Genomic DNA, 93095 nt, shown 5'->3' on the forward strand with positions numbered 1-93095 from the left:
TGTGCGCGCAGAGGTTGAGGGGGAAGTTGAAGGGCGCGATGCCCAGCACCGGGCCGCGGGGGAAGCGGCGGGTGAGGGCGAGCCGGCCGGCGCCGCCGGCGTCGGAGTCCAGGCGCTGCGCGGTGCCGCCGTTGAACCGGCGGGCCTCCTCGGCGGCCCAGCGGAAGACCGAGATGCAGCGCCCCACCTCGCCGCGGGCCCACTTCATCGGCTTGCCGTTCTCCGCCGTGATCAGCTCGGCGATCTCGTCGGCCCGCTCGGTGATGCGCCGGTGGACGTGGTCCAGGGCGGCGGCCCGTACGTAGGCGGGCGTGGCGGCGAACTCGTCGGCGACCGCGGTGGCGGCGGCCACGGCCTCCTCGACCTGGGCGTCGGTCGGGACGCTCACGGTGCCGACGTGCCGGCCGTCCCAGGGGCAGGTGACGTCGAAGGTGTCCTCGCCGGTGGCCTGACGGCCGGCGAGCCAGAACGCGTGGGTGGCAGCTTCCTTAGCAGGCACTGTGGATCCCGGCCTTCCGAAATGGTGGGGATGGTGCAATTGCTCTACGCACACCGTAGGGCGCCGCGGCTCCTCCGTTGATTGTCCGACGCGGCCAGATGCAGAGGCGCCGTGCTCCGCTTTGGCAGTACGGCGGCGGGGGGCGCGACGGTCGCGGTCCCGGGCGTCGCAAGGGGTTTCCCCGATTGACCGGCACCTGCCACCACCCGACCATGGCCGCGGCGCGGCCGCGCTAGCCCATGGTCTTCAGGGCCAGCCACAGCTCCATGCGGACGTCCGGGTCGTCCAGCGAGCGGCCCAGGATCTCCTCGACCCGGCGCATCCGGTAACGCAGGGTGTGCCGGTGGACGCCCAGGTCCGCCGCCGCGGCGTCCCACTGGCCGTGCCGGGACAGCCACGCCCGCAACGAGGCGACCAGGTCGCCCCGCCCGTGCGCGTCGTGCTCGTACAGCTTCCGCAGCAGCCCGTCCGCGAAGGCCCGTACGGCGTCGTCCGCGAGCAGCGGCAGCACCGAGCCCGCGGCCACGTCCTCGTGTTCCACCAGCGCCGTGCCGCGCCGCCGGGCCACCGAGAGGGCCTGGTCGGCCTGTTTGAAGGCGACCGCCGTCGCGGGCAGTCCGGCGGGCGCCGAGACCCCGACGACCGGCGGCTCGGACTCCGGGCCCGGGTGCTCGGCCGGTTCCGCCGCCTGCGCGGCGAAGCGGGCGCAGGCGGCGACGGCCGCGCCGCCGTCGGAGGCCAGCACGATCAGCCGTTCCCCGTCGGGCACCACGAGCACCGCCTCGCCGTTCCGGGCGGCGGCCGTCTCGATCGCGTCGGCCAGGTCGTCCAGCACCGAGTGCGCCGGTCCGGGCCGGGTGTCCGGCAGTTCGCGGGCGTCCGGGGCGCCCTCCCGTACGGCCGTCGCGGGTGCGGCCGGCACGGACTGCCCGCGGACGACCGGGGTGCCGGCCTCGGTGATCGCGGCCACCGGCCGCGGCGGGCCGCCCGCCGGGCGTCGGGACCGGCGGGTGCGGCCCGCCGGTCCGCCGGCCGGCTCGGCGACGATGACCCGGATCGGGGCGTCCAGCAGACCGCCGTAGAGCGTGCCCGCGACCGCCCGGGCGTTGTTCGCCTCCCCGGAGAGCAGCATCCGCAGCACCGCGGCGCCGAGCCGCTGCTCCGCCTCCTGCAACGCCCGGGACCGTTCCGTGGTCAGGGTCAGCAGCGCGACGGCGGAGTGCACCGCGTACCGCTCGGCGGTCCCCAGCGGGGCGGCCGTGCCCACGGCGAGCACCGCCTTGGCGCGGCGCCCGGAGCCGACGGTCTGCAACTCGACCCGGTCGTCGCCGGACTCCGACTCGCTCACCACGGCGCTGGCGGGGGCGGGCCGGTCGCGCAGCCGCTCGGCGTCCGCGGCGTACCGGCCGGCGCGCCGGGCGGCCCAGGAGGGCGCGGTGGCGACCACCGCGCCGGAGGCGTCGTAGAGCGCGGCCCAGCCGTCGACGTGCGCCGCCAGCCGGCTGAGCAGGGCGGCGGGGCCCTCCAGGGAGAGCGCGGCGCCGGTGAGCTCCCGCTGGGCGTCGAACCCCGCGGTGACCGCCTGGTACTGCTCGGCCGCGATCGCCGCCGAGACCACCTTGCTGATCGCGATGAAGGGGGTGCGCCGTGGCACCTCCAGCAGCGGCAGCCCGGCCTCGCGAGCGGCCTCCACCAGGGCGTCCGGCGCCTTCTCGTAGTTCACGCCGGCGGCGAAGCCGAGGCCCACCACGCCCCGGTCCACCAGCCGCCGGACGTAGGCGCGCATCGTCTCCGCGTCCTCCGCGTCCAGCTTCAGCGCGGTGACGAGCAGCAGTTCCCCGCCGTCCAGGTAGGGCGTCGGGTCGGCCAGCTCGCTGGCGTGTGCCCAGCGCACGGGTGTGTCCAGCCGGTCCTGGCCCGCGAGCACGGAGAGCCGGAGCGCGGAGTGCTGGACCAGCGTGGCAAGAGTCGGTGGCATAACGTCCTCACCGTACAGGCGTCCACCCCATCGGGGTCATTCCCGCGGACGCCGCCCGGTTCACTCTCCGAGCCGCGTCAGCACCGGCGGTGTCCGTTCGCCGCGCACCGTGGTCAGCGACAGCACGGCGTGACCGGCCGGCAACTCGTTGGCCAGGTCCGACGCGGACCAGCGCTCCCGCCGGACGGTGCGCACGGTCACCGACTCGGCGGTCACATGGCGGCCCGTCGCCAGCCGCCGCACGGCGTGCATGACCCGGGTGAACGGCTCGTCCGAGACGAGCTGCCGGTTGGTGACGTCGCGGATCTCGACCCACTCGGTGCCCCACACCTCCGCGAAGTGCTCCGCGTCCCAGGGCGTCACCCCGGCGCAGACCATGCGGCAGCCCACCGCGCCCAGCAGCGCCCCGCGGAGCCCCTCGGGCACCTCGTCCAGCGCCCGGAGCGTCAGCAGCACGCCGGCGTGCCCGGACCGCAGCCGCTGGAGGCCGCGCAGCGCCTGGGGGGTGATCGTCTGCGCCGCGTCGTCCAGCACCAGGGCGGCGAAGAGCGACTGGTCCTCGCGGGCCAGGGCGCAGTCGGTGAACTGCGCCAGCACCAGCCGGGCCAGGATGCGCGACGCCTCCGCGTGCCCGCGCTCCGGGAGGTCGATGCGGACCCGCAGCGGGTGTTCCAGGGCGCGCAGCGAGAACGGGCGGTGCGCGGGGCCGCGGGCCGGGTCCGCGGACCGGGCGCCCTCCGGGACGAAGAAGTCGGCGAAGGCGGGCCGGTCCAGCAGCGCGATGCGGTCCGCCAGCAGTGAGCCGACCTCTCCCGGGCGGCCGAGCTGCCGTGCGTACGCGTCCAGTTCGCGGAGCTGGCCGCGCTCTCCCGCCTCCTCCAGCGCGTCGCGCAGCGCAGCGACCGCCGGCTCGGCACCGTCCAGCAGCTCGCGCAGCTCCGGCACCTCCGGGAAGCGCCCGTGCACGGCCTGGAACGGCCCGGTGATCTGGGCGAGCGCCGTCGCGGCCCGCCGGCTGTCGCCGCCGGGCAGGGCCGCGGCCAGGTCGCCCACCAGGGCCTCCGCCAGCACGGCCGCGGCCTCGTCCGGGTCCCGGGTGCCGCCGTAGAGGTCCAGGTCGTACCGGGAGTCGGGGTGTCCGGGGCGGACCACCACGTCGAAGGCGTCGTCCGGGGCCAGGCGGGCCCCCGACGCGGTGACCGCCACCACCGCCGCCTGCCCGGCCAGCGCCTGGAGGCAGAGCGACTCCACCACCGGGCGCACCAGGCGGCTGGTCTTGCCCGCGCCGGGCGGGCCCACGGCCAGCGCGGAGGTGGCGAGCAGGCCCGGGTCCAGGGCGATGCCGGCGCCGCGGTAGGGGTGCGGGTTCCGCTCGGTGTCGGCGCCCGTGCCGATGCGCACCTGGCGCAGCGTGAGATCGTGCCGGGCGGCGCGCAGCGGCAGGTCGCGGGCGCCCGAGGGGTGCACACACGCCCCCGCACCGTGCCGGCGCACCTCTTCGCCGAACGCGGGGAGCCGTCCCGGGTGACTCCGCACCGACTGCCACGCCCGGTCGATGCGCGCCTGGTCCACGTCGTTCATCCGCCCGGCACGGACCTCGGCGGCCAGCCGCTCGGCGGCCTCCGGGGCGGCGCCGCGGAGCTGCGGCCAGTCCGCGGGGTCCTCGCCCGGGGACGGCGGCCGGGGGGCCGCGGCGGCCGTCGCGGCGCGCCGGGTGCGGCGCAGCCGGGCGACCCCGCGGCGCCAGACCTCGTCCCAGTGGCCCAGGCGCCCGAAGATCCCCGCCAGGATCGCGATGACGAGGCCGTAGTAGAGCGTCATGGCCACCAGGAACGGGGTCTTGTCGCCGTCGCCGGTGCGCCAGGAGTCGGGGGTGAGGGCGAGCAGCGGCCACAGCCAGTACGAGCCGAGGTAGCCGTTCCACAGCAGGGACCACAGGAGCCAGCCGATGAGGAACGACACCACGGCGCCGCTGAGGAGCTGGCGCGCCGGGATGCGGTCCGGGTCCCGTTCCGGCAGGGGTTCGTAACCGGCCCGCCAGATGCCCGGTTCCGTCTCGGGGCGGGGAGTGCGTAGCCAGGCGGCGAGGGGCGGGGCGGACCGCGGGTCGTGGGCGGGCCTCGGGGGCGTGCCCGTTCCGTGCGGGCCGGGCGTCGCCGCGCCGTGCCCGTGGCCGGACGTCTCCGTGGCGTGCGGCGCCGGTCCATGCGTGCCCCGGCCCGGGGACGCTCCGGTCTCCGTGCCCCCGGCGCCGGGCACGGCGCGTGCGGGCGGCACCGGCGGTCGCCCCGGTGGCGGCCCGGGCGGGAGCGGCGGCGGGGTGCCGCCGTCACCGCCCGGCCCGCCGGCCTGCCGGGGCAGGCCGTGCGTGCCCCGCTCGGGACTCCCGGAGGTGCCGCCGTCCGTGTCCTGCCGGGAGGACCCCATCTCCATCGCGTGCCTCTACCCCTGATCAGCCCGCACCGTCACTGTCTGCGCCCCCAATCTAGTCCCCCGCGGCAGACGTTGGGGGGCGCCTGGGCCGGAGTGCCCGTCCCGGAGGCGGGGACGGGGCGCCCGCCGGGGCATGGCGCCGGGACGCCGGCCGTCGTGGGCACGCACGCCGCCGCGGCGGGAGTGTGCCGGGCGGCGCAAGGGGGCGTGGGTGCGCGCGGTGGCGCACATGTCCGGGGTGGCCAACACGACACCCGCACTTCTCCGCCGCGGTGCATGTCTCCGCCGTGGGCGTGCCCCTAGCCTGCGAGGGACGAGGCACACCACTTCCTCCTGAGGAGACCCCTATGACCACGATGACCGATACGCCCGGCGGCCCCTCCCTCCCGCAGGAGCGCCGCCTGGTGACCGAGGTCCCCGGGCCGAAGTCGCAGGAGCTGATGGGCCGCAAGCGGTCGACGGTGGCCGACGGCGTCGGCACCGTGATGCCGGTGTTCGCCCGGCGTGCGGGCGGCGGGGTCCTGGAGGACGTGGACGGCAACTCCTTCATCGACTTCGGCTCCGGCATCGCGGTCACCTCGGTGGGCAACAGCGCGGAGGCGGTCGTACGGCGGGCGACGGCGCAGCTCGAGAGCTTCACCCACACCTGCGCCATGGTCACTCCGTACGAGCCGTACGTGGAGGTGTGCGAGGAACTCGCCCGGCTCACCCCGGGCGACCACGCCAAGAAGTCGGCGCTCTTCAACTCCGGCGCGGAGGCCGTGGAGAACGCGGTGAAGATCGCCCGCGTGCACACCAAGCGGCAGGCGGTCGTGGTCTTCGACCACGGCTACCACGGGCGCACCAACCTGACGATGGCGCTGACCTCGAAGGACATGCCGTACAAGCACGGCTTCGGCCCCTTCGCGCCGGAGATCTACCGGGTTCCGGTCGCCTACCCCTTCCGCTGGCTGACCGGCCCGGAGAACTGTGCGGAGGAGGCGGCGGCGCAGGCGATCGACCAGATCACCAAGCAGGTCGGGGTGGACAACGTGGCGGCCGTCGTGATCGAACCGGTGCTGGGCGAGGGCGGCTTCATCGAGCCCGCGAAGGGCTTCCTGCCGCGGATCGCGGAGTTCGCGCGGGAGAACGGCATCGTCTTCGTCGCGGACGAGATCCAGTCCGGCTTCTGCCGCACCGGCCAGTGGTTCGCCTGTGAGGACGAGGGCATCGTGCCCGACCTGATCACCACCGCCAAGGGCATCGCCGGCGGGCTGCCGCTGGCCGCGGTCACCGGGCGCGCGGAGATCATGGACGCGGTGCACGCGGGCGGCCTGGGCGGCACCTACGGCGGCAACCCGGTGGCCTGCGCCGCGGCGCTGGGCTCCATCGAGACCATGCGGGAGCAGGACCTGGCGGGGCGCGCCCGGCGGATCGAGGAGGTCATGAAGCCCCGGCTGCAGAAGATGGCCGAGCAGTACCCGGTGATCGGGGAGGTGCGCGGCCGCGGCGCGATGCTCGCCATCGAGCTGGTGAAGCCCGGCACCAAGGACCCGCACCCGGAGGCGACCGCCGCCCTGGCCAAGGCCTGCCACCAGGAGGGCCTGCTGGTCCTCACCACCGGCACCTACGGCAACGTGATGCGCTTCCTGCCGCCGCTGGTGATCGGCGAGAACCTGCTGGAAGAGGGCCTGGACGTGCTCGAGGGAGCCCTTTCGCGGCTCTGACCGGGCGCCCGTGAAGAATGTGTGCGGGCACCATGCCAAGTCGGTGATCGGGCTGTCCGGCCCCGGAAGGCCTGGCGTACGGTTTCACCAGATGAAAGCCGAGTCGCTCGATTCCCGGAGCCGGCCCGGCCGTGCCCTCGCGCACACTCCTCACGGATCGGACAGTCGCTTGCCCCAGACCCCCCGGGGCGAGCGGCCACCCGGTCCGCTCGGCCACTCCGGAGCTCTTCCCCCTGTTCCGGGGTGGCCGGCCCGCCTCTCCGTACTGTGGTACGCGGGCCTGCTGCCGGTCGTGGTGCTGGCCCTGCTGGCCTGGCAGGTCGGCGCCGAAGGCCCGCTGCTCCGGGTGGACGCGACACTGCGGGACGCGTCCGCCCCGCTCTCCTCGCCCGGCGGGTCCGGCGGAGTGTCGGCCCGGCTGGCGGAGTCCGCCGCCGACCTCGGGCACGCGGCGGTCGCGTACCCGGTGCTGGCGCTCGGCGCCGCCGCGCTCTCCTGGCGCCGCCGCTCCCCCGTTCCGCTGGTCGCCGCGCTGCTCGCGGCCGGGACGGTCCCGGCCGTGGTGCTCCCGCTCAAGACGGCGTTCGCCCGGAGCGGTCCGGACGGGCTGCCGCTCGGCGACTATCCCGGCTTCTTCCCCTCCGGGCACGCGGTGACGGCGGTCGTCGCCTACGGGACGCTCGCGGTGCTGTGCGCCCGCCCCGCGGCGTACGCCGCGGCGAGCCTGCTCGGCGGGGCCGCCGGCGCCGGTCTGGTGCTCCGCGGCCACCACTGGGCGACCGACGTGGCGGCCGGCTGGGCCCTCGCCGTGCTGCTGCTGTGGGTACCGGCGGCCGTGTGCCGCCGGTCCGGCCGGTGTCTCAGCCGCAGCGGGCCCGGTCCGGAGGCCGGCCGCCGGGCGGGCGGCCCACCGGGCCGCGGCACACGGCCGCCTCGTGCAGGGCCAGCTCCAGGGTCTCCGGAGCGGTGAGCGTCCCGCTGCCGTCGGGCGGGACGGCCCAGCGCACCCCGCCGGTGACCCGCCCCGGATAGGGCACGACGATCCAGGAACCGCGCCCGGCCGCGCGTACGCCCGTGCCGAGCCAGTGCTCCGCGGTGCCGGGCGGCACGAAGAAGCCCGTACGGGAGCCGCCGAAGTCGGCGAGGACCGGGCCCGTACGGGCCAGGTGCCGGGTGAGCAGGTCCAGCGCGGGCGGCCCGAGGGAGCCGGTGACGATCAGCACGTCCCAGAGCCGGCCGGCGGGGAGCAGGGTCACCCCCAGCGGGTTCCGCTCCCACTCCTGGCGGCAGGCCTCCGGATCGGAGGCCGCCCCCGTCAGCCACTCGACGGCGCGGTGACGCCTGGCGGTGCCGTTCATGGTGTCGCCTCCTCGACCGGTGTGTGTCCGTCACCGGTCAGAGAGGATTCGGCGCCGATCCTTACACGGTTCGGTGCGCTCGCTCGTGACGTGCCCCACGGTCGGCCTCTCCCGTGACCGCCGCGCCGGACAGGCCCGAGCTGTCGAAGCCCAGCCCCGTGCGGTCCAGGGCCCGCACGCCGAGCAGCCACGGGTCGCGCCGGCCCTTCGGGCGTCGGCACGCGCCGGCGACCACCGGGTCAGGCCGATCCCGGCCCGGCGCAGGGGCTCCGGCGGGAACGGCAGCGGTCTGCTGCGGACCATCCGCAGCACGATGCGCCCGGTCCGCTCGCCGGCCAGCAGGTCCAGCATCACCTCGGCGCCGAAGCGGGTCGTCCCCACCCCGAGCCCGGTGAAGCCCGGTGCGTAGCTCACCCGGCCGCCGTGCGCGGTGCCGGAGAACGGCGAGAAGCGAGAGCAGGCGGCTCCGCGCGCCCGGAGCGGTGCGTGCGGAACCGGGCTCAGCGGTGGGCGGCGGCGTCCACCGTGTAGGGCCCGGTGGAGGGCCCGTCGTCCTGCGAGTCGTCCGATCCCAGTGTGAAGGCGAGGACGATCACCACGGAGATCAACACGGAGAGCACCGTGCCGACGATCCCCATGACGAAGCCGGCCGTCGCGAACCCGCGGCCTCCCAGCTCGCCGCGGTCCGCCTTGCGGCGCGCGGAGGCGCCCAGCCCGAGGGCGACCGGGGCGACCAGCACGGCGAGGAAGCTCCCCCAGATGGTGCTGACCAGGAACATGCCGGCGATTCCCAGCGCCAGCGCGGCGACCGACTGCCCCTGCGGGGGAGGCGGCGGCATCCAGCCGTACGGCCCCGGCACCGGCGGCCCGCCGTACCCGTACGGTCCCGGCCCCGGAACGCCCCCGGGCACGCCGGGACCTGCGGGCACGCCGTATCCGTGTCCGGGAGGCGGCACCGCGCCCCCGGGCCCCGGCCCGTACCCCTCGGCGGGCGCGCCCGGCGCCCACGGTATGCCGGGTGTCTGCGATCCGCCCGGTGCCTGCTCCTTCGCCATGTCCCCCTCCTCGTCCCCTCCGGAAACGATCGTCCCGACATGCTAGGCCGTCCCGCCGGCGGGCCGGGAGCTCCGCCCTCGGGATTCGTCGTGCGCCCGCTCCCGCCTACCATGTCCGGACCCCGAGAACCCGGAGGCTTGCGTTGTCCGATCTGACCGCCTTCATCGGCGGCCTGCCCAAGGCCGAGCTCCATGTGCACCACGTGGGCTCGGCCTCGCCCCGTATCGTGGCCGAACTGGCCGCCCGGCACCCCGACTCCCCCGTCCCGAAGGACCCGGAGGCGCTCGCGGAGTACTTCACCTTCCGCGACTTCGCCCATTTCATCGAGCTCTACCTGTCCGTGGTGGACCTGATCCGGGACGCCGAGGACGTCCGGCTGCTGACCTACGAGGTCGCCCGGGAGATGGCCCGGCAGAACGTGCGGTACGCCGAGCTGACCGTCACCCCGTTCAGCTCCACCCGTCGCGGCATCCCGGACGCCGCCTTCGTCGAGGCCATCGAGGACGCCCGGCGCGGTGCCGAGAAGGAGTTCGGGGTGATGCTGCGCTGGATCTTCGACATCCCCGGCGAGGCCGGGCTGGAGGCCGCCGAGGAGACCGCGCGCATCGCCACGGACACCTCGCTCGGCGCCGACGGGCTGATCGGATTCGGGCTGGGCGGTCCGGAGATCGGCGTGCCGCGCCCGCAGTTCCAGCCGTACTTCGACCGGGCGATCGCCGCCGGGCTGCGCAGCGTCCCGCACGCCGGTGAGACCACCGGTCCCGGTACCGTCTGGGACGCGCTGCACACGCTACGGGCCGAGCGCATCGGGCACGGCACCAGCTCGGTGCAGGACCCGGAGCTGCTGGCGTACCTGGCCGAGCACCGGATCCCGCTGGAGGTCTGCCCGACCTCCAACATCGCGACCCGGGCGGTCGAGGTGCTGGACGACCACCCGGTGCGGCAGATGGTCGACGCCGGGGTGCTGGTCACCGTCAACAGCGACGATCCGCCGATGTTCGGCACCGACCTCAACACCGAGTACGCGATCGTGGCCCGCCTGCTAGACCTCGACGAGGCGGGGGTGGCCGCGCTGGCCAGGAACGCCGTGCAGGCCTCGTTCCTCGACACCGCGGCCAAGGCCCGGCTCACCGGGGAGATCGACGCCTACCTGGCGGCATGGCCGCACGGCGCGTAACGGCCGTCGCGCACCGGGGAATGCCCTACCGCGCGCGGGAGAACACCCTGCCCGCGCTGCGCGCGGCGGTCGCCGCGGGCGCGGACGCCGTCGAGGTGGACGTGCGGCTGACCCGGGACGGCGCGCCGGTGGTGCTGCACGACCGCACGCTGGAGCGGCTGTGGGGCGTGGACGTCGCGCTGGCCGGTGTGACGGCGGCGGAGCTGGTGACGCGGACGGGCGGCGGGGTCCCCTCGCTGCCCGCCGCGCTGGCCGAGCTGCGGCCGGTCCGTACGCTGATCGACCTGCCCGACCCGGCGGCCGTGCCGGCCACGGTGCGGACGGTCCGGGAGTGCGCGGCGGCCGACCGCGTCTACTACTGCGGCGGGCCCGCCGCGATGCGGCTGGTGCGCCGTGCCGACCCGGCCGCCGAGATCGCGCTCACCTGGCACCGCGCGGCACCCGTACGGCCGTCCCTGCTGGCGGACGTCCGCCCGCGGTGGCTGAACCTGCGGTTCGGGCTGGTCCGCGCGGAGCTGGTCGCGCGGTGCCGGGCGGACGGCCTGCTGGTGTCCGCGTGGACCGCGGACACCCGGCGCACCATGCGCCGGCTGCTGCACGCCGGTGTCGACGCGGTCACCACCAACCGTTTGGAGGTTCTCACGGCGCTGCGCGACGGCCCGGAGGGGGCCCGGCCCGCCGCTGCGCGCCTCGGCTGAGGGCCGTGGGCGCTGCCGGACCCGGGCGGGCCGGGGCCGTACGGGCAGGGGTCAGGACTGGTACGGGTTCTGCGGCCCCTGGGGGCCGCCCTGCTGCCCGCCGGCGAAGGGGTTGCCCTGCTGCGGCTGCGCCGGGTGCTGCGGTGCGGGCTGCTGTCCCTGCGGTGCCCCGCCCCGGGCCAGCAGTCCCTCGGCGTTCTCCTTGGAGAGGTCGCTCTGCGCCCCGCAGAAGGTGCACTGCATGGAGTGCTTGGCCGGGGCTATCGGGAAGAGCGGCACGAAGAAGAGCGAGAACCTGGTGACCCGCTTGCGGAGCGCGTGCGCGGCCGGGTTGCCGCAGAAGCCGCAGAGCAGGTTGACGATGGCGAGCTGGTAGGTCTTGCTCGACGTACCGAAGATGATCACGGCGGGCGCCTTCCGGGAGTGCGGCGGTCGGTGACGGTCGTGCGGACGGGTGACCGGCCGCGCCCACAGCCAACCACCCCCGGTGCGCGGCCCGTCAAGGGCCCCCGGCCCGCCCCCGTCCGGGCGGCCGGGGGCCCTGGGCCGAGTTCCGCATGTCCGTGAGCGTCGCGCTCGGCGGGCGGCTCCGTTCCCCGGGCCCCGGCAGCCGTCCGCCCGGGCCCCGTACGGACGGGACCCGGGCGGACGGCGCGCGGCCCGCGACGCGGGGCGGGCGGCTCAGAGCGCGGTCATCACGTGCTTGACCCGCGTGTAGTCGTCGAAGCCGTACGCGGACAGGTCCTTGCCGTACCCGGACTTCTTGAAGCCGCCGTGCGGCATCTCGGCGACCAGCGGGATGTGCGTGTTGATCCAGACGCAGCCGAAGTCCAGCGCCTTGGACATCCGCATGGCCCGCGCGTGGTCCTTGGTCCACACCGAGGACGCCAGCGCGTACTCGACGTCGTTGGACCAGCGGACCGCCTCCTCCTCGCTGGAGAAGGACTGCACGGTGATCACCGGGCCGAAGACCTCGTTCTGCACGATCTCGTCGTCCTGCTTGAGGCCGGAGACCACGGTCGGCGCGTAGAAGTAGCCCTGCTCGCCGACGCGCTCGCCGCCCGACTCGACCTTGGCGTGCGCCGGGAGGCGATCGATGAAGCCGCTGACCTTCTCCAGGTGGGAGGCGCTGTTCAGCGGGCCGTAGAAGCAGTCCGGGTGGGCGGGGTCGCCGGTGCGGACCTCGGCCGCGGCCTTGGCCAGCGCGGTGACGAACTCGTCGTGGACGGACTCGTGCACCAGCACCCGGGTGGCGGCCGTGCAGTCCTGGCCGGCGTTGAAGAAGCCGCCGTCCCGGATGCCCTCGACGGCCGTGGGGATGTCGGCGTCCTCGAAGACCACCACCGGCGCCTTGCCGCCCAGCTCCAGATGGACGCGCTTGAGGTCCTTCGCGGCGCTGCCCGCGACCTCCGTCCCGGCGCGGACGGACCCGGTGATCGAGGCCATCGCGGGGACGGGGTGCTCGACCATCAGCCGGCCGGTGTCCCGGTCGCCGCAGACGACGTTGAAGATCCCGCGCGGCAGGCCCAGCTCGGACAGAACGCCGCCGATGACCTCCGCCAGGAAGACGGTGGAGGCGGGCGTGGTGTCCGAGGGCTTGAGCACCACGGTGTTGCCCGCGGCCAGAGCGGGGGCGAACTTCCACACGGCCATCATCATCGGGTAGTTCCACGGCGCGACCTGGGCGCAGACCCCGATCGGCTCACGGCGTACGAAGGAGGTCAGGCCCTCCATGTACTCGCCGGCGGACTTGCCCTCCAGCATCCGGGCGGCACCGGCGAAGAAGCGGATCTGGTCGAGCATCATCGGCAGCTCCTCCTGCCGGGTCAGCTCGAGCGGCTTGCCGGTGTTCTCGCACTCGGCGGCCAGCAGCTCGTCCTGCCGGGCCTCCAGCACGTCGGCGATCTTCAGGATCGCCTTCTGGCGGGTCGCGGGAGTCGCGTCCCGCCAGGCCGGGAAGGCGTCCTCGGCCGCGGCCATGGCGGCATCGACGTCGGCGGCCGCGGAGAGCGGCGCGGTCGCGTACGCCTTGCCGGTGGCCGGGTCGATCACCTCGGTGGTCCGCCCGTCGGCGGCGTCCCGGAACTCGCCGTCGATGTAATTGCGCAGTCGACGCAGCTCGGCGGTCACTTCGCACCCCTCCAGTCAGTTCGTGTCCAATGGGTGAGACCGACTCCCAGCCTAACCAGGCGGCTGACGGTTTCGATACACCCGCCACTCCGGACCTTCGAAATCAGTGTTGAAAGAACATCAAGACAACGAAATACATCGCCTCGGGGTTGCCAGACGGTCGAGACCTCGTGCAGAGTGAGCCTGTGGCTCGTGACTCGAAGAACGCAAACGGCACACCGGCGATCGACGCCGTCTCCCTGGCCATCATCGAACAGCTCCAGGAGGACGGCCGCCGCCCCTACGGCGCGATCGGCAAGGCGGTCGGCCTCTCCGAGGCCGCGGTGCGGCAGCGCGTACAGAAGCTGCTGGACCAGGGCGTGATGCAGATCGTCGCCGTCACCGATCCGCTCACCGTCGGCTTCCTGCGCCAGGCGATGGTCGGCATCCGGGTGGACGGCGACGTGGAGCCGGTGGCCGACGCGCTCTCCGAGATCGAGGAGGTCGGCCACGTGGTGGTGACCGCGGGTTCCTTCGACCTCCTGGTGGAGATCGTCTGCGAGGACGACGAGCACCTCCTCGAGATGATCACCAAGCGCGTCCGCTCGCTGCCGGGCGTGCGCTCCACCGAGAGCTTCGTCTACCTCAAGCTGCGCAAGCAGTACGCACGGGGAACCCGGCAGCCGTGAGCACCACCCTTTCGCAGACCGCCCACGACCACCTGTGGATGCACTTCACCCGCATGACCGGCCTACCCGGGAGGCCCCTTTCGAGCCGCTGGTCCCCGGCGCGCACAGGGTGCCGGACACCAGCATCTACCGGGCACCGCTGCACGGCGACGACCCGGAGGCCTGCGGGCGCTGGGTCGCCGACCAGATCGAGCAGCAGATCCTCTTCGAGGGCCCGGAGACCGTGCTGACGGAGGCGTGGACCAGGCTGTGACGCCCCCGCCGGTGGCGGCTCCCGGGCGGGAGCCGCCACCCGCCGCCTCCCGCTCCCACACTCCGCGCCACGCTCAGCGCCAGCCCAGCGCGAACCACAGCTCCATCCGCACGTCCGGATCGGACAGGTCCTCCCCCAGCAGCCCCGCCGCGCGGGCGACGCGCTGCCGGACGGTGTTGCGGTGCACCTCCAGCGCCACGGCCGTACGGTCCCAGCTCCCGTGCAGCGAGAGCCACATGCGCAGGGTCTCCACCAGCTCCGGCCGGTCCGCCAGCGGGGCCAGCCGGACCCTGGCCAGGGCTCGCGCCTGCTCGGGGTCGACCAGCGAGGCCACACCCTCGGCAGGGCGCCCGCGGACCACCGCCCGGCGCTCCGCCCGTGCCCGGCGCAGGGCCCGTGCGGCCTCCGCGTCCCCCCGGGCCAGCTCCTCCGGCGGCACCGCGGTCCCCGCGCCGAGCGTCCAGCCCGGGCAGGGCTCCGGCCGGGCCCGGCCCGGAAGCAGCGCCCGGAAGCCGTCCCCGTCCAGATCGATCAGCGCGGTGCCGAGCGCGGCCCCCAGCGCTGACCGCTCCCAGCGCCCGTCCTGCCGTGGCGCGCCGGCGCGACGCCGCCCGTGCACCACGGTCCAGTACGTCTCCGGCGCGCCCTCCGCCGCGTCGTGCGCCGTTCCCTCACCGGCGGACCGCGCGCCGGCGGCGCCCTCGCCGGTACGGCCCCCGGCGTCCTCGCCCGCGCCCACCGGCCCCGCCAGCAGGTCCGCCACCTCGCCGGGCCCGGCACCGAGCAGCAGCCGCACCAGAGCGGCCGAGCGGTCCGCCTCCGCGCCGGCCGGTCCCTCCGCGGCGAGCAGCGAGAGCAGCGCCACCGCGACCGAGCAGAGCGGCCCGGCCGCGAAGTCGTCCGGGGCGCCCCGGCCGCCGGGCACGCACACGCCCAGGGCGAGCCGGCGGGCCCCGCCGGGCGCCGGTGCGCTGAGCGCGTAGGCCGTCAGCCGCCACTCCCCCGCCGCCCCGGACGCCGAGGACGGCGCGGGGCGCAGCGCGGCCGCCAGCCGTGCCAGCTCCGCGCGGGCACCGTCGCCGGGCTCCTCACCGGCCGAGGCCAGCTCGGCGCCGTCCGGCCCGGAGAGCACCGCCAGACCGCCGAGGTGCCGGGCGAGCCGGGCCAGCACGGCGGGCACCGGATGCGGCCTGGCCGCCGCCGCGGCCAGGCTCTGCTGGGCCGCGGCGAGCTCGCGCAGCGCGCGGTGGCGGCGCTCGGCGGCCGCCTGCCACTGGGCGCGCGCCACCGCGGTGAACGGCGTGCGGCGCGGCACCTCCAGCAGCGGCAGTCCGTGCCGGTCACAGGCCCGCACCAGGGCCGGCGGCACGGTCCGGTGCACCGGCGCGATCCCGAAGCCGAGCGCCGCCGCGCCCGCCTGCACCGTACGGGCCACATAGGCGTCCCAGGCAGCCGTCTCCCCGGCGTCGTCCCCGGTATCGCCCGCGGCGTCTTCCCCGGCTCCCGGCCCGGCGCCGGTGCCCTCCGCGGCCTCCGGACGGTGCACCCCCGCGCTGAGGAGCAGTTCGCCCCCGAGCAGGTAGGGCACCGGATCCGCCATCTCGCTGGTGTGCACGGCGTGCACCGGGACGTCCGGGTCACGGGGCCCGGCGAGCTGGCGCAGACCCAGTCCCGCGTCCTCCAGCAGGACGCGCAGCGGCACCGGGACGCTCGGGGGCAGAACCCCCGGTCCGGCGGGGACCTGCACGGCGACCCGCCTCCCTCCTGTGGATGTTCTGCACACTCCCACTCCCGGGAGTGCCGGAAACATACACTTCCCGGCCCGCCGGACGACTCCTAGGGTCGCTGCTCGACACGCCGCATCCCGGCCGTCCCCGCCCGCCCCCTCGACCTTTCCCCGTCCCTCCCTCCGCTCGGAACGAGGAGCGCCCATGGCTGTCGACTACGCCGTCATCGTCCTCTATCTCGCCGGCCTGCTCGTGATGGGCTGGTGGGGCATGCGCCGCGCCCGGTCCAAGAGCGATTTCCTGGTCGCCGGACGCCGGCTGGGCCCGGCCATGTACTCCGGCACCATGGCCGCGATCGTGCTCGGCGGCGCCTCCACCATCGGCGGTGTCGGCCTCGGCTACCAGTACGGCCTCTCCGGCGCCTGGCTGGTCTTCACCATCGGCTTCGGACTGCTGGCGCTGAGCGTCTTCTTCTCCGCGCGCATCTCCCGGCTGCGCGTCTACACCGTCGCCCAGATGCTCGACCTGCGCTACGGCGGCTCCGCCGCCACCGTCTCCGCCGTGGTGATGTGGGCGTACACGCTGATGCTCGCGGTCACCTCCACCATCGCGTACGCCACCATCTTCGACGTCATCTTCGGCATCGACCGGGTGGCGGCGATCGCGCTCGGCGGGGCCGTGGTGATCTGCTACTCGGCCCTCGGCGGCATGTGGTCGATCACCCTGACGGACATGGCCCAGTTCGCCGTGCAGACCGTCGGCGTGCTGCTCCTGCTGCTGCCCATCGCCGTGGTGAAGGCCGGCGGCTTTGCGCAGATGGCCGCGGAACTGCCCGACGACTACTTCTCACCGATGAGCATCGGCGCCCAGACCGTCTTCACCTACGTCCTCATCTACTCCTTCGGCATGCTCATCGGGCAGGACATCTGGCAGCGGGTCTTCACGGCACGGAGCGACCGGGTGGCGCGGCTGGGCGGCACCGCCGCCGGCACCTACTGCCTGGCGTACGCCGTGGCCGGGGCGGTCATCGGCACCGCGGCCAGGGTGCTGCACCCGGACCTGGCCGATCCGGACGAGGCCTTCGCCGTCATCGTCGACCAGGCGCTGCCGGTCGGCCTCAAGGGCCTGGTGCTGGCCGCCGCCCTCTCCGCGGTGATGTCCACCTCCTCCGGTGCGCTGATCGCCTGCGCCACGGTGGCCAACAACGACCTCTGGGCACGGCTGCGCGGACGTGCGGCCGAGGCCCGCGGCGAGGGCGCCGGGCGGGAGGAGGTGCGCGGCAACCGCGTCTTCATCCTCCTCATGGGCCTGGCGGTGGTCGCGGTCTCCGTCGCCCTGAACGACGTGGTGGAGGCGCTGACGGTCGCGTACAACCTGCTGGTCGGCGGACTGCTGGTGCCCATCCTGGGCGGGCTCCTGTGGAAGCGCGGCACCGCCACGGGCGCACTCGCCGGGATCGCGGCCGGCGGCGTCACGGTGGTCGCCTCGATGGCCTGGAACGGCATCCTCGCCGACGAGCCCATCTACTACGGGCTGCTCGCCTCCCTCGCGGCCCACGTGCTGGTCAGCCTCGCGACCCGGCCGACCGACCCCGCGGTGCTGGCAGCCTGGCAGCAGCGCGTGACCGGCGCCGGGGCCGCGGGCGCCGACCCGGCCGGCGCGCCCGGTGCCGCGCCGGCGGCGGCCGCCCCCGCGGCCGCCGCCGGGACCCCGCACGCCACCACGTCCGCGTCCGCCGCGGACCCCACCGCTCCTGCTTCTGCTCCTGTTCCTCCTCCGCGAAAGGACACCCGATGACCCGCGCCGAGCGCACCGGCGGCAGCGTCGCCGTGGAATCCCTGACCGCGCTCGGCGCGCGGACCGTCTTCGGGCTGCCCGGTCAGCACGCCCTGGCGCTCTTCGACGCGCTGCGCCACTCCGCGCTGGAGTACGTGGGACTCCGGGTGGAGAACAACGCGGCCTTCGCCGCCGACGCCCACGCCCGGGTGACCGGCGGTGTGACGCCCCTGCTGGTCTCCACCGGACCGGGCGCGCTGCTCACCCTGCCCGCGCTCCAGGAGGCCGCGGCCGCCTCCGCTCCCGTCCTGGCCGTCGGCAGCCAGATCCCCTCGCCCGGGCTGGGCGGCGCCCGCAAGGGCTATCTGCACGAACTCACCGACCAGCAGGCCGTGTTCCACACGGTGGTGAAGTCGGTGCACACCGCGCGCTCCGTCTCGCAGATCCCCCCGGCCCTCGCCGAGGCCTGGGCCGCCGCACTGCGGCCGCCGTACGGGCCGGTGTGGGTGGAGATCCCGCAGGACGTGCTGCTCGCCCCCGCGACGGTGCCGCCGGTGACGGACCTGTCCGCGGTCCCGGACCGCCCGGCACCACGCGGCGAACTGGTCGCGGAGGCGGCACGGCTGCTGGCGGAGGCCCGCTCCCCGGCGATCCTGGCCGGCGGCGGGGTGGTGCGCTCGGGGGCCCGGGACGCGCTCCTCGCCCTGGCCGAGACGCTGGACGCGCCGGTGGCCACCACCTTCGGCGGCAAGGGCGCCTTCCCCTGGGAGCATCCGCTCTCGCTGCAGTCCTGGCTGGAGGACCGGCATCTGACCGACTTCCTGGAGGACGCCGACGTGCTGCTGGTCGCCGGCTCCGGGCTCGGCGAACTCTCCTCGAACTACCACACCTTCCGCCCGCGCGGACGGCTGGTGCAGATCGAGGCGGACCCGGGCAAGCTGGAGGCGAACCACCCGGCGCTCGGCATCCACGCCGACGCCCGGCTGGCCCTCACCGCGCTGCACGAGGCGCTCGACGGTACGGCGCCCGGGGCGCGCACCACAGCGCCCGGAGCGCCGTCCGCGCCCGGCGCCCCGGCAGCCGGGCGGCGGGCCGCCGGCGAGGGCGCCAGGGCGGCGGCGGCCGTGCTGCACCGGGTCCGCGACCGCCTCGCCGCGCAGGACCTCGACCGGGAACAGCGCGTGCTCGGCGCGGTGCGGGAAGCACTGCCGGACGACGCATCCAGCTTCTGGGACATGACCATCCTCGGCTACTGGGCGTGGTCCGCCTTCGACCCCCGGAACGGCGCCCTGCACTCCGCGCAGGGCGCGGGCGGGCTGGGGTACGCCTTCCCGGCCGCGCTGGGGGCTGCGGCGGCGGACCGCGTACGGCCGGTCCTGGCCGTCTCGGGCGACGGTGGCGCGATGTATTCGCTCGCCGAACTCGCCACCGCACGTCAGTACGACCTGCCGGTCACCTGGCTGATCGTCGACGACGGCGGCTACGGCATCCTGCGCAGCTACATGACCGACGCCTTCGGCACCGCCACCGGCACCGAGCCGGCCCCGCCGGACTTCGCCGCCCTGGCCGGCTCCTTCGGGGTCCCGGCCGTGCACACCCGCCCGGAGTCGCTGCGCGAGGACCTGGCGGCCGCGCTGGCCGCCCCCGGGCCCTCGGTCGTCGTCCTCTCCGCCGAGCTGCGGATGTTCGCCCCGACACACCGGTGACCTGGGGTCCCCGGACACCCTGGACCCGGCCGCCGAAGGGGCCAGTCCGGCCCCTCGTTCGAAGGAACCTGGCCACGTCCGGCCGTCGTGGCTCCGCGCCCGCCCTCCCGGGTCCGTACGGTGCGAGTGACCGATGCCCCCGGCGGTCGTTCACTCCGTCAGGGGAAAGGGACCAGCGGAGCAGAGGTGAGTGGAGGTGCCTTCGATGGCGGCCCCGCCGGACGACGACGTGCTCTGGGCACGCGGACTGCACTACGCGTACAACGGCTCCCCCGCCCTCCAGGGCGTCACCCTCGGCGTGCGCGAGGGTGAGATCGTCGCCGTCTCCGGGCCCCGCGGGAGCGGCAAGACCACCCTGCTCCACTGCCTCTCCGGCAGACTCCTCCCCACCAGCGGCGAAGTCTGGTTCAACAGCGTGCCCGTGCACACCCTCGGCCTCCCCTCCCGGGAGCGCCTGCGCCGCGACCGGTTCGGCTGGATCGGCTGCGAGCCGGAACTGGTTCCCGAACTCACCGCCTGGGAGAACGCGGCGCTGCCGCTGCTGCTCAGCGGGGTCCGGCACCGGGCCGCCCGGAACACCGCACACGAGTGGCTGGAACGGCTCGACGTCGGGGACTGCGCCCGCAGGCGCCCGGGGGCGCTGCTCCAGTCGGAGCGGCAGCGGGTCGCCATCGCCCGCGCCCTGGTCCACTCCCCCAGCGTGCTCTTCGCCGACGAACCCACCGCGCCCCTGCACCGCGCGGACCGGCTGCAGGCGCTGCGCACCCTCACCACCGCGGCCCGCTCGCACCGCATCACCGTGGTGCTCACCTCGCACGAGCCCGCCGGCGCCGCCACGCCGGCCGGCGCCGCCGCGGGCGCCGCGCTCGTCGACCGCGGCATCGCCCTGGTCGACGGACGCCGGGCCGGTTCCTCCCCCCTGCCGGAGTCGGAGGGCAGCGCGGCGTGCTCGCTCTCCGCCTAGTCCGGGGCGCCCACCCCCTCGTCACGCTGCGGCGCCTGCTCGTCACCGCGTCCGCCGGAGGCGTGAGCTTCCTCCTGCTGAGCGCGCTCGGACACGCCGCCGCCCACCCCGACCAGCCGGCCCGGGCCGCGGTCCGGCTGCTGTGGTGCCTGGTGCCCCTCGCCGCCACGGTGCAGCTCGCGGTCGCCGTCGCCCGTACGGAGACCAGCAGCCGGGCCCTCACCGGGCTGGACGCCGCCGGACTGGGCCCCTCCCGGATGCCGCTGCTGGCCGCCGTCTCCACCCTGCTCTCCTGCCTGACCGGCAGCACGCTCGCGCTGGCGGCGTTCCTGCTGCTGCGCGGCCAGACCGGCGGACCGGGCACGCTGCCGCTCGCCGGCTCCGCCTCCGGGCTGCTCTCCGGGGACCGGCCGCTGCCGCCGGGCGCCGTACTGACCCTGCTCTGCGTGACGCCGTTCACCGCAGCCGTGGCCGCCGCGTTCACCATGCGGCCGCGCGCGGCCCGCACCGGCCGTGCCGCCGGGGGATCGTCCCCTCCTCCCGGCAGGACGGCCGGACCGGCGGCCGCCGCCGAGCCGGAGGAGGCACCGGTGCTGCCGGTACCGGCCGGGCTGCCCTGGGGCGTGGCCCTGGTGACCACCGGGCTCGCCCTGGAGGCCTTCGCCGGCCGGGACCCGGCCGGGGACGGCGGCCTGGTCCCCATGCCCGGCAGGCTCGGGGCCGTCCCCCCGGGTGTGATCGCGGGGTGGCTGGTCACCGCCCTCGGGCTGATCCTCGCCGGGCCCGGCCTCACCCACCTGTGCGGACGGCTGCTCACCACCGGCCGGCCGGGCGCACTGCGGCTGCTCGCCGGGCGGATGCTCCAGGACGACGCCCCCCGGCTCGGCCGTTCCCTGGGGGTGCTCTGCGCGGTCTCCGCCGGAGCGCTGGCGGCCGCCGAGCTGTACGGCACCGCGCCGGCCGGCGGCGCCCGGGCGTTCGGCCCGCTGACCGCGCTGGGCGCCGCCCTGGTGATGGGGTGCGCCACGGCCAGCGCGCTCACCGCGGCCGTCGAGGCCCGGGCGCTGCGCGCCCCCACCACCACGGCCCTGATCGGCCTCGGCGCACCGCGGTCCCTCCCCACCCGGGCCGCCGCGGTGCGGGTGGCGGCCGTGGTGGCCGTCCTCGCCCCGGTGGCCTGGCTCACGGGGGAGATGGCGGCCCTGCCGCTGCGCTACCTCATGGGCTGACCCGTGCCCGGTCCGGCGGCACCCCGGTCCTTCCGGCCCGCCGGCTCCGTACGGCCGGGGACGGACCGTACGGTCACCGCACCCGCGGCGGCGTTCCGCCACCCGCGGACCACCGAGGCGACCCGATCCCCGCACCCGCGGCCCGTGACGGCACCGCACCCGCGGCGTCTCCGGCCGCCGTGGACGGCGTCAGGGGCCGCCGGCCAGCACCACCACGTCCTCCGCGCGGAACGCGACCGCGACCCGGGCCTCCGGCTCGGGGGCGTACGGCAGTTCGCAGGCGGCCTCCAGCGCGGGCCCGCGTTCCGGCTGGAGCAGCAGCGAGACCGCCGCGGAGACCCCGCCGCGGAAGGTGCGCCCGGTGACGGTGCACCGCAGCCCCTCCTCGGGCGTGGTCAGCCGCACCCCGCCGGGGCGTACCAGCAGGGTGCGTACACCCTGCGGCCCACCGTCCGGAACCGGCAGGGTGCCCCACGGGGTGTCGGCCTCCCGCCCCCGCACGGTGGCCTCGACGACGTTCTCGAAGCCCAGGAAGCGGGCGACGAACTCCGACGCCGGCCGCCGCCACACCTCGGCGGGCGTGCCCTGCTGCGCGACCTGCCCGTTCCGCAGCACCACCACCCGGTCGGCCAAGGTGAAGGCCTCGCCCTGATCGTGCGTCACGGCCAGCACGGTGGTCCCCAGCCGCCGGAACAACCTCCCGAGTTCGACGGCGAGCCGCTCCCGCAGTCCGCGATCGAGCTGGCCCAGCGGCTCGTCCAGCATCAGCAGCCGCGGCTGCGGGGCCAGAGCCCGGGCCAGGGCGACCCGCTGCTGCTCGCCGCCGGAGAGCGTCCCCACCGGGCGGCGCTCGGCGCCGGGCAGGCCGACCAGCTCCAGCAGCTCGGCGACGCGCGCGGCGGCGGCCGCCCGTCCGGTACGCCGCATCCGCAGCCCGAAGGCGACGTTGCCGCCGACGTCCCGCTGCGGGAAGAGCTGCTGATCCTGGAACATCAGCCCCAGTCCCCGCTTGTGCGGCGGCACACCGCGCTGGTCCCGCCCGGAGAGCAGCACCCGCCCGGCGTCCGGCGGCCGCAACCCGGCCACGACGCGCAGCAGGGTGGACTTGCCGCTGCCGCTGGGCCCCAGCACGCACACCGTCTCCCGGTCGGCGACCTCCAGACCCACCGCATCCAGCGCGGTGTGCTCCCCGTGGCGGACGGTGACCCCGTCCAGTCGCAGCATCAGAACTCTCCCGAGCGGTCGGTGCCGAGGCGCAGGCGCACCCGCTCGAGGGTGAGCAGCACGGCCGCGCACACCAGCATGAGGAGGGTGCTCAGCGCCATGGCCTGGCCGTAGTTGAGCTCACCCGCGCGGCCGAGGAAGCGGGCGACGGCCACCGGCAGCGTCGGCGTGTCCGGGCGGGCGATGAAGACCGTGGCGCCGAACTCGCCCAGCGACACGGCGAAGGCGAAGCCCGCCGCCACCACCAGCGCGCGGCGCACCAGCGGCAGGTCCACCTCCCGCCAGGCGCGCAGCGGCGAGGCGCCGAGCACGGCCGCGGCCTCCCGGAGCCGCGGGTCGACCGCGCGGAGCACCGGCAGCAGCGTCCGTACCACGAAGGGCACGCCCACCAGGGCCTGGGCGAGCGGCACCAGGATCCAGGAGGCGCGCAGGTCCAGCGGCGGCTCGTCGAGCGCGATCAGGAAACCGAAGCCGACCGTCACCGCCGAGGTGCCCAGCGGCAGCATCAGCAGCGCGTCGAAGCCGCGCACCAGCCGCCCGGCCCGCCGGCTCAGCGCCGCCGCGGCGAGCCCGCCGACGACCAGCGCGACGAGGGTGGCCACGGCGGCGTACGCCAGGGAGTTGCCGACGGCCTCCACCGGCGGCACCAGAAAGGTGCTGTCGGCGCCGTGCCGCGTCAGGGCGCGGTAGAAGCCGAGACCGTGGCCGTCGGCGGTGCGCAGGGAACGCTCCACCAGCACTGCCAGCGGCGTGACCAGCAGCACCACGATCACCAGCAGCACCGACCCGAGCAGCGCCCACTGCCCCGGGCCGCGGGGACGCCGGGCGGTCCGCCGGGCGTCCACCAGCGCCAGGGCGCCCTCACGGCGGCGTACGGTCCACGCGTGCACCGCGAGCAGCCCGGCGACCGCGGCGAACTGGAGCAGGGTGAGCACCGCGGCGGTGGGCAGGTCGAGCAGCCCGGCCGTCTGCCGGTAGATCTCCACCTCCAGCGTGGCGTAGCGCGGCCCGCCGAGGACCTGGATCACGCCGAAGGAGGTGAAGGTGAAGAGGAAGACCATCAGCGCGGCGGCGGCAAGCGCCGGGGCCAGCGCGGGCAGGGTGACGCGGCGCCAGGCGGCGAACCGGCCCGCGCCCAGCATCCGGGCGGCCTCCTCCTGCGCCGGGTCGAGCTGGGACCAGAGGCCGCCGACGGTGCGGACCACCACCGCGTAGTTGAAGAACACATGGGCGAGCAGGATCGCCCAGACGCCGGCGTCCAGCCGGACGCCCCACAGCTCGTCCAGAGCCCCGCCGCGGCCCAGCAGCGCCAGGAAGGCGCTGCCGACCACGACGGTGGGCAGCACGAAGGGCACCGTGACCACGGCCCGCAGCAGGTGCCGTCCGGGGAAGTCGTAACGGGCCAGCACGTACGCGCCCGGCAGGGCCACCAGCAGCGTGAGCCCGGTGGAGGCGGCGGCCTGCCACACCGTGAACCACACCACGTGCAGCACGCCGGGGTCCGTGGCCACCTGGGCGAGGCGGCCCGGCTGCCAGCGGCCGTCCACCCGCAGACCGCGGCTCACGATCGCGGCGACGGGATAGGCGAAGAAGACGGCGAAGAACGCCACAGGAACGGCGAGCAGGGCCAGCCGCAGGGCGGCCTGCCGGGCACGGTGACGCGGCGGGGGCGCGGACTGCCCGCGCACGGGCGGGCCGTGCGCGGGGCCGGCCTGCGCCGGGTCCGCGGGGTCAGGAGCGGCGGGCGCCCCCGTCACGGGCGGCGCCGCCCCGGGCCCGGTACGCCCGGGGCGGTCCCCGGTTACCGGAGCACCTGTGCGGTCCACGTCTTCACCCACTGCTCCCGGTGCGCGTCGATCCGCTCCGGCGCCATCGTCGCCGGGTCCTCCACCTCCACGCCGTACTCGGTGAAGACCTCCGGGAGCTGCGCGTCCTCGCGAACCGGGTGGACGAACATCTGGAGCGGCAGGTCCTCCTGGAAGGTCTTGCTCACCAGGAAGTCCAGCAGCGCCTTGCCGCCCCTCTCGTTCGCGGCGCCGTCCAGCAGGCCGGCGAACTCGATCTGGCGGAAGCAGGTGCCCTCCGAGACGCCGGTCGGCGCCTGCTCCGGCGCCGGCTTCTTGCCCAGCACCTCGGCGGGCGGGCTGGAGGCGTAGGAGACCACCAGCGGCCGGTCGCCCCGGCCGCGGCCGCCGCCGGAGCCGCTGAACCGGTCGTTGTACGCCTGTTCCCAGCCGTCGACGACCTCGACGCCGTTCGCCTTCAGCTTCTTCCAGTAGTCCTGCCAGCCGTCCTCGCCGAACTCGGCGACGGTCGCCAGCAGAAAGCCCAGACCCGGGGAGGAGGTGGCGGGGTTCTCGGTGACGAGCAGGTCCTCGTACTCCGGCTCCGCCAGGTCCGCCAGGGTGCGGGGCGGGTCGAGCTTCCGCTCCGCGAACCAGGCGCGGTCGTAGTTGACGCAGATCTCGCCGGTGTCGACGGGGGTGACCCGGTGCCGCTTCCCGTCCAGCTCGTAGCGGTCGGGCACCTTGTCCAGGCCCTTCGCCTCGTACGGCGTGAACAGGTCGTTGTCCAGGGCGCGGGAGAGCAGCGTGTTGTCCACGCCGAAGAAGACGTCGCCCTGCGGATTGTCCTTGTTGAGCACCGCCTGGTTCACGGCCGAGCCGGCGTCGCCGCCACGCAGCACCTCGACCCGGTAACCGGTCCGCTGCCGGAACTCCCGCAGCACCTCCTTCGAAGCGGCGAACGAGTTGTGCGTGACCAGTGTGACCGTCGTCGGCTCCGCGCCCTCCTCCGAGGAGGAGCCCTCCGAGCCGCCGCAGGCGGCCAGCAGCGGAAGGCTCACGGCGAAGGCGAGGGCGGTGGTGACGGTGTGCTTCATACGGCTGCTTTCGTGCGCGGGCGCACGCGGGCAGCACGAGAGAGGCGACCGAACTTCCTACCCAGCATGACCTGGGCGAGGTTCGAGGGTCTGCGGCCTGGTGGCTCCGGCTTCCGCCGGGGCCGCCGCACTCTCAGCGCTGCGCGCGCTCCCCTGTCGGATGGTGTGAAGGCTTGTTCGAACAGTACCAGCACGGGCCCGTGCGGGGCCCTGCGGCCGCTCCCGGCCTGGCTCAGCGCTCGGTCGCGGCGAGCTGCCCGCAGGCCCCGTCGATCTCCTGCCCCCGGGTGTCCCGCACCGTCACCGGCACACCGTGGGATTCCAGCACCCGCACGAACTCCCGCTCGTCCTCCGGGCGGGAGGCGGTCCACTTCGACCCCGGGGTCGGGTTGAGCGGGATGAGGTTCACATGGACCCGCTTGTTCTTCAGCAGCCGCCCGAGCAGGTCCGCCCGCCACGCCTGGTCGTTGACGTCCCGGATGAGGGCGTACTCCACGGAGACCCGGCGGCCGGACTTCGCCGCGTACTCCCAGGCGGCGTCCAGCACCTCGCTCACCTTCCACCGGGTGTTCACCGGCACCAGGGTGTCGCGCAGCTCGTCGTCCGGCGCGTGCAGCGAGACGGCCAGCCGGCACTTGAAGCCCTCGTCGGCGAACCGGAGCATCGCCGGGACCAGACCCACCGTGGAGACCGTGATGCCCCGCTGGGAGAGACCCAGGCCGTCCGGTTCCGGGTCGGTGAGCCGCCGGATGGCGCCGACCACCCGCTTGTAGTTGGCCAGCGGCTCGCCCATGCCCATGAAGACGATGTTGGACAGCCGCGCCGGGCCGCCGGGCACCTCGCCGTCCCGCAGCGCCCGCATGCCCTCCACGATCTGGTGCACGATCTCGGCCGTGGAGAGGTTCCGGTCCAGCCCGGCCTGGCCGGTGGCGCAGAACGGGCAGTTCATCCCGCAGCCCGCCTGCGAACTGATGCACATGGTCACGCGGTCCGGGTACCGCATCAGCACCGACTCGACGAGCGTGCCGTCGTGCAGCCGCCACAGCGTCTTGCGGGTCGCGTCGTCGTCACAGCTGATGTGCCGCACCACGGACATCAGCTCCGGCAGCAGCTCGGCCGCCAGCCGCTCGCGTGCCGCCTGCGGAATGTCCGTCCACTGCGCGGGGTCGTGCGCGTACCGCGCGAAGTAGTGCTGCGCGAGCTGCTTGGCGCGGAACGGCTTCTCGCCGAGGGCGGCGACCGCCTCCCGGCGCTCGCCGGGCGACAGATCGGCCAGATGCCGCGGCGGCTTGGCGGCCCCCCGCGGCGCTACGAACGTGAGTTCTCCAGGTGCAGGCATAACCCCACCAGTGTCGCAGATCATCTCCGGAGCCCAGGCCGGCCGGTACCGCGTGGGCCGCCCCCGGGGCTTGGCCTCTCGCCCGCCGCCCGGCACCAGGAGCAGACGGGGATTCCGGGGGCTGCGCGCCACACCTGCCTCCAGCGCCGCCGCCCGCAGGCAACCGGCGCGCGCCACTGCCTCGCCGGACGCGCGGCGGGGCCCGGACCGCGCGGGCGGCGGGCTCCGGGGGCGTACGGGCGGTGGCCCGGAGGGGCGGCGTCAGCCGGTGCCGACGAAGACGACGAGGAGGAGCCAGACCACGGGGGCGGTGGGCAGCAGGGAGTCCAGACGGTCCATGATGCCGCCGTGGCCGGGCAGCAGGGTGCCCATGTCCTTGATGCCGAGGTCCCGCTTGATCATGGACTCGCCGAGGTCGCCCAGGGTGGCGCTGATCGCGACCGCGAGGCCGAGCAGCAGCCCCTGCCACCAGGACCCGCCGTCGATGGCGAACTCCATGCACAGTGCGCCGGCCGCCATGGCGAAGGTGACCGCGCCGACGAGGCCCTCGCGGGTCTTGCCGGGGCTGATGCGGGGGGCGAGCTTGCGACGGCCGAAGCGCCAGCCCACGGCGTACGCCCCGGTGTCGCTGACCACGGTGAGCAGCAGGAAGGTCAGCACCCGCCACGGCCCGTCGTCGGCGGCCAGCAGCAGGGCGACGAAGGTGGCCAGGAACGGGACGTAGAAGGCGGCGAACACGGCCGCGGTCACGTCCCGCAGATACTCCTCGGGCGACTCGGTCATCCGCCAGGCCAGCACGGCGAGCGCCGTGAAGGCCATGGCGACCCAGGCGCCTTCCGCGCCCTCCACATAGCCCGCGATCACCATGGCGGCGCCCCCCGCGGCGAGCGGGACGAGCGGTGCCCGGATGCCTTTCCGCTCGGCGAGCCGGGAGGTCAGCTCCCAGAGCCCGACGACGACGGCGAGGGCGATCACCCCGACGAAGAGGTGCTTGTAGACGAAGAGGGAGGCGATGATGACGGCACCCAGTCCGAGGCCGACGCCGATGGCCGCCCGCAGGTCGCGCCCGGCGCGCTTGCCCTCCCTGCGCTTCTTTCGTCCTCCGCCGCCCGCCCGGCTCTCGCCCGTCGCCGGGTCCGCGCCGCCGGTGCGGGTCTCCCGGGGCTCGCGGGATTCCCGCGGTGCGCCGGAATCCCCGTACGCGTCGGCGCCCGCGTCCGGCCCGGGGGGTGCCGGGCGGCGCAGCGGGTCGCCGTGCGGAGGCGTGGTGTCGTGCTGGTCCGGCCGACCGCGCTCGGGGCCGTCCGGGGACCGGCCGCCGGGATCACCGTCCGGGCGGCCCTCCTGACCGCCTCCGGGGGCGGCGTCGTCGGGCACGATGGGCATGGGGCGAGTCTGCGCCGCCTCGGGGACCTCCCGGTCACGGCGCGCAGAACCGTCCTCCGTCCCGTGCCGGGGCGTGCCGGAGGGCGGTACGGCGCCCCCGCCCGCGGCGGGCACGGGCCCTTGGTCGGCGGGGCTCCAGTAGCCGGTGCCCGGTGGCGGGGCCCCCCTCGTCGAGTCGTTCACGAATCGCAGCCTCAGACCTCGAGCAGCTCTGCTTCCTTGTGCTTGAGCAGCTCGTCGACCTGGGCGACGAACTTGGAGGTGGTGTCGTCGAGCTCCTTCTCGCCGCGGCGCCCCTCGTCCTCACCCACCTCGCCTTCCTTGATCGCCTTGTCGATGGCCTCCTTCGCCTTGCGCCGGATGCTGCGGATCGAGATCTTGGCGTCCTCGCCCTTGGCCTTGGCGACCTTGATGAACTCCCGGCGGCGTTCCTCGGTGAGCTCGGGGAAGACCACCCGGATGAGGTGACCGTCGTTCGACGGGTTCACGCCCAGGTCGGAGTCCCTGATCGCCTGTTCGATGTTGCGCAGGGCGCTCTTGTCGAACGGGGTGACCACGGCCATCCGGGGCTCGGGCACCGAGAACGACGCGAGCTGGTTGATCGGCGTCGGCGTGCCGTAGTACTCCGCCACGATCTTGTTGAACATCGCCGGGTGCGCACGACCGGTGCGGATCGCGGCGAAGTCCTCCTTGGCGACGACGACCGCCTTCTCCATCTTCTCCTCGGCCTCGAGGAGGGTCTCTTCGATCACCACGTGCTCCTGGTTTCGATGAATGAGCCTGCGACTGCTTGCGTCCGGGGATGTCCGGGACACCGGGGTGTCCTGGTTCCCGCACGGTGTCCGACCGTGCGGGCCCTTGTCCATCCCCGTGCCGTGCCCTTCCAACGGCACGGTGTTGCCGGTGAATTCGGCCCGGCCCGGGAGGTCAGTCCCGGGTGCCCTGGCAGCTCACCAGGGTGCCGATCTTCTCACCCTTCACCGCCCGACCGATATTGCCTTCGCCCAGCAGCTCGAAGACGAGGATCGGGAGCTTGTTGTCCCGGCAGAGGGTGACGGCCGTGGCGTCGGCGACCTTGAGGTCACGGGTGATGACCTCGCCGTACTCCAGCGCGTCGAACTTCACGGCGTCGGGGTTGGTCGCGGGGTCGGCGTCGTACACCCCGTCCACGCCGTTCTTGCCCATCAGCAGCGCCTCGGCGTCGATCTCCAGGGCCCGCTGCGCGGCGGTGGTGTCGGTCGAGAAGTAGGGCATGCCCATGCCCGCACCGAAGATCACGACGCGGCCCTTCTCCAGGTGGCGGATGGCCCGCAGCGGGATGTACGGCTCCGCGACCTGCCCCATGGTGATGGCGGTCTGGACGCGGGAGTCGATGCCCTCCTTCTCCAGGAAGTCCTGGAGCGCCAGGCAGTTCATGACCGTGCCGAGCATGCCCATGTAGTCCGAGCGGGCCCGGTCCATGCCGCGCTGCTGGAGCTCGGAACCGCGGAAGAAGTTCCCTCCGCCGATCACCACGGCGATCTCCGTACCCTCCCGCACGACCGAGGCGATCTCCCGGGCCATCTTGTGCACGATGTCGGGGTCGACCCCGAGTCCCCCGCCGCCGGCGAACGCCTCGCCGGAGAGCTTCAGCAGAAAGCGACGCCGGCCGGGGTCTTTGTCGGTGTCGGTGTCATTGCTCATGGAGATCTCCTCGTGCATACGAAGGAGGCCATTGCCGGTGGATCCTCTCGGCTCCTGCAGGCAATGGCCTCCTCGTCAGAACTGCCGTGGTCCCGACCCTAGCGGGTCCGGGCCCGATCCGCGGACCAGGCGGGCCGGACCGGTCAGGCGCCCACGCGGAAGCGGGCGAAGCGCTTCAGCGTGACCCCGGCCTCATCCAGGACCTTCTGGACGGTCTTCTTGTTGTCCTTCGCGAACGGCTGGTCCAGGAGGCAGTTCTCCTTGAAGAAGCCGTTCACCCGGCCCTCGATGATCTTGGGCAGGGCCTGCTCGGGCTTGCCCTCCTCGCGGGCGGTCTCCTCGGCGATGCGGCGCTCGTTCTCCACCGTCTCGGCCGGGACGTCCTCACGGGAGAGGAACGACGGCGAGAAGGCGGCGATGTGCTGCGCCACGTCCTTGGCCGTGTCGGCGTCGGCCTTGTCCAGCTCGACCAGTACGCCGACCTGCGGCGGCAGGTCCGGGCTGGTGCGGTGCAGGTAGGAGGCGACGTAGGCGCCGGAGAACTGCGCGAAGCGGTCCAGGACGATCTTCTCGCCGAGGTTGGCGTTGGCCTCGTCCACGAACGCCTGGACGGTCTTGCCGGACTCGATCTCGGAGGCCAGCAGCGCGGCGGTGTCGGCCGGAGAGGTGGCGGCGACGTGCTGGGCGACGGCGTCGGCGGCCGCCAGGAACTTGTCGCCCTTGGCCACGAAGTCCGTCTCGCACTTCAGCTCGACCAGCACGCCGGAGTCGCCGCCCTCGGCGATACGGGCCACGACGGCGCCGTTCTCGGCGGTGCGGGACTCGCGCTTGGCGACGCCCTTCTGCCCCTTGACGCGGAGGATCTCCACGGCCTTGTCGACGTTGCCCTCGGCCTCGTCGAGCGCCTTCTTGCAGTCCATCATGCCGGCGCCGGTCAGCTCCCGGAGCTTCTTGACGTCGGCGGCGGTGTAGTTCGCCATGGTCCTTGAGTCTCTTCCCGAAATGTCGATGAGGGTGGATCGGTGCACGGAAGCACGGCGGGGGCGTGCGGCCCCCGCCGTGCTTCCCGTGTCACGGGAACCCGCCTGTGGCGGGCGGTCAGCCCTGCTCGGCGGGGGCCTCGGCCGCCTTCACCTCGGCGGCGTCGGCCGGCTTCTCCTCGGCCTTGGGCTCCTCGGCGGGCTGCTCCGCGGCCTTCGCCTCGCCCTCGGTCTTCTCGCCCTCGGCCTTCTCGCCCTCGGCCTTCTCGCCCTCCAGGAGCTCCCGCTCCCACTCGGCCAGCGGCTCGCTCGCGGCCTTCTCGCCCTTGCCCTCGGCGGTGCCGGAGGAGCGGGCGATGAGGCCCTCGGCGACGGCGTCGGCGATCACCCGGGTCAGCAGGGTGACGGAGCGGATCGCGTCGTCGTTGCCCGGGATCTTGTAGTCGACCTCGTCCGGGTCGCAGTTGGTGTCCAGGATCGCGACGACCGGGATGTTGAGCTTGCGCGCCTCGCCGACGGCGATGTGCTCCTTCTTGGTGTCCACGATCCAGACGGCGCTGGGCACCTTCTGCATCTCGCGGATACCGCCGAGGGTCTTCTCCAGCTTGGCCTTCTCGCGGGAGAGGACCAGGAGCTCCTTCTTGGTGAGGCCGGAGGCGGCCACATCCTCGAAGTCGATCTGCTCGAGCTCCTTGAGGCGCTGCAGACGCTTGTAGACGGTCGAGAAGTTGGTCAGCATGCCGCCGAGCCAGCGCTGGTTCACGAAGGGCATGCCCACGCGGGTGGCCTGCTCGGCGATGGCCTCCTGGGCCTGCTTCTTGGTGCCGACGAACATGATGGAGCCGCCGTGCGCGACGGTCTCCTTGACGAACTCGTAGGCGCGGTCGATGTACGACAGCGACTGGAGCAGGTCGATGATGTAGATGCCGTTGCGCTCGGTGAAGATGAAGCGCTTCATCTTCGGGTTCCAGCGGCGGGTCTGGTGCCCGAAGTGGACGCCGCTCTCCAGCAGCTCCCGCATCGTGACGACGGCCATGGCCGTTCTCCTTGAGATACTCGGTTGTGACGCGGCGACCGTGCGGGCGCCGCTTTCCTGACGCCCCGGGCGCGTTGTGCCTGGGAGTTCCGGTGCGGAGTCGATTCCGTCGGTATCCGAGGACCGAGAAACGCGGCCACCGGGTGAGGGTGGCGGGGCGTGCGAAGTCGATCCGGTGACCCGGATCGCCACCAGAAGTGTACGGGACCCCGGTGGCGCGGTGCGACCACGGCCGCCCTGGGCACGGACGGTCACCGGGTCGGGCCCCCGGGCTCACCCGGCGGCTTGGCGGGGCCGCCTCACACCGGAGGGTGACCGAGTTCTCCACACTCGGGCAGGCGTCCACAGATCCGGCCCTCGCGCCCCGCGTGGCCACCCACCCGGTCACGCTCGGTGTATGCGCTCCATCTCGGCGACCACGGCGACCACGACCGCACCCCACCGGTCCGTCCGGCCCCGCCGGCCGGGCCGGCGTCCGCCGCTGGTCCCGGCACTGCTGCTGCTGGCCCTGACGGCGATGGTGCTCGGTGCCGTACCGGCCGCGGCCGACCGGGCGTCTCCCGGCGTCGGCCCGGGCGGCGGCCCCGGGCGTAGCTGGCCGGTGAGCGGCGCGGGCGGCGCCCCGCGTCCCCTGGTACTGCGGCTCTGGGATCCACCCGCGACCCCGTGGGCGGCGGGACACCGCGGCGTGGACCTCGCCACGCTGCCGGGTCGGCCGGTGCGGGCCGTGGCGGCCGGCCGGGTCTCGTTCGCGGGCCGGGTCGCGGGGCGGGGCGTGGTGACCGTCGCGCTCGCCGGCTCCGGCACACCGTCGCTGCGGACGACGTACGAGCCGGTGCGTCCCGCGGTGCGGGAGGGCGCCCGGGTGCGGGCGGGCGAGGTCGTGGGCACCGTGCAGGCCGGTCCGTACCACTGCGAGCGGGCCTGCCTGCACTGGGGCCTGCTCCGGGGCGAGGCCTACCGGAACCCGCTCGGGCTGCTGCCGCCGGACATGCTGCGCGGCGGGGGCGCCCGGCTGCTGCCGTACGCGGAGGAGCCGGTCCCGCCCGCATCGGCCCCCGTGGGGGCCGGGGAACTGCAGGAAAGACACCCTGGCGGTGTGGCGGCCGCGGCACTGGCCGCCGCCTCGCTCTGGGCGCACCGCAGGCTGCGGCGCCACCCGGCGCGGAGCCGCCCTGCCGGTCCGGGAGGACGGGGGGTGCGGACGGCGTCCGGACGGCGCCTGCGGCTCAGCCGGACACCCCGCGCAGGGCCATGGCGACGGCAGCCCGGGTGATGCGCTCCGGCTCCTCGGCCGCGCCCAGCTCGATCCGGCGGACCGCCGCGTCGACGACGCCCTGCAGCAGCATCGCGGTGAGCCGGGGCTCCTGGTGCCCGAGCTCGGCGAGGGCGTCCACCACCATGGAGATCAGCCCGCCGTGTGCGGCGCGGATCTTCTCCCGGGCGCCGGCGTCCAGCTCCCCCGCGGAGATCGCCACCACGGCCCGGTGCCGGCGGTCCCCGACCAGGGCGAGCTGGCTGCGGACATAGGCCTCGATCCGCTGCTCGGCACCGTCCGCCTCCGCCATGGCCGCCTCGACCTCCGCAGCCCACACGGGGAAGTCGACCGCGCAGAGCTCCTCCACGACCGCCGCCCGGGAGCGGAAGTACTCGTAGACAGAGGAACGGGCGAGGCCCGTCCGGCGAGCGAGCGCGGGGAAGGTCAGCGCCTCCGTGCCGCCCTCGGAGAGCAAGGAGCGCGCGGCGTCCAGCAGGGCGTCGCGCTGCATGGTCCGGTGCTCGGCCACGGAGGCCGCTCTGATTCTGGGCACCTGCCCACCCTACGGACGGCAGGACCGATTCAGCGACCCATCTCCGCGAGCTTGGCCCGGAGCTGGAGCACGGACTTGGTGTGGATCTGGCTGACCCGGCTCTCCGTCACGCCCAGCACCTCGCCGATCTCGGCCAGGGTCAGGCCCTCGTAGTAGTAGAGGGTCACGACGGTCTTCTCGCGATCGGGGAGGGTGTTGATGGCGCGGGCCAGGAGCCGGCGCAGTTCCCGGTCCTCAGCGACCTCGACGGGGTTGTCGGCGGCCGTGTCCTCCAGGGTGTCCATCAGGCTGAGCCGGTCGCCGCTCTCCCCGCCGACGTGCAGCAGTTCCTCCAGGGCCACGACGTTCGCCAGCGAGAGCTGACTGAAGACGCCGTGCAGCTCCTCCAGGGAGATGCCCATCTCCGTCGCCACCTCGGCCTCGGAGGGGCTACGCCGGAGGGAGGCCTCCAGGGTGGCGTACGCCCGCTCCACCGCGCGCGCCTTCTGCCGCACCGAGCGCGGGATCCAGTCCATCGCCCGCAGCTCGTCGATCATCGCACCCCGGATGCGGGTGATGGCGTAGGTCTCGAACTTGATGGCGCGCTCCGGGTCGAACTTCTCGATCGCGTCGATCAGTCCGAAGACACCGGAGGAGACGAAGTCGGCCTGCTCCACGTTGGGCGGCAGGCCGACGCTGACCCGGCCCGCGACATACTTCACCAGTGGTGAGTAGTGCAGGATGAGCTGCTCCCGCAGCCGTTCGTCGCCCGTCCCCTTGTACCGGCGCCACAGCTCGTCCAGGGAGCCGGGAGCGGGCCGGGGCGCCGCATCCTCTACTGCGACCGGGGCCGCGTGGCCGGCCGTGCGGTCGGGCCCGGGGTTGTGCTGGGGCATTCGTCGCCTTGAGCCGTTCTGGTGGAGAATCTTTCAGATGTCGTGAGCGTAGCGTGACAGCGGTGTCGCGTTATGCGGTGAGCACCCCTCCGTTCATGCGCAGATACGTTCCGCTCACCGCACCCCGGGGGTACGCGACCGGAGAAGCGCACACCCGGGGCGCGGACCCCGGTCCGGAGCGTGCCGCGCACACCGCTCACCCTTTCACCCAGGAGTCGCAGGTCAAGGACCGAAGCGTCACCCGATGGGGTGCCCGCTGAGCGCCGGTGCCGGCCGCGTCAGCCGCCAGCGCTGCCCCTCCTCGCCGCTCACGAATCCGAGCGACCTCAGCTCGTGCAGGCGTACGAGGGTGCGGTCGGCAGGCGTCCCGGAGGCCCGCGCCAGCTCCGCCAGGGTGACCGCCTCCCGGGCCGGCAGGGCCTCCAGCACCCGGGCGGCCTCGGGCGGCAGCAGGTCCCGCGGCAGCACCGGCCCGGCCGGCTCGGGCGCCAGCTCCCCCACGCCGCCGACCAGCTCGATCACGTCCTCGGCAGCCGTGACGAGGTGTCCCTCCGCCCGCAGCAGCCGGTGGACCCCGGCGGAGAGCCCCGAGGTGACGGCCCCGGGCACCCCCATCACGACCCGGCCCAGGTCGCGGGCACGCCGCGCGGTGACCAGGGAGCCGCTGCGGACCGCGGCCTCCACCACGACGGTGCCCCGGGTGAGAGCCGCGATCACGCGGTTGCGCAGGACGAAGCGACTCCGCGAGGGGTGGTCTCCCGGCGGAAGCTCGGCGACCAGCAGGCCCTGCTCGCCGATCCGCCGGATCAGCTCCCGGTGCCCGGGCGGGTACCCGGTATCCACCCCGCAGGCCAGCACCCCTGCGGTGGCTCCGCCCACCGCGAGGGCGCCCCGGTGGGCCGCGCCGTCCACCCCGTACGCGGCGCCCGAGACCACCGTCCAGCCGCGCCGGGCGAGCCCGGCCGCCAGCGAGGAGGCGACATGGACGCCGTAGTCCGTGCAGGCCCGCGCACCGACGAGGGCCACCGAACGCAGCGCCCAGAACCGCAGCGAGGGCGCCCCGCGCACCCAGAGACCGACCGGGCGGGCGGCGCCGAGGTCGTCGAGCTGCCCGGGCCACTCCGGATCGCCGGGGCACAGGAACCGCCCACCAGCGTCCGTGACCGCGGCGAGATCGGCCTCCGGGCGCGCCTGCCCCGCTCGCAGCCGCAACCCCTCCCAGCGCGTGGCACCGATCCACGGCGGGCGCGGCCCGCCCCGCACCAGGGCCCCCAGCACGGCAGGCGGCGCCTCCTCCGCGAGCCAGCGGCCCACCGCCTCGTCCCCGGGCTCGACGACTCGGGTGAGCGCCGCCCGGGCCAGCCGCTCCGCGTCCCCGGCCGTCACCGGACGCCGCCCGGCACCGGCGCCCCCCGCCGCACCCCGGTGCGGAGTTCCAGCGCCCGGCCGACGTCCGCGGCCGTCGGCCGGGCGTGTCCGGCGAGGTCCGCCACCGTCCAGGCGACCCGCAGCACCCGGTCCAGGCCGCGGGCGGTCAGCAGCCCGTGCTCCAGGTCCTCCTCCGCACGGCCGAGGGCCCCGGCCGCCGGCGGCCAGCGGGTGCGCAGCACATGACCGGGAACCTCGCTGTTGGTGGTCCACGGGGTGTCGGCGAAGCGGGCCGCGGCCCGCTCCCGGGCCGCCCGGACCCGCTCCGCCACCGTGGCGCTGGACTCCCCGGCATCGCCGAGAGCGGTCAGCTCGGAGCGGGTCAGCGGCTCCACGGTCACCCGGAGATCGACCCGGTCGAGCAGCGGCCCGGAGAGCCGCGCCCGATACCGGCGGATGGAGGCCGGCCGGCACTCGCACCACCCGCCCCGTATGCCGTGCCGCCCGCAGGGGCACGGGTTGGCCGCCAGGACCAGCAGGAACCGGGCGGGCATGCGGACCATGCCGCCGGCCCGCGCGACCACCACATGACCCGACTCCAGTGGCTGCCGCATCGCGTCCAGCACCCGTGCGCCGGCTTCGGCCGCCTCGTCCAGAAAGAGCACCCCGTGGTGGGCCAGGGAGACGGCGCCCGGCCGTGGGAGCCCGCTGCCGCCGCCCACCAGGGAGGCCATGGTGGCCGAGTGGTGCGGTGCACAGTACGGCGGGCGCTCCACGAGCGGCTGCCCGGGCGGCAGCGCACCGGCCACCGAGTGCACGGCGGTGACCTCCACGGCCTCCTGCGGGCTCAGCGGCGGCAGCAGCCCCGGGAGGCGTTCCGCCAGCATCGTCTTGCCCGCGCCCGGCGGCCCCTTGAAGAAGAGATGGTGCCGGCCGGCTGCGGCGACCTCCAGGGCGCCGCGGGCCGCATGCTGCCCGGCCACGTCGGCCAGGTCCGGCGGCCGCTCCTCCCGGGCCGGGCCGGTGCCGTGGCCGGCGCCCGGCAGGGCGAGCCCGGCGAGCAGCGGGTCGGGCCGGCCGTCCTCCGGCGGCTCGTCCACCTCCGGCAACGGCTCGTCGGTGAGCACGGCGATGAGCTGGCCCAGGCTGCGCACGCCGAGCACCGAGACCTCCGGGACCAGCGAGGCCTCCGGCACCGTCTGCTCGGGCACCACGACCTGCCGGTACCCGGCGTCGGCCGCGGCGAGCACCGCCGGGAGCACGCCGCGCACCGGGCGGACCCGGCCGTCCAGACCGAGCTCACCGATCATCATGAGGTCGGCCATGGCCCGGGGGTCGATGCGCTCGGCCGCACCGAGCACGGCACAGGCCACGCTGAGGTCGAAGCCGCTGCCGCCCTTGGGCACGGAGGCCGGGCTGAGGCCCACGGTGAGCTTCTTCTGCGGCCATTCGGCTCCGGAGTTCACCACGGCGGCCCGGACCCGGTCCCGGCTCTCCACCAGGCTCTTGTCGGGCAGCCCCACGAGGGTGAAGGTCGCCACCCCGGGCTCCAGATCGGCCTGCACCTCGACGACCACGCCCTCCACGCCGACCAGCGCGACCGAGCAGGTCCGCGCGAACCCCATCAGGCCACCCCCCGCACGTGCTGCACCAGGGGCGCGCCACGCGGCGGCAGCAGCACCCCGACGACGTCGAGCCGGACCCCGCCGGTGGGCGGGCGGCCGTACCGGGCGATCCAGCGCTCGGTCAGCCAGCGTGCCGCGAGCCGCCGCAGCCGGGCCGCCTTCGCCGGTGTCACCGCGGCGACGGGGTGACCGAACGGACCGGCCCGGCGCGTCTTCACCTCGCAGACGACCAGCGCGTCCCGCTCGCGGGCGATGATGTCGATCTCGCCTTCGGCACAGCGCCAGTTGCGCTCGAGAACGGTCATGCCGGCACCGCGCAGCCTGCGCGTCGCCAGGTCCTCTCCGTAGCGGCCGAGTGCTCCTCGGGCGTTCATGGGCAACCACCTCCGTCACCGACTGTGACGGAGAAAGGGCGTCCTCAGGGGACCGGAACGGATTTCGTGGACAACTCGCGGGTTGTGGACAACTCCGTCACCCGCCCGAGGGATGTGCGGGTGGGCTCAGCCCTTGAAACCGGAGTCCTCCGGCAGGTCCAGATCGCTCTTGTTGAGCTCCTCGATGTTCACGTCCTTGAAGGTGAGCACGCGGACCTGCTTGACGAAGCGGGCCGGCCGGTACATGTCCCAGACCCAGGCGTCGGCCATGGAGACCTCGAAGAACACCTCACCCTGCACCGAGTGCACCTGCATCTCGTAGTCGTTGGTGAGGTAGAAGCGCCGGTCCGTCTCGATCACGTACTTGAACAGACCGACGACGTCGCGGTACTCGCGATAGAGCTTCAGCTCCATCTCGGTCTCGTACTTCTCGAGGTCCTCGGCGCTCATGGCATGTTCCCCTTCAGCCGTGCGTCCCCCCATTGTGCGTCAGGTACGGCGTTCACCGTGCGAGGCGGCGGTCCCCCGGGCCCGCCGGCGGGCGAGCGGCCCGTGCGCCGCGCCGCCCAGGATCAGCACCGCTCCGGCCACGGTCGCGGTCAGCAGCGGCCGTAGCGGGCCGGGCTCCGAGACGCCGCCGGGGAGCCCGGCGAAGCCGTCCGGGCGGTCCAGCGTCCCGAGCCGCGCCGTGGGCCACACGGTGGCGTCCACCCGCGCGTCGACGGCGGAGCGCGGCACCGCCCAGTGGTCGCCCTGCAGGTGCACCCGGGAGTCCTGGGAGGTCTGCCGGTTGTCGCCGAGGAGGAAGAGCTTCCCCTCCGGCACGGTCTCCCGGAACTCGGTCAGCGAGGCCGGTCCGCCGCCCGCGCGATACGGCTCGGCCACCGGTGCGCCGTTGACCGAGAGCCGGCCCTGGGGGTCGCAGCAGGAGACCTCGTCCCCACCGACGCCGACCACCCGCTTGATCATGGGCACGTCACCCCAGACCGTGTCCCGGAAGACGACCACGTCGCCGCGGCGCACCTCGTCGCCGGATATCCGTTCGCCGAGCACCCGGTCCCCCGACCGGACCGCGGGGCTCATGGAGTCCGTCGGCACGGTGTAGGGCTGGTAGACGATCACGCCCCAGAGGAACCCGCCCAGGAAGAGCACGCAGCCGAGAGCCACGGCGAGGCCGGAGAGCGTGTCACCGCGGCTCCGGCCGGTACGACTGCCCTCGCCTGCCGTGTCACCCATGCGCTGCTCCCGCCGGTCGCTCGCCTCGGGCTCCTCCCGGAGGTCTGGGCGCAGACTACCGGGCGGGCATCGGGGAGTCAGCCGGTGATCGACTCCCGGGCGGCCAGCCGCCGGCGCCGCCACAGCACCAGCGGCACCGCTCCGGCCAGTCCCAGCGCGGCCGGGCCGGCACCGCTGGCTGCGGCGGCCAGGCCCTCCTGCCCGAAGGTGTCCGGCACGGGCAGGGTGCCCCAGCGGCCGGGGGGCCAGGCGATGACCACAGCGCGGCCCACGGCCTGCTCGACCGGCACCATCCCGCCGTCGGTCTTCTCGTGGTACCGCGAGTCGAGGGAGTGCTGGCGGTTGTCGCCCATGACCCACATGTGATCCTCCGGCACCGTCAGCGGTCCGAAGGGGTTGTCGTCACAGGGGGTGCTGCCCGGCTTGAGGTACGGCTCGTCCAGCGCCTCGCCGTTCACCTTGACCGGGCCCCCGCGGCGGCACTCCACGGTGTCGCCACCGACTCCGATGACCCGCTTGATCAGGTCCTTCTCGTCCGCGGACGGCATCAGCCCGATGGCGCTCAGGCCCTGCTGCACGATGTTCCGGTCGACCTGGGTGTCGGGCAGCCAGCCGCCCGGGTCGTGGAAGACCACGACCTCACCGCGCTCCGGCTCGCCGCCGAACCACGGGGTGAGCTTGTCCACCAGCACCCGGTCGCCCACCTGAAGCGTGTCCTGCATGGAGTTCGACGGAATGGAGAAGGCCTGGAGCAGGAAGGTCTTGATCAGCAGGGCCAGGACCAGCGCGATGCCGATCAGCAGCGGCAGTTCCTTCCAGAAGGAGCGTGAGCCGCCCGAGCCGCGCCGGCGCTCGCCACCCTCGTCACCCTCGTCACTCTCCGCACTCACGTCGCCGCTTTCGCCTCTTTCCGCGGTCGGCTCCCCCTCACTCGTCCCGGTTCCCACGGCGGCGTCCTGCCGCCCGACATCTTCCGGACCGTTCCCGGAACCGGACCCCGTGCCGACCGCCACGTCCCCCACATCCACTCCTCACACTGCCGCGTCGTCCGCCCCGCAGCCGGGACAGACCCACCACTCCCATAACGAGCGGAGGTTCCGCAGGGCTCGGGAGATGACTCGATCGATTCTCCGCGACGGGCGCCGCGGTGGTCGTGGCACCCCCCGCGTCCGGCACCGAGGCGTAGGTCGCGGGCTCCTCCAGACGGCGCCAGTGGTCGAACGGCCAGGCGATGACGACGGCCCGGCCGACGATCAGGTCCTCGGGCACCGTACCGTTCCCGGCGTCCCGGAGGTGGTAGCGGGAGTCGGCGGAGTTCGACCGGTGATCACCCATCACGAACACCCGTCCGTCGGGTACCGCCACCTCGAACTCCACGGCGGACGGCGCGTCCCCCGGATGGAGGTAGGGCTCCTCCAGCGGGGTGCCGTTGACCGTCACCCGGCCTCCCTCGTCGCAGCACTTCACCGTGTCGCCGCCCACCGCGACGACCCGCTTGATCAGATCCTGCTCGTCCTCCGAGGGCAGCAATCCGATGAAGGTGAGAAAGTCCTTGGCCTGCCGGATCCCGACCGGGTCCTCGCTCTGCTGCTGCTGCTCGTCCTCCAGCCAGCCACCGGGGTCCTCGAAGACCACCACGTCACCACGCTCCGGCTCACTGCCGAACCACGGGGTGAGCTTGTCCACCAGCACCCGGTCCCCGATGCGGATGGTCTGCTCCATGGAGCCGGAGGGGATCACGAAGGCCTGTACCAGGAAGGTCTTCAGGAAGAGCGCGATGAGAACCGCCACGCCTATCAGGATCGGTATCTCCTTGGTCACCGACAGTCGTCGGCGACGCCTGATCCGCTTGGCGGCGCGGCGCCGGTCGGCGCGGCCCTCGCCGGGCCCGCGGAGCGTGGTGCCCGTCCCTGGACCGGTGGTCCCGGTGGTCCCGGTCGTCCCGGCGGAACCGGGAGATCCGGGGAGTCCCGAAGATCCGGGGAGTCCCGAAGATCCGGCGGACGCCGTCGGCGCCGAGCGTCCCCGGTCCGCGCGCCGGTGGCTCCCCGCCCGCCGGTGACCGCGGTTACCCACGGCCGCCCGTCCCGGCGCCGGCGAGTGCCGTCCAGCGGTCGGCGGGCCAGCCGATCCAGTCCACCCGGCCGACCACGCGGTCCACCGGAACGGTGCCGCCGCCGGGTGAGCCCAGGTGGTCACGGGAGTCGCTGGAGTCGGAGCGGTGGTCCCCCATCACCCAGAGACGCCCCTCCGGCACCCGGATGTCGAACGGCACCGCGGACGGTGCGTCCCCCTCGTACAGGTACTCCTCCGTCACGGGCACGCCGTTCACCTCGAGTCTCCCCCGCTCGTCACAGCACCGGACGCGGTCGCCGCCCACCCCGATGACGCGCTTCACATAGTCCGTACCCGGCGGGTCGACGAGCCCGGTCGCCGCCCCGGCCGCACGCAACAGGCTCGTCAGCGGATCCCCGCCGGTCTCCTCCTCCCGTACGAACGAGCCCGTGCCGTCAAAGACCACAACGTCTCCGCGCTCCGGATGGTTGCCGAACCGGTAGGCCAATTTGTTGACCAGTACACGATCGCCGATGCGCAGCGTCGGCGCCATGGAGGAGCTCGGAATGAGAAACGGCTGCACCACGAAGGTGCTCACCAGCAGGACCAGGGTGGTCACCACGGCGGCGCCGGCGAGCACACGAACGGAGCGCGACCGGCGGCGCCGTCCCTCTACCGGGGCGGCGGAGCGGTCACGCTCCGTGTCGTGGGTGCTGTCGTGGCTCGGTGCGTCGGCGTCCATCGTGACGCGAGCCTATCCGGCCTGGCCGAGACCCCGGCAGGAGATCAGCTCTCGCGCTTCTCCTTGATCTTCGCCGCCTTGCCGCGCAGGTTGCGCAGGTAGTACAGCTTGGCGCGACGGACGTCACCGCGGGTCACGACCTCGATCTTCTCCACGATCGGCGTGTGCACCGGGAAGGTGCGCTCGACGCCCACGCTGAAGCTGACCTTGCGGACCGTGAAGGTCTCCCGGACACCGGCGCCCTGACGGCGGATGACCACGCCCTTGAACTGCTGCACACGCGAGCGGTTGCCCTCGATGACGCGCACGTGGACGTTGACCGTGTCGCCCGGGCGGAACGCGGGGACGTCGCTGCGCAGTGAGGCGGCGTCGACGCTGTCGAGAAGATGGGACATGACCGTCTGCTTTCCTCGCCGATGCCACAGGTCATCGGCGGAATCGTCTGTTGCTGATACGGGGGCCGCCGCGCCGGTCGTGCGTTCGTCCCCCTGTGGCAGGGTCACACGCCGGGCGTGAGGCAGCGGCCTATTCTTCCACGGCGTGTCCCGGCGGCCCAAATCGGCCCCCGCCCGCCGGCTCGGGCTCCCCGCCTCCCGGCTCGCCCGCGCCGTCGGCACGCCGCCCGGTCTCCGGCGCGCTCTCCGCCGGCTCCGTCCAGCCGCCGCCGGACGCCGGGTGCCAGCCCAGCCCGGCCAGCACGGCCAGATCGTGGCTGTCCAGCACCGCGGGGTCGCAGCGCCGCATCAGGTCCGGGCGGAGCGCACAGGTACGGGCCAGCGCCTGGTCACGGCGCCAGCGGGCGATCCGCGCGTGGTGCCCGCTGAGCAGCACCTCCGGGATGCCGCGGCCGCGCCACTCGGGCGGCTTGGTGTAGACGGGTCCCTCCAGGAGGTCCGCCATGGCGCCGGGGGCGAAGGAGTCGTCCCGGTGCGACTCGGCGTTCCCCAGCACCCCGGGCAGCAGCCGGGCGATCGCCTCGACCATCACGAGCACCGGTGCCTCGCCGCCCGCGAGCACATAGTCGCCGATCGAGACCTCGCGGACGTCCAGCCGGGAGCCGTACTCCTCGATCACCCGGCGGTCGATCCCCTCGTAACGGGCGGGGGTGAAGACCAGCCAGGGCCGCTCGGCCAGCTCGACGGCGAGCTCCTGGGTGAAGGGGCGGCCGCTGGGCGTGGGCACGACGAGGACCGGCTCCTCCTCCCCGGAGCCGAGGACCGCGTCGAGCGCCTCGCCCCAGGGCTCGGGCTTCATCACCATGCCGGGGCCGCCGCCGTAGGGCGTGTCGTCCACGGTGTGGTGCCGGTCGTGGGTCCAGCCACGCAGATCGTGCACCCGCACGTCGAGCCGCCCGCGGGCCCGCGCCTTGCCGACCAGGGAGACGTCCAGCGGCTCCAGGTACTCCGGGAAGATCGTGACGACGTCGATCCTCACGGCCCGTCCCGCCCCTCGCCGGAGTCGCCCTCCCGGTGCTCCGCGGCCTCCCGGCCTCCCGCGCCGCCGGCCTCTCCGGGCTCCTCGATCAGGCCCGGCGGCGGGTCCACCACCGCCCGCTGACCCTCGAGATCGATCTCCGGCACGATCTCGGCGACGAACGGGACGAGCGTCTCCCCGCCCTCCGGCCGGCGGACGATCAGCAGGTCCTGCCCCGGCGTGTGGGCCACCTCCGCCACACGTCCGAGCGCCCGGCCGCCCCGGGTGACCACCTCGAGATCGACGAGCTGGTGGTCGTAGAACTCCTCCGGATCCTCCGGCCGTTCCTCCGGGTCCACCTCGGCGATCAGCAGGGTGTTGCGCAGCGCCTCGGCCGCCGTACGGTCGGCGACGCCGGCGAAGCGCAGCAGCAGCCGTCCGCTGTGCACCCGGCCGGACTCGATGGTGAGCGGGCCCGCGGCCGCGGGGTCGGTGGCGAGCACGGCGCCGGGCGCGAGCCGGGACTCGGGCTCGTCTGTGCGTACTTCGACCGTGACCTCGCCCTTGATGCCGTGAGCGCGGCCGATCCGGGCGACTACGAGCTGCACTGTGTTCCGTTCCCCTTCGGTCTGCTTCCCGCGCCGTCCGGGCGCCGCCGGGCCCCAGGCCGGCGCACCGCCGCACCGGGGGGGTGCGGGCCCCGCGACGGGCAGCGGCCGGGGCGGCCGAAGCCGTCCCCGGCCGCTGCCGGTGCTGCATGCTGCCGCTCAGCGCACCTGGTCCACATCGACGAGGTCGACCCGGACGCCGCGACCGCCGAGCGCTCCCACGACGGTGCGCAGGGCGCGCGCGGTGCGGCCGTTGCGGCCGATCACCTTGCCGAGGTCGTCCGGGTGCACCCGGACCTCGAGCACGCGCCCGCGCCGCAGGTTGCGCGAGGCGACCTGCACTTCGTCGGGGTGGTCGACGATGCCCTTCACGAGGTGCTCGAGGGCCTCCTCGAGCATCCTCAGGCCTCGGTCGACTCGGAGGCGGACTCGGCGGTGCCGGCCTTCGCGGCCTCGTCCGCCTTCTTCTCACCCTTCTTCGCCTTCGGGGTGATGGCCTCACCCTTCGGCTCGTCCGCCGACTCCTTGGCCGCCGCCTCGAAGAGCGCCTTCTTGTCGGCCTTCGGCTCCGCGACCTTCATCGGCTCGGGAGCGGGCAGGCCCTTGAACTTCTGCCAGTCGCCGGTGACCTTGAGGATGGCCTCGACGGGCTCGGTCGGCTGGGCGCCGACACCGAGCCAGTACTGGACACGCTCGGAGTCGACCTCGATGCGCGACGGGTTCTGCACCGGGTGGTAGAGGCCGATCTCCTCGATGGCCCGGCCGTCCCGGCGGGTACGCGAGTCGGCGACGATGATGCGGTAGTGCGGCGAACGGATCTTGCCCAGTCGCTTCAGCTTGATCTTGACTGCCACGGGTGTGGTGTCTCCTGGTCTTGACGTGGTGGGGCACGCGGGACCGCCACGTGGGGTGGTGGCGGTCCGGGAGCCCGATGGACGCGTCAGCCGGAGGAGAGAGGGATCCTGGACGGCTGTCGAGTACAGCCGTCCATGATGCCACACCCCTGCCGGGCCGCCGAACCGGGTCCCCGCTCAGCCCGCCACGGCGATCCGCTGCGCCCCCGGGGCCTCGGCGGCGCCCGGGTCGCCGGCCTCCGTGGCGTCCCCGGCGTCCGGGATGCGGAACGGTTTGCCGCACGCCCCGCACATGATCGGCGCCTGGGCGAGGACGGACGGCACCACGCGGACGTTCCGCCCGCACTCGCAGACCGCCTTGACCCGTACGCCACCGCCGGAGGAGCCGTGCCGGGCGGCGGGCCCGCGGAAGCTGCGGCCGGTGTCGGTGGTGGTGGCCGCGTCGTGCGCCTTCACCGCCCGGTGCAGCCGCTCGATGGTGGGACGATAGCGCCGCCGCGTCTCGGGGGTCAGGGTCACCAGCGAGAAGCCGCTGCTCGGATGCGGCTCCTCGGAGTGGTCCAGCCCCAGCTCCTCGGCGATCGCGAGGAAGCGGCGGTTGTGGTAGCGGCCGGCTCGCGAGGTGTCCCGGACCCCGCGCGCGGCGGCGATCCCGTGGACGGCCTCATGGAGCAGGCGTTCGAAGGAGAGCTCGGCGCCACAGGCGGACGACGACTCCCCGATCAGCGATTCGGGCGCGGCGAGGTCGGGCAGCTCCGGGTGGTGCCGTTGAATGTCGGCCCAGGCGGCTGCCAGCTCGGCGGCAAGGACTGGTGTCGTGCTCACGTCGTGAACAACGAGCGAGGGTGCCCTGGTGTTCCGATTCCGGGCCATCTCAAATAATTTGCACGTACCAGTCAGTCCACTGCGCGGGGCCTGGAGCCGGACGGGCGCCCTGATCTGCGGAGATCCACGGAGGATCCCGGACCGGTGCGGAGCTTTGCGGAGGAGTCGTCCGGGCGCCGCCTCCCGGGAGGTGCCGTCGCACACCCGCCGGACCGGCGTCGTCCCCCGGCCGGGCCTCGGAGACACCCCGGCGAGCGTGCCCGGCGGGATCGTACGCCCGGCGGGCCGCCGTACGGCAACGCCCCGGCGCGAACCGGCCGTCCCCCGCGCCGCGTGCTCCCGGATGCCGTACCCATATGGCCGGATTACGATGGTTCCGCGCGCCGGACCGTCATCACCCGGTTTCACCCCGTCGACCGGGTCCCGGCCCTCCCCGGCCGGCGAGGGCCGGATACCGGCGGAGACCCTGCCCGGGAAGTGAGCACGTGAGCCTCCGCCGCGATCCGGCGCCCCGGCTCACCGCCGCTCCCGCCAGGGCGCCCGGGTACGCGCGGGGGCCGGGCAGGCGGTGTACGGCACGCCCCGGACGCACCGGCGGCCGGAGAAGGCGGCGGAAGACGGCAACGGAAGCCGGCAGCGGTCACAGCAGCGGATAGGGGCGCCCATGACACCCACGCTCGTCCACCACCACCCGCAGCGCGCCCGCGACTGGGCGGAGATCCAGGAACGGATGCTGGTCCCGCTCTACGAGGCCGTGTTCGACCGGCTGGAGGTGGGTCCCGCCACCCGCCTGCTGGACCTGGGCTGCGGCTCCGGACTGGCGCTGCTGCTCGCGGCGGCCCGTGGCGCGTCCGTGACCGGGGTGGAGGCCGACGAGACCCGGCTGGCGCTCGCCCGGGAGCGGCTGCTGCCGGAACCGGGCACCGGGCCGCGCCGGTTCGACGCACGCCTGGTCGGCGGCCGGCCGGAGGACACCGTCCCGCTCTCCGGGCCGGCACCCGACGTGGTGACGGCCTTCGACGCACTGCCCGCGCCCGAGGTGCTCGCCCGGACGGCCGGCGCGCTGGAGCGCGGCACCCCGGTGGTGCTGGCGGGCTGGGGCCCGCCGGAGCGGTGCGGTGCGGCCTCCGTGCTGGGCGTCGCCACCCGCCTGGCGGAACCGGCGGGCGGGCCGCGCCCGGCCCGCGGTCCCGCCGCGGGCACGAGCCCCCGCGACGCCCCCGGTCACCTGCCGGGGAGCTGGCGCCCGGGCGGCCGGGACGACCTGGAGGAGCTGGCGCGCCGCGCCGGTCTCCGGCTGGACGGGTCCGGCCGGGTCTCCTGCCCCTTCGGTTACGCCGGGCTGGAGAGCGCCGTCCGCGGGCTGCTCTCCACCGGGCTGTACGACGACGCCGTACGGGCGACGGACGAGGGCCAGGTCGTCAAGGAGCTCACCGAGGCGCTGCACCCCCATGTCCGCCGGGACGGCACGGTGTGGATGCCGAACCTCTTCCGGTACGTCGTCGCGCGCGCCTGACCGGCCGCGCACCGTCCGCGCCGTGCGCCCTCCCCGGCGGCCCGCGTCACCCGTACGGCCGGTCCCGCGCGCCCGGCCTCCGCGGGCGCTCAGCCGGGGTCCACGCCCGGCCACTCCTCGGCCGTCAGGGCGAACCGCTCGTGGTCGCGCCAGGCACCGTCCAGGAAGAGCATCCGCGGGGAGAAACCCTCGTGGCGGAAGCCGAGCCGCTTGGCCATCGCCAGCGAGCGCTCGTTCTCGGGCTGCACGTTGATCTCCAGACGGTGCAGGCCCAGTCCGTCCGGGCCGTCGGCGAAGCACCGGTCGACGATCAGCCGCAGCCCCTCGGTCATCCGGCCGGTGCCCGCGTACGGCACGTAGCTGTCGTAGCCGAGGGCGGCGTTGCGGAACCGGGCGCGGACGATGTTGGCGACGTTCACCCGTCCGACCAGCCCGTCGTCCTCCCGGTTGAAGATCATGAAGGAGCGGAGCTGCGGCCCCTGGCGCCGCAGCAGGTCGGGGAGACCGTCCGGCTCCACCGGGTTCCATGGCCGCAGATGGTCGGCCGACCGCAGCACGGCCTCGCTGTAGACCCGCTCGTCCTCGGACCGCGGGGGACGGATGTATACGCGCATGCGCACATCATCCCCCGGGCCCGGAGTCACCTGGGTGGCAGCATGTCCTTGAACTCCTGCGGCAGCTCGAAGTCCTCGGCGTCCTGCCCGGCGCCCGGGAGCCCGAAGGCACCGCCGCCCTGCGCCGCGCGGCGCTCGGCCGCGGCCTGCTCCTCCTGCTTGCGCTTCATCGGGTTGCCCGAGCGGCGCTTGCCCTTGGCCTTCTTCTGCTGCTTGGCCTTCTTCTTGCCGCCGCCGGGGCCGCCACCCATGCCCGGCATCCCGGGCATCCCCGGCATGCCGCCGCCCTGGGCCATCTTGGACATCATCTTGCGGGCCTCGAAGAAGCGCTCCACGAGGTTCTTGACCGCGCTGACGTCCACGCCGGAGCCCCGCGCGATGCGGGCCCGACGGGAGCCGTTGATGAGGGTGGGTTCGGCACGCTCGGCCGGGGTCATGGACTTGATGATCGCGGCCGTGCGGTCGACGTCGCGCTCGTCCAGGTTGTTGATCTGGTCCTTCATCTGGCCCATGCCGGGCATCATGCCGAGCAGCTTGGAGAGGGAGCCCATCTTGCGGACCTGCTCCATCTGCGCCAGGAAGTCGTCGAGCGTGAACTCCTTGGGCCCCTTCGCCAGCTTGGCCGCCATCTTCTCGGCCTCTTGCTGGCTGAAGGTCTGCTCCGCCTTCTCGATCAGCGTGAGCATGTCGCCCATGCCGAGGATGCGGGACGCCATCCGGTCCGGGTGGAACGCGTCGAAGTCGTCCAGCTTCTCGCCGTTGGAGGCGAACATGATCTGCTTGCCGGTGACCTGCGCCACCGACAGCGCCGCACCGCCGCGGGCGTCGCCGTCCAGCTTGGAGAGCACCACGCCGTCGAAGCCGACGCCGTCCCGGAAGGCCTCGGCCGTGGTGACGGCGTCCTGGCCGATCATCGCGTCGACGACGAAGAGCACCTCGTCCGGGCGGACCGCGTCGCGGATGTCCGCGGCCTGCCGCATCAGCTCCTCGTCGATGCCGAGGCGGCCCGCGGTGTCCACGATCACCACGTCGTGGTGCTTGTCCCGCGCGTGGGACAGCGAGTCCTCGGCGACCCGGACCGGGTCGCCCACGCCGTTGCCCGGTTCGGGGGCGAAGACCGCGACCCCCGCCCGCTCGGCGACCACGGCGAGCTGGTTCACGGCGTTGGGGCGCTGGAGGTCACAGGCGACCAGCATCGGGGTGTGACCCTGCTGCTTCAGCCAGCGGCCGAGCTTGCCCGCGAGGGTCGTCTTGCCCGAGCCCTGGAGACCGGCGAGCATGATCACGGTGGGCGGGTTCTTGGCGAACCGCAGCCGGCGGGTCTCGCCGCCGAGGATGCCGACCAGCTCCTCGTTGACGATCTTGATGACCTGCTGGGCGGGGTTCAGCGCCTGGGAGACCTCCGCGCCCAGCGCCCGCTCCTTGACCTGCTTGATGAAGGCACGGACGACGGGCAGCGCGACGTCCGCCTCCAGCAGCGCGATACGGATCTCGCGCGCCGTGGCGTCGATGTCCGCCTCGCTGAGGCGCCCTTTGCCCCGGAGGTTCTTGAAGGTCGCTGCGAGGCGATCGGAGAGAGTGTCGAACACGGCGGTCGCGGATCCTTCGCGTCGGATGTGGTGCGGACGGTCGACCCCCAAGGGTATCGGCCCGCGGCGCGGACGGTCAGCCGCGGTCAGCGGCCGAGTGCGGATTCCAGTCCACGGGCCAGCTCCGCGGCGGCCGCCTCCGGCAGCGGTTCCCCCTCCGGGGTGGTGACGTAGAAGGCGTCCACCGCGTTGGCGCCGAGCGTACTGATGTGGGCGCTGCGCACCCGGACACCCGCCCCCTCCAGGGCCCGGCCCACCCGGTGCAGCAGGCCGGGGGCGTCCTGCGCCCGTACCTCCAGGACGGTGGCGAGCCGGGAGCCCGCGGGGGCGACGGTCACCCGGGGCGGCGGGGCGGGGCCGCGGCGGCGCGGCCCGCGCTGGGCCGCCTCCCGCTCGGCGAGCCGGCTCTCGATGTCCAGCGTGCCCTCCAGGGCCCGCAGCAGGTCCGCCCGGAGCCGCGCGGGCTGCGGCAGCGCGCCGTACTCCGCGGCGATCCGCCAGCTCAGCAGCAGCACCGGTCCGGCCGACGGACCGGCCGCCTCCGCGGGCAGCGGGAGCAGCCGCAGCTCGGCGGCGCGGACGGTGACGCGGTGCAGCGCCAGCACACCGGCCACCGAGGGCAGCGCGAACGGCCGGTCGGGCAGCGCGACCAGCAGCTCGGCCCCGTGCGGCTCACCGTGGGCCGGTTCGGCCGCGGGCTCGCCCGCCGCCGGCCCGCCCTCCGGCGGGCCGGCGGGTCCGGGCTCGGTGCGCAGCGCCAGGACCGGGCCGCCGGTGCGCCAGGACTCCAGCGCCAGCCGTTCCTCCTCGGCGCTCGGCTCGCCGGGCTCTTCGGGTCCCGTCGCGGGTTCCCCGGCCAGCACGGCCCCGACCCGCGCCACCAGGTCGGCGACGAGCGAGGCACGCCACGCGGACCACGCGGCGGGGCCGGTGGCGAGCGCGTCCGCCTCGGTCAGGGCGTGCAGCAGCTCCAGCGTGCCGCGGTGGCCGACCGCCCGCGCCACGGCCCGTACGGTCGCCGGGTCCTCCAGGTCGCGCCGGGTGGCGGTGTCGACGAGCAGCAGGTGGTGGCGTACGAGCGTGCCGAGCACCTCGGCGTCCGCGGCGTCGAAGCCGATGCGGGCGGCGACGTCGCGGGCGATGGTCTCGCCGACCACCGAGTGGTCGCCGGGCCAGCCCTTGCCGATGTCGTGCAGCAGGGCGGCGACGAGCAGCAGGTCCGGCCGGTGCACGCGGCGGGTGAAGGCGGCGGCCCGCACCGCAGTCTCCACGAGATGGCGGTCGACGGTCCACCGGTGCACCGCGTTCCGCTGCGGCCGGCAGCGGACTCGTTCCCAGTCCGGCAGCAGGCCGGTGACCAGCCCGGCGGCGTCCAGCGCCTCCCAGACCGGCACCACGGCTGCGCCCGCGCCCAGCAGCGTCACGAACTCCTCGCGGGCCTCGGCGGGCCAGGGCACCGGGAGCGGCGCGCGGCCCCGGGCGAGGCGGCGCACCGTCGCCAGGCCGAGGGGCAGGCCGGCCTGGGCGGCGGCCGCGGCGGCGCGCAGCGGCAGCACCGGGTCGCGGTCCGGCCGCGCGGCGCGGGCGAGGGCGACCTCACCGTCGTGGGCGACCACGCCCTCGGCGAGCGGGGTGCGCTCCCGTGCGCCCGCGGCGGGTGCCGGGCCGCGGCCGCCGAGCAGGGTGCGCAGCCGGGGCCGCGGGCTGCGGCCGCGGAGCACCCGCTCGACCTCGCGCCAGGTGACGTCGGCGGCGTAGCCGATGGTGCGGGCGGCTTCGTAGACCCGGCGCAGCAGGGCGTCCGCGTCCAGCAGGCCCAGCTGCCCGGCGAGCTGGTCCTGCTCCTGCAGGGCGAGCCGGTCGGTGCCGCGTCCGGTGGCGAGGTGCAGCGCGTCGCGTACGTCGAGCAGGGCACCGCGGGCCTCGGCCAGGCCCTCGCGGGGGGCGTCGGCCAGCCAGGAGGCGGCGACGGCGCGCAGCGCGGTGGCGTCGCGGAGCCCGCCGCGGGCCTCCTTGAGGTCGGGTTCCAGCAGGAAGCGGAGGTCGCCGTGGCGCCGGGCGCGTTCCACGGTGAGTTCCCGCAGTGCGGGGAGGCGGCGGGCGGCGGCCGAACGCCAGCCGGCGAGCGCGGCGGTGCGCAGGCCGTCGGTGAGCCGCGGGTCGCCCGCGACATGACGGGCGTCGAGCAGGCCGAGCTGCACCTTGAGGTCCTGCTCCGCGGCCTTGCAGGCCTCGGCCGGGGTGCGGACGGAGTGGTCCAGGGCCAGGCCCTCGTCCCAGACGGGGTACCAGATCCGGTCGGCCAGCACGGCGACCTCCCGGGGCGCGAGGGTGCCGTCGTGCAGCAGCAGGAGGTCCAGGTCGCTCCGCGGGGAGAGCTCGCCGCGCCCGTAGCCGCCGACGGCGACGAGTGCGGTACCGGGCGGCTGCGTGCCGAAGAGCCCGGCCAGCCAGCGGTCGGTGAGGCCGGCCAGCGCGGCACGGCGCGGCGGACCGGGCTCCACCTCCCCGGTGAGGAGACGGAGCCGGTCCGCCGCGTGGCCGTCGCCGGTGGCGGGGGCCTCAGAGCGCGTCGGGGCCACGCTCACCGGTCCGTACGCGGACGGCCGAGTCGACGGGCAGGCTCCAGACCTTGCCGTCTCCGATCTTGCCGGTGCGGGCGGCCTTGACCACCACCTCGATGAGCTGCTCGGCGTCGTCGTCCTCGACGAGCACCTCGACGCGGATCTTCGGCACCAGGTCCACGGTGTACTCCGCTCCGCGGTAGACCTCGGTGTGGCCGCGCTGACGTCCGTAGCCGCTGGCCTCGGTGACCGTCAGACCGTGCACGCCGAAGGCCTGCAGGGCCTCCTTGACCTCGTCCAGCCGGTGCGGCTTGATGACCGCCGTAATGAGCTTCACGCGTCCACCTTCTTGTTCTGCGACTTGTGCTGGCCGGCCCCGCTGCCGGTGGCCGCCAGGTCGTCCTGGGCGCCCGCGGAGGACGCCGCACCCCGGGAGGAGGCCCCGCCGACGGCGCTGAAGTCGTAAGCCGTCTCCGCGTGGAACGCCTGGTCGACACCGGCGGTCTCGTCGTCCTCGGTGGCCCGGAAGCCGACCGTGGCCTGGACGAGGCGGGCGAGGATCCAGGAGACCACGAAGGAGAAGGCCATCACCGAGAAGGCGCCGACGGCCTGCTTGCCGAGCTGGCTCGCGCCGCCCACGCCGTCGATGGCGAGCACGCCGACCAGCAGGGTGCCGACCACGCCGCCGACCAGGTGGACGCCGACGACGTCCAGCGAGTCGTCGTAGCCGAGCTTGTACTTGAGGCTGACCGCCCAGGAGCAGACGGCGCCGGCGACCAGGCCGATCAGGACGGCGCCCAGCGCGTTCACATGGGCGCCGGCCGGGGTGATGGCGACCAGGCCGGCGACGGCGCCGGAGGCGGCGCCGAGCGTGGTGAAGGCGCCGTGCCGGACACGCTCGTAGATCAGCCAGCCGAGCATCGCGGCGCCGGTGGCGACCTGGGTGTTCAGCGCCATGGTGGCGGCGGTGCCGTTGGCGCCCAGGGCGGAGCCGGCGTTGAAGCCGAACCAGCCGAACCACAGCAGGGCGGCGCCGAGCATCACCAGCGGGAGGCTGTGCGGGCGCATCGGGTCCTTCTTGAAGCCGATGCGCCGGCCGACGACGAGGACCGCCGCCAGCGCGCCGATGCCCGCGTTGATGTGCACCGCGGTGCCGCCGGCGAAGTCGATGACCTCCAGCTCGTAGAGCCAGCCGCCCTCGGCCCACACCCAGTGCGCCACCGGGAAGTACACGACGGTGACCCAGAGGGAGATGAAGAGGGCCCATGCGCTGAACTTCACACGGTCGGCCAGTGCGCCGCTGATGAGCGCGGGCGTGAGCACCGCGAACATGAGCTGGAAGAGAGCGAAGGCGAAGACGGGGATGCCCTCGTCACCGCCGGTCAGGGTCTCGACGGAGATGCCCCGGAGACCGATGTGGTCGAGATTGCCGATGAGCCCGCCGGTGTCGGGGCCGAAGGCCAGCGAGTATCCGTAGAGCACCCACAGCACGCTGACGATGCCCAGGGAGACGAAGGACATCATGAGCATGTTGAGGGCACTCTTGACCCGGACCATGCCGCCGTAGAAAAAGGCGAGGCCGGGCGTCATCACCATGACCAGCGCTGCGCTGATCAACACGAATGCGGTGTCCGCGCCGTTCAATGTGGACGTCTCCTCGGGGTAGCGGCCCGTACGGGCGGTGTCGGTGGCCGGGAATGGACCCCACGTTCCCCGGGGGCGGTTTCCGCCGATGCCGCCGGATGTTTCGCCACCGTGACGAAGCCTCGGGAGGTGTTACGTCTGCATGAACCGCCGGTGGCCACCGGCCCGCCCGGCTGTGCTCCCCGGCACGGTCGCGGCCGCGGACCGTGGCCGGGCCGCCCGGCGCGCACCGCGCCACCGGGCGCACGGGAGCCGGCCGCGACGTCACCCGGTGTGACCTGGCGGGGGAGCCGAGTCGGGCAGTCCGGGGCGACGGTCGCGGCCGGCGATCGGGGGCGGAGGCTCAGCAGGCCTCCGCGGTCTCTCCCTCCCGCAGCTCGTGCGCGAGCCGCTCGGTGAGCCGGGCGACCTCGGGCACCTGCCCGAACTCCCGGGCGGCCCAGGCGGCCGTCTTGCGAAGCCGGGTGTTCACCCGCTCCGAGCGGAGCCTGCGGGCCACCTCGATGGCCTGACCGGCCCGGGAGGCGCAGCGCTCCGGCTCCCGCTGGAGCAGATGGACCCCGGCCAGTCCGATGAGATTGAGTGCATACGACCGCTGGTGGCCGCCGCCCTCGGCGCGGGTCGTCTCCGCGGCGAAGAGCTCGACGGCGCGCTCCATGGCAGGCTCGGCAAGCGTGGCGTAGGTGGGGCTGCGGCCCGCGGAGTAGGCGAGGTCGCGGTAGGAGTGGGCGGTCTCGGCGCAGAGCTCGGCTTCGGAGAAGAAGCGGATCCAGTCCGACTCGGGCTCCTGCGGGGCGATGTCGCCGAAGGTCGCCTCGGCCATGCGCACCGCCCGGCGGCACCGGCCCGGCTCACCCATGTTGGCGTAGGCCCGTGCCTCCATCGCGTACAGCATGGCCTGCGTGCGGGTGCAGGCCCCCTCGCGGCTGCCGTACTGCGCCAGGTGGATCAGCTCCAGGGCGTCCTCGGGGCGGCCGAGATGGATCATCTGCCGGCTCATCTTGGAGAGGATGTACGCGCCGAGCGGGCGGTCACCGGCCTCCTTGGCGGCGTGCAGGGCGAGCACGAAGTACTTCTGCGCCGTGGGCTGCATGCCCATGTCGTAACTCATCCAGCCGGCCAGCTCGGAGAGCTCCGCGGTCACCCGGAACAGCCGCAGGGCGCACTCCTCCGGCTGCTGCTCCTGGAGCAGCTCGGTGACCTCGTGGAGCTGCCCGACCACCGCTTTGCGGCGCAGCCCGCCCCCGCACTGGGCGTCCCAGCGACGGAACATCACGGTGGTCTGCTCCAGCAGCTCCAGCTCGGGCGGGGAGAGCCGGCCGGGCCTCCGGCGCCCGCCCGCCGCCCCACGGTCCGGGTCCGCACCGGCCTCCCGGCCGGCGGCGCCGCGCCCGTCACAGCGCTGCGCGGGCACGGCCGGGCCACCGCCGCGCGCCCCGGGCCGGAAGGGCGCCCCGGCGAACCCGGCGGAGCCGTGCACGGTGGGCGCGCCGGGGCCGGGGACCAGCCAGCGCTGCATCGGCTCGATCAGGGCGGGACCCGCCGACATCGCCAGCGAGGCACCGAGGAAGCCGCTGCGGCCCAGCATCAGGTCACTGCGGGAGAACTCGCTGATCAGCGCCACGGTCTGCGGCCCGGCCCAGGGCAGGTCGGTCCCGGAGGCCGTGGGGAACTGCCGGGCCGGGCGCAGGCCGAGGTCCTCGACCGCGACGACGCAGCCGAAGCGCTCCGAGAACAGCTCGGAGAGGATCCGCGGGATCGGCTCACGGGGCTGCTCGCCGTCCAGCCAGCGGCGCACCCGCGAGGTGTCGGTGCTGATGTGGTGCGCGCCGAGCTGGCGCGCGCGGCGGTTGACCTGGCGGGCCAGCTCGCCCTTCGACCAGCCGCTGCGCACGAACCACGAGCCGAGCTGCTCGTTCGGACGCTTCTGCGCGCCACCGCCACCGACGCCGCCGCCGCTGCCGCTCACGTCACGCCCCCATCCGGGCCCGTCGCGCACCATGCCTCCGGCATAGGCACGCGCCGGGCGCTCTCAACCACTGTGTGTACCGAAAGTAATCCTACGATCACTGCCTTGCGAGGCCGATGACAGAATCGCCACCTTTCGCCACCCCTTCGGATGAACCTTTCCGCACCCACACGCGATTCACTTGACCCGGGAGACGAGGCAGCGCGGCCGGCCCCGGCACGGATCACCGGTTGCCCGCACCCTCGACCGTCACCGTACGCAGTGCGATCGTAACCACCAGCACACGGGACCCGTTGGAGGGGGCATGGGCTTCACGATCGGCGCCATCGGCAGCGGCATCCGGGACCGGCGGGAGATCCGCGAGTTACGCCCCGGGGGGCGACGGCGCGCCCGCGCCTCCGACTGCACGGCCGTGGCGGAGTACACGGGGTTGTGGGGCTGGCCGGTGGTGCCGGGCGCCCGGGCGGTGCGCCACGCCGGCCGCACCCGGTGCTCGTGCGGCGCGGAGCGCTGCGCCGCTCCGGGCGCGCACCCGCTGGACGGGGCGCGGGAGATCCCGCCGGGCGCCACCGTGGACGACGCGGTCGCGGCCTGGACCGCCACGCCGGGCGCCGCGCTGCTGCTGCCGGCCGGCCGGGCCTTCGACGTGCTGGAGGTGTCCGAGTCCGCGGGGCGCCGGGCGCTGGTGCGGCTGGAGCGGATGGGACTGCCGCTCGGCCCGGTCGCGCTCACTCCGCACGGCCGGGTCTGGTTCCTGGTGGCTCCGGGCGCGGCCCGGGAGCTGCCGCAGTTGCTCTACCGCATGGGGTGGGACGACACCGGGCTCGATCTGCACTGCCTCGGTGAGGGCGACCACATCACCGCACCCCCCTCCGACCTCGGCGGCCTGGGTCCGGTGCGCTGGCTGCGCGGCCCCGCGCTGGACGGGGCGCCACGGCCCCCCGAGGCGCGGCTGCTGCTGGGCACGCTGGCCTATGTGAGCCACCGCTCGGCCGCCTGAGGGCGCGCGCCCCGCCACGCCGCCGGCCGGGGTGTGCCGGACGGTGCCGGCCGCCCGGCGGGGTACGTCCGGCGCACCCCGGCCGGCGCCCCGGACACGGCGGTGGCCCCGGTCGTGCCGGGACCACCGCCGGGGCGCGTCACTCCGCGCCGATCAGCGCGTCGACGAACGCCTCCGGCTCGAACGGCGCCAGGTCGTCGGCTCCCTCACCGAGGCCGATCAGCTTCACCGGTACGCCCAGCTCGCGCTGGACCGCCACCACGATCCCGCCCTTGGCGGTACCGTCCAGCTTGGTGAGCACGATGCCGGAGATGTCGACCACCTCCGCGAACACCCGCGCCTGCACCAGGCCGTTCTGGCCGGTGGTGGCGTCCAGCACCAGCAGCACCTCGTCCACCGGGCCCTGCTTCTCCACCACGCGCTTGACCTTGCCGAGCTCGTCCATGAGGCCGGTCTTGGTGTGCAGCCGCCCCGCGGTGTCGACGAGCACCACGTCGGCGCCCTCGTCGCCGCCCTCCTTGACGGCGTCGAAGGCGACGGAGGCCGGGTCCCCTCCCTCGGGGCCGCGGACGGTGCGGGCACCGACCCGCTCCCCCCAGGTCTGCAACTGGTCGGCGGCGGCGGCGCGGAAGGTGTCGGCCGCGCCGAGCACCACCGACTTGCCGTCGGCGACCAGCACCCGGCCGAGCTTGCCGGTGGTGGTGGTCTTGCCGGTGCCGTTGACGCCCACCACCAGCACCACGCCGGGCCGGTCCACCCCGCCGCGCGGCTCGGTGTGCACCGTACGGTCCAGGTCCGGGCCGACCAGGGTGAGCAGCTCCTCGCGCAGCAGGCCCCGCAACTCCTCCGGGGTGCGGGTACCGAGCACCTTGACCCGTTCCCGGAGCCGTTCCACCAGCTCCTGGGTCGGGGTCACCCCGACGTCGGCGCTGAGCAGCGTGTCCTCGACCTCCTCCCAGGTCTCCTCGTCGAGGTGCTCCCGGGAGAGCAGCGTGAGCAGGCCCTTGCCCAGGGTGTTCTGGGAACGGGCGAGGCGGGCCCGGAGCCGCACCAACCGGCCGGCCGAGGGTTCCGGCACCTCGACGGCCGGGGCCGGCGGGGCGGCCGGGGCCTCGGTGACGGCCTCCGCCTCGGCCTCCGGCAGTCCGACCTCCTCGATCGTCCTGCGCGGCTCCTCGAGAGCGGCCTCGGCTTCCTCTCCGACGTGCGGTTCGGCGGGCGGTGCGGTGGTGGTGGGGGCGGCGGACTCGGGCGGCTCCGCGGCCTTCTTCCTGCGGCCGCTGATCACGAGCCCGCTGAGCGCGCCCAGCGCGAGCACGCCGATCACCACGGCAAGGATGATGATGTCCATCGGTGCCTTTCAGACGAGAACCACCGGCTGGCGCCGGTGGGCGCGTTGTGCGGACCGTCCGTCCGCGGGCGCGGACGGGCTACGGCCCTCGCGGGGCCGCCGGAGCGGCCGGCCGGTGCGCCTCCGCCGTACGGGGAGCGGCAGCGGCACGGGCCAGTATCCCAGAAGCCCGCCGGCCGGCTCGTGAGGTGCGGTGCCCCGGGCACAGCGCTGCCCCGGCTCTCCGTGTGAGCCGGGGCAGCCTGCATGCGAGGAGCGGGCAGCGGGGATTCAGCCCATCTCCTCCAACGCCTTGCCCTTGGTCTCCGGCACCCACTTGAGGATGAACGGGATCGAGAGCAGGGCGAAGGCCGTGTAGAACACGTAGGCCCCGGAGAGGTTCCAGTCGGAGAGGCTCGGGAAGGTCACGGTGATCAGCCAGTTCGCCACCCACTGAGCCGCGGCGGCGACGCCGAGAGCGGCGGCGCGGATGCGGTTCGGGAACATCTCGCCGAGCAGCACCCAGACCACCACGCCCCAGGAGAGGGCGAAGAAGAGGACGAAGGCGTGCGCGGCGACGAGGGCGACGTTGCCCTGGAGGGCGGGGAGGGTGATGTCCGCGCCGGTGCCGGACGTGTAGGAGAACGCCCAGGCGGCGAGGCCGAGCGAGACCGCCATGCCGATCGAGCCGGTCAGCGCCAGCGGCTTCCGGCCCACCCGGTCGACCAGCAGCACGGCGATGACCGTACCGACGATGTTGATGATCGAGGTGGTGAAGCTGTAGAAGAACGAGCTGCTCGGGTCGATGCCGACGGACTGCCACAGCGAGGAGCTGTAGTAGAAGATCACGTTGATGCCGACGAGCTGCTGGAAGACCGAGAGCCCGACACCGACCCAGACGACGGGCAGCAGCCCGAAGCGCCCGCCGAGCAGGTCGCGCAGGGACGAGGTGTGCTCGCTGCGCATGGCCTGGTCGATCTCCGCGACCCGGGCGTCCAGGTCGACGTCCTCGCCCTCCACCTCGCGGAGCACCTCGCGCGCCTCGGCGGTGCGGCCGGCCGAGATCAGGTGGCGCGGGGACTCCGGGATGGCGAAGGTCAGGAGCCCGTAGAGGACCGCGGGGATCACCTCCACGCCGAGCATCCACTGCCAGGCCTCCAGCCCGGCGAGGGAGCCGCGCTGCTCACCGTCGGCGAGGTTCAGGATGCCCCAGTTGGTGAGCTGCGAGACGGCGATGCCGATGACGATGGCCGCCTGCTGGAAGGAGGCGAGCCGGCCGCGGTAGGCGGGCGGCGCCACCTCGGCGATGTAGGCGGGGGCGATCACGGAGGCCATGCCGATCGCGACCCCGCCGAGGACGCGCCAGAAGGCGAGGTCCCAGAGGGTGAAGGGCAGCGCCGAACCGATTGCGCTGGCGGTGAAGAGGACGGCGGCGATCTGCATCACGCGGATGCGCCCGAGGCGGTCCGCGAGACGGCCGGCGGTGGCGGCGCCGAGGGCGCAGCCGATCAGGGCGGCGGCGATGACCTGGGCCAGCAGTTCGGAACCGACGGCGTAGCGGCCCCGGATCGCCTCGACGGCGCCGTTGATCACGGAGCTGTCGTAGCCGAAGAGGAAGCCGCCCATCGCGGCGGCGGCGGCGATGAAGACGACATGGCTGAGGTGCTGCGGCCGGGCGGCCCGGGCCTCCGGCTGCACCCGCGGCGCGGTGCTGGTCACGGTGCTCTCCTGCGGTGCCCGGCGGCGATGCCGGGCTCGGGACCTCACCTCCGTCCGGTGCACGGAAGAGCCCGCCACCAGTTGAAGGTAAAAACGACGTTGCAGAGACTATGCCTTCAAGTGTCGAAGTCAATAGGGGGAGAGCGCCGGATTCTCGCGCGCGCGAGCCACGCCACGGCCTAGTCGTGTTCAGGATGTGAAGAAGTTAACGCCGACGTGGCGAACGGGTGGAGCTCAACTCAGCCGCTGGCTGATCACCTTCGAGACGCCGTCACCCTGCATCGAGACCCCGTAGAGCGCGTCGGCGACCTCCATCGTGCGCTTCTGGTGCGTGATCACGATGAGCTGGGAGCTGTCCTTCAGCTCCTCCATGATCCGGATCAGCCGCTGCAGGTTGGTGTCGTCGAGCGCCGCCTCGACCTCGTCCATCACGTAGAACGGGCTGGGGCGTGCCTTGAAGATCGAGACCAGCAGCGCCACCGCCGTCAGCGAGCGCTCCCCGCCGGAGAGCAGGGACAACCGCTTCACCTTCTTGCCGGGCGGGCGGGCCTCCACGTCGACGCCGGTGGTCAGCATGTCGTCGGGGTCCGTCAGCACCAGCCGGCCCTCGCCGCCGGGGAAGAGCCGGGAGAACACGCCCTCGAACTCGCGCGCCGTGTCGTGGTACGCCTCGGTGAAGACCTGCTCGACCCTCTCGTCGACCTCCTTCACCACCTGGAGCAGGTCGGCCCGCGTCTTCTTCAGGTCGTCGAGCTGCTCGCTGAGGAACTGGTGCCGCTCCTCGAGCGCCGCGAACTCCTCCAGCGCCAGCGGATTGATCTTGCCCAGCTTCTGGTACGCCCGCTCGGCCGCCCGGAGGCGCTTCTCCTGCTCCGCACGCACGAAGGGCACCGGTGTGTTCCGCGGGTGCTCCGGATCCTCCGGCAGTTCCTCGCCCTCGGCCGGCGGCGACGGCGGCACGGGCTGGTCCGGCCCGTACTCCGCGACCAGCACGCCCGGCTCCACGCCGAGCTCCTCCAGCGCCTTCGTCTCGAGCTGCTCGACCCGCAGCCGCTTCTCCGCCCCCAGCACCTCACCGCGGTGCATCGAGTCGGTCAGCTTGTCCATCTCGTCCTTGAGCTCGCGACCGGCGTCCCGCTCGGCGGCCAGCGCCTGCTCCCGCTCCGTCTTGGCGCTCTCGGCGCCCTCACGTTCCTCCTGCGCCCGTACCAGCGACGCCTCCACGTACGCCAGCAACCGGCGCGCACCGGCGGCCACGGCCGCCGCGACCTCCGCCTCCCGGCGCAGCCGGGCCCGCCGGGCCTCCGCCCGGGCCCGCGCCTCCCGCTCGGCCCGTGCGCCCCGGTCCAGGGAGTCCGCCCGCCCGGCAAGGCCCTTCACCCGCTCCTCGTGCGTACGGACCTGGAGGCGGGCCTCCATCTCGGTCTGCCGGGCGTTGGCGCCGTCGGCGGCCAGCCGGTCCCGCAGCGAGGTGTCCGGCTCGCTCTCCTCCTCCTGCGCCTCCTCGGCGACCGCCAGCCGCTCCGCCAGCTCCTCGGCCTCCTGCCGGGCGCGCTCCAGGGTCTCCTCGGCCCGCGTGACCGCGGCGGCCGACCGCTCGGCCTCCTCCGCGGCCGCCCGTGCCTGACCGCCGAGCCGGCCCAGTCGCCCGGCGACCTGCGACTTCTCCCGGTCCGCCGCGGACCGGCGGGCGCCCAGCTCCTCGACCTCCGCCGTGCAGCCACGGCGCCGCTCCTCGGCCCGCCGCTGCGCCTCGGCGGTCTCGGCACAACGGGTGCCCAGCTCCTCCAGCCGGGCGGCGGCCTCGTCCACGGCGGCCTGCGCCTCCAGCAGGCTGGGCGCGCCGGCCGAACCGCCCTGGGCGAAGTGCGCGCCCAGCAGGTCGCCCTCGGCGGTGACGGCGACGGCAGCCGGGTCCGCGGCGACCAGTTCCTCGGCGTCCTCCAGCGTGGGGACCACGAGGACGCGGTCCAGCAGCGCACGGACCGCCGTCCGCAGGCCCGGGGGCGCCGTCACCAGGCCCGCCGCGGCGGGCCACCGCGGGCCGCCCGCGCTCCCGGGGGTGCCGGCGGGACCGGAGGGTCCGGTGACGTCACCGGGGGCGCCCTCGGTGACCCCGGAGGCCCCGGGGCCCGGCGCGGTCTCCCCTCCCCCGGGCCCCGCAGCATGGCCGGCCGGAGAGCCCGCCGCCCCGGAGCCCGCTGCGTGGTCCGGAGCGGGCCGGCTCACGGTCGCGAGCCCCCGGTCGTCCTGCGGTCCCGTGCCGCCGGGCCCGGCGGCACGGGCCTCCTGCGCCGCGTCCGGACCGGGCTCGGCGAGCAGCAGGGCCGCACGACCCGCGTCGTGCTTGCGCAGCAGACGGAAGGCGTCGGCAGCGGTGGCCGGGTCCGCCACCGCCAGCGCGTCCGCGGCCGCCCCCAGTGCGGCGGCCACCGGCACCTCGTACCCCGGCGCCACACCGAGGAACTCGGCGGCCGGCCCGAGCAGGCCGGTGAGCCGGTCCCGGGCGCCCAGCAGCGCGTCCGTGCCGTCCTTGCGGCGCAGTTGCAGCGCGAGCGCCTCGTGCCGCGCGGCCGTCGCGGCCCGTTCGCGCTCCGCCGACGTGGCCGCGTCCCGGGCGGCGGTCAGCTCCGCCTCGGCCTCCGCCAGCGCCTGCTTCGCCGCCTCGTGCGCCGCGGCCAGCTCCGCGTCCCCGGCGTCCAGCCCGTCGACCTCGGACCGCAGCGTCTCGTACTCCTGCTGCGCCTCCTCCGCCCGGTGCAGGGCGTCGTCGCGGGCGGCGGTCAGCCGGTCGATCTCCGCCTGTGCCGAGGCGGCGCGGCTCCGGGCGGCGTTGACCTGGCCGTTCAGCCGGGCCAGCCCCTCGCGGCGGTCGGCCAGGGCCTTGGCCGCGTCCCGCAGCCTGCGCTCCTCCTCGTGCAGCCGGCGTTCCAGCTCCGCCCGGTGCGCGACGGTGTCCTCGAGCGCGCGGGAGGCCGCCTCGAGCGCGGCCTCCAGCTCCGCCTCCTGCTCGCGGATGCGCCGGGCCTCCCGCTCCATCTCCTCCGGGTCGCGGCCCCGCCGTTCCTCCTCCTGCGGAGCGCCGGCACTCTTCACCCGGGCGTCCGCCAGGCTGACCGTGCCGCGCACCCGCTCGGCGAGCTGCGAGAGCTCGTACCAGGTCTCCTGGGCACGGCGGAGGCGCGGGGTCAGGGTCCGCACCTGCTGCTCCAGGTCCGCCTCCCGCCGGAGGGCCTCCTTCAGCCGGGCCTCCACGGCCTGCTTGCGTTCCTTGAGCGCCGCCTCGTCCGCGACCTCGGCGCGCAGCGCCTCGCGCAGGGTCACCAGGTCGTCGGCGAGCAGCCGGAGCCGGGCGTCCCGGAGGTCGGCCTGGATCACCTGGGCCTTCCGGGCGACCGCGGCCTGCCGACCGAGCGGCTTGAGCTGCCGCCGGAGCTCGTCCGTCAGGTCCTGTACGCGCGCGAGGTTGGCCTGCATCGCGTCGAGCTTCCGCAGCGCCTTCTCCTTGCGCTTGCGGTGCTTGAGGACACCGGCGGCCTCCTCGATGAAGGCCCGGCGGCCGGTGGGGTCGGCGTGCAGGACGCCGTCGAGCTGCCCCTGCCCCACGATGACGTGCATCTCCCGTCCGATACCGGAGTCGGAGAGCAGTTCCTGGATGTCGAGCAGTCGGCAGGTGTCGCCGTTGATCTGGTACTCGCTGCCGCCGTTGCGGAACATGATCCGCGTGAGGGTGACCTCGGAGTAGTCGATGGGCAGCGCGCCGTCGGCGTTGTCGATGGTCAGCGAGACCTCGGCGCGGCCGAGCGGCGGACGCCCGGTCGTGCCGGCGAAGATGACGTCCTCCATCTTGCCGCCGCGCAGCGACTTGGCACCCTGCTCGCCCATCACCCACGACAGGGCGTCGACCACGTTGGACTTGCCCGAGCCGTTGGGGCCTACCACGCAGGTGATGCCGGGCTCGAAGCGCAGCGTGGTGGCGGAGGCGAAGGACTTGAACCCGCGCAGGGTCAGGCTCTTGAGGTGCACGCCGTCGGACTCTACCTCCCGGCCCTCGCCCGTCGCCCTCGTTCACGCCGCGGGCCGGAGCGCCGTGGTGTTCGCCGTGGTGTTCGCCGCGGTCCCGGGGCGGGTTCCGGGGCGGGTTTCGGGACGGGGGGCGCAGGGCACATCAGACGGTAAGCAGTCGGGAAACACTCCGTAGCAGGGGACCCGAGCCACGCCGGAGGAAGCAGGGGGCGCCGAGGGAAGCGGAAGGATGGACCACCCCTGCAACGACGAAGGGACGCCGAAGCGTCCCTTGAATTTCCTGAGCGGTTGACTGTCGCGACAGCCCGACCGGCCGGGTGGGCCGATCAGGTCAGCGCAGGCTCCGCCTTGGAAACGTCGATGCCTTCGAGCAGCGAGTCGCCGCCGTGACGACGTGCGGCAGCCGACAGCGCGTCGTTCTCGGCCTGGATCCGAACGAGCTCGGATTCGAGGTCCTGGACGCGCTGCTGAAGCCGTCGCATCTCGGCGAGGACTCGGGGGTCGGAGCCGCCGACGTAACCGAGAAGCGCCTTTGCCATGATGGATGGTCCTCCACACTGAATGACCGACCGGAGCGGTGTGGGTCGTGAGGGAATCGCACCCGCGGTGTCTGCTCTGTACTTGTCTTCAGGGTCAAACAGTTAAGGTGCGCGGGGCTTCCAGAATCTCACCAAATGGTTTGGCGGTCAACACGATCACGCTCCGGTCCCCCGGGTGGCCCTGCCTCGACGGCCGCGGCGGCCGGAAGCGGCGTCCCGTGGGAGCCCGCGGAGATCACTTGTGCGGGAAGCCTTGCACGCCCGGCCGCAAATGGCAACCAGTTGTTGCACACGTGCGCTCACCGGATCTCGAAGCCGTCGTAGCCGCCCCGGGGCGGCATCCAGATCTCCGTGACGCCGTCGACCGTCCCGGGCGTGTCGCCGTTCCGCAGCCACTCCAGCAGTCGCTCGCAGCGGGCCCGCTCCCCCTCGGCCACCACCTGGACGCGGCCGTCGCGCAGATTGACCGCGAACCCCTCCAGGCCGCCGATGCCCAGCGCGGCCGCCCGGGTGAACCAGCGGAAGCCCACCCGCTGCACCCGCCCCCGCACCCACGCCGTCATCCGGGCCGCCCCGGCGCCCGTGGCCTCTCCGGGGCCCGCGGGGGGCGCGGCGCCCCGGGCGGGAGCGGGCCGCGCGGCCGCCGGGGGGCGTTCCCCGTCCTCGTCCGTCCTCGTACGCATCCCCGCACGCTATCCGGACAAATGACCGGGAGACTCACGGGCCCTCCCGTCCATGCCGTAGTCTCCCCGGTCAATGGAGTCACCCGGACGGGTGAGTGCCCCCCGAGCATGTGAGGACAGCAGAGATGGGCCGCCATCGACGCGCCACTTCCGTCGCTCCCGAACCCGTGGTGTCCGGCCGGCACGGCGCCGGACGGCACGCCACCGCACGGCACGGTGCCGGACGGCACCGCGGAACCCACCGCAAGCGGAACGCCGCCCCGGTGCGCACCGGCCTGCTGGGCGTCTCCGCCGCGGTCGCCATGGGTGCCGTCGCGGTGGCCTCCGGGCTGATTCCCGGCCCTTCGGGCACCTACACGGTGGGCGACCCGGGCGGCCCGGGCGACCGCATACGCGCGGGCGGCCCCACCGGTCTGGACGCCCAGGGCGGCAGCGCCTCCCCCTCGGCCCCGGACAGGGGCACCAGCGGCGCCGACCGGGACCACCGGCGCTCCACCGCCCCCTCGGCCTCCGCCCCGTCCTCCTCCGCGGCCGACCCGTCCCGCAGCGCCGAGCCGGACGCGAGCGAGCGCGAGAAGACGCCGGAGTCCTCGCAGCAGCCCTCGAGGACCACCTCCCCCAGCCGCGAGAAGAACACCGGCGGCAGCGACGCGAGTCCGGACGGGAACGAGCGCACGGACACCTCGGAGGATCCCGGCCGCACCCGGTCGGCCACGCCCGGCGGGGACGGCACCGGCGGCAGCCTGGACGCCGAGACGGCCGCCGAGGCCCGGGTGCTGAAACTGGTCAACCAGGAACGCGCCCAGGCCGGCTGCAAGCCGGTGACGGCCGATCCGGACCTGGCCGAGCTGGCCGGGGACTACAGCGCGGAGATGGCCGACCGCGGCTTCTTCTCCCACACCTCACCGGACGGCGAGACGCCCTGGGACCGGGCCGAGGAAGCGGGGATCGACAACCTGGGCGGCGAGAACATCGCCCGCGGCCAGGCCGACGCCGAGGCCGTCATGGAGTCCTGGATGAACAGCCCGGGACACCGTGCCAACATCCTCAACTGCGACTACCGGACGCTGGGTGTGGGGGCGCACTTCGCCGAGGGCGGGCCGTGGTGGACGCAGAACTTCGGCTTCTGAACGGGCGCTGGCAGCGGGGGCAGAAGTAGCTGGAGCGGTTCATCCACGGCCGGCGACGCAGGGGTGTGCCGCAGCGGCGGCAGGGCTCGTCCTCGCGCCCGTACGCGTCCAGGGAGCGCTCGAAGTAGCCTGACTCGCCGTTGACGTTGACGTAGAGGCTGTCGAAGCTGGTGCCGCCGACCGCGAGGGCGGCGGCCATCACCTCCCGGAGGTGGGAGACCAGCTCCGCGGTGCGCTGCCGGGTGAGGGTGGCGGTGGGCCGGTCGTAGTGCAGCCGCGCCCGCCACAGCGCCTCGTCGGCGTAGATGTTGCCGACACCGCTGATCAGGGACTGGTCGAGCAGCGCCCGCTTGACCGTGGTCCGGCGGCGGCGGAGCGCTGCGTGGAAGGCGTCCTCGTCGAAGCCGGGGTCCAGCGGGTCCCGGGCGATGTGCGCGATCACGTCGGGGACACCGTCGGCGGTGTCCGGGTGCAGTGAGAGCCCGCCGAAGGTGCGCTGGTCGACGAAGCGCAGCTCGGCGGGGGGCACCGGCGGGGCGGCGTCGGCGGTGTTCTGCCAGTCGTCCGGACCGGCCGGTGTCGCCGGATCCGCCCCGGCGGACGGCTGCGGGCCGGGAACCGGCCGGGCGCCCGGGCCGGGCACCGCGGGAGTCCCGGCCGTGTCCGCGGCCAGGTGCCCGGCAGTGCCTGCCGCCGGGGCCCCGACGGTGTCTGCGGCCGGCGTGGCGGCGGTGTCTACGGCCGGCGTGCCGACGGTGCCTGCGGCCGGCGTCCCGGCCGCGGGCTCCGCCAGCCGTATGCGTACCCGGAGGTGCCGCTCGTCGGGCGCGCCCGCGGGCTGGACCAGGAGCTGGCCGCTCATGCCGAGGTGGGCGAGGAGCGAGGTCCCGGTCCCGGCCACCGGCACCCAGAGGTACTTCCCGCGGCGCCGCGGCGCCCCCAGTACGGCCCCGGCGAGGCGGTCCGCGAAGTCCCGCCCGCCGGCGGCGTGCCGCCGCACGGCGCGCGGGTGCAGCACGGCCACACCGTCGACGGCCCGGCCGGCCACCCAGCGCTCCAGGCCGCGCCGTACGACCTCCACCTCGGGCAGTTCGGGCACCTGGTTCTCCTGGGAACGGGTCGGTCGGCGCGGTGTGGGGCGGGGCGGGCCCCGGCCCCCTCAGGAGGCGCCGGGGTCGCCCGGGTCGCCGGGGGCCGGGCTGGCCGCCGCGGCGTCGCCGTCGTCGGCCCGTGCGTCGGCCGCCGTACGGATCGCCCGGTAGGCGGCCTCCGCGGCCTGCTGCTCGGCTTCCTTCTTGCTGCGGCCGGTGCCGGTGCCGTACGCGACACCACCGACGCGGGCTGCAGCCGTGAAGATCTTCTCGTGGTCCGGGCCGGTCTCACTGACCGCGTACTCGGGCACGCCGAGGGCCTCCGCGGCGGTCAGCTCCTGGAGGCTGGTCTTCCAGTCGAGTCCGGCGCCGAGCCCGGCGGACTTCTCGATCAGCGGATCGAACAGGCGGTGCACCAGCTCGGAGGCCGCGTCCAGACCGCAGTCCAGATAAACCGCCCCGATCACCGCCTCCAGGGTGTCGGCGAGGATGGAGGCCTTGTCGCGCCCGCCGGTGCCCTCCTCGCCCCGGCCCAGCCGGACGAAGGAGCCCAGTTCGAGCCCGCGCGCCACATCGGCGAGGGCCCGGGAGTTGACCACGGCCGCCCGAAGCTTGGCGAGCTGTCCCTCGGGCAGGTCGGGGTGCGTGCGGTAGAGCGTGTCGGTGACGACCAGGCCGAGTACCGAGTCGCCGAGGAACTCGAGACGCTCGTTGGTGGGCAGCCCGCCGTTCTCGTACGCGTACGAGCGGTGCGTCAGCGCACGCACCAGAAGGGCGGACTCGAGCCGATAGCCGAGCCGCCCTTCCAGAAGCGCGAGGGACGAGGCCGCGTCCACCAGGTCCGCCGGTGCCGCCTCGTGCGGCGTCGTGGCGTCTGACATGGAGCGAGTCACCCGCCGATCAGACCTCGAGGACCTGACGCTTGTTGTAGGTGCCGCAGTTGGGGCACGCGATGTGCTGCTGCCTGGGCTCCTGGCACCGCTCGCACTTCACCAGGGTCGGGACCGCAGCCTTCCACTGCGACCGGCGGTGGCGCGTGTTGCTGCGCGACATCTTCCGCTTCGGAACGGCCACGGCTACTTCTCCTGCTTCCCGTCGGCGTCCGGTCCGGCGCCGCTCTGATCGTCCTTCTCGCCGTCCCGGATGGTCTCGGCGAGTCCCTGCAGTGCCGCCCAACGGATGTCGACGGCGTCTTCGTGCCGGTGCTCCGGATCGTCCGCCAGCCGCGCCCCGCACTCGGGGCAGAGACCGGGGCAGTCCTCCCGGCAGACCGGCTGCAGCGGCAGTGACAGCACCACCGCGTCCCGCAGCACGGGTTCGAGGTCGAAGAGATCGCCCTCGAGGAAGAACCTGTCCTCCTCCTCGGCGTCGTCGCCGGTGTCCGCGGGGCGGCTCCGGTCGTCGGCGTCGGGGTAGGTGAACAGTTCCTGGAAGTCCGCCTCGGCGTGCTGCTCCAGCGGCTCCAGACACCTTACGCACTCCCCCCGCAGCGGCGCACGGGCGGTGCCCGTGACGAGCACCCCCTCCATGACCGACTCCAGGCGGAGGTCCAGCTCCACGGCCGCGCCCTCCGGCACCCCGATGAACTCCACACCGAGATCCTTCGGCGCCGGCACCGTGCGGGAGAGCTCCTTCATCGCACCAGGCCGCCGCCCCAGCTCGCGCGTGTCGAACACGAGGGGGGCACGGTGGTCGAGGGGGGCGTTCAGGGCTTTCCTGCCTTCGGTCGTTCTGCGGGTGGTGCCGGGTACTGCTGCGAGCCGCGCTCCGCCGTCGCACCGCCGGGGCGCCGGCGGCCGTCGGAAACGGCCGTCCGGGCAGCCTGCAGTGCGGACAGGCGCGACCGAAGAGCCAGGATACTGGACGGGGCGCCGCGCACCCAATCGGGAGCCCGCGCCCCGCGGGGACGGTGACGGCTCAGCCGCGGTGACCGTACCCCTGGCCGCCGTATCCCTGCTCGTACTGCCGCACCTGGTCCAGGTCGATCATGCCGGTGTCGAAGAAGCTGGTCTCGTCCAGCGAGGCGGGCTGCTGCCGGCCGGGGCCGTACCCGGGGTCGTAGCCCTGCTCCGGCAGCCCGCCGTACCCCTGGTCCTGCGGGCCCTGCCCGTAGTACGCGTCCCGGGGCGCGGCCTGCGGGACGGCGTACGGCTGCTGCGCGTAGCCCCCGGCGTAGCCGTCCTGGCCGCCCGGGTATCCCTCGTGCTGGGCGTAGGCGGGCTGCTGCGGCGCGTAGTACGGGTCGGGCGCCTGCTCCGGCCCCGGTGCGGCGGGGGCCGCGGCCGGGGCGGTCTCCGCCAGACCGGCGAGATAGTCGGCGTAGTCCGTGTCGCTGGTCTGCGGCTGCGGTTCGCCGGCCGCGTCCTGCGCCGTCAGGTGGGCGCCCAGTTCGTCGACCGGGCGGTGGCCCAGCAGCTTCTGGCGGCCCCGGCCGACGGCCTCCAGGGTCTTGGTGAGCACCGCCGCGACCGAGCCGAGCCGGGCGTCCACGTAGGTGTCCGCCCGGTGCCGCAGTTCCTCGGGGTCGGCCGTCCGCTCCGGGGCGTCCTCGGCGTACCCGGCGTCGTGCAGGTCGGCGCCGGGACCACTACCGAGCAGCTTCTCCCGGCCGCGCTCCACGGAGCCGATGGTCTTGCTCAGCACCACCTCGAAGTTGGCCAGCTTGCTGTCGACGTAGTCGTCGGCCTCGGCCCGGATCTCCTCGGCCTCCTGGCGGGCTCCGGCCAGGATGCGGTCCGCCTCCTGCTGCGCGCCGCGGGCGATCTCGGTGCCCGAGACGAGGGCCTCGCGCTCCGCCCGCGCGTTCTCGATGATCCGCCGGGCCTCCTCCTGGGCGTCGGCGACCATCTGCTCCCGGCCGCCGAGCAGTTCCTGCGCCTGCGCGAGCGACCCCGGCAGCGCCTGGCGGACCTCCTCGAGCATGGCGAGCAGCTCGGCCCGGTTCACCACGCAGGAGGCCGACATGGGCATCGAGCGCGCACCGCCCACGGTCGCCACGATCTCGTCGAGTCTCTGCTGTACGTCCACGGGGGTGACTGTACGGCCCCGGGGCGCGGCCGGGACAGCCGATGCGGGAACCGGCCGCCGCGCGGGCGACGGCCGGTACTCCGTCAGCGGGAACGCAGCCGCTCGGAGAGCGCGGCGAGCACCGGTTCCGGCACCAGGTGCGAGACGTCGCCGCCCCAGGCGGCGACTTCCTTGACCAGGCTGGAGGAGAGGAAGGAGTACGTCGGGTTGGTGGGCACGAAGAGCGTCTCCACCCCGGAGAGCCCGTTGTTCATCTGGGCCATCTGGAGCTCGTAGTCGAAGTCGCTGACCGCCCGCAGGCCCTTCACGATGGCCGGGATGTCGTGCTGCTTGCAGTAGTCCACCAGCAGGCCGTGGAAGGCCTCCACGTGGACGTTGCCGTACTCGGCGGTCACCTGGCGGATCAGGTCCATCCGTTCGTCGACCGAGAAGATCCCCTGCTTGGACTTGTTGATCATCACGGTGACGTGGACCTCGTCGTAGAGCTTCGAGGCCCGCCCGATGATGTCGAGATGCCCATTGGTGATGGGGTCGTAGGACCCCGGACAGACGGCGCGACGCACTGGCCTTTCCTCGCTCTCCGGACTCAGCATGACTGGGAAGTAACTTCCCGCACGGCGGCGCGACCGTACCAGAGCGTTCCTTCGCCGTACCGACGGGACCGGAGCCCCTCGAAACCGTCGGGCCAGCGGAATTCGCCGCCTCGGGTGCTGCGCTCCACGGTGGCGAGCGCGGCCGGGGTGAGCCACCCTTCCGAGCGGAGTGTGAGCAGGATCTCGCGGAGATCGTCGTCGCCGACGGCGTACGGCGGGTCCAGGAACACCACGTCGTACGGCTCCGCGGGCGCGGGCCCCGTGGCGAGCTGCTCGGCCCGGACGGCGCGTACCTCGGCGCCGGGCAGGGCGAGGGAGCGGACGTTGGCCCGGATGGTGCGCACGGCGCGGGCATCCGACTCGACGAGCAGCACGTGCGCGGCCCCGCGGGAGAGCGCCTCCAGGCCCACGGCGCCCGAGCCGCCGTACAGGTCCAGCACCCGGAGGCCCTGCCATCCGGTGGGGCCGCCGAGCTGGGCCTCCCAGCTCGAGAAGAGGCCCTCCCGGGTACGGTCGGAGGTGGGGCGGGTACGGGTGCCCGGGGGCACCGTCAGCCGTCGTCCGCCGGCCGCGCCGGCGATCACGCGCGTCATGGGCTTGCAGGTCCTTCGTCGCGGGCGGTGCGGCGTCCGCACGGCCGCCGCACCTCCACGATATGGCGTGTCCGGGGCTCAGCCCTTGTCCAGGTACTCCGCCCGGTCCTTGTCCAGCAGTGCGTCCAGGGCGGTGCGCAGCTCCGGGTGGTCCGCGAGTGCCGGGTCGGCGTCCACCAGGGCGGTGGCCTCGGCGCGGGCAGCGGCGATGACCTCCTCGTCGTCGATGACGGCGAGCATCCGCAGCGAGGACCGCACCCCGGACTGGGCCTGGCCGAGCACGTCGCCCTCCCGGCGCTGCTCCAGGTCCACCCGGGAGAGCTCGAAGCCGTCGAGGGTGCCGGCGACGGCCGTCAGCCGCCCTCGGGCCGGGGAGCCCTCCGGCATCTCGGTGACCAGCAGACACAGCCCGGCGGCGCTGCCGCGGCCCACCCGGCCCCGGAGCTGGTGGAGCTGCGAGACGCCGAACCGGTCCGCGTCCATGATCACCATGACGGTGGCGTTCGGGACGTTCACCCCCACCTCGATCACGGTGGTCGCGACCAGCACGTCCAGCGCGCCCGCGGCGAAGTCCCGCATCACCGCGTCCTTGGCCTCCGGCTGCATCCGGCCGTGCAGCTCCGCCACCCGCAGGCCCTTCAGCGGCCCGGTGGTGAGCTGCTCGGCGACGTCCAGGACCGCCAGCGGCGGGCGGCGCTCCGCGCTTCCGTCCGTCCCGCCGCCGGGGCCGCCGGGGCCGTCCCCCGCGGCGTCCCGCGGCCCGCCGGCCGCGCCGCCGGCTCCGGCGCCGGCGCTCCCGTCGCGCTCGGCGCTCTCCTCCTCGTCACCGATCCGCGGACACACCACGTACGCCTGGTGCCCGGCCTCCACCTCCTCCCGCACCCGCTCCCAGGTGCGGGCGAGGAAGTGCGGCTTGTCGGCGGCCGGCACCACATGGCTGGCGATCGGCGAACGGCCGGCCGGGAGCTGGGTCAGCACCGAGGTCTCCAGGTCCCCGAAGACGGTCATGGCGACGGTGCGCGGGATCGGGGTGGCCGTCATCACCAGCAGGTGCGGGGGCCGCTCGGCCTTGGCGCGCAGCGCGTCGCGCTGCTCCACCCCGAAGCGGTGCTGCTCGTCGACGACGACCAGCCCCAGGTCGTGGAACCTCACCTTGTCCTCGATCAGGGCGTGGGTGCCGACGACGATCCCCGCCTCCCCCGTGACCAGGTCCAGCAGCGCCTGGCGGCGGGCGGCCGCGCCCATGGAGCCGGTCAGCAGCACCACCCGGGTGCCCTGCTCGGCGCCGCCCAGCAGGCCGCCCTCGGCCAGCTCGCCCATCATCCCGGTGATCGAGCGGTGGTGCTGCTGGGCCAGCACCTCGGTGGGCGCCAGCAGCGCCGCCTGGCCGCCGGCGTCCACCACCGCGAGCATGGCGCGCAGCGCGACCAGGGTCTTCCCCGAGCCGACCTCGCCCTGGAGCAGCCGGTGCATCGGGTGGTCGGTGGCGAGGTCCGCCAGGATCTCCCGGCCGGTCTCCTGCTGGCCCTCGGTCAGCTCGAAGGGCAGCCGGGCGTCGAACGCGTCCAGCAGGCCGTCCCGTACGGGCGTGCGGGGCACGGCGGGCTGCTGGGCGTCGTCGTACCGGCGGCGGGCCAGGGCGACCTGGAGCACGAACGCCTCGTCCCACTTCAGCCGGTCCCGGGCGGCGGCGATGTCGGCCTTGGAGCGCGGGCGGTGCACCTTGCGGAACGCCTCGGGCAGGGTGAGCAGCCCGCGCTGCTCGCGCAGGGACTCCGGCAGCGGATCGGCGAGCTGCGCCCAGCCGGTCGCCTCCATGGAGGAGAGCACCGTCTCCACGGCCTGCTCGATGTGCCAGGACTCCACCTGCCGGCAGGCGGGGTAGAGCGGCAGCAGCGCCCCGGCGAACCGCTCCACGGTCTCCCGGTCCGACTCCTCGTCCAGCAGCTTGAACTCGGGATGGGCGAGCTGGAGCCGGCGGTTGAAGACGCCCACCTTGCCGGCGAACATGCCGCGCCGTCCGGGCAGCAGCTTCTGCTGCGCGCCGTAGACGGCCCGGCCGAAGAAGACGAGCTGGAGCCGCCCGCCGCCGTCGGTGAGCGTGACCTCCAGCCGCCGCCCCTTGCCGCGGTTGAAGGAGTGCACGCGGGCGTCGGCGACCCGGGCGACCACGGTGACGTGCTCGTCCAGCGGCAGGTCGGTGAGGCGGGTGAGCTCGCCACGCTCGGCGTACCGCCGGGGGTAGTGGTGCAGCAGGTCGCCGACGGTGTGCAGGCCGAGCTGCTCGGCCATCACCTTCGCGGTGTTGCCGCCGAGGACCTTCTTCAGGGGTTCGTCGAGCGAGGGCACGCCCCCATTGCACACCATGGCGGTGACAGCGCCGTGCTCCCGACCCGCGCTACTCGACCCCGATCAGCAGCGGCACGGCCCCGCGGCGCCCCTCGTAGACCACGGTGTCGACCCCGAGATGGCCCCGGCGCACCTGTTCCTCCAGCCGCTCCGCGAGGCCGTCCGGGGCGTGGTCGCCGGTCACCAGGGTGACCAGCTCGCCGCCGGCGGCCAGCATCCGGGTCAGGACCTCGCCGGCGACCCGGCCGACGTCCGCCCCGATGACCGCGACGTCGCCCTCCACCAGGCCGAGCACGTCCCCGGCCTGGCAGACCCCCGCCGTCGTCCAGGACTCCCGCTCCGCGACGGTCACCTCGCCGTAACGGGTGGCCCCGGCGGCGGAGGTCATCGCGACCACGTCCTCGTCGAAGCGGCGGTCCGGGGTGTGCACGGCCAGTGCCGCGATCCCCTGCACCGCGGCCCGGGTGGGGATCACCTCGGCGCGGACGCCGGTGGCGCGGGCCCGTTCGGCGGCGCGGGCGGCGACGCCGTGCAGCTCGGGGTCGTTCGGCAGCAGTACCAGCTCCTGGGCGTGGGTCCGCAGCAGCGCCGCGGTCAGCGCGTCCGAACCGGGAGGGCCGCCGGGGTCCGCGGGGCCGCCCGCACCCGGCGGGCCGGCCGGCTCGTCCGCCCGTACGACCGTGGCGCCGGCCTCCGCGCAGAGCCCGGCCAGCCCGTCGCCCCGCACCACCGCCACCACGGCCCGGGTGCGCGGGGCGCCGGCGCCGCAGCCCTCGCCGAGGTGCGTGACCCGGATCCGGTGCGGGCGCCCGGCGACGACGCCGGCCTCCACCGCGGCCCCGGCGTCGTCGGTGTGCACGTGGACGTTCCACAGCCCGTCGCCGCCGATGACGACCAGCGAGTCGCCGAGCGCGTCCAGGGTCGCGCGCAGCGTGCCGACGGCGGTGTCCCCGGCGTCCAGCAGGTACATCACCTCGTACGCCGGGGAGGTGCGGCCCGGCGGTTCCGGGCCGGCGGGAGCGTACCCGGCAGCCGGAGCTCCCGGGGCGCCCGTGGCGCCCTCCCGGGCGGCCGTCCCGGCCGGGACGTCGCCACCGGCCGGCTCCCCGGAGCCGGGGGCGGTCGCGGCGCCGTCCGGCGGGGGCGCGGAGGCGTCCGTGGCCGTCGCCCCGGCGAGGGTGTCGGCCAGCGCCTCCAGCACGGCGACCAGTCCGCGCCCACCGGCGTCCACCACCCCGGCGCGGGCCAGCACGCCGAGCTGGTCCGGGGTGGCGGCGAGTGCCGCACGGGCGCCGTCCCGGGCGGCGGCCGCCACCCGGGCCGCGTCGCCGTCCGCGCGGTCCGCGGCGTCGGCGGCGGCGTGTGCGACGGTCAGCATGGTGCCCTCCACGGGGTGGGCCACCGCCTCGTACGCGGCGTCCGCGGCACGGCGCAGCGCCCGCCGCAGCAGCGCGGCACCGTCCGGGGCCGCGCCGCCGGGGGCCGCCTGCTCGCCGGAGACGGCGGCCGGCCCGGAGGCCGCGGCGCTTCCGGAGCCGGCGGCCCGCACGCCCGCGGCGGCCTCCTCCGCGGCCGCCGCGGCGTAGCTCTGGGCCATGCCGCGCAGGAGCTGCGCGAGGATGGTGCCGGAGTTGCCGCAGGCGCCCAGCAGCGCGCCGTGGGCAGCGGCCCGCAGCGCGTCCCCACCGGTGGCGTGGTCGTCGCCGTCCAGGGCCCGGGCGGCGGCCTCCACGGTGCGGCAGAGGTTGCTCCCGGTGTCGCCGTCCGGCACGGGGAAGACGTTGATCGTGTCGATCTCCGCCCGGCCCCGCCGGAGCGCGGCCAGCGCGCGGGTGCACCAGGTCCGTACCGCGTCGGGATCGAGCGTGTGCGGCACGGGGACCTCCTCGGGCGGTGCGGGCGGGTGGTGGCTGCATGGTAGTTTCGCTGTTCGAGAGCGGTCGTTGTATGCTGCTCCGGTTGCCCGACATGCTCGGGCACACCAAGTCCCTGGCACTGCCGGTCAGCTCTGATCTTGCGAGGTCTGATCCTGCGAGGCCGGGATTCACCGTAAGCGCATCTGAAGTCTTTGGAGTGACCCGTGGCTGCCAACTGCGACGTCTGCGGCAAGGGGCCGGGCTTCGGCAACAACATCTCCCACTCGCACCGCCGCACCCCGCGCCGCTGGAACCCCAACATCCAGCGGGTGCGTGCCGTGGTCGGAGGGACGCCGAAGCGGCTCAACGCCTGCACCTCGTGCATCAAGGCCGGCAAGGTCTCGCGCTGACGTCAGCGCGGCCACCCGCCGGTCGCCGAGCCGGTCCGCCCCCGGGGCGGGCCGGCTTTGTCGTGTGCGCACGCGGCGGGCAGGGGTGAGGGACCGGCGCCGCCCGCGACCGCCGGGTGTCCCGGTCCGGTCGGGGCCGGACCGGGAGAACCGCCCGGTCGGGGCCGGAGCGCCCGGCCATGCCCGGGCGCGGGGGCGCGGGTTCACCCCGCGTCCCGGCCGCCCTCCGGTACGCCGTCGCCCCCCTCCGGCCCGGCACCGGTCAGCCGCCAGCCGTGCGCGACCGGACCGACACCCTCGCCGAGCGCGAAGCCGGCCGCGATCGCGCCGGTGACGTACTCCTTCGCCGCCGCCACGGCCTCCGGCACCGGCAGGCCCCGCGCCAGCCCGGCGGCGATCGCCGCGGCCAGGGTGCAGCCGGTGCCGTGGGTGTGCCGGTTGTCGTGCCGCGGCGCCCGCAGCCAGTGCTCCGTCGTGCCGTCGGTCAGCAGGTCGACCGCGTCGCCGGGGAGATGGCCGCCCTTGATCAGCGCCCACCGCGGCCCGTGGGCCAGCACGGCGGCCGCGGCCTCGCGCAGCTCCGCCTCCTCCCGTACCCGTACGCCGGTGAGCTGGGCCACCTCGTCCAGGTTGGGCGTGGCCACGGTCGCCAGGGGCAGCAGCCGCTCCCGTACGGCGTCCAGGGCCTCGGGCGCGAGCAGCGGGTCACCGTGCTTGGAGACACCGACCGGGTCGACCACCACGGGCGCCCCTGCTCCGTGCAGCAACTCCGCCACGGTCTCCACCAGCGCGCCGGAGGAGAGCATCCCGGTCTTCACGGCCTGCACGCCGATGTCCTCCACGACGCTGCGGAACTGCGCCCGCACCGCCTCCACCGGAAGTTCCCAGGCGCCCTGCACGCCGCGGGAGTTCTGCGCGGTGACGGCGGTCAGCACGCTCATGCCGTGGGTGCCGAGCGCCAGCATGGTCTTCAGGTCCGCCTGGATGCCGGCGCCGCCGCCGGAGTCGGAGCCGGCCACGGTCAGGACGCGGGGTGGTGTGCGCATGCCTACGAATCTAGCGCCGCCCCGGTGCCGGGGGCGCGGCCGGGCGCCGGTGCGGCTCACAGCTCCAGGGCGTCGCCGAAGTGGTCCCAGCCGCCGGTCCTGTCCCAGGGCGCCCCGTCGACCGTCACCTGCGGCAGCGCGGAGGGGGCGAGCACCCGGCCGATGACGCGCCAGCGCGCCGGCAGCTTCTGGTCCGCCGGGAAGGTTGCCACGATCGCGTGATCCTCGCCGCCGGTGAGTACCCACTGGAGCGGGTCGACCCCGACGGCCTGCCCGATGTCGGACATCTGCGCGGGCACGTCGAGCCGCGCCGACTCCACGTCGATACGGACCTTGCTGGCCTCCGCGATGTGTCCGAGGTCGGCGACCAGCCCGTCACTGACGTCGGTCATGGCGGTGGCCCCGAGGGCGGCGGCGGCCGGCCCGGCGTGGTACGGCGGTTCGGGCCGCCGGTGCGCCTCCACGAAGGCGCGGGGCGAGCGGAAGCCGCGGGAGAGCACCGCGTGCCCGGCGGCCGACCAGCCGAGCCAGCCGGTCACGGCCAGCAGGTCGCCGGGCCGGGCGCCGCCGCGGGTGACCGGTTCCTGGTTCCGCAGGTCGCCGAGGGCGGTGATGGACACGGTGATGGTGTCGCCGCGCACCACGTCGCCGCCGACCACCGCCGCGGCCGCCACCTGCGCCTCGTCGCGGATGCCGTCCATGAGCTCGGTGGGCCAGTTCACCGGCAGTTCGGCGGGGACCACCAGGGCGAGCAGCAGCGCCGTGGGCACGGCGCCCATGGCCGCCACATCCGCGAGGTTCTGCGCTGCGGCCTTGCGGCCCACGTCGTACGCTGTGGACCAGTCCCGGCGGAAGTGCCGCCCCTCCAGCAGGACGTCCGTGGTGGCGACCACCCGGCGGTCCGGGGCCGCGACGACCGCGGCGTCGTCGCCCGGGCCGATCCGTACGGCGGGCGTGGTGGTGAGCCGGGAGGTCAGCTCCCGGATGAGGCCGAACTCCCCCAGTTCGGCCACGGTGCTGGGCGCGGGAGGGCGCCCCCCCGGAGAAATCGGCATGCTTCAAGCCCCTTCACGTTCCGGCCGCCACGTCCCGACGGCCGATCCGGCGGCCACGTCCCGGCCGCCGCGTTTCCGACGACGTCAACCTGCTGTTCCGGGCCGCCTCGCGGGTCTCCCCGGTGCGGGCGGCGACGCGGTACCGTGGCGTCCCCTTCTCCCCCATGATCCTCGTAGCCGCCCTGGAGGTTCCGTGGTACAGGCGTACATCCTGATCCAGACCGAGGTCGGCAAGGCGTCGACCGTCGCCGACGTGATCGCCAAGATCCCGGGGGTGATCCAGGCCGAGGACGTGACGGGGCCGTACGACGTGATCGTGCGCGCGCAGTCCGACACCGTGGACGAGCTCGGTCGCCTGGTGGTCGCCAAGGTCCAGCAGGTGGACGGCATCACCCGCACCCTGACCTGCCCGGTGGTCCATCTCTAGCTCCCCCGTATGCTCGCCCGGTGAGTTCCGCATCCGCCTCGCGCCGTGCCCCCCGCCGGGCGTCCGCCGTGCCGGTCGCTCTGGCCGTCGCGCTCGCGGGCTGTTCGTCCGCCTCCTCGGACGGCGGTACGGGCCCGGCGGCCCCCAGTCCCTCCGGCGCGGCCGCGGGGGCCTGCCGTGCGCTGGACGGGGAGCTGCCGCGGCGCGTCGACGGGCAGGAGCGCCATGCGCCCGGCACCGCGCCGGAGTACACCGCCGCCTGGGGCGATCCCGCCGTCGAGCTGCGCTGCGGTGTGCCGCGGCCCGAGGTGCTCTCGCCCGGGAGTGAACACTACAACCCCACCTCCGACGCCGCGGAGGTGAACGGGGTCTCCTGGCTGATCGAGGAGCGGGAGGACGGATACCGCTTCACCACGACGGAGCGCAGCGCGTACGTCGAGGTCACGGTGCCGGGGGCGTACGCCCCCGAGATCGGGGTGCTGACCGAGCTGGCCGCGGCGGTGAAGACGGTGCCGCCCCGCGGGTGAGCCCGCCGGGAGCGTCCCGCGCCGGATCGGGGACGCTCCCGGGACCGGCGCCTCAGCGGAGGCCGGTGCTGCGGCGGAGGGCCGCCTGGATCAGCCGGTCGATCAGCTCGGGGTAGCTCACCCCGGTCTCCTGCCACATCCGCGGGTACATGGAGATCGGGGTGAAGCCGGGCATGGTGTTGATCTCGTTGATCACGAACTCCCCGTCCTCGCGGAGGAAGAAGTCCGCACGGACCAGCCCCTCGCAGGACATCGCCTCGAAGGCCTCGACCGCCAGTTCCCGTACCCGGGCGGTCTGCTCGGCGGTGAGCGGCGCGGGGACGATCCCGGTCGCCGAGTCGATGTACTTCGCCTCGAAGTCGTAGAAGTCGTGCGCGTCCGCGGCCGGGATCTCGGCTGGGACGCTGGCGCGCGGCCCGTCCTCGAACTCCAGCACCCCGCACTCGATCTCCCGCCCGCGCACCTGCGTCTCGACGATGATCTTCGGGTCGTGACGTTGCGCCTCGGCGACGGCCTCGTCCAGGGCTTCCGGGCCGTCGACCTTGGTGATGCCCAGGGAGGAGCCGGCCCGGGCGGGCTTCACGAAGAGCGGCCAGCCGTGCTCGCCCGCCAGATCCACGATCCGCCGGCGGGCGGCGGAGCGGTCCCGCTCCCACTCACGCGGCCGCACGGTGACGTACGGGCCGACCGGCAGGCCGAAGGAGGCGAAGACCCGCTTCATGTACTCCTTGTCCATGCCGGCGGCCGAGGCGAGCACCCCGGAGCCGACATAGGGCACCCCGGAGAGCTCCAGCAGCCCCTGGAGCGTGCCGTCCTCTCCGTACGGGCCGTGCAGCACCGGGAAGACGACGTCCACCTCGCCCAGCGCCTTCGGAACCTGCCCCGGTTCGGTGAGCGTGACCTCACGACTGCCGGGGTCGACCGGCAGCAGCACGCCGCCGGAGTCGGACTCGGCGAGTTGGTCCACGCTGGGGAGCCGCCGGTCGGCGATGGCCATCCGTTCGGGCGCGTCGGCCGCCGGCGCCCAGCGGCCCCCGGAGGTGATGCCGATGGGCAGCACCTCGTACTTCTCCCGGTCGATCGCGCCCAGCACGGCGCCCGCCGTGACCACGGAGATGGCGTGCTCGGAGCTGCGGCCACCGAAGACGACGGCGACCCGTGGCTTGTTCTCGGGGTTCTGGCTGCTCATCGCGACGACTTTACCGCCTCGTCCCCGCGTTCAGACCCCTTCGGCCTTGGCGCTGCGTGCCATGAGTTCCTTGAGCGCCACGAGCGGCGGAGTCCCGCCGTGCACGATGCCCACGACGGTCTCGGTGATGGGCATGTCGACGCCGTGCCGGGCGGCGAGGTCCCGTACGGACAGGCAGGACTTGACCCCCTCGGCGGTCTGCCGGGTGACCGCGATGGTCTCCTCCAGGGTCATGCCGCGGCCGAGGTTGGTGCCGAAGGTGTGGTTGCGGGAGAGGGGTGAGGAGCAGGTGGCGACGAGGTCGCCCATGCCCGCCAGGCCGGCGAAGGTCTGCGGCTCGGCGCCCATGGCCAAGCCGAGGCGGGTGGTCTCGGCGAGGCCGCGGGTGATGAGGGAGGCCTTGGCGTTGTCCCCGAGCCCCATGCCGTCGGCGATGCCCACGGCCAGCGCGATGACGTTCTTGACCGCACCGCCCAGCTCACAGCCGACCACGTCGGTGTTGGTGTACGGGCGGAAGTACGGGGTGTGGCAGGCGGCCTGGAGGCGCCGGGCGACCCCTGCGTCCCGGCAGGCGACGACCGAGGCGGCGGGGCGGCGGGCGGCGATCTCCTTGGCCAGGTTGGGCCCGCTGAGCACCGCGACCCGGTCCGGCCCGGCGCCGGCGACCTCCTCGACGACCTCGCTCATCCGCTTGGCGGTGCCCAGCTCCACGCCCTTCATCAGGGAGACCAGCACGGTGCCCGGGTGCAGCAGCGGCGTCCAGCGGGCCAGGTTCTCGCGGAGGGTCTGGGAGGGGACGGCGAGAACGGTGAACTCGGCGCCCTCGGCCGCACGGGCCGGGTCGGTGGTGGCGCGGACCGCGGCGGGGAGCTCGGTGCCGGGCAGGTAGTCCGGGTTGGCCCGGGTGTCGTTGACCGCCTCGACCAGCTCCGGGCGGCGGCCCCACAGGGTCACCTCGCAGCCGGCGTCGGCGAGCACCATGGCGAAGGCGGTGCCCCAGGAACCGGTGCCGAAGACGGCGACGCGGGTCACGCGCTCTCCCCCTCCTCGGCCGGCTCGGGCCGCGCACCGTGGGCGTGCCGCTCCGCGGAACGGGCGCGGCGCTCGGTGACCGCACGGCGGTGGTCGTAGCGCACCGGCGGGGCGGCCTCCCCGCGGATGCCGGCGAGCTGCTCGGTCACGGCGGCCATGAGAACGTCCGTGACCTCCTTCAGGGTCTCGGCGGTGGGTTCCCGGTCGTAGTACGCGGAGAGGTCGACCGGCGGGCCGGCCTGCACGACGAGCGTCTTGCGCGGGAGGAGCCGGAGCCGCTTCTCCTTGGCGTAGGGCGGCATGGCCAGGTGCGCGCCCCACTGCGCGACGGGGATCACGGGGGCCCGGGTCAGCAGGGCGACCCGGGCGGCACCGGTCTTGCCGACCATCGGCCACAGGTCCGGGTCGCGGGTCAGGGTCCCCTCGGGGTAGAAGGCGACGCACTCGCCCCTGTCCACCGCCTCGACGGCCGCGCGGAAGGCGCCCACGGCGTCCGTGGTCTCCCGGAAGACCGGAATCTGCCCGGTGCCGCGCATGAAGGCGCCGACGAACCCCTTGTCGAAGAGGGAGACCTTCGCCAGGAAACGCGGGACCCGTCCGGTGTTGTACTGGAAGTGCGCGTAGGAGAGCGGGTCGAGATACGAGTTGTGATTGACGACCGTGAGAAAGCCGCCCTCGGACGGAATATGCTCCGTGCCCCGCCAGTCGCGCCTGAAGAGCACCACGAGCAGCGGTTTGAGCAAAACCGCGGCAAGGCGGTACCAGAAGCCGATTCTGCGGCGGGACACCGGGACACCAACTCCTCAGGGGCTTCTCTCGGCCGGTAGGGACAGCCGCACAAGTGTGGCTCCGGGGGGCCACCCTGTCGAGCGCACGGCTGTCGTGCACACCGTAACCCCGGGCCCGGGCGACCGGTGCGGCAGCAGGTGAGAATGGGGGGCGTGGCAGGTGACGACTCGGTGGCGACGGGGCCCGCGTGGAGCCTGGTGATCCCTCTCAAGCCCCTGTCCCGGGCCAAGAGCAGGCTGGGCACCACGGCGGGGGACGCGGTGCGCCCGGGGCTCGCGCTGGCGTTCGCCCAGGACACCGTGAGCGCGGCGCTGGCGTGCCGCACGGTGCGGAGTGTGGTGGTCGTCACGGACGATCCGCTGGCGGCGAAGGAGCTGTCCGCGCTGGGTGCGGGGATCGTTCCGGACGTTCCGGGCGCCGGGCTCAACGCGGCCCTCACCCACGGGGAGGCGGTCGTACGGGCCGGCGCTCCCCGGGCCGCGGTCGCCGCACTCAACGCCGATCTGCCCGCTCTGCGCCCGTACGAGCTGGAGCGGGTGCTGGCCGCGGCCGCCGGGAGTCCGCGGGCGTTCCTGCCGGACGCGGCGGGCACCGGCACCACGCTGCTGACCGCGCTGCCCGGCTCGGCACTGGCCCCGGCTTTCGGTCCGGCGTCCCGCGCCCGGCACCGTGCCTCGGGGGCGGTGGAGCTGCGGCCGCCCGGGGTGCCGGGCGTCCGGCAGGACGTGGACACGGCGGCGGACCTGCGGACGGCTCTGGGGCTGGGAGTGGGGGTGCGCACGGCCGCGGCCGCGGCGCGTACGCTGCTGCCCATGCAGGCCACCGCGTACACCTACGACCCCGGCACCCGCACCGGCAGCGTCCTGCTGGACGACGGGTCCCCGCTCTCCTTCGACGCGGCCGCCTTCGACGCGGGCGGACTGCGGATGCTGCGTCCCGGACAGCGGGTGCGGATCGAGGTGGAGGGCGAGGGGGACGCGCGGCGGATCGCCCTGGTGACGCTCCAGACACTCTGAGACGTGCGGCCCTCTCGGCTCCACGGGCGTGCACGGTCCACCCGGCCCGGCGAAGGGCCGTGGGCTGCCGGCGAGTGAGCCGGAGGGCGCGCCGGTGTCGAAGGCGGCGAGCCCGGGAGCGCGGGGCACGAGCGCACGCAGGCCGGGAAGCGTCGACACCGGGTCCGAGCGCCCGGAGACGAACCGGGCGCGGAGAAACGCCCGCGGGCCGGGCTCCTCCGAGGGAGCCCGGCCCGGCGCGGGTGCTGCTGCGGCCGTCACCGCTTGCGTGCGGGAGCCTTCTTCGCCGTGGTCTTGCGGGCGGTCGACTTGCGGGCCGGGGCCTTCTTCGCGGTGCTCTTCTTGGCCGGCGCCTTCTTGGCGGTGGTCTTCTGCGCCGCCGTCTTCTTGCCCGTGGTCTTCTTCGCCGTGGTCTTCTTCGCGGGCGCCTTCTTGGCCGGCGCCTTCTTGGCGGTGGTCTTCTGCGCCGCCGTCTTCCTGGCCGGGGCCTTCTTCGCGGGCGCCTTCTTGGCCGCGGCCTTCTTGGTCGCCGCCTTCTTGGTCGCCGTGCCGCCGGAGAGGCTGCCCTTCGGCGCCTTCTTCACCGCCACATCGTGCTTGGGGAGCTTCTTGGCCCCGCTGACCAGGTCCTTGAAGCCCTGGCCCGCACGGAAGCGGGGCACCGAGGTCTTCCGTACGCGCACCCGCTCGCCGGTCTGCGGGTTGCGGGCGTACCGGGCCGGACGTTCGACCTTTTCGAAGGAGCCGAATCCGGTGACCGAGACCCGCTCGCCCGCGACCACCGCGCGGACGATCGCGTCCAGGACGACATCGACCGCGTCCGCGGCCTGCTGGCGTCCACCGAGCCTGTCCTGAATAGCTTCTACGAGCTGCGCCTTGTTCACGTCTTCCCCTTCGGAGACCTCGCCAGAACGAATGTGTCCAAGCTTTTTCGCACGGTAGGCAGATATATACCGCAAATCAAACACGAAACGGGCGAATCACCCTTGTGCCGCAACGAAGTCGACCGTCACGGAGACCCGTCGGCTCACTGATCGCCCGGCCCGGCCGGGAACCGCCCTTCGTCGATGTCCGTCATGAGCTGGTCCAGACGCCGTTCGGCCTCCGCCAGATCGTGTTTGGAAGCTGCCGTGATGACGAGCAGCTTCCGCGTCAGCGCCACCCGTACGCCCTCCGGGACTTGCAGCGTACGCACGCGTGTGTGCGCATCCTTCAAGCGGGCGGCGACACGGTCGTAGAGCTCGAGTTGACCGTCGGGTTCCATGCACTGATTGTGCCATCTGCGGTGAGTTGTCACCCCACGGGCGCCCAACATGCAGGTGCGCCCCCTGCCGGGAAGGCAGGGGGCGCAGGCGTTCCGTGGGCGGCCGGACCGTGGATCCGTCCTCGTCAGGCCACCTGGGTGCGGGGCTTGAAGGACGGGCGGCCGGCCTCGTAGGCGGCGATCTCCGCCTCGTTCTGCAGGGTGAGGCTGATGTCGTCCAGCCCTTCCAGGAGCCGCCAGCGGGCGTTCTCGTCCAGCTCGAAGTCCGCCTCGATCCCGGGGGCGAAGACCCTGCGCCGGACCAGGTCCACGGTCACCTCGGTCTGAGGTGCGGCCTCGGACTGCTCCCACAGGGCGTCCACGGTCTCCTGCGGCAGCACGACCGTGAGCAGGCCGTTCTTGAGGGAGTTGCCGCGGAAGATGTCCGCGAAGCGGGACGAGATCACGGTCTTGAAGCCGTAGTTCTGCAGCGCCCAGACGGCGTGCTCCCGGGAGGAGCCGGTGCCGAAGTCGGGACCGGCCACCAGCACCGTGGCCCCGGTGTACCGCGGCTGGTTGAGCACGAAGTCCGGGTCCTTCCGCCAGGCCTCGAAGAGCCCGTCCTCGAAGCCGTCCCGGGTGACCTTCTTGAGCCAGTGGGCGGGGATGATCTGGTCGGTGTCCACATTGCTGCGGCGCAGCGGGACGACCCGGCCGGTGTGCGTGGTGAAGGCTTCCATGGCTGCTCAGACCCCCACGGGCTGCTCGACGTCGGACAGGTCGGCCGGCGAGGCCAGGTGGCCCAGCACGGCGGTGGCGGCGGCCACCTGCGGGGAGACCAGGTGGGTGCGCCCGCCCTTCCCCTGGCGGCCCTCGAAGTTCCGGTTGGAGGTGGAGGCGGAGCGCTCGCCGGGCTGGAGCTGGTCGGGGTTCATGCCCAGGCACATCGAGCAGCCGGCGTGCCGCCACTCCGCGCCGGCGGCCGTGAAGACCTTGTCCAGCCCCTCCTCCACGGCCTGCAGCGCGACCCGTACGGAACCGGGCACCACCAGCATCCGTACGTCCTCCGCGACCCGGCGCCCCTCCAGCAGCGCGGCGGCGGCCCGCAGGTCCTCGATCCGGCCGTTGGTGCAGGAACCGACGAAGACCGTGTCGACCTTGATCTCCCGCAGCGGCTGCCCCGCGGTGAGGCCCATGTACTCCAGCGCCTTCTCGGCGGCCAGCCGCTCGCTCGCGTCCTCGAACGACGCCGGGTCCGGCACCGACTCGGAGAGCGGGGCGCCCTGTCCGGGGTTGGTGCCCCAGGTGACGAACGGCGCCAGCCCGGAGGCGTCGATCACCACCTCGTGGTCGAAGACGGCGTCCTCGTCGGTGCGCAGCGTCTTCCAGTACTCCACGGCCGCGTCCCAGTCCGCACCCTGTGGGGCGTGCTCCCGGCCGCGCAGATAGGCGAAGGTCGTCTCGTCCGGGGCGATCATGCCGGCCCGGGCCCCGGCCTCGATGGACATGTTGCAGATGGTCATCCGGGCCTCCATCGAGAGCTTCTCGATGGCCTCGCCCCGGTACTCCAGGACGTAGCCCTGACCACCGCCGGTGCCGATGCGGGCGATGATCGCCAGGATCAGGTCCTTGGCGGTGACGCCCTCGGGCAGCTCGCCGTTGACCGTGATCGCCATGGTGCGGAAGGGGGCGAGCGGCAGCGTCTGGGTGGCCAGCACGTGCTCGACCTGGCTGGTGCCGATGCCGAAGGCCAGCGCGCCGAACGCGCCGTGCGTGGAGGTGTGGCTGTCGCCGCAGACCACCGTGGTGCCGGGCTGGGTCAGACCGAGCTGCGGCCCGACGACATGCACCACTCCCTGCTCCACGTCGCCGAGCGGGTGCAGGCGTACGCCGAAGTCCGCGCAGTTCTTCCGCAACGTCTCGAGCTGGGTGCGCGAGACGGGGTCCGCGATCGGCTTGTCGATGTCGAGGGTGGGGGTGTTGTGGTCCTCGGTCGCGAGGGTGAGATCGGTGCGCCGCACCGCCCGGCCGCTCTTGCGGAGGCCGTCGAAGGCCTGCGGACTGGTCACCTCGTGCAGCAGGTGCAGATCGATGAAGAGGAGGTCGGGCTCGCCCTCCGCACGCCGGACGACATGGTCGTCCCAGACCTTCTCCGCGAGTGTCCGTCCCATCGCATTCCCTCCGGCCGGCAGCATCGCCGACCACATGTCGAGACCTTTGCCGGCACCTTGCTCCCCCGAGCACCGTGGCGGCCGTCACTCCAGACTGGCGGTTCTCGGAGGAAAGTGAACTTGCGTTTCACACTCTGAGACATGAGTATCGTTGCATGGACAACACTAGCGGCGCCTCGAGCGGAGTGGGCGTACTCGACAAGGCGGCACTGGTACTGAGCGCACTGGAGTCGGGCCCGGCGACCCTCGCCGGGCTGGTCTCCGCGACGGGCCTGGCCCGCCCCACCGCACACCGGCTCGCGGTGGCTCTGGAGCACCACCGCATGGTGGCGCGGGACATGCAGGGCCGGTTCATCCTGGGCCCGCGCCTGGCCGAGCTGGCCGCAGCGGCCGGCGAGGACCGGCTGCTCGCCTCGGCCGGCCCGGTGCTCACCCACCTCCGGGACGTGACCGGCGAGAGCGCCCAGCTCTACCGGCGCCAGGGCGACATGCGGATCTGCGTGGCCGCGGCCGAGCGGCTGTCCGGACTGCGGGACACCGTGCCGGTGGGCTCCACCCTGCCGATGAAGGCCGGCTCGGCGGCCCAGATCCTCATGGCCTGGGAGGAGCCCGAGCGCCTGCACCGCGGCCTCCAGGGCGCCCGCTTCACGGCGACGGCGCTCTCCGGCGTACGGCGCCGCGGCTGGGCCCAGTCGATCGGCGAGCGGGAGCCGGGGGTGGCCTCCGTCTCCGCACCGGTCCGCGGTCCGTCGAACCGCGTGGTGGCGGCGGTCTCCGTCTCCGGACCCATCGAGCGGCTGACCCGGCACCCGGGACGGATGCACGCCCAGGCGATCGTGGACGCGGCCGCCCGGCTGAGCGAGTCGCTGCGCCGGGGCGGCGGCGGAGGATGACGGGCGCACCCGGGCCCGCCGCGGGCACCGTCGCGCTCCGGGCGTACGGCGGGCGTTCGCTGCGGCGCGCCCCGGTGCGGCCGCCTCGCCGGCGCAGCGCACCCCTGCCCCGTGCGTGGCGCCGCGCCTTCCTGCGCGGGGCCTGCGCGCAGGGCGCATGCACGCGAGAAGGCCCTCCCCGCACGGGGAGGGCCTTCTTGTCGATCGCGTACCCCCGACCGGATTCGAACCGGCGCTACCGCCTTGAGAGGGCGGCGTGCTAGGCCGCTACACAACGGGGGCATCGATCATTGCTCGCAACGGAGCGATCGCGCTGGGCTACCAGGACTCGAACCTAGACTAACTGAACCAGAATCAGTCGTGCTGCCAATTACACCATAGCCCACCAAAACGCAACCCCTTGCGGGGTCTTCGTCCGGGTGGCCGCCTCTCGAAGGTCCGGCCTTTCGGCCTGCCCCGCTCGGCGACAGGAAGAACATTACCTGATCGAGGACGGTGCTCCAAAACGGGTTCCGCCCGGTGTGCCCGCGTCGCCGGCCCGGGGTGGTTCCCCCGGCGACGCGGGCCCTCTCAAGCACCGACAGGCAGCGGCTCAGGCGCCGCCCTCCCCGGCCTCCCCCTCGGCGATCTCCGCCTCGGCGAAGAGGTCCTCGGCTCGCTCCGCGGTCACCGCCCGCTGCAGCCACTCACCGAGCACCTCGAGATCCCGGCACGAGAGGATCCGCTCCCGTGCCGCGTCACGTCCCGGCACACCACGCACTTCCAGGATGCGCAGCACATCTTCGGCACGCCCCTCAGCACGCCCCTCAGCACGCCCCTCAGCACGCCCCTCAGCACGCCCCTCGGCGCGCCCCTCGGCGCGCCCCTTCGCGCGGTACTCCCGCCGCCACTCCTCGATGATCGTGGTGGGCGGGTTCTGCAGCTTGGCCATGATCGACCTCCAGGTCTGTCGGGCCCGGGTCTCCCCCAGGCCGACCTCGGTGAACTCTGCGAAGAACTCCGCGGTCTCCCGGTCCAGGCCGTTCAGCGCCGCGGCCAGTGCTCCCAGTATGGCAGGAGCACCGGTTCCCTTACTGTGTGTGATGACCGAGAAGACGGCGAGCGGTACATCACGCGCCGCCTCGTCGGGGTCGGCGATCACGGGCACGTTGTCCGGCCCGAGAACGAGAGGGTGGACGGAGAGCGTGGGCCGGTCGGGCAGGCCCAGATGGATGGGCCGCGCGGCCCATCGTGCCGTGACGCTGTCCCGGCAGAGCACCACCAGCACGGGCTGGCACTGGAACTTGGCATGCAGGTAGGCGAGATAGTACGCCCAGCTGCTCTCCTTGTCCGGGTCTCTCCTGCCCTGGGCCTCCACCACCAGGAGGTAGCTGCCCTTCTCGGTGTCGATCCGCAGGAGGGTGTCCACCCGCCGCTCGACCGGTACGAGCTCCGTGAGATCGGCGTTGAGCACCGAGACTTCGGTGGGCTCGGGAAACGACACGTCCAGCAGACGCCGGAACGTGCGGATCAGAAGCCCGGTGTCCTCCTGGAAGATCCGGTGGTGGGCTTCGTGTGACGAACTGACCATGGACGGCAACCTACGGGTGGATCAGCACATTCCAGGGGCATATCCACCGGGATTCACCTGATCGGGTAAACGGCCGGGCGTCCTGTCGCCTTCCCGGGGCAGGCAGCGGGCGGCCCGTGGAACGGGCGCCGGCGGCGGCCTGGGCCGACAATGGACGCACGGACCCGCACCACCACCGGGAGCCGTCGATGGCGGGCTGGCACATCAGGGACTTCACCCCGGACGATCTCGAGGCGGTCGTGCGCCTGGACGCGGAGGGCGGCGGCCCGGAGGCCCGGGAGCCCCCGTGCTTCGGGCTCTCCGAGGTGGTCGCCGCGCTGCAGGCCGGGCACCCCGCGGTGGTGGCGATAGCCGACGGCACCCTGATCGGCGCGGCCGTCAGCCGGGTCGACGGGGACCGGGCCTGGCTGGTGCGCATCGGCATCCTGGACACCTGGCGGCACCAGGGGCTGGGCAGCGCGATGCTCACCGAGTTGGAGAGCCGGCTGCTGGGCGGCGGGGTGCGCACCCTCACCGCGGTGCTGTCGGAGGGCGAGATGGGCACCGAGGCCCTGCGGAACTCCGGCTTCCAGGCCCGTACCGAGCTGACCGTCCACGAGAAGCGCGGTGCGGTCTCCGCCCAGGACGTGAGCATGCTCTCCGGCGTGGGCGCCGAGCTGCCGCCGACCGGGCTCTGGCGACGGATCGCGGGCATGGCGGCGGAGAAGGAACTGATCGAACGGCGGCTGGTGCTCCCGCTGGCCCACCCGGAACTGGCCGCCCGGCACGGTGTGGAGCTGCCCCGCGGGGTGGTGCTGTTCGGCCCGCCCGGCACCGGCAAGAGCACCTTCGCGCACGCCATCGCCAGCCGTCTGGGCTGGCCCTTCGCAGAGCTCTTCCCCGCCCGGCTGGCCGCGGGCGACGGGCTGGCCATGGGGCTCAGCAGGCGCTTCGCGGAGGTCTCCGAGCTGGACCACGTCCTGGTCTTCATCGACGAGGTCGAGGAGGTGGCCGGCACCCGGCAGGGCGCAGACACCGGCTCGGTGGGCGTGGTCAACGAACTGCTCAAGGCCATCGTGCGCTTCCGCGGCAAGGACGGCCGACTGCTGGTCTGCGCCACCAACGACGTGACGACGCTGGACCCGGCCTTCCTCCGGCACGGCCGGTTCGACTACGTGCTGCCCGTCGGACCGCCCGACCACGAGGCGCGAGTGGCGCTGTGGGAGAGCTACCTGGCCCGCGCCGGCGCCGAGGTCGACGCGGAGGCGCTGGCCGCCGCCAGCGACGGCTTCACCCCCGCGGACATCGCGCAGGCGGCCCGGACCGTGGCCCAGCGGATGTTCGAACGCACCGTCGACACCGGGGAACGGGCACGGCCGGCCCGGGAGGACTACCTGGAGACCATCCGCAGCACCCGGCCCACCGTCACCAAGGCCATGTCCCGCGAGTTCGAGGACCAGACCGAGCGCTTCGCCCGTACCTGACGGTGCTGAGCGCGCCGGCCCGCCTCACGGCCACGAACGCCCGCACGGGCCCCGGAGGGCGACTCCGGGGCCCGCGGGGGGGGGAAGGGTGTCAGGTGCCGGGCTGGGCGGCGAGTTTGGCGAGGGCGGTGTCGACGCGGAGGAGAGTGCGCTCGCGCCCCAGGACCTCCAGGGACTCGAAGAGGGGCAGCCCCACCGTGCGGCCGGTGACGGCGACGCGGAGCGGCGCCTGGGCCTTGCCCAGCTTGAGTCCGTGTGCCTCGCCGGCGGCGAGCACCGCCTCCTTCAGCGGCTCGGCCCGCCAGGCGTCGCCGGCCAGCTCGGCGAGCCGGGAGTGGATGGAGCGCAGCACGTCGCCGGCGCCCGGCTTCATCGCCTTCTGCCAGGACTTCTCGTCCGCGACCGGCTCGTCGAGGAAGAGGAAGTCGACGTTGTCCGTGATGTCGGAGAGCACCGTGACACGGGTCTGGGCCAGCGGCGCCAGCTCCTCGAAGGCGGCCTGGTCGAACTGCTCCGGGGCCCAGGGGGCGTACGGCTCCCGCAGCCAGGGGGCGCAGGCGGCGGCGAAGTCGGCGACGGGCAGCTCGCGGATGTGCGTGGCGTTGATGGCCTCGGCCTTCTTCAGGTCGAAGCGAGCCGGGTTGGCGTTGACGTCGTGGATGTCGAAGGCCGCGACCATCTCGTCCATGGTGAAGATGTCCCGGTCCTCGGCCAGCGACCACCCCAGCAGGGAGAGGTAGTTGAGCAGCCCGGCCGGGAGGAATCCCCGCTCGCGGTAGAGGTTGAGTGCGGACTCCGGCTGGCGCTTGGACAGCTTCTTGTTCCCCTCCCCCATCACGTACGGGAGGTGCCCGAAGGCCGGTGTGGTGCCCTTGCCGACGCCGATGTCGGCGAGCGCCCGGTAGAGGGCGATCTGCCGCGGGGTGGAGGAGAGCAGGTCCTCGCCGCGGAGCACGTGGGTGATCTCCATCAGCGCGTCGTCCACCGGGTTGACCAGGGTGTAGAGCGGGGCGCCGCTCGCCCGGACGATGCCGTAGTCGGAGACGTTCTCCGGGCTGAAGGTGAGCTCGCCGCGGACCAGGTCGGTGAAGGTGATCGGCTCGTCGGGCATCCGGAAGCGGACGATCGAGGTGCGTCCCTCGGCCTCGTACTCGGCGATCTGCTCGGGCGGCAGGTCGCGGCACATGCCGTCGTAGCCGGACGGCCGGCCCTCGGCCCGGGCCAGCTCGCGACGGGTCTCCAGCTCCTCCGGGGTGCAGAAGCAGCGGTAGGCGTGCCCGGCGGCTTGGAGGCGCTCCGCGACGTCCCGGTAGAGGTCCATGCGCTGCGACTGCCGGTACGGGCCGTGCGGGCCGCCGGCCTCGGGGCCCTCGTCCCAGTCGAGGCCGAGCCAGCGCAGCGAGTCCAGGAGCTGCTCGTAGGACTCCTCGGTGTCCCGGGCGGCGTCGGTGTCCTCGATGCGGAACACCAGGGTGCCGCCGTGGTGGCGGGCGAACGCCCAGTTGAACAGGGCGGTGCGGACCAGTCCCACGTGGGGGTTGCCGGTCGGCGAGGGACAGAATCGTACGCGGACGCTCGCGTCAGTCACGCTTGACTACCTTGTTGGTGAGAGTGCCGATGCCTTCGATGGTGACGGCGACCTCGTCGCCGACGCCGAGCGGGCCGACCCCGGCGGGGGTGCCCGTGAGGATCACGTCGCCGGGGAGCAGCGTCATGGCCTCGGTGATGTGGACGATCAGGTCCTCCACGGACCGCACCATCTCGCTCGTCCGGCCGAGCTGGCGCTGCTCGCCGCCCACGGTGCACTGGACGGCCACGTCGGCCGGGTCCAGCTCGGTCTCGACCCAGGGGCCGAGCGGGCAGGAGCCGTCGAACCCCTTGGCCCGGGCCCACTGCTCCTCCGCCCGTTGCACGTCGCGGGCGGTGACGTCGTTCGCGCAGGTGTAGCCGAGGACGACGTCCCGGGCGCGCTCCCGGGGGACCTCCTTGCACATCCGGCCGATCACCACGGCCAGCTCGGCCTCGTGGTGCACCTCGGCGGAGAAGGAGGGGTACGGGATCGGGTCCCCGGGGCCGATCACCGAGGTGGAGGGCTTGAAGAAGAGCACCGGGCGGTCGGGGACCGTATGGCCGAGTTCCCGGGCGTGCTCGGTGTAGTTGCGGCCGACCGCCACCACCTTGTTGGGCAGCACGGGCGGCAGCAGCCGGACCTTGTCCAGCGGGATCTTCTGGCCCGAGCGCTCGAAGTCGGCGAAGGGGTGGCCCTTGATGATGTCGAGTTCGTCGCCCTCGACCACGCCGAAGGCGACGTTGCCGTCGAGGGAGAATCTGGCGATGCGCACGGGTTCCGGGTGTCCTTTGCTGGCTCAGGGGGTTCCGGGGCCAGCCTAGGACACCGGCGGGCGTCGCCGCCCGCGCGGCCGTGGGGACGGGGCCGGCGGCGGGGTCCTCCCGCCCCGCGGGGGCGCGGCCCCGCGCACGCCGCGCCGCGGCGGGCACGCCGGGCCACGCGCCCCGCCGTGTCCGGGCGCGCGTCGGCAGCCGCTCCCTGGCGGAGGGCACGTGCGTGCCGGGCTGCCGGGACTCCGCACCCACCCACCGCGACCGGAGTCGTGTCAGTCCGGCGTGTCCTCAGCGCAGCCGCGCCATCAGGGCGTGCTCCACGAGGGTGATCAGCGCGCTCTTGGCGTCGGCGCGGTGCCGGGCGTCGGTGGTGATGATCGGCGCGTCCGGCCCGATCTGCAGCGCCTCCCGCACCT

At 74.3% G+C, this 93095-nt stretch carries 82 protein-coding genes, 2 tRNA genes and 5 pseudogenes; 20 read left to right on the top strand and 69 right to left on the bottom strand.

Features of this window, described 5'->3' with window-relative positions; genetic code table 11:
* The 3 genes from HOY81_RS09135 to HOY81_RS09145 form a co-directional block, all read right to left on the bottom strand.
* Positions 1–499 (bottom strand): aldehyde dehydrogenase family protein (locus tag HOY81_RS09135; RefSeq protein WP_237319753.1); only part of this gene is annotated, 499 nt, incomplete at its 3' end.
* 232 nt (positions 500–731) lie between these two features.
* Positions 732–2477 (bottom strand): PucR family transcriptional regulator, encoded by a 1746-nt coding sequence (locus HOY81_RS09140; RefSeq protein WP_237319754.1) that lies wholly within the window; start codon positions 2475–2477, stop codon positions 732–734.
* A 60-nt stretch (positions 2478–2537) separates the two neighbouring features.
* Complete coding sequence (locus tag HOY81_RS09145) at positions 2538–4910, bottom strand: ATP-binding protein (RefSeq protein ID WP_237319755.1); 2373 nt, start codon at positions 4908–4910, stop codon at positions 2538–2540.
* A gap of 347 nt (positions 4911–5257) precedes the next feature.
* Between HOY81_RS09145 and gabT the strand changes: the two genes are divergently transcribed.
* Positions 5258–6616 carry a 4-aminobutyrate--2-oxoglutarate transaminase gene (gene gabT / locus HOY81_RS09150; protein ID WP_237319756.1) on the top strand — a complete coding sequence of 453 codons (1359 nt, stop codon included), beginning with the start codon at positions 5258–5260 and terminating at the stop codon, positions 6614–6616.
* Positions 6617–6785: 169 nt separating this feature from the next.
* On the top strand, positions 6786–7586 hold the full coding sequence (locus HOY81_RS09155) for a phosphatase PAP2 family protein (RefSeq protein ID WP_237319757.1): 801 nt from the start codon (positions 6786–6788) through the stop codon (positions 7584–7586).
* Here HOY81_RS09155 and HOY81_RS09160 read toward each other — a convergent pair.
* The 3 genes and pseudogenes from HOY81_RS09160 to HOY81_RS09170 form a co-directional block, all read right to left on the bottom strand.
* On the bottom strand, positions 7477–7974 hold the full coding sequence (locus HOY81_RS09160; protein ID WP_237319758.1) for a bifunctional DNA primase/polymerase: 498 nt from the start codon (positions 7972–7974) through the stop codon (positions 7477–7479). The two genes, HOY81_RS09155 and HOY81_RS09160, sit on opposite strands and share 110 nt — an antisense overlap.
* 139 nt (positions 7975–8113) lie before the next feature.
* Positions 8114–8433: pseudogene (locus HOY81_RS09165) on the bottom strand (FAD-dependent oxidoreductase); the annotation flags it as partial.
* 41 nt (positions 8434–8474) lie between these two features.
* Positions 8475–9029 carry a DUF4190 domain-containing protein gene (locus HOY81_RS09170; RefSeq protein WP_237319759.1) on the bottom strand — a complete coding sequence of 185 codons (555 nt, stop codon included), beginning with the start codon at positions 9027–9029 and terminating at the stop codon, positions 8475–8477.
* A 143-nt stretch (positions 9030–9172) separates the two neighbouring features.
* On the opposite strand from HOY81_RS09170, the gene HOY81_RS09175 reads away from it, so the two are divergent.
* Together HOY81_RS09175 and HOY81_RS09180 are read left to right on the top strand one after the other, a co-directional pair.
* A complete protein-coding gene (locus HOY81_RS09175; RefSeq protein ID WP_237319760.1) occupies positions 9173–10207 on the top strand; it encodes an adenosine deaminase in 1035 nt (344 codons plus the stop codon).
* Complete coding sequence (locus tag HOY81_RS09180; RefSeq protein WP_237319761.1) at positions 10189–10905, top strand: glycerophosphodiester phosphodiesterase; 717 nt, start codon at positions 10189–10191, stop codon at positions 10903–10905. Before HOY81_RS09175 ends, HOY81_RS09180 begins: the two co-directional genes overlap by 19 nt.
* Before the next feature lie 51 nt (positions 10906–10956).
* Here HOY81_RS09180 and HOY81_RS09185 read toward each other — a convergent pair whose 3' ends face one another.
* Positions 10957–11310 (bottom strand): zinc-ribbon domain-containing protein, encoded by a 354-nt coding sequence (locus HOY81_RS09185; RefSeq protein WP_237319762.1) that lies wholly within the window; start codon positions 11308–11310, stop codon positions 10957–10959.
* A gap of 276 nt (positions 11311–11586) precedes the next feature.
* The gene (locus HOY81_RS09190; protein WP_237319763.1) at positions 11587–13035 is read right to left on the bottom strand and encodes a gamma-aminobutyraldehyde dehydrogenase; all 1449 of its coding nucleotides are present in this window, start codon (positions 13033–13035) and stop codon (positions 11587–11589) included.
* 185 nt (positions 13036–13220) lie between these two features.
* Between HOY81_RS09190 and HOY81_RS09195 the strand changes: the two genes are divergently transcribed.
* Both HOY81_RS09195 and HOY81_RS09200 read left to right on the top strand, forming a co-directional pair.
* On the top strand, positions 13221–13703 hold the full coding sequence (locus HOY81_RS09195; RefSeq protein WP_237319764.1) for an Lrp/AsnC family transcriptional regulator: 483 nt from the start codon (positions 13221–13223) through the stop codon (positions 13701–13703).
* 70 nt (positions 13704–13773) lie between these two features.
* A pseudogene (locus HOY81_RS09200) lies at positions 13774–13929 on the top strand (aspartate aminotransferase family protein); the annotation flags it as partial.
* A 100-nt stretch (positions 13930–14029) separates the two neighbouring features.
* Here HOY81_RS09200 and HOY81_RS09205 read toward each other — a convergent pair.
* Complete coding sequence (locus tag HOY81_RS09205; protein ID WP_237319765.1) at positions 14030–15703, bottom strand: PucR family transcriptional regulator; 1674 nt, start codon at positions 15701–15703, stop codon at positions 14030–14032.
* A 184-nt stretch (positions 15704–15887) separates the two neighbouring features.
* On the opposite strand from HOY81_RS09205, the gene HOY81_RS09210 reads away from it, so the two are divergent.
* From HOY81_RS09210 to HOY81_RS09225, 4 genes are all read left to right on the top strand, one after another.
* Positions 15888–17480 (top strand): sodium:solute symporter, encoded by a 1593-nt coding sequence (locus HOY81_RS09210; RefSeq protein WP_237319766.1) that lies wholly within the window; start codon positions 15888–15890, stop codon positions 17478–17480.
* Positions 17477–19165, top strand: a complete 1689-nt coding sequence (locus HOY81_RS09215; RefSeq protein WP_237319767.1) for a thiamine pyrophosphate-binding protein — start codon at positions 17477–17479, stop codon at positions 19163–19165. Before HOY81_RS09210 ends, HOY81_RS09215 begins: the two co-directional genes overlap by 4 nt.
* 205 nt (positions 19166–19370) lie before the next feature.
* A complete protein-coding gene (locus HOY81_RS09220; protein ID WP_237319768.1) occupies positions 19371–20129 on the top strand; it encodes an ABC transporter ATP-binding protein in 759 nt (252 codons plus the stop codon).
* Positions 20111–21358, top strand: coding sequence for a hypothetical protein (locus HOY81_RS09225; RefSeq protein WP_237319769.1), 1248 nt, complete (start codon positions 20111–20113; stop codon positions 21356–21358). The genes HOY81_RS09220 and HOY81_RS09225 overlap by 19 nt, the downstream gene beginning before the upstream one ends.
* 189 nt (positions 21359–21547) lie before the next feature.
* On the opposite strand, the gene HOY81_RS09230 is transcribed toward HOY81_RS09225, so the two are convergent.
* From HOY81_RS09230 to rpsB, 9 genes are all read right to left on the bottom strand, one after another.
* Entirely contained in the window at positions 21548–22582 is a 1035-nt protein-coding gene (locus tag HOY81_RS09230) for an ABC transporter ATP-binding protein (RefSeq protein ID WP_237319770.1), read from the bottom strand.
* A complete protein-coding gene (locus HOY81_RS09235; RefSeq protein WP_237319827.1) occupies positions 22582–24219 on the bottom strand; it encodes an iron ABC transporter permease in 1638 nt (545 codons plus the stop codon). The genes HOY81_RS09230 and HOY81_RS09235 overlap by 1 nt, the downstream gene beginning before the upstream one ends.
* 164 nt (positions 24220–24383) lie before the next feature.
* A complete protein-coding gene (locus HOY81_RS09240; RefSeq protein ID WP_237319771.1) occupies positions 24384–25463 on the bottom strand; it encodes a thiamine ABC transporter substrate binding subunit in 1080 nt (359 codons plus the stop codon).
* A gap of 232 nt (positions 25464–25695) precedes the next feature.
* Complete coding sequence (gene rlmN, locus HOY81_RS09245) at positions 25696–26802, bottom strand: 23S rRNA (adenine(2503)-C(2))-methyltransferase RlmN (RefSeq protein ID WP_237319772.1); 1107 nt, start codon at positions 26800–26802, stop codon at positions 25696–25698.
* Positions 26803–27063: 261 nt separating this feature from the next.
* Entirely contained in the window at positions 27064–28371 is a 1308-nt protein-coding gene (locus HOY81_RS09250) for a phosphatidate cytidylyltransferase (RefSeq protein ID WP_237319773.1), read from the bottom strand.
* A gap of 11 nt (positions 28372–28382) precedes the next feature.
* Entirely contained in the window at positions 28383–28940 is a 558-nt protein-coding gene (gene frr, locus HOY81_RS09255; RefSeq protein ID WP_237319774.1) for a ribosome recycling factor, read from the bottom strand.
* A gap of 175 nt (positions 28941–29115) precedes the next feature.
* Positions 29116–29889 (bottom strand): UMP kinase, encoded by a 774-nt coding sequence (pyrH, locus tag HOY81_RS09260; protein ID WP_237319775.1) that lies wholly within the window; start codon positions 29887–29889, stop codon positions 29116–29118.
* Positions 29890–30014: 125 nt separating this feature from the next.
* Positions 30015–30851: a translation elongation factor Ts gene (gene tsf, locus HOY81_RS09265; RefSeq protein WP_237319776.1), complete on the bottom strand. Its 837-nt coding sequence runs from the start codon at positions 30849–30851 to the stop codon at positions 30015–30017.
* Between the two features lie 118 nt (positions 30852–30969).
* Positions 30970–31887: a 30S ribosomal protein S2 gene (gene rpsB / locus HOY81_RS09270; RefSeq protein WP_237319777.1), complete on the bottom strand. Its 918-nt coding sequence runs from the start codon at positions 31885–31887 to the stop codon at positions 30970–30972.
* A gap of 397 nt (positions 31888–32284) precedes the next feature.
* On the opposite strand from rpsB, the gene HOY81_RS09275 reads away from it, so the two are divergent.
* Positions 32285–33163 carry a murein hydrolase activator EnvC gene (locus tag HOY81_RS09275; protein ID WP_306423459.1) on the top strand — a complete coding sequence of 293 codons (879 nt, stop codon included), beginning with the start codon at positions 32285–32287 and terminating at the stop codon, positions 33161–33163.
* Here the strand turns inward: HOY81_RS09275 and HOY81_RS09280 are convergent.
* The 16 genes and pseudogenes from HOY81_RS09280 to HOY81_RS09355 all read right to left on the bottom strand — a co-directional run bounded on the left by HOY81_RS09280 (position 33117) and on the right by HOY81_RS09355 (position 45721).
* Entirely contained in the window at positions 33117–33674 is a 558-nt protein-coding gene (locus tag HOY81_RS09280; RefSeq protein ID WP_237319829.1) for a TetR/AcrR family transcriptional regulator, read from the bottom strand. The two genes, HOY81_RS09275 and HOY81_RS09280, sit on opposite strands and share 47 nt — an antisense overlap.
* A gap of 53 nt (positions 33675–33727) precedes the next feature.
* On the bottom strand, positions 33728–34573 hold the full coding sequence (gene whiG / locus HOY81_RS09285) for an RNA polymerase sigma factor WhiG (RefSeq protein ID WP_237319778.1): 846 nt from the start codon (positions 34571–34573) through the stop codon (positions 33728–33730).
* A 237-nt stretch (positions 34574–34810) separates the two neighbouring features.
* Complete coding sequence (dprA, locus tag HOY81_RS09290) at positions 34811–35959, bottom strand: DNA-processing protein DprA (RefSeq protein WP_237319779.1); 1149 nt, start codon at positions 35957–35959, stop codon at positions 34811–34813.
* Complete coding sequence (locus tag HOY81_RS09295) at positions 35956–37566, bottom strand: YifB family Mg chelatase-like AAA ATPase (protein ID WP_237319780.1); 1611 nt, start codon at positions 37564–37566, stop codon at positions 35956–35958. The genes dprA and HOY81_RS09295 overlap by 4 nt, the downstream gene beginning before the upstream one ends.
* A complete protein-coding gene (locus HOY81_RS09300) occupies positions 37566–37940 on the bottom strand; it encodes a YraN family protein (protein WP_237319781.1) in 375 nt (124 codons plus the stop codon). The genes HOY81_RS09295 and HOY81_RS09300 overlap by 1 nt, the downstream gene beginning before the upstream one ends.
* Positions 37941–38066: 126 nt before the next feature.
* Positions 38067–38390 (bottom strand): DUF2469 domain-containing protein, encoded by a 324-nt coding sequence (locus HOY81_RS09305; protein ID WP_184776282.1) that lies wholly within the window; start codon positions 38388–38390, stop codon positions 38067–38069.
* Between the two features lie 39 nt (positions 38391–38429).
* Positions 38430–39176 carry a signal peptidase I gene (gene lepB / locus HOY81_RS09310; protein ID WP_237319782.1) on the bottom strand — a complete coding sequence of 249 codons (747 nt, stop codon included), beginning with the start codon at positions 39174–39176 and terminating at the stop codon, positions 38430–38432.
* Positions 39177–39253: 77 nt separating this feature from the next.
* Positions 39254–40189, bottom strand: coding sequence for a signal peptidase I (gene lepB / locus HOY81_RS09315; RefSeq protein ID WP_237319830.1), 936 nt, complete (start codon positions 40187–40189; stop codon positions 39254–39256).
* Positions 40104–41054 (bottom strand): annotated as a pseudogene (gene lepB, locus HOY81_RS09320) (signal peptidase I); the annotation flags it as partial. The gene lepB (HOY81_RS09315) and the pseudogene lepB (HOY81_RS09320), both read right to left, overlap by 86 nt.
* A gap of 190 nt (positions 41055–41244) precedes the next feature.
* Positions 41245–41973, bottom strand: a complete 729-nt coding sequence (gene lepB / locus HOY81_RS09325; RefSeq protein WP_237319783.1) for a signal peptidase I — start codon at positions 41971–41973, stop codon at positions 41245–41247.
* 44 nt (positions 41974–42017) lie between these two features.
* Complete coding sequence (rplS, locus tag HOY81_RS09330; RefSeq protein WP_237319784.1) at positions 42018–42368, bottom strand: 50S ribosomal protein L19; 351 nt, start codon at positions 42366–42368, stop codon at positions 42018–42020.
* 130 nt (positions 42369–42498) lie between these two features.
* Complete coding sequence (gene trmD / locus HOY81_RS09335; protein ID WP_237319785.1) at positions 42499–43407, bottom strand: tRNA (guanosine(37)-N1)-methyltransferase TrmD; 909 nt, start codon at positions 43405–43407, stop codon at positions 42499–42501.
* Complete coding sequence (gene rimM / locus HOY81_RS09340) at positions 43404–43994, bottom strand: ribosome maturation factor RimM (RefSeq protein ID WP_237319786.1); 591 nt, start codon at positions 43992–43994, stop codon at positions 43404–43406. The genes trmD and rimM overlap by 4 nt, the downstream gene beginning before the upstream one ends.
* A 159-nt stretch (positions 43995–44153) precedes the next feature.
* A complete protein-coding gene (locus HOY81_RS09345; protein WP_237319787.1) occupies positions 44154–44393 on the bottom strand; it encodes an RNA-binding protein in 240 nt (79 codons plus the stop codon).
* A 2-nt stretch (positions 44394–44395) separates the two neighbouring features.
* Positions 44396–44848, bottom strand: a complete 453-nt coding sequence (rpsP, locus tag HOY81_RS09350) for a 30S ribosomal protein S16 (protein ID WP_237319788.1) — start codon at positions 44846–44848, stop codon at positions 44396–44398.
* Positions 44849–45025: 177 nt separating this feature from the next.
* Positions 45026–45721, bottom strand: coding sequence for a hypothetical protein (locus tag HOY81_RS09355; RefSeq protein WP_237319789.1), 696 nt, complete (start codon positions 45719–45721; stop codon positions 45026–45028).
* 616 nt (positions 45722–46337) lie between these two features.
* Here HOY81_RS09355 and HOY81_RS09360 point away from each other — a divergent pair.
* On the top strand, positions 46338–47189 hold the full coding sequence (locus HOY81_RS09360; RefSeq protein WP_237319790.1) for a class I SAM-dependent methyltransferase: 852 nt from the start codon (positions 46338–46340) through the stop codon (positions 47187–47189).
* 89 nt (positions 47190–47278) lie between these two features.
* Here HOY81_RS09360 and HOY81_RS09365 read toward each other — a convergent pair whose 3' ends face one another.
* From HOY81_RS09365 to HOY81_RS09390, 6 genes are all read right to left on the bottom strand, one after another.
* A complete protein-coding gene (locus HOY81_RS09365) occupies positions 47279–47803 on the bottom strand; it encodes a GNAT family N-acetyltransferase (RefSeq protein ID WP_237319791.1) in 525 nt (174 codons plus the stop codon).
* A 26-nt stretch (positions 47804–47829) separates the two neighbouring features.
* Positions 47830–49392 carry a signal recognition particle protein gene (gene ffh / locus HOY81_RS09370; protein ID WP_237319792.1) on the bottom strand — a complete coding sequence of 521 codons (1563 nt, stop codon included), beginning with the start codon at positions 49390–49392 and terminating at the stop codon, positions 47830–47832.
* A gap of 86 nt (positions 49393–49478) precedes the next feature.
* Entirely contained in the window at positions 49479–51974 is a 2496-nt protein-coding gene (locus tag HOY81_RS09375) for a [protein-PII] uridylyltransferase (protein ID WP_237319793.1), read from the bottom strand.
* Complete coding sequence (locus tag HOY81_RS09380) at positions 51955–52293, bottom strand: P-II family nitrogen regulator (protein WP_237319794.1); 339 nt, start codon at positions 52291–52293, stop codon at positions 51955–51957. The genes HOY81_RS09375 and HOY81_RS09380 overlap by 20 nt, the downstream gene beginning before the upstream one ends.
* Positions 52290–53600 carry an ammonium transporter gene (locus HOY81_RS09385; RefSeq protein WP_237319795.1) on the bottom strand — a complete coding sequence of 437 codons (1311 nt, stop codon included), beginning with the start codon at positions 53598–53600 and terminating at the stop codon, positions 52290–52292. Before HOY81_RS09385 ends, HOY81_RS09380 begins: the two co-directional genes overlap by 4 nt.
* Before the next feature lie 343 nt (positions 53601–53943).
* A complete protein-coding gene (locus tag HOY81_RS09390; protein WP_237319796.1) occupies positions 53944–55602 on the bottom strand; it encodes a hypothetical protein in 1659 nt (552 codons plus the stop codon).
* Between the two features lie 271 nt (positions 55603–55873).
* Between HOY81_RS09390 and HOY81_RS09395 the strand changes: the two genes are divergently transcribed.
* Positions 55874–56569, top strand: a complete 696-nt coding sequence (locus HOY81_RS09395; RefSeq protein WP_237319797.1) for a bifunctional DNA primase/polymerase — start codon at positions 55874–55876, stop codon at positions 56567–56569.
* Between the two features lie 139 nt (positions 56570–56708).
* Here HOY81_RS09395 and ftsY read toward each other — a convergent pair whose 3' ends face one another.
* From ftsY to HOY81_RS09420, 5 genes are all read right to left on the bottom strand, one after another.
* Complete coding sequence (gene ftsY / locus HOY81_RS09400) at positions 56709–57920, bottom strand: signal recognition particle-docking protein FtsY (protein ID WP_237319798.1); 1212 nt, start codon at positions 57918–57920, stop codon at positions 56709–56711.
* 270 nt (positions 57921–58190) lie between these two features.
* The gene (locus HOY81_RS09405; protein ID WP_237319799.1) at positions 58191–59618 is read right to left on the bottom strand and encodes a sugar porter family MFS transporter; all 1428 of its coding nucleotides are present in this window, start codon (positions 59616–59618) and stop codon (positions 58191–58193) included.
* A 234-nt stretch (positions 59619–59852) separates the two neighbouring features.
* Positions 59853–63644: an AAA family ATPase gene (locus HOY81_RS09410; protein ID WP_237319800.1), complete on the bottom strand. Its 3792-nt coding sequence runs from the start codon at positions 63642–63644 to the stop codon at positions 59853–59855.
* Positions 63645–63970: 326 nt separating this feature from the next.
* A complete protein-coding gene (locus tag HOY81_RS09415) occupies positions 63971–64183 on the bottom strand; it encodes a hypothetical protein (RefSeq protein ID WP_237319801.1) in 213 nt (70 codons plus the stop codon).
* 299 nt (positions 64184–64482) lie between these two features.
* Positions 64483–64746 (bottom strand): acylphosphatase, encoded by a 264-nt coding sequence (locus tag HOY81_RS09420; protein ID WP_237319831.1) that lies wholly within the window; start codon positions 64744–64746, stop codon positions 64483–64485.
* A 245-nt stretch (positions 64747–64991) separates the two neighbouring features.
* On the opposite strand from HOY81_RS09420, the gene HOY81_RS09425 reads away from it, so the two are divergent.
* A complete protein-coding gene (locus tag HOY81_RS09425) occupies positions 64992–65996 on the top strand; it encodes a CAP domain-containing protein (RefSeq protein WP_237319802.1) in 1005 nt (334 codons plus the stop codon).
* Here HOY81_RS09425 and mutM read toward each other — a convergent pair.
* The 9 genes from mutM to HOY81_RS09470 form a co-directional block, all read right to left on the bottom strand.
* The gene (gene mutM / locus HOY81_RS09430; protein WP_237319803.1) at positions 65914–67095 is read right to left on the bottom strand and encodes a bifunctional DNA-formamidopyrimidine glycosylase/DNA-(apurinic or apyrimidinic site) lyase; all 1182 of its coding nucleotides are present in this window, start codon (positions 67093–67095) and stop codon (positions 65914–65916) included. The genes HOY81_RS09425 and mutM overlap by 83 nt on opposite strands.
* Before the next feature lie 60 nt (positions 67096–67155).
* Entirely contained in the window at positions 67156–67968 is an 813-nt protein-coding gene (gene rnc, locus HOY81_RS09435) for a ribonuclease III (protein ID WP_237319804.1), read from the bottom strand.
* A gap of 19 nt (positions 67969–67987) precedes the next feature.
* The gene (gene rpmF / locus HOY81_RS09440; protein ID WP_237319805.1) at positions 67988–68161 is read right to left on the bottom strand and encodes a 50S ribosomal protein L32; all 174 of its coding nucleotides are present in this window, start codon (positions 68159–68161) and stop codon (positions 67988–67990) included.
* A gap of 2 nt (positions 68162–68163) precedes the next feature.
* Positions 68164–68763, bottom strand: coding sequence for a DUF177 domain-containing protein (locus HOY81_RS09445; protein ID WP_237319806.1), 600 nt, complete (start codon positions 68761–68763; stop codon positions 68164–68166).
* A 241-nt stretch (positions 68764–69004) separates the two neighbouring features.
* Positions 69005–70114 carry an ATP synthase F0 subunit B gene (locus HOY81_RS09450; protein ID WP_237319807.1) on the bottom strand — a complete coding sequence of 370 codons (1110 nt, stop codon included), beginning with the start codon at positions 70112–70114 and terminating at the stop codon, positions 69005–69007.
* An 83-nt stretch (positions 70115–70197) separates the two neighbouring features.
* Positions 70198–70677, bottom strand: coding sequence for a pantetheine-phosphate adenylyltransferase (coaD, locus tag HOY81_RS09455; protein ID WP_237319808.1), 480 nt, complete (start codon positions 70675–70677; stop codon positions 70198–70200).
* Positions 70678–70700: 23 nt separating this feature from the next.
* Entirely contained in the window at positions 70701–71300 is a 600-nt protein-coding gene (gene rsmD, locus HOY81_RS09460; RefSeq protein WP_237319809.1) for a 16S rRNA (guanine(966)-N(2))-methyltransferase RsmD, read from the bottom strand.
* A 78-nt stretch (positions 71301–71378) separates the two neighbouring features.
* Positions 71379–73667 (bottom strand): ATP-dependent DNA helicase RecG, encoded by a 2289-nt coding sequence (gene recG, locus HOY81_RS09465; protein WP_237319810.1) that lies wholly within the window; start codon positions 73665–73667, stop codon positions 71379–71381.
* A gap of 31 nt (positions 73668–73698) precedes the next feature.
* Positions 73699–75525 carry a DAK2 domain-containing protein gene (locus HOY81_RS09470; protein WP_237319811.1) on the bottom strand — a complete coding sequence of 609 codons (1827 nt, stop codon included), beginning with the start codon at positions 75523–75525 and terminating at the stop codon, positions 73699–73701.
* 204 nt (positions 75526–75729) lie between these two features.
* Between HOY81_RS09470 and rpmB the strand changes: the two genes are divergently transcribed.
* Positions 75730–75915 carry a 50S ribosomal protein L28 gene (gene rpmB / locus HOY81_RS09475; protein WP_030195073.1) on the top strand — a complete coding sequence of 62 codons (186 nt, stop codon included), beginning with the start codon at positions 75730–75732 and terminating at the stop codon, positions 75913–75915.
* Between the two features lie 203 nt (positions 75916–76118).
* Here the strand turns inward: rpmB and thiD are convergent, their stop codons facing one another.
* Positions 76119–76961, bottom strand: a complete 843-nt coding sequence (thiD, locus tag HOY81_RS09480) for a bifunctional hydroxymethylpyrimidine kinase/phosphomethylpyrimidine kinase (protein WP_237319812.1) — start codon at positions 76959–76961, stop codon at positions 76119–76121.
* 56 nt (positions 76962–77017) lie between these two features.
* On the bottom strand, positions 77018–78016 hold the full coding sequence (locus tag HOY81_RS09485) for a thiamine-phosphate kinase (RefSeq protein WP_237319813.1): 999 nt from the start codon (positions 78014–78016) through the stop codon (positions 77018–77020).
* Positions 78017–78209: 193 nt separating this feature from the next.
* Between HOY81_RS09485 and HOY81_RS09490 the strand changes: the two genes are divergently transcribed.
* Positions 78210–78443 carry an Lrp/AsnC family transcriptional regulator gene (locus HOY81_RS09490; protein ID WP_237319814.1) on the top strand — a complete coding sequence of 78 codons (234 nt, stop codon included), beginning with the start codon at positions 78210–78212 and terminating at the stop codon, positions 78441–78443.
* A 20-nt stretch (positions 78444–78463) separates the two neighbouring features.
* Positions 78464–78970, top strand: coding sequence for a DUF3515 domain-containing protein (locus HOY81_RS09495; RefSeq protein WP_237319815.1), 507 nt, complete (start codon positions 78464–78466; stop codon positions 78968–78970).
* Positions 78971–79022: 52 nt separating this feature from the next.
* Here HOY81_RS09495 and HOY81_RS09500 read toward each other — a convergent pair whose 3' ends face one another.
* The 3 genes from HOY81_RS09500 to HOY81_RS09510 are packed head-to-tail and all read right to left on the bottom strand — an operon-like array spanning position 79023 to position 81979.
* Entirely contained in the window at positions 79023–80159 is a 1137-nt protein-coding gene (locus HOY81_RS09500; protein ID WP_237319816.1) for a D-alanine--D-alanine ligase family protein, read from the bottom strand.
* Between the two features lie 30 nt (positions 80160–80189).
* Entirely contained in the window at positions 80190–81191 is a 1002-nt protein-coding gene (locus tag HOY81_RS09505) for an NAD(P)H-dependent glycerol-3-phosphate dehydrogenase (protein WP_308340969.1), read from the bottom strand.
* Entirely contained in the window at positions 81188–81979 is a 792-nt protein-coding gene (locus HOY81_RS09510) for a 1-acyl-sn-glycerol-3-phosphate acyltransferase (RefSeq protein ID WP_237319817.1), read from the bottom strand. The genes HOY81_RS09505 and HOY81_RS09510 overlap by 4 nt, the downstream gene beginning before the upstream one ends.
* A gap of 144 nt (positions 81980–82123) precedes the next feature.
* Between HOY81_RS09510 and cofC the strand changes: the two are divergent.
* A pseudogene (gene cofC, locus HOY81_RS09515) lies at positions 82124–82798 on the top strand (2-phospho-L-lactate guanylyltransferase); the annotation flags it as partial.
* A gap of 455 nt (positions 82799–83253) precedes the next feature.
* Here cofC and HOY81_RS09520 read toward each other — a convergent pair.
* The 4 genes from HOY81_RS09520 to leuC form a co-directional block, all read right to left on the bottom strand.
* Complete coding sequence (locus tag HOY81_RS09520; RefSeq protein ID WP_237319818.1) at positions 83254–83880, bottom strand: HU family DNA-binding protein; 627 nt, start codon at positions 83878–83880, stop codon at positions 83254–83256.
* Positions 83881–84023: 143 nt separating this feature from the next.
* Positions 84024–84260: a hypothetical protein gene (locus HOY81_RS09525; RefSeq protein WP_237319819.1), complete on the bottom strand. Its 237-nt coding sequence runs from the start codon at positions 84258–84260 to the stop codon at positions 84024–84026.
* A gap of 125 nt (positions 84261–84385) precedes the next feature.
* Positions 84386–84979 (bottom strand): 3-isopropylmalate dehydratase small subunit, encoded by a 594-nt coding sequence (leuD, locus tag HOY81_RS09530; protein ID WP_237319820.1) that lies wholly within the window; start codon positions 84977–84979, stop codon positions 84386–84388.
* A 6-nt stretch (positions 84980–84985) separates the two neighbouring features.
* Positions 84986–86410 carry a 3-isopropylmalate dehydratase large subunit gene (gene leuC, locus HOY81_RS09535; RefSeq protein WP_237319821.1) on the bottom strand — a complete coding sequence of 475 codons (1425 nt, stop codon included), beginning with the start codon at positions 86408–86410 and terminating at the stop codon, positions 84986–84988.
* Between the two features lie 155 nt (positions 86411–86565).
* Here leuC and ndgR point away from each other — a divergent pair, with 155 nt between their 5' ends.
* Complete coding sequence (ndgR, locus tag HOY81_RS09540) at positions 86566–87303, top strand: IclR family transcriptional regulator NdgR (protein WP_237319822.1); 738 nt, start codon at positions 86566–86568, stop codon at positions 87301–87303.
* Between the two features lie 209 nt (positions 87304–87512).
* On the opposite strand, the gene HOY81_RS09545 is transcribed toward ndgR, so the two are convergent.
* The 3 genes from HOY81_RS09545 to HOY81_RS09555 all read right to left on the bottom strand — a co-directional run bounded on the left by HOY81_RS09545 (position 87513) and on the right by HOY81_RS09555 (position 88873).
* Positions 87513–87585 (bottom strand) — tRNA-Glu (locus tag HOY81_RS09545).
* A 31-nt stretch (positions 87586–87616) separates the two neighbouring features.
* Positions 87617–87688: transfer RNA gene (locus HOY81_RS09550), tRNA-Gln, on the bottom strand.
* 207 nt (positions 87689–87895) lie between these two features.
* A complete protein-coding gene (locus HOY81_RS09555; protein WP_237319823.1) occupies positions 87896–88873 on the bottom strand; it encodes a hypothetical protein in 978 nt (325 codons plus the stop codon).
* A 188-nt stretch (positions 88874–89061) separates the two neighbouring features.
* On the opposite strand from HOY81_RS09555, the gene HOY81_RS09560 reads away from it, so the two are divergent.
* On the top strand, positions 89062–90336 hold the full coding sequence (locus tag HOY81_RS09560) for an ATP-binding protein (protein ID WP_237319824.1): 1275 nt from the start codon (positions 89062–89064) through the stop codon (positions 90334–90336).
* 91 nt (positions 90337–90427) lie between these two features.
* Here the strand turns inward: HOY81_RS09560 and gltX are convergent, their stop codons facing one another.
* From gltX to HOY81_RS09575, 3 genes and pseudogenes are all read right to left on the bottom strand, one after another.
* On the bottom strand, positions 90428–91924 hold the full coding sequence (gene gltX / locus HOY81_RS09565) for a glutamate--tRNA ligase (RefSeq protein ID WP_237319825.1): 1497 nt from the start codon (positions 91922–91924) through the stop codon (positions 90428–90430).
* Positions 91917–92678: a fumarylacetoacetate hydrolase family protein gene (locus HOY81_RS09570; RefSeq protein ID WP_237319826.1), complete on the bottom strand. Its 762-nt coding sequence runs from the start codon at positions 92676–92678 to the stop codon at positions 91917–91919. The genes gltX and HOY81_RS09570 overlap by 8 nt, the downstream gene beginning before the upstream one ends.
* 289 nt (positions 92679–92967) lie before the next feature.
* Positions 92968–93095: pseudogene (locus HOY81_RS09575) on the bottom strand (ATP-binding protein); the annotation flags it as partial.

The organism is Streptomyces sp. JJ36, from assembly GCF_021696945.1.
Lineage (GTDB): Bacteria > Actinomycetota > Actinomycetes > Streptomycetales > Streptomycetaceae > Streptomyces.

What these genes read in the sequence shown, in the direction of transcription:
- HOY81_RS09140 (WP_237319754.1), bottom strand. Translation starts at nt 2,477, where the DNA reads ATGCCACCGACTCTTGCCACGCTGGTCCAGCACTCCGCGCTCCGGCTC.
- HOY81_RS09145 (WP_237319755.1), bottom strand. Translation starts at nt 4,910, where the DNA reads ATGGAGATGGGGTCCTCCCGGCAGGACACGGACGGCGGCACCTCCGGG.
- gabT (WP_237319756.1), top strand. Translation starts at nt 5,258, where the DNA reads ATGACCACGATGACCGATACGCCCGGCGGCCCCTCCCTCCCGCAGGAG.
- HOY81_RS09160 (WP_237319758.1), bottom strand. Translation starts at nt 7,974, where the DNA reads ATGAACGGCACCGCCAGGCGTCACCGCGCCGTCGAGTGGCTGACGGGG.
- HOY81_RS09170 (WP_237319759.1), bottom strand. Translation starts at nt 9,029, where the DNA reads ATGGCGAAGGAGCAGGCACCGGGCGGATCGCAGACACCCGGCATACCG.
- HOY81_RS09180 (WP_237319761.1), top strand. Translation starts at nt 10,189, where the DNA reads ATGGCCGCACGGCGCGTAACGGCCGTCGCGCACCGGGGAATGCCCTAC.
- HOY81_RS09210 (WP_237319766.1), top strand. Translation starts at nt 15,888, where the DNA reads ATGGCTGTCGACTACGCCGTCATCGTCCTCTATCTCGCCGGCCTGCTC.
- HOY81_RS09215 (WP_237319767.1), top strand. Translation starts at nt 17,477, where the DNA reads ATGACCCGCGCCGAGCGCACCGGCGGCAGCGTCGCCGTGGAATCCCTG.
- HOY81_RS09220 (WP_237319768.1), top strand. Translation starts at nt 19,371, where the DNA reads ATGGCGGCCCCGCCGGACGACGACGTGCTCTGGGCACGCGGACTGCAC.
- HOY81_RS09230 (WP_237319770.1), bottom strand. Translation starts at nt 22,582, where the DNA reads ATGCTGCGACTGGACGGGGTCACCGTCCGCCACGGGGAGCACACCGCG.
- HOY81_RS09240 (WP_237319771.1), bottom strand. Translation starts at nt 25,463, where the DNA reads ATGAAGCACACCGTCACCACCGCCCTCGCCTTCGCCGTGAGCCTTCCG.
- rlmN (WP_237319772.1), bottom strand. Translation starts at nt 26,802, where the DNA reads ATGCCTGCACCTGGAGAACTCACGTTCGTAGCGCCGCGGGGGGCCGCC.
- pyrH (WP_237319775.1), bottom strand. Translation starts at nt 29,889, where the DNA reads ATGCACGAGGAGATCTCCATGAGCAATGACACCGACACCGACAAAGAC.
- tsf (WP_237319776.1), bottom strand. Translation starts at nt 30,851, where the DNA reads ATGGCGAACTACACCGCCGCCGACGTCAAGAAGCTCCGGGAGCTGACC.
- rpsB (WP_237319777.1), bottom strand. Translation starts at nt 31,887, where the DNA reads ATGGCCGTCGTCACGATGCGGGAGCTGCTGGAGAGCGGCGTCCACTTC.
- HOY81_RS09275 (WP_306423459.1), top strand. Translation starts at nt 32,285, where the DNA reads ATGCGCTCCATCTCGGCGACCACGGCGACCACGACCGCACCCCACCGG.
- whiG (WP_237319778.1), bottom strand. Translation starts at nt 34,573, where the DNA reads ATGCCCCAGCACAACCCCGGGCCCGACCGCACGGCCGGCCACGCGGCC.
- HOY81_RS09295 (WP_237319780.1), bottom strand. Translation starts at nt 37,566, where the DNA reads ATGGGGTTCGCGCGGACCTGCTCGGTCGCGCTGGTCGGCGTGGAGGGC.
- HOY81_RS09300 (WP_237319781.1), bottom strand. Translation starts at nt 37,940, where the DNA reads ATGAACGCCCGAGGAGCACTCGGCCGCTACGGAGAGGACCTGGCGACG.
- HOY81_RS09305 (WP_184776282.1), bottom strand. Translation starts at nt 38,390, where the DNA reads ATGAGCGCCGAGGACCTCGAGAAGTACGAGACCGAGATGGAGCTGAAG.
- lepB (WP_237319782.1), bottom strand. Translation starts at nt 39,176, where the DNA reads ATGGGTGACACGGCAGGCGAGGGCAGTCGTACCGGCCGGAGCCGCGGT.
- lepB (WP_237319783.1), bottom strand. Translation starts at nt 41,973, where the DNA reads ATGGACGCCGACGCACCGAGCCACGACAGCACCCACGACACGGAGCGT.
- rplS (WP_237319784.1), bottom strand. Translation starts at nt 42,368, where the DNA reads ATGTCCCATCTTCTCGACAGCGTCGACGCCGCCTCACTGCGCAGCGAC.
- HOY81_RS09345 (WP_237319787.1), bottom strand. Translation starts at nt 44,393, where the DNA reads ATGCTCGAGGAGGCCCTCGAGCACCTCGTGAAGGGCATCGTCGACCAC.
- HOY81_RS09355 (WP_237319789.1), bottom strand. Translation starts at nt 45,721, where the DNA reads ATGGCCCGGAATCGGAACACCAGGGCACCCTCGCTCGTTGTTCACGAC.
- HOY81_RS09360 (WP_237319790.1), top strand. Translation starts at nt 46,338, where the DNA reads ATGACACCCACGCTCGTCCACCACCACCCGCAGCGCGCCCGCGACTGG.
- HOY81_RS09365 (WP_237319791.1), bottom strand. Translation starts at nt 47,803, where the DNA reads ATGCGCGTATACATCCGTCCCCCGCGGTCCGAGGACGAGCGGGTCTAC.
- HOY81_RS09390 (WP_237319796.1), bottom strand. Translation starts at nt 55,602, where the DNA reads ATGGTGCGCGACGGGCCCGGATGGGGGCGTGACGTGAGCGGCAGCGGC.
- HOY81_RS09395 (WP_237319797.1), top strand. Translation starts at nt 55,874, where the DNA reads ATGGGCTTCACGATCGGCGCCATCGGCAGCGGCATCCGGGACCGGCGG.
- ftsY (WP_237319798.1), bottom strand. Translation starts at nt 57,920, where the DNA reads ATGGACATCATCATCCTTGCCGTGGTGATCGGCGTGCTCGCGCTGGGC.
- HOY81_RS09415 (WP_237319801.1), bottom strand. Translation starts at nt 64,183, where the DNA reads ATGGCAAAGGCGCTTCTCGGTTACGTCGGCGGCTCCGACCCCCGAGTC.
- HOY81_RS09420 (WP_237319831.1), bottom strand. Translation starts at nt 64,746, where the DNA reads ATGACGGCGTGGGTGCGGGGGCGGGTGCAGCGGGTGGGCTTCCGCTGG.
- HOY81_RS09425 (WP_237319802.1), top strand. Translation starts at nt 64,992, where the DNA reads ATGGGCCGCCATCGACGCGCCACTTCCGTCGCTCCCGAACCCGTGGTG.
- rnc (WP_237319804.1), bottom strand. Translation starts at nt 67,968, where the DNA reads ATGTCAGACGCCACGACGCCGCACGAGGCGGCACCGGCGGACCTGGTG.
- rsmD (WP_237319809.1), bottom strand. Translation starts at nt 71,300, where the DNA reads ATGACGCGCGTGATCGCCGGCGCGGCCGGCGGACGACGGCTGACGGTG.
- recG (WP_237319810.1), bottom strand. Translation starts at nt 73,667, where the DNA reads ATGGTGTGCAATGGGGGCGTGCCCTCGCTCGACGAACCCCTGAAGAAG.
- thiD (WP_237319812.1), bottom strand. Translation starts at nt 76,961, where the DNA reads ATGCGCACACCACCCCGCGTCCTGACCGTGGCCGGCTCCGACTCCGGC.
- HOY81_RS09485 (WP_237319813.1), bottom strand. Translation starts at nt 78,016, where the DNA reads ATGCCGATTTCTCCGGGGGGGCGCCCTCCCGCGCCCAGCACCGTGGCC.
- HOY81_RS09500 (WP_237319816.1), bottom strand. Translation starts at nt 80,159, where the DNA reads ATGAGCAGCCAGAACCCCGAGAACAAGCCACGGGTCGCCGTCGTCTTC.
- HOY81_RS09525 (WP_237319819.1), bottom strand. Translation starts at nt 84,260, where the DNA reads ATGGAACCCGACGGTCAACTCGAGCTCTACGACCGTGTCGCCGCCCGC.
- leuD (WP_237319820.1), bottom strand. Translation starts at nt 84,979, where the DNA reads ATGGAAGCCTTCACCACGCACACCGGCCGGGTCGTCCCGCTGCGCCGC.
- leuC (WP_237319821.1), bottom strand. Translation starts at nt 86,410, where the DNA reads ATGGGACGGACACTCGCGGAGAAGGTCTGGGACGACCATGTCGTCCGG.
- ndgR (WP_237319822.1), top strand. Translation starts at nt 86,566, where the DNA reads ATGGACAACACTAGCGGCGCCTCGAGCGGAGTGGGCGTACTCGACAAG.
- HOY81_RS09555 (WP_237319823.1), bottom strand. Translation starts at nt 88,873, where the DNA reads ATGGTCAGTTCGTCACACGAAGCCCACCACCGGATCTTCCAGGAGGAC.
- HOY81_RS09560 (WP_237319824.1), top strand. Translation starts at nt 89,062, where the DNA reads ATGGCGGGCTGGCACATCAGGGACTTCACCCCGGACGATCTCGAGGCG.